This window comes from Putridiphycobacter roseus, from assembly GCF_003234935.1.
Classification (GTDB): Bacteria; Bacteroidota; Bacteroidia; order Flavobacteriales_D; family Crocinitomicaceae; genus Putridiphycobacter; species Putridiphycobacter roseus.
Genome location: NZ_QKSB01000001.1, coordinates 402,798 through 518,140, shown reverse-complemented (window position 1 = coordinate 518,140; position 115,343 = coordinate 402,798). Strand labels below are relative to the sequence as shown.

General features: G+C 34.2%; 102 protein-coding genes (1 of these 102 only partly in view). 56 read left to right on the top strand and 46 right to left on the bottom strand.

Translation table 11 applies throughout. The features are described 5' to 3' along the window. Positions 1-45 precede the first annotated feature (45 nt). Together rlmH and DNU06_RS02165 are read left to right on the top strand one after the other, a co-directional pair. The gene (gene rlmH, locus DNU06_RS02170; protein WP_111061558.1) at positions 46-519 is read left to right on the top strand and encodes a 23S rRNA (pseudouridine(1915)-N(3))-methyltransferase RlmH; all 474 of its coding nucleotides are present in this window, start codon (positions 46-48) and stop codon (positions 517-519) included. After that, a complete protein-coding gene (locus DNU06_RS02165; protein WP_111061557.1) occupies positions 516-1,832 on the top strand; it encodes a hypothetical protein in 1,317 nt (438 codons plus the stop codon). The genes rlmH and DNU06_RS02165 overlap by 4 nt, the downstream gene beginning before the upstream one ends. Here the strand turns inward: DNU06_RS02165 and DNU06_RS02160 are convergent. From DNU06_RS02160 to DNU06_RS18140, 7 genes are all read right to left on the bottom strand, one after another. Then, complete coding sequence (locus DNU06_RS02160; protein ID WP_111061556.1) at positions 1,829-2,965, bottom strand: glycosyltransferase family 4 protein; 1,137 nt, start codon at positions 2,963-2,965, stop codon at positions 1,829-1,831. The two genes, DNU06_RS02165 and DNU06_RS02160, sit on opposite strands and share 4 nt — an antisense overlap. Then, positions 2,962-3,732 (bottom strand): glycosyltransferase family 2 protein, encoded by a 771-nt coding sequence (locus tag DNU06_RS02155; protein ID WP_158526798.1) that lies wholly within the window; start codon positions 3,730-3,732, stop codon positions 2,962-2,964. The genes DNU06_RS02160 and DNU06_RS02155 overlap by 4 nt, the downstream gene beginning before the upstream one ends. 73 nt (positions 3,733-3,805) lie before the next feature. After that, positions 3,806-4,447, bottom strand: coding sequence for a CatB-related O-acetyltransferase (locus tag DNU06_RS02150; protein WP_111061554.1), 642 nt, complete (start codon positions 4,445-4,447; stop codon positions 3,806-3,808). Beyond that, positions 4,437-5,528, bottom strand: coding sequence for a glycosyltransferase family protein (locus DNU06_RS02145; protein ID WP_111061553.1), 1,092 nt, complete (start codon positions 5,526-5,528; stop codon positions 4,437-4,439). Before DNU06_RS02145 ends, DNU06_RS02150 begins: the two co-directional genes overlap by 11 nt. Beyond that, on the bottom strand, positions 5,525-6,955 hold the full coding sequence (locus tag DNU06_RS02140; protein ID WP_111061552.1) for an oligosaccharide flippase family protein: 1,431 nt from the start codon (positions 6,953-6,955) through the stop codon (positions 5,525-5,527). Before DNU06_RS02140 ends, DNU06_RS02145 begins: the two co-directional genes overlap by 4 nt. 94 nt (positions 6,956-7,049) lie before the next feature. Next, positions 7,050-7,574, bottom strand: a complete 525-nt coding sequence (locus tag DNU06_RS02135; protein ID WP_111061551.1) for a beta/alpha barrel domain-containing protein — start codon at positions 7,572-7,574, stop codon at positions 7,050-7,052. A gap of 18 nt (positions 7,575-7,592) precedes the next feature. After that, on the bottom strand, positions 7,593-8,327 hold the full coding sequence (locus DNU06_RS18140; protein ID WP_317048223.1) for a hypothetical protein: 735 nt from the start codon (positions 8,325-8,327) through the stop codon (positions 7,593-7,595). A gap of 76 nt (positions 8,328-8,403) precedes the next feature. Between DNU06_RS18140 and DNU06_RS02125 the strand changes: the two genes are divergently transcribed. Beyond that, positions 8,404-9,246 carry a class I SAM-dependent methyltransferase gene (locus DNU06_RS02125; RefSeq protein WP_111061550.1) on the top strand — a complete coding sequence of 281 codons (843 nt, stop codon included), beginning with the start codon at positions 8,404-8,406 and terminating at the stop codon, positions 9,244-9,246. On the opposite strand, the gene DNU06_RS02120 is transcribed toward DNU06_RS02125, so the two are convergent. From DNU06_RS02120 to dapB, 4 genes are read right to left on the bottom strand one after another with little or no spacing between them, the layout of a single operon-like run. Then, entirely contained in the window at positions 9,243-10,307 is a 1,065-nt protein-coding gene (locus tag DNU06_RS02120; RefSeq protein ID WP_111061549.1) for an endonuclease/exonuclease/phosphatase family protein, read from the bottom strand. The genes DNU06_RS02125 and DNU06_RS02120 overlap by 4 nt on opposite strands. A gap of 3 nt (positions 10,308-10,310) precedes the next feature. Further along, complete coding sequence (locus DNU06_RS02115) at positions 10,311-10,910, bottom strand: WbqC family protein (RefSeq protein WP_111061548.1); 600 nt, start codon at positions 10,908-10,910, stop codon at positions 10,311-10,313. Next, the gene (gene lepB, locus DNU06_RS02110; RefSeq protein ID WP_199398972.1) at positions 10,910-12,751 is read right to left on the bottom strand and encodes a signal peptidase I; all 1,842 of its coding nucleotides are present in this window, start codon (positions 12,749-12,751) and stop codon (positions 10,910-10,912) included. Before lepB ends, DNU06_RS02115 begins: the two co-directional genes overlap by 1 nt. A 1-nt stretch (position 12,752) precedes the next feature. Continuing rightward, positions 12,753-13,490 (bottom strand): 4-hydroxy-tetrahydrodipicolinate reductase, encoded by a 738-nt coding sequence (gene dapB, locus DNU06_RS02105; protein WP_111061547.1) that lies wholly within the window; start codon positions 13,488-13,490, stop codon positions 12,753-12,755. Positions 13,491-13,689: 199 nt separating this feature from the next. Between dapB and DNU06_RS02100 the strand changes: the two genes are divergently transcribed. The 6 genes from DNU06_RS02100 (at position 13,690) to DNU06_RS02075 (ending at position 22,036) form a co-directional block, all read left to right on the top strand. Further along, positions 13,690-14,217 carry a hypothetical protein gene (locus DNU06_RS02100; protein WP_146239113.1) on the top strand — a complete coding sequence of 176 codons (528 nt, stop codon included), beginning with the start codon at positions 13,690-13,692 and terminating at the stop codon, positions 14,215-14,217. 7 nt (positions 14,218-14,224) lie between these two features. Further along, positions 14,225-14,755, top strand: coding sequence for a hypothetical protein (locus tag DNU06_RS02095; protein WP_146239112.1), 531 nt, complete (start codon positions 14,225-14,227; stop codon positions 14,753-14,755). 4 nt (positions 14,756-14,759) lie between these two features. Beyond that, on the top strand, positions 14,760-16,448 hold the full coding sequence (gene ettA, locus DNU06_RS02090; protein WP_111061544.1) for an energy-dependent translational throttle protein EttA: 1,689 nt from the start codon (positions 14,760-14,762) through the stop codon (positions 16,446-16,448). 259 nt (positions 16,449-16,707) lie between these two features. Then, positions 16,708-17,907, top strand: a complete 1,200-nt coding sequence (locus DNU06_RS02085; RefSeq protein WP_111061543.1) for an ATP-binding protein — start codon at positions 16,708-16,710, stop codon at positions 17,905-17,907. A gap of 160 nt (positions 17,908-18,067) precedes the next feature. Continuing rightward, positions 18,068-19,975 carry a hypothetical protein gene (locus DNU06_RS02080; protein ID WP_111061542.1) on the top strand — a complete coding sequence of 636 codons (1,908 nt, stop codon included), beginning with the start codon at positions 18,068-18,070 and terminating at the stop codon, positions 19,973-19,975. 195 nt (positions 19,976-20,170) lie between these two features. Continuing rightward, the gene (locus tag DNU06_RS02075; RefSeq protein WP_111061541.1) at positions 20,171-22,036 is read left to right on the top strand and encodes a T9SS type A sorting domain-containing protein; all 1,866 of its coding nucleotides are present in this window, start codon (positions 20,171-20,173) and stop codon (positions 22,034-22,036) included. Positions 22,037-22,218: 182 nt separating this feature from the next. On the opposite strand, the gene DNU06_RS02070 is transcribed toward DNU06_RS02075, so the two are convergent. The 9 genes from DNU06_RS02070 to DNU06_RS02030 all read right to left on the bottom strand — a co-directional run bounded on the left by DNU06_RS02070 (position 22,219) and on the right by DNU06_RS02030 (position 31,401). Next, positions 22,219-23,265: a glycosyltransferase gene (locus DNU06_RS02070; protein ID WP_111061540.1), complete on the bottom strand. Its 1,047-nt coding sequence runs from the start codon at positions 23,263-23,265 to the stop codon at positions 22,219-22,221. After that, positions 23,262-23,846, bottom strand: coding sequence for an acyltransferase (locus DNU06_RS17995; RefSeq protein ID WP_111061539.1), 585 nt, complete (start codon positions 23,844-23,846; stop codon positions 23,262-23,264). The genes DNU06_RS02070 and DNU06_RS17995 overlap by 4 nt, the downstream gene beginning before the upstream one ends. Before the next feature lies 1 nt (position 23,847). Next, positions 23,848-24,795, bottom strand: coding sequence for an NAD-dependent epimerase/dehydratase family protein (locus tag DNU06_RS02060; protein WP_111061538.1), 948 nt, complete (start codon positions 24,793-24,795; stop codon positions 23,848-23,850). Between the two features lie 2 nt (positions 24,796-24,797). Then, a complete protein-coding gene (locus DNU06_RS02055) occupies positions 24,798-25,907 on the bottom strand; it encodes a DegT/DnrJ/EryC1/StrS family aminotransferase (protein WP_111061537.1) in 1,110 nt (369 codons plus the stop codon). A gap of 246 nt (positions 25,908-26,153) precedes the next feature. Continuing rightward, positions 26,154-27,389: a Fe-S cluster assembly protein SufD gene (gene sufD / locus DNU06_RS02050; RefSeq protein WP_146239111.1), complete on the bottom strand. Its 1,236-nt coding sequence runs from the start codon at positions 27,387-27,389 to the stop codon at positions 26,154-26,156. An 8-nt stretch (positions 27,390-27,397) separates the two neighbouring features. Continuing rightward, entirely contained in the window at positions 27,398-28,138 is a 741-nt protein-coding gene (gene sufC / locus DNU06_RS02045) for a Fe-S cluster assembly ATPase SufC (protein ID WP_199398979.1), read from the bottom strand. 8 nt (positions 28,139-28,146) lie between these two features. Next, positions 28,147-29,535: an ArnT family glycosyltransferase gene (locus tag DNU06_RS02040; RefSeq protein ID WP_146239110.1), complete on the bottom strand. Its 1,389-nt coding sequence runs from the start codon at positions 29,533-29,535 to the stop codon at positions 28,147-28,149. An 80-nt stretch (positions 29,536-29,615) separates the two neighbouring features. Next, positions 29,616-31,058 carry a Fe-S cluster assembly protein SufB gene (sufB, locus tag DNU06_RS02035; RefSeq protein WP_111061533.1) on the bottom strand — a complete coding sequence of 481 codons (1,443 nt, stop codon included), beginning with the start codon at positions 31,056-31,058 and terminating at the stop codon, positions 29,616-29,618. A gap of 19 nt (positions 31,059-31,077) precedes the next feature. Beyond that, positions 31,078-31,401, bottom strand: a complete 324-nt coding sequence (locus DNU06_RS02030) for a HesB/IscA family protein (RefSeq protein WP_111061532.1) — start codon at positions 31,399-31,401, stop codon at positions 31,078-31,080. 256 nt (positions 31,402-31,657) lie between these two features. On the opposite strand from DNU06_RS02030, the gene DNU06_RS02025 reads away from it, so the two are divergent. The 13 genes from DNU06_RS02025 to DNU06_RS01965 all read left to right on the top strand — a co-directional run bounded on the left by DNU06_RS02025 (position 31,658) and on the right by DNU06_RS01965 (position 47,067). Next, positions 31,658-32,329 (top strand): succinate dehydrogenase cytochrome b subunit, encoded by a 672-nt coding sequence (locus tag DNU06_RS02025; protein WP_111061531.1) that lies wholly within the window; start codon positions 31,658-31,660, stop codon positions 32,327-32,329. 7 nt (positions 32,330-32,336) lie between these two features. Continuing rightward, entirely contained in the window at positions 32,337-34,352 is a 2,016-nt protein-coding gene (locus DNU06_RS02020) for a fumarate reductase/succinate dehydrogenase flavoprotein subunit (RefSeq protein ID WP_111061530.1), read from the top strand. 109 nt (positions 34,353-34,461) lie between these two features. Then, on the top strand, positions 34,462-35,208 hold the full coding sequence (locus DNU06_RS02015) for a succinate dehydrogenase/fumarate reductase iron-sulfur subunit (RefSeq protein WP_111061878.1): 747 nt from the start codon (positions 34,462-34,464) through the stop codon (positions 35,206-35,208). 160 nt (positions 35,209-35,368) lie between these two features. Next, positions 35,369-37,624, top strand: a complete 2,256-nt coding sequence (locus tag DNU06_RS02010) for an FUSC family protein (protein WP_111061529.1) — start codon at positions 35,369-35,371, stop codon at positions 37,622-37,624. Between the two features lie 216 nt (positions 37,625-37,840). Continuing rightward, complete coding sequence (locus tag DNU06_RS02005) at positions 37,841-38,209, top strand: VF530 family protein (RefSeq protein WP_317048222.1); 369 nt, start codon at positions 37,841-37,843, stop codon at positions 38,207-38,209. A 348-nt stretch (positions 38,210-38,557) separates the two neighbouring features. Further along, a complete protein-coding gene (locus DNU06_RS02000) occupies positions 38,558-38,992 on the top strand; it encodes a MarR family winged helix-turn-helix transcriptional regulator (RefSeq protein WP_111061528.1) in 435 nt (144 codons plus the stop codon). Beyond that, positions 38,989-39,411, top strand: coding sequence for an organic hydroperoxide resistance protein (locus DNU06_RS01995; protein WP_111061527.1), 423 nt, complete (start codon positions 38,989-38,991; stop codon positions 39,409-39,411). The genes DNU06_RS02000 and DNU06_RS01995 overlap by 4 nt, the downstream gene beginning before the upstream one ends. Before the next feature lie 3 nt (positions 39,412-39,414). Next, entirely contained in the window at positions 39,415-40,050 is a 636-nt protein-coding gene (locus DNU06_RS01990) for a nitroreductase family protein (protein ID WP_111061526.1), read from the top strand. Between the two features lie 372 nt (positions 40,051-40,422). Then, positions 40,423-41,220: a hypothetical protein gene (locus DNU06_RS01985; protein WP_111061525.1), complete on the top strand. Its 798-nt coding sequence runs from the start codon at positions 40,423-40,425 to the stop codon at positions 41,218-41,220. Positions 41,221-41,481: 261 nt separating this feature from the next. Beyond that, positions 41,482-42,423, top strand: coding sequence for a hypothetical protein (locus DNU06_RS01980; RefSeq protein WP_146239109.1), 942 nt, complete (start codon positions 41,482-41,484; stop codon positions 42,421-42,423). 3 nt (positions 42,424-42,426) lie between these two features. Further along, on the top strand, positions 42,427-44,307 hold the full coding sequence (locus DNU06_RS01975; protein ID WP_111061523.1) for a transglutaminase-like domain-containing protein: 1,881 nt from the start codon (positions 42,427-42,429) through the stop codon (positions 44,305-44,307). After that, positions 44,300-46,276: a DUF3857 domain-containing protein gene (locus DNU06_RS01970; protein ID WP_111061522.1), complete on the top strand. Its 1,977-nt coding sequence runs from the start codon at positions 44,300-44,302 to the stop codon at positions 46,274-46,276. Before DNU06_RS01975 ends, DNU06_RS01970 begins: the two co-directional genes overlap by 8 nt. Before the next feature lie 89 nt (positions 46,277-46,365). Beyond that, entirely contained in the window at positions 46,366-47,067 is a 702-nt protein-coding gene (locus tag DNU06_RS01965) for a response regulator transcription factor (protein ID WP_111061521.1), read from the top strand. A 113-nt stretch (positions 47,068-47,180) separates the two neighbouring features. Here the strand turns inward: DNU06_RS01965 and DNU06_RS01960 are convergent, their stop codons facing one another. Continuing rightward, the gene (locus DNU06_RS01960) at positions 47,181-48,536 is read right to left on the bottom strand and encodes a hypothetical protein (RefSeq protein ID WP_111061520.1); all 1,356 of its coding nucleotides are present in this window, start codon (positions 48,534-48,536) and stop codon (positions 47,181-47,183) included. A gap of 215 nt (positions 48,537-48,751) precedes the next feature. Between DNU06_RS01960 and DNU06_RS01955 the strand changes: the two genes are divergently transcribed. Beyond that, entirely contained in the window at positions 48,752-49,978 is a 1,227-nt protein-coding gene (locus DNU06_RS01955) for a glycosyltransferase family 87 protein (protein WP_111061876.1), read from the top strand. On the opposite strand, the gene DNU06_RS01950 is transcribed toward DNU06_RS01955, so the two are convergent. From DNU06_RS01950 to DNU06_RS01925, 6 genes are all read right to left on the bottom strand, one after another. Further along, complete coding sequence (locus tag DNU06_RS01950; RefSeq protein WP_111061519.1) at positions 49,970-51,127, bottom strand: LA_2272 family surface repeat-containing protein; 1,158 nt, start codon at positions 51,125-51,127, stop codon at positions 49,970-49,972. The two genes, DNU06_RS01955 and DNU06_RS01950, sit on opposite strands and share 9 nt — an antisense overlap. 63 nt (positions 51,128-51,190) lie before the next feature. Next, positions 51,191-53,170: a peptidase associated/transthyretin-like domain-containing protein gene (locus DNU06_RS01945; protein ID WP_111061518.1), complete on the bottom strand. Its 1,980-nt coding sequence runs from the start codon at positions 53,168-53,170 to the stop codon at positions 51,191-51,193. After that, positions 53,163-54,152 carry a FecR family protein gene (locus tag DNU06_RS01940; protein WP_111061517.1) on the bottom strand — a complete coding sequence of 330 codons (990 nt, stop codon included), beginning with the start codon at positions 54,150-54,152 and terminating at the stop codon, positions 53,163-53,165. The genes DNU06_RS01945 and DNU06_RS01940 overlap by 8 nt, the downstream gene beginning before the upstream one ends. Further along, positions 54,149-54,697: an RNA polymerase sigma-70 factor gene (locus DNU06_RS01935; protein ID WP_199398971.1), complete on the bottom strand. Its 549-nt coding sequence runs from the start codon at positions 54,695-54,697 to the stop codon at positions 54,149-54,151. Before DNU06_RS01935 ends, DNU06_RS01940 begins: the two co-directional genes overlap by 4 nt. A gap of 34 nt (positions 54,698-54,731) precedes the next feature. Then, positions 54,732-55,457 (bottom strand): head GIN domain-containing protein, encoded by a 726-nt coding sequence (locus DNU06_RS01930; protein ID WP_111061515.1) that lies wholly within the window; start codon positions 55,455-55,457, stop codon positions 54,732-54,734. A gap of 107 nt (positions 55,458-55,564) precedes the next feature. Beyond that, positions 55,565-55,945 (bottom strand): hypothetical protein, encoded by a 381-nt coding sequence (locus DNU06_RS01925; RefSeq protein WP_111061514.1) that lies wholly within the window; start codon positions 55,943-55,945, stop codon positions 55,565-55,567. Positions 55,946-56,085: 140 nt separating this feature from the next. Here DNU06_RS01925 and DNU06_RS01920 point away from each other — a divergent pair, with 140 nt between their 5' ends. Then, positions 56,086-56,661: a YqgE/AlgH family protein gene (locus DNU06_RS01920; RefSeq protein ID WP_111061513.1), complete on the top strand. Its 576-nt coding sequence runs from the start codon at positions 56,086-56,088 to the stop codon at positions 56,659-56,661. Between the two features lie 2 nt (positions 56,662-56,663). Here the strand turns inward: DNU06_RS01920 and DNU06_RS01915 are convergent, their stop codons facing one another. Genes DNU06_RS01915 through DNU06_RS01905 form a run of 3 tightly spaced genes read right to left on the bottom strand, consistent with a single transcriptional unit; the run spans position 56,664 to position 59,355 of the window. After that, positions 56,664-57,866, bottom strand: coding sequence for a tetratricopeptide repeat protein (locus tag DNU06_RS01915; protein ID WP_111061512.1), 1,203 nt, complete (start codon positions 57,864-57,866; stop codon positions 56,664-56,666). Continuing rightward, entirely contained in the window at positions 57,863-58,708 is an 846-nt protein-coding gene (locus tag DNU06_RS01910; RefSeq protein WP_111061511.1) for an aminotransferase class IV, read from the bottom strand. The genes DNU06_RS01915 and DNU06_RS01910 overlap by 4 nt, the downstream gene beginning before the upstream one ends. Next, complete coding sequence (locus DNU06_RS01905) at positions 58,708-59,355, bottom strand: rhomboid family intramembrane serine protease (RefSeq protein WP_111061510.1); 648 nt, start codon at positions 59,353-59,355, stop codon at positions 58,708-58,710. The genes DNU06_RS01910 and DNU06_RS01905 overlap by 1 nt, the downstream gene beginning before the upstream one ends. Positions 59,356-59,420: 65 nt before the next feature. Here DNU06_RS01905 and DNU06_RS01900 point away from each other — a divergent pair, with 65 nt between their 5' ends. Together DNU06_RS01900 and DNU06_RS01895 are read left to right on the top strand one after the other, a co-directional pair. Further along, complete coding sequence (locus tag DNU06_RS01900) at positions 59,421-61,037, top strand: L,D-transpeptidase family protein (RefSeq protein WP_111061509.1); 1,617 nt, start codon at positions 59,421-59,423, stop codon at positions 61,035-61,037. A gap of 3 nt (positions 61,038-61,040) precedes the next feature. Then, positions 61,041-63,086 carry a S9 family peptidase gene (locus DNU06_RS01895; RefSeq protein WP_111061508.1) on the top strand — a complete coding sequence of 682 codons (2,046 nt, stop codon included), beginning with the start codon at positions 61,041-61,043 and terminating at the stop codon, positions 63,084-63,086. Position 63,087: 1 nt separating this feature from the next. Here DNU06_RS01895 and DNU06_RS01890 read toward each other — a convergent pair whose 3' ends face one another. The 3 genes from DNU06_RS01890 to DNU06_RS01880 are packed head-to-tail and all read right to left on the bottom strand — an operon-like array spanning position 63,088 to position 66,765. After that, positions 63,088-63,669, bottom strand: a complete 582-nt coding sequence (locus DNU06_RS01890) for a Maf family nucleotide pyrophosphatase (RefSeq protein ID WP_111061507.1) — start codon at positions 63,667-63,669, stop codon at positions 63,088-63,090. Position 63,670: 1 nt separating this feature from the next. Next, positions 63,671-64,717: a UbiA family prenyltransferase gene (locus DNU06_RS01885; RefSeq protein ID WP_233502926.1), complete on the bottom strand. Its 1,047-nt coding sequence runs from the start codon at positions 64,715-64,717 to the stop codon at positions 63,671-63,673. Continuing rightward, the gene (locus DNU06_RS01880) at positions 64,717-66,765 is read right to left on the bottom strand and encodes an OmpA family protein (RefSeq protein WP_111061505.1); all 2,049 of its coding nucleotides are present in this window, start codon (positions 66,763-66,765) and stop codon (positions 64,717-64,719) included. The genes DNU06_RS01885 and DNU06_RS01880 overlap by 1 nt, the downstream gene beginning before the upstream one ends. Positions 66,766-66,967: 202 nt before the next feature. On the opposite strand from DNU06_RS01880, the gene DNU06_RS01875 reads away from it, so the two are divergent. After that, positions 66,968-67,693: a glycosyltransferase family 2 protein gene (locus tag DNU06_RS01875; RefSeq protein ID WP_111061504.1), complete on the top strand. Its 726-nt coding sequence runs from the start codon at positions 66,968-66,970 to the stop codon at positions 67,691-67,693. A 3-nt stretch (positions 67,694-67,696) separates the two neighbouring features. Here DNU06_RS01875 and DNU06_RS01870 read toward each other — a convergent pair whose 3' ends face one another. From DNU06_RS01870 to DNU06_RS01840, 7 genes are all read right to left on the bottom strand, one after another. Continuing rightward, a complete protein-coding gene (locus DNU06_RS01870; protein WP_111061503.1) occupies positions 67,697-69,460 on the bottom strand; it encodes a hypothetical protein in 1,764 nt (587 codons plus the stop codon). 6 nt (positions 69,461-69,466) lie between these two features. After that, entirely contained in the window at positions 69,467-70,084 is a 618-nt protein-coding gene (locus DNU06_RS01865) for a 7-carboxy-7-deazaguanine synthase QueE (RefSeq protein WP_111061502.1), read from the bottom strand. Positions 70,085-70,090: 6 nt separating this feature from the next. After that, complete coding sequence (locus DNU06_RS01860; protein ID WP_111061875.1) at positions 70,091-70,945, bottom strand: ChaN family lipoprotein; 855 nt, start codon at positions 70,943-70,945, stop codon at positions 70,091-70,093. Positions 70,946-71,191: 246 nt separating this feature from the next. Next, on the bottom strand, positions 71,192-71,767 hold the full coding sequence (locus DNU06_RS01855; protein ID WP_158526797.1) for a Crp/Fnr family transcriptional regulator: 576 nt from the start codon (positions 71,765-71,767) through the stop codon (positions 71,192-71,194). Positions 71,768-71,773: 6 nt separating this feature from the next. After that, the gene (locus DNU06_RS01850; RefSeq protein ID WP_111061500.1) at positions 71,774-72,742 is read right to left on the bottom strand and encodes a D-alanine--D-alanine ligase; all 969 of its coding nucleotides are present in this window, start codon (positions 72,740-72,742) and stop codon (positions 71,774-71,776) included. 11 nt (positions 72,743-72,753) lie between these two features. After that, positions 72,754-73,230, bottom strand: a complete 477-nt coding sequence (locus DNU06_RS01845; RefSeq protein ID WP_111061499.1) for a hypothetical protein — start codon at positions 73,228-73,230, stop codon at positions 72,754-72,756. A 4-nt stretch (positions 73,231-73,234) separates the two neighbouring features. Then, positions 73,235-74,623 (bottom strand): dipeptidase, encoded by a 1,389-nt coding sequence (locus DNU06_RS01840; RefSeq protein WP_111061498.1) that lies wholly within the window; start codon positions 74,621-74,623, stop codon positions 73,235-73,237. 187 nt (positions 74,624-74,810) lie between these two features. Between DNU06_RS01840 and DNU06_RS01835 the strand changes: the two genes are divergently transcribed. After that, positions 74,811-78,296, top strand: a complete 3,486-nt coding sequence (locus tag DNU06_RS01835) for a choice-of-anchor L domain-containing protein (protein ID WP_233502925.1) — start codon at positions 74,811-74,813, stop codon at positions 78,294-78,296. Between the two features lie 7 nt (positions 78,297-78,303). Here the strand turns inward: DNU06_RS01835 and thiL are convergent, their stop codons facing one another. The 4 genes from thiL to fumC form a co-directional block, all read right to left on the bottom strand. Next, positions 78,304-79,338, bottom strand: coding sequence for a thiamine-phosphate kinase (thiL, locus tag DNU06_RS01830; RefSeq protein ID WP_111061496.1), 1,035 nt, complete (start codon positions 79,336-79,338; stop codon positions 78,304-78,306). Between the two features lie 175 nt (positions 79,339-79,513). After that, a complete protein-coding gene (locus DNU06_RS01825; protein WP_111061495.1) occupies positions 79,514-79,708 on the bottom strand; it encodes a hypothetical protein in 195 nt (64 codons plus the stop codon). Positions 79,709-79,882: 174 nt separating this feature from the next. Continuing rightward, positions 79,883-80,188, bottom strand: coding sequence for a hypothetical protein (locus DNU06_RS01820; RefSeq protein ID WP_111061494.1), 306 nt, complete (start codon positions 80,186-80,188; stop codon positions 79,883-79,885). 313 nt (positions 80,189-80,501) lie between these two features. Continuing rightward, complete coding sequence (gene fumC / locus DNU06_RS01815) at positions 80,502-81,899, bottom strand: class II fumarate hydratase (RefSeq protein WP_111061493.1); 1,398 nt, start codon at positions 81,897-81,899, stop codon at positions 80,502-80,504. A 240-nt stretch (positions 81,900-82,139) separates the two neighbouring features. On the opposite strand from fumC, the gene DNU06_RS01810 reads away from it, so the two are divergent. From DNU06_RS01810 to DNU06_RS01770, 10 genes are all read left to right on the top strand, one after another. After that, a complete protein-coding gene (locus DNU06_RS01810) occupies positions 82,140-82,517 on the top strand; it encodes a nuclear transport factor 2 family protein (RefSeq protein ID WP_111061492.1) in 378 nt (125 codons plus the stop codon). 96 nt (positions 82,518-82,613) lie between these two features. Then, entirely contained in the window at positions 82,614-82,781 is a 168-nt protein-coding gene (locus DNU06_RS17925) for a hypothetical protein (RefSeq protein WP_199398970.1), read from the top strand. A 210-nt stretch (positions 82,782-82,991) separates the two neighbouring features. Further along, positions 82,992-83,573 (top strand): DUF6515 family protein, encoded by a 582-nt coding sequence (locus tag DNU06_RS01805; RefSeq protein ID WP_111061491.1) that lies wholly within the window; start codon positions 82,992-82,994, stop codon positions 83,571-83,573. Between the two features lie 171 nt (positions 83,574-83,744). Then, positions 83,745-84,773: a hypothetical protein gene (locus DNU06_RS01800; RefSeq protein ID WP_111061490.1), complete on the top strand. Its 1,029-nt coding sequence runs from the start codon at positions 83,745-83,747 to the stop codon at positions 84,771-84,773. A 213-nt stretch (positions 84,774-84,986) separates the two neighbouring features. Continuing rightward, positions 84,987-86,201, top strand: a complete 1,215-nt coding sequence (locus DNU06_RS01795) for a hypothetical protein (RefSeq protein ID WP_111061489.1) — start codon at positions 84,987-84,989, stop codon at positions 86,199-86,201. Between the two features lie 651 nt (positions 86,202-86,852). Continuing rightward, positions 86,853-87,413 (top strand): hypothetical protein, encoded by a 561-nt coding sequence (locus tag DNU06_RS01790; RefSeq protein ID WP_146239108.1) that lies wholly within the window; start codon positions 86,853-86,855, stop codon positions 87,411-87,413. Between the two features lie 71 nt (positions 87,414-87,484). Next, on the top strand, positions 87,485-92,446 hold the full coding sequence (locus DNU06_RS01785; protein ID WP_111061487.1) for a T9SS type A sorting domain-containing protein: 4,962 nt from the start codon (positions 87,485-87,487) through the stop codon (positions 92,444-92,446). 76 nt (positions 92,447-92,522) lie between these two features. Further along, entirely contained in the window at positions 92,523-93,077 is a 555-nt protein-coding gene (locus tag DNU06_RS01780; protein ID WP_146239107.1) for a hypothetical protein, read from the top strand. A 39-nt stretch (positions 93,078-93,116) separates the two neighbouring features. After that, on the top strand, positions 93,117-93,680 hold the full coding sequence (locus tag DNU06_RS01775) for a hypothetical protein (protein ID WP_111061485.1): 564 nt from the start codon (positions 93,117-93,119) through the stop codon (positions 93,678-93,680). A gap of 39 nt (positions 93,681-93,719) precedes the next feature. Then, the gene (locus tag DNU06_RS01770) at positions 93,720-94,283 is read left to right on the top strand and encodes a hypothetical protein (RefSeq protein WP_146239106.1); all 564 of its coding nucleotides are present in this window, start codon (positions 93,720-93,722) and stop codon (positions 94,281-94,283) included. A gap of 128 nt (positions 94,284-94,411) precedes the next feature. Here the strand turns inward: DNU06_RS01770 and dnaK are convergent, their stop codons facing one another. Next, positions 94,412-96,310: a molecular chaperone DnaK gene (gene dnaK, locus DNU06_RS01765; protein ID WP_111061874.1), complete on the bottom strand. Its 1,899-nt coding sequence runs from the start codon at positions 96,308-96,310 to the stop codon at positions 94,412-94,414. 280 nt (positions 96,311-96,590) lie between these two features. On the opposite strand from dnaK, the gene dnaN reads away from it, so the two are divergent. The 3 genes from dnaN (at position 96,591) to DNU06_RS01750 (ending at position 99,248) form a co-directional block, all read left to right on the top strand. Continuing rightward, positions 96,591-97,706, top strand: a complete 1,116-nt coding sequence (dnaN, locus tag DNU06_RS01760; RefSeq protein ID WP_111061483.1) for a DNA polymerase III subunit beta — start codon at positions 96,591-96,593, stop codon at positions 97,704-97,706. 68 nt (positions 97,707-97,774) lie between these two features. Continuing rightward, positions 97,775-98,722 (top strand): hypothetical protein, encoded by a 948-nt coding sequence (locus DNU06_RS01755; RefSeq protein WP_111061482.1) that lies wholly within the window; start codon positions 97,775-97,777, stop codon positions 98,720-98,722. Continuing rightward, a complete protein-coding gene (locus DNU06_RS01750; RefSeq protein ID WP_111061481.1) occupies positions 98,697-99,248 on the top strand; it encodes a hypothetical protein in 552 nt (183 codons plus the stop codon). The genes DNU06_RS01755 and DNU06_RS01750 overlap by 26 nt, the downstream gene beginning before the upstream one ends. On the opposite strand, the gene DNU06_RS01745 is transcribed toward DNU06_RS01750, so the two are convergent. Beyond that, positions 99,245-101,272, bottom strand: a complete 2,028-nt coding sequence (locus DNU06_RS01745; protein ID WP_111061480.1) for a ComEC/Rec2 family competence protein — start codon at positions 101,270-101,272, stop codon at positions 99,245-99,247. The genes DNU06_RS01750 and DNU06_RS01745 overlap by 4 nt on opposite strands. Positions 101,273-101,363: 91 nt before the next feature. On the opposite strand from DNU06_RS01745, the gene DNU06_RS01740 reads away from it, so the two are divergent. The 15 genes from DNU06_RS01740 to DNU06_RS01670 all read left to right on the top strand — a co-directional run. Further along, positions 101,364-102,245, top strand: a complete 882-nt coding sequence (locus DNU06_RS01740) for a hypothetical protein (protein ID WP_111061479.1) — start codon at positions 101,364-101,366, stop codon at positions 102,243-102,245. Between the two features lie 11 nt (positions 102,246-102,256). Further along, the gene (locus DNU06_RS01735) at positions 102,257-102,781 is read left to right on the top strand and encodes a hypothetical protein (protein WP_111061478.1); all 525 of its coding nucleotides are present in this window, start codon (positions 102,257-102,259) and stop codon (positions 102,779-102,781) included. A gap of 89 nt (positions 102,782-102,870) precedes the next feature. Continuing rightward, the gene (thrS, locus tag DNU06_RS01730; RefSeq protein ID WP_111061873.1) at positions 102,871-104,811 is read left to right on the top strand and encodes a threonine--tRNA ligase; all 1,941 of its coding nucleotides are present in this window, start codon (positions 102,871-102,873) and stop codon (positions 104,809-104,811) included. A 56-nt stretch (positions 104,812-104,867) separates the two neighbouring features. Then, a complete protein-coding gene (gene infC / locus DNU06_RS01725; RefSeq protein WP_111061477.1) occupies positions 104,868-105,383 on the top strand; it encodes a translation initiation factor IF-3 in 516 nt (171 codons plus the stop codon). Positions 105,384-105,422: 39 nt separating this feature from the next. Continuing rightward, complete coding sequence (gene rpmI, locus DNU06_RS01720) at positions 105,423-105,617, top strand: 50S ribosomal protein L35 (protein WP_111061476.1); 195 nt, start codon at positions 105,423-105,425, stop codon at positions 105,615-105,617. Positions 105,618-105,721: 104 nt separating this feature from the next. Then, on the top strand, positions 105,722-106,066 hold the full coding sequence (gene rplT, locus DNU06_RS01715; protein ID WP_111061872.1) for a 50S ribosomal protein L20: 345 nt from the start codon (positions 105,722-105,724) through the stop codon (positions 106,064-106,066). Positions 106,067-106,216: 150 nt separating this feature from the next. Next, complete coding sequence (locus DNU06_RS01710) at positions 106,217-107,011, top strand: J domain-containing protein (protein WP_111061871.1); 795 nt, start codon at positions 106,217-106,219, stop codon at positions 107,009-107,011. 309 nt (positions 107,012-107,320) lie between these two features. Next, complete coding sequence (gene mraZ / locus DNU06_RS01705) at positions 107,321-107,782, top strand: division/cell wall cluster transcriptional repressor MraZ (protein WP_111061475.1); 462 nt, start codon at positions 107,321-107,323, stop codon at positions 107,780-107,782. After that, a complete protein-coding gene (gene rsmH / locus DNU06_RS01700) occupies positions 107,769-108,686 on the top strand; it encodes a 16S rRNA (cytosine(1402)-N(4))-methyltransferase RsmH (RefSeq protein WP_379659533.1) in 918 nt (305 codons plus the stop codon). The genes mraZ and rsmH overlap by 14 nt, the downstream gene beginning before the upstream one ends. After that, the gene (locus tag DNU06_RS01695; protein ID WP_111061473.1) at positions 108,683-109,060 is read left to right on the top strand and encodes an FtsL-like putative cell division protein; all 378 of its coding nucleotides are present in this window, start codon (positions 108,683-108,685) and stop codon (positions 109,058-109,060) included. Before rsmH ends, DNU06_RS01695 begins: the two co-directional genes overlap by 4 nt. After that, complete coding sequence (locus DNU06_RS01690) at positions 109,060-111,141, top strand: penicillin-binding transpeptidase domain-containing protein (protein ID WP_111061472.1); 2,082 nt, start codon at positions 109,060-109,062, stop codon at positions 111,139-111,141. The genes DNU06_RS01695 and DNU06_RS01690 overlap by 1 nt, the downstream gene beginning before the upstream one ends. Then, positions 111,138-112,601, top strand: a complete 1,464-nt coding sequence (locus DNU06_RS01685) for a UDP-N-acetylmuramoyl-L-alanyl-D-glutamate--2,6-diaminopimelate ligase (protein WP_111061471.1) — start codon at positions 111,138-111,140, stop codon at positions 112,599-112,601. The genes DNU06_RS01690 and DNU06_RS01685 overlap by 4 nt, the downstream gene beginning before the upstream one ends. Next, complete coding sequence (gene mraY, locus DNU06_RS01680) at positions 112,601-113,827, top strand: phospho-N-acetylmuramoyl-pentapeptide-transferase (protein WP_111061470.1); 1,227 nt, start codon at positions 112,601-112,603, stop codon at positions 113,825-113,827. The genes DNU06_RS01685 and mraY overlap by 1 nt, the downstream gene beginning before the upstream one ends. A gap of 4 nt (positions 113,828-113,831) precedes the next feature. Then, the gene (gene murD / locus DNU06_RS01675) at positions 113,832-115,175 is read left to right on the top strand and encodes a UDP-N-acetylmuramoyl-L-alanine--D-glutamate ligase (protein ID WP_199398969.1); all 1,344 of its coding nucleotides are present in this window, start codon (positions 113,832-113,834) and stop codon (positions 115,173-115,175) included. 22 nt (positions 115,176-115,197) lie between these two features. Beyond that, positions 115,198-115,343, top strand: partial view of an FtsW/RodA/SpoVE family cell cycle protein gene (locus tag DNU06_RS01670; RefSeq protein WP_111061468.1) — the 5' portion only. The gene runs 1,039 nt beyond the window's last position; only the first 146 of its 1,185 coding nucleotides appear in the window; it begins with the start codon at positions 115,198-115,200; its stop codon lies off the right edge, out of view.

Sequence of the window (115,343 nt, the reverse complement as noted above, 5' to 3'; positions counted from 1 at the left end):
ACTGTTATCCAAACCTACAAAAATTAAGCCATTAATTTATTTTAAATGAAGATTAAATTAATTACCATAAGTAAAACGAACAAAAAATTCTTAATTGAAGGGGAAAGCGAGTACCAAAAAAGGTTAAAAAGATATGTGAAGTTGGATAGGATTGAAATTCCAGATATCAAAAATGCCAAGTCCTTAAGTAAGGCTGAGATTAAACTGAAAGAAGGAGAAATTATACTTTCAAAGATTGATGCTGCAGATTTAGTTGTCTTATTAGATGATAAAGGAGTGGAGTTTACTTCTATGAAATTTGCAAAATGGATTCAAAACAAAAGAAATTTAAGTGTGAAAAATGCTGTTTTTGTGGTTGGTGGTGCTTATGGCTTTTCTGATGCAGTTTATGCGCGAGCGAATGAAAAAATGTCCTTGTCTAAACTTACTTTTAGTCACCAAATGGTGCGTATGATATTTTTAGAGCAATTATATCGTGCTTTTACTATATTGAATAATGAACCTTATCACCACGAATGATTTCGCTCGCAGACTGGGGAATATGGATTATCTATTTAGGTGTAATTACAATTATACTTTGGTTTTTAAGAGATAGAAAGCAGCCCGAATTGGCGAAGTTTTATTTGCCAGGTTTTTATGTGAAAGTTTTCGGTGGGGTAGCATTTGTGGTTATTTACATTTACCACTATAAAGGGGTGGGAGATACTTTTTTATATTTTAATGGTGCTAAAGTTTTAGCAAATGCTATGGTAGAATCACCAGTAGACTACTTTAGGTTGATCTTGTCGAGTAGTAATAATTTACCACCAGATTTATACAGATATACTCAAGATATATTTTATGCCCATACGGCAGAGGAGTGGTTTATGGTAAAGTTATTGTCGCCAATTGTACTGCTTTCTTTTAAGTCGTATTTAGTTACAACTTTACTGGTTAGCGTGTTCTCTTTTTTTGGCGCTTGGAAGTTATTTAAGGTTTTTAACCACGCACTTAAGTCTTATCCATATTTAGCTTTTGGAGTAGCATTCCTAATCCCTTCTACTGTTTTTTTTGGTGGTGGAGTTATTAAAGATACCGTTACCATGGTAGGGATAAGTGTGGTTATTTATGCACTTTATTTTGGCTTAAGAGAGAGAATGAATCTAAAGCTTATGCTTATTGCTTTATTTTGGGCCTTTATTATTCTTAATTTAAAAGCATATATTATTCTATCTTTCTTGCCAAGCTTTTTTATAATCGTTTATATCTTTTTTAGGTCTCGCTCGCAAAATAAAATGCTACGGTTGATGATTACGCCAATGTTGATTGCTTTTATTGCTGCTGTGGCATACCTTAGTTTTCAAAATTTACCGGATATTTCTGAAAAGTATAATCAAAATAATCTTGAAAAAAAATTAAAAGGTTTTCATACCTGGCATGCCACTATTGGTGAATCGGCTTATTCTTTAGGGGAAATTGAATACACTCCGTTGGGGGTTATGAAAAAAGTACCTGCTGCTTTAATGACTACCTTTTTTAAACCTTATGTGTGGAAAGCAAGAAATCCAGTAGTTTTACTCAGTGCTTTAGAAAGCTTATTTATATTTATCTTATTTTTTTTGGTAACTATAAAAACGCGGTTTAAGTATTTTAAATATTTGCCATCTGGCTTTTTTAGGGCATTGGTCAGCTTTGTCCTATTGTTTGGTTTTATTGTTGGATTTACGTCTTATAATTTTGGCGCATTGGCAAGGTATAAAATTCCAGTTATCCCTGTTTTTGTCTTTATCTTAATACTTATTTTATTACAGGTACGGGAAAAGGAGAAGGAAGCGAAAATAAAACCTAATTAGGTAGTTAATACTTTTTGATAATAGGCAATTGTTTCATCACGCATTCTTTCCAAACTAAAGTCGTTGTTTAATGCTTGGTAGGCATTTTCACTTATCTTTTTTCTAAGTGGTGCATCTGTCAATAATTTCTTCATGTTTTCATATAAACTATCTAGTTCAAAAGCGGTAGCTATTAAGCCTGTAGTTTCATGTTTTACCAACTCGTTACAGCCAATAGCATTAAAGGTTACTACTGGCGTTTTTGCATTGAATGCTTCAAAAATAACCAATGGTAAGCCTTCGGAATATGAAGTGACAGCCATTAAGTCCGAAGCTTTTAAAAACTGGTTTACATTTTGTTGGAAGCCTAAAAAAAGAATATGTTCTTGTATATTTAGTTGTTTTACTTGTTCTTTTAAGGTGGCCGCTAGAGGGCCAGTACCTAAAATCACTAATTTTAAATGAGGAAAATCATGGATCAGCCTTGGCATTACTTCCAATAGAAAATGATGTCCTTTTCGTGGGATTAAACGGCCAGTAATGATAATTTGCAATTCAGAAAAACGATACTTTACAAGGTCATCCATTACAATTGCAGGATAGTTAAAACCGTGTAAAATAACATCCATCTCTCCAGGTTTTATCAGGTTGGCTTTTGTATAAAAATCTTTTAAACCTGCTGAACATGCATAGCTAGCATCCATTTTTTTATGGGAGAATTTAAATAAGTAGTAATATAAATTCTTTGGAATTGCAGCAGGGTTTGTACAATATTTTACATAGGTATCTTCATGGTAACCGTGCTTGGTGGAAATGATTTTTATTTTATGATTAATGAATTTTAGTAACCCTGCCCAAACATCTGCATAAATCAAATGGGTATGTAAAATCGAAAAGTTATTTTTTTTTAAGTAGCGGTTTAATTTAAATGGAATACTAGGACTAGCGTAGTTGGCAACATAAATAGACTTAAAAGGGATGTTTTGTTGTTGCAATAGGTCTAAAAATGGCTGTGCTTTTTCTCTGTTCGATTTTTTAATTACAGTAATCATTTCTACGGTGACACCTTTTTTTATCAAGGCGGGAATTAATGCCAAAAAATATTTTTCAGAACCGGCAATTCCATCAATGTTTTGTAAGAATGCTATTTTCATTGATATTTATTTTTTAGTAGTCTGTTAATGATTTTTGCAGGTAGAATTAATTTTATTTTTACCGTAATGTATCCTTTAATTATTTTTGGGATAAAGTAAAAGGCCTGTTTAAATTTTGGGTTTAGTTCTTTATTAATTTGATATACTTCATTAGTTGCTTTGTATCTTTTTTGGTCGGAAACGCCACCTGCATCAATAATGCAAATTGGTACTTGCAATGCTATAAAATTTACCCCGGCTAAAAAATGTTTAAAGAGTAGTTCAAAATCTGCAACATACTTGTATTTTTCATTAAAACCAACCCCCATTAATTTTTTAGTTACAAATACAGATTGGTGAGAAAAACTCATTCCTTTCCAGAGTTGTTCAATTGGTAAGGGTTTTATTATTCTTTTAAATCCTGTAGCATACTCTGCTTGACATTGCCCATATATAATGCTAGATGATTCTGAAAATGGAATGTCAGAAAGAATATTTGCATTGAAAAACTGATCACCTGCATTCATAAAAATAACCCATGTCCCTTTAGCAATAGCTAGCCCTTTGTTCATGGCGTTATAAATACCTTTGTCTGGTTCACTTACCCAAATTCTAGTGGGTTGATCTATTGATTTTAAATAGGCTTGGGTGCCATCATTTGAATTCCCATCCATGATGATGTGCTCATAATCATTAAATGTTAGCGCAGATACGCTTGCTATTGTTTTTTTTAAACCATTGATATTGTTATAGGTAATGGTGATGATGGATAGCGTAGGGGTCGTCAAAATAGTGGTAAATAATAATTAAACAAATATAGGTTATTATTCCCTTTCTAGGGCTTTTTATGCAAAAGCATGCTCAAAGTTTAGGTTCTTGAATGTGTTTTTTAATCCAGTCTATGTCTTTATCCCACCATGGATCGTCTTGTATGGATTTAATTTTTTCAGGTGTAAATTTATAGCCACTATGTTTGGCAGGAACGCCTTTAACTATACTGAATGGCGCTACGTTTTTGGTTACAACGGCTCCGGCTGCTACAATGGCACCGTCTCCTATGGAAACGCCGTCTAAAATGATACAGCCCGCTCCCAGCCAAACATCATTCCCAATAGTAATTGTTTCAATTTCTTGGTAAGTCGATTCCTTTAAAAAACTAAAAGTAAGTGGTGAGTTCGCGCTGTAAAATAATGGATGTGTGGATAGGTAGTCATTTACTGGGTGTTTTCCTAAGCCAATTAAACAACGAGGACCTATCGAGCAAAATTTTCCAATGTCGGCATTTCTAATTACAGTGTCGTAACTCATATATGTATAAGTACCAAGTGTAACGTTATTCATGGATGCGCGATCTCCTATGTTATTGTAACCTCCAAATTTAGAATTACGAATATCGTTCGAGTAACCTATGGATAACTGTTTTGTTTTACGTTTATAATTAAGGTTAATGATATAATGATATAGAGGTTTAAAGAGTGGAAAATTTCCAATACTATTTTTCATTGGCAATTAGTTTTTCAAAAATTGGAATCATGGAGAGTACCATATCTTTGTTGTTATAATTTTCTAAAGTTCTTTTTTGACCAGCTTTGGCAATAGCTTCCGCTTCCTTTGGGTGTTTATGGTAATAATCAATTTTTTGTATGGCATCTTCTATGGAATCGTAACAAACGACTTCTTTTCCTGGTTCAAAAAATAATTTGATTTGTGGGTAGTTTTCTGTTAATAATAAGGAGCCTGCGCCAGTTGCTTCAAAAACACGTAAATTTAAAGCATTTGAGTCTACAATATCGCCGTGATAATTAAAGGTGATAGAAGATTGATGCAGTATTTGATACATGTCTATACCCCACGCTTCTCCTTGAAATTCTTTTTGAAGTTTAAACTTTCTCTTTGCAGATTTTAAAAAATGCTTGAGTTTGTTGTTGCTTTTATAACCGTAACCCCATATTTTTAAGTCTGTTTTTTCACTCAATTGAATAAGTGCTTCTTCTCTTTTTTTATGAAAGCCACCTATACCACCAATAAAGGTTAAAGGATGAATTTTATTACCACTCACCTTGCTTAAAATTCTGTTGTCGAAATGACCAGAAACCAGTGTGGATTCAATTCCTTTTTCTTTGAAAAGTTGGTGGTGTGGCTGAAATAATGTGAATATATGATCAATTCCTTTTCCTGTAAAATCGTTTGGTAATGGACAGGATATCCAAGCACAAATTGCTTTCGTGTATGGTTTAATGGCCGGAATAATCTTGGAGAAGTATTCGAAATTACTATTTAAGTAAACAATATCTGGTTCAAATTGCTGAATTTGCTGAATACAAATGTCGATAGGGCTTTTAAGGGCAACCTTGTTTTCTAAACACCATTTATCAAGGAGTACTTGGAAATTTGGCACCACTAGAATGGCTTCATGACCTAAGGATTTAAAGTAATGCATGTACGAGCCATACATATAATAAAAATCATCTTCTATTAATGTTATAATTTCATCATAGGAATAATCGGTGAGTTGGGCGCTTTTTTTCTCCATCAATTGATTGAGATAGCCGTCATTATATTTGGTAAAGAAAGCAATTTTCATTTATTATTGAATATATTTAATTGTTTTATAAGAGATTTCAATAGAATCTTATAGACAAAAATAGAATAAAAGGTAATAATTAAAAGTTTAATTATCACCAATATAAGGGGATTGTCAATAAAAAGTACGTGATTGATATAGAGTAAGATAGTCAATAAAACTAAGACCGGCCAGATTTTTTTAAAATTAACACGATAAGCATAGGCTTTATAGGATAAATAAAAATTAATTAATTGGTAGAGTGCCGTAGCAATCAAGGTACTGGAGGCTGCTCCAATAATGCCCCATTTGGGGACAAAATAATAATTTAATCCTAAGTTAAGTATAGCGAAAATCAGCATTAATAATGCAATTGTTTTTGTCTTCATTTGAATAATTAAGCCAATAGAAAACATTTGTAAACCAGTGAACAATACCGTGAAAAATAGCATGGGCATTACAGTGTAAGCACTGCGAAAATTTTGACTGGTAAATAGATGAACAATCTCTGGTGAGAAGAGAGAAAGTAATAAGGCGCCAATAGTACCTATGCCAATAAAAAGGACAAAAAACTGCTCTAGTTCTTGCCTTGTTTTTGCACGGTTATGTTTTTCAAGAATTATGGGTCCCATTGCGGCTCCAAACCCGGTAATTATAATGCCGATAATTGAGGAAAATTGGCTACCTAAACTATAAATACCTAAACTGTCGGCACCCAGTAATTCGTTAATGAATATCCTATCTGTAAAATTCATGGTCACCAAAGAAAGTGCACCAGCCAGCATAGGAATACTGTATTTAAGCAATGGTTTTAAAACGGAAAACCTGAATTTTAAGACCAGTTGATCTTTTAAAAAGTATAATTGAATGATAATTAAAATTGGAACGGTAAACAAAAATGGAAGAAAGATACTGTCTACTCCCAAGTCAAAATAAAAGACAAAAAAGAACATGAGGATAATTCCCGTAATTGCATGCGCAAAAGAAAGAGAGGATACCGTTTTGGATTGACGCAAAAAGCGCAAGTATACATTTAAAAAATAAAATATATTGTTGAGTACTATGGTACCAGAAGCAATTCTAAAAGTTCTTACTCCAATTGGATAATTTGAACTGAGTAAATTTGCTAATTGGGTAGAAAATACAAAGGCAAGTATGGCAAAAATAGTGAATAAGAAAACGACACTTAGAATTGCTGTAGAGGCGTAAAGCTTTTTAGAATTATCATCTAAAGTGGGTTCTCCTACGTATCTTGCAAGACCTTGGTTTAATTGTAGAGAAAAAATGTTACCCACAAATAAACCAAATACCATTAATATATCTCTTACACCGTATTCAGCTGTCGAAAAATATAAGGTATAGAAAGGGATGAGTAATAGTCCTATACCCTTGGTCAACAAGTTTGCCAATGTGTATAATCCACCGTCTTTTAATAAATCTCTTAGCATTTAAACGTAAAAATAATCAAATATACATTTAAAAAAATGATGATATTCTATTTTAAGTAGTAGTTATGAACCACAGTTTTTGAATGGAATAGCACTATTTGGCAATTCCACCTAGGATACATTTTTCAAAGAGTTCCTTTTCTTCTATTTTGTTAATGGTGCCAAATGGTATTAATGGAATGATAATATTTAAAAACATCCATTCATAGTCTTGTTTAACGGGACTAAGGTTTAGGTAGGGAGCAAGGCCTATTTCTTCATACGGACCTAAAAATACCAGGTCTGCCTCAAATAATTCCGCATTTTTACAGTCGGCAATATCATTTGCAATTACGCCAAGTTTAATTGTTGGCATAGCTGCTTTGAGTGAGGTCAGTTTTTCAGCATCATGGGTGAGAAGTCCTGTGGCCTCAAGAGATTGTGCAAGGGATAGGTTTTCTTCTATAAATATGTTGAGTTCATGTGTACGAATAAGTGCTTTTATTGCAGGGTATTCATTTGTCTTTATTACGGCTGTGTTTTTTAGCCAAATGTTTTTGGTTTTAAGGTTTGATAAAGTATGAATAAAGACCTTAAATTGCTCTAATTGGTGAAAGGTGTATATGTGATATGATTCCATTCTGTTCGCTGCGTTATATTAAACTGCTTCGTTTTCTAAATCAGTAAATATTTGGTCTACGGGCTCCCATAATTCTATCTTATTTTGTTCAGGATCTAAAATATGTATAAATTTACCATAGTCGAATTCCGCAATTTCATCTAAAATAGTTACGCCAGCTATCTTTAAGTTTTCTACCAATAGGATTAAATTTTCTACCCGATAATTTATCATGCAGTCCTTTTCTGAAGGGGCAAAATAATCGCTATCTTTTTTAAAAAGGCTCCATTGCAGATAATTTATTTCGTGCGGGGGAACCGTGTTTTTCGTAGTGAAGGTTGCGCCATACTGATCTGTCACAAAACCCAAGTGGTCAGCATACCATTTTTTTAGTGTTTCTGTCGACTCCGCTTTTAAAAATACACCTCCAACTCCAGTCACTCTGGGCTTTGTGTTTTTTTCTTCGTATTGACTGTTTTTCAATAAGTCACTCACCACTTCTAATTCAAAATCGGTGCTAGACGATTCGCAGCAATCCTTCATTTTTGTCGAAAATATAGAAGCTTCCGCAGGTAATTTAGTCCCTGAGTTTTGCCATGTTGCTTTGTCGGGCCACTGCGCATATGCTACATAATGCAAGTCGTTTAGTTTATGTAAACGAGACCCATAACTATTTTCAAATTGGTAAATTAGCCTGGTCAACCCTTCCCAATTACGAATAAAATTTTCAACGGAACCTGCCTTGATGTGAAATTGATATATAACTGTAAACATAGTATAGAAATAAAGTAAAAGTAATATTTTTAAAAGAAACCCCTATTTTATTTTTAGGTTTGTGTTTTACTTTATTATGCAAAGAACTTTTACCCATCCTTGGAACAATTACGAATTACTAGATGCCGGAAACGATCAGAAGTTAGAACGTTGGGGTGAAATAATTACCATCCGTCCCGATAGAAATGCGTATTTCAAACCTGTTTGGGATCGTAAAAAATGGTTGGAATTGGCACACTTTCAATTTGAAGAATTGACCAGTACGAAAGGAGAATGGAAGACTTTAAAAGCTGGTACGCCTAAAGAGTGGGTGACTGGTTTTGAACAATTAAAATTTCAATTAAAATTAACGAGCTTTAAGCATGTTGGGTTGTTTCCTGAGCAAAAAGCCAATTGGGATTTTATTCTGAAGAATTTGAAAAGTGATCAAAAGTTTTTGAATTTATTTGGTTACACAGGAGGGGCATCTCTCGCTGCAAGAAGTGTGGGTGCAGATGTTTTTCATTGCGACTCTGTAAAGCAGATTAACGCTTGGGCAAAGGAAAATATGGAATTGAGTAATTTAACGGATATTCATTGGGTACTCGAAGATGCGCTGCGATTTGCAACTCGTGAAGCAAAAAGAGGCAATACCTATGATGGTATTATCATGGATCCACCAGCATTTGGATTGGGCGCTAAAAAAGAAAGGTGGAAAATTGAACAACGTTTTCCAGAATTGTTGGAAGCGGCTTCAAAAATTTTAAATCCAGAAGGTTTTTTGATTGTTAACACATATTCCCCTCGCTTAAAAATTGAAACCATCAACGAAATTGCACCTCATTATTTCCCTAACAAAACCATTGAAGTAACTAAATTGTGTATGAAAACCCAAACCGGTAAAACCATTGAATACGGTGAGTTGACTAGGGTTTTTTAATCCGTAATTGATATATTCAAGTATACCGGATAATGATCGGATTGACCGCCGTAATATTTTGGTCCCCCGTAAGTTCTACTTGGCACTTCGTTTCCATCACGGTGAACAAAAGTATTGTCTCTTGTTTTTTGAATGTGAATATCAGATTTGTTAACCTTAATTTTAGAGTGATTCAATAAGCTGTTTGAGACTATTATTTGATCGAATACCAACCAATCTCCTTGATGATTAACAGTGCCGTTTTTTGTGTTTTCATACTTTTTCGAAAGGTTATAAAAATCCTTTTTCACCAAATAGTCTTTTACCGATCTGTCTGAAGGTTCGTCGTTAAAGTCACCTGAGATAATAATATTTGCTTTTGGATTTTTTGCCAATACCAAATCAATTTTTTCTCGCATAATTCTTGCTGTGGCAATTCTTTTTGGAGCGGTTTCATGAGTACCTTTTCTTCTGCTAGACCAATGGGTGAAAAATATTTCTACTGCTTCTCCATTTGAAAATTCACCGGTGATATGTAAGATGTCACGAGTGTTTGAAGTAGTTCTGCCAGGTAGGATCACCGGATAGTATTGCATTTTTTTTGCTTTAAAAACATCTGATCTGTAAATGGCTGCCACATCTATTCCTCTGCCATCATGGTTGTCTTGATGAATGATTTCATAGGGGTAATTTGCCAATATGCCAGTGTGAATTAGATCTTTTAAAACTGCATAGTTTTCTACTTCGGCAAAGCCCAGCACAGCAGGAGGATTGTCTGAATCTATGTCGGTAATTATGTCGGAAATTTTACTTAATTTATCAATATAACGGGTATTATCCCATCTTAATTCTCCGTCTGGTGTAAAGTCCTCATCAAATGTATTTGGATCATCATAAATGTCAAATAAATTTTCAACATTATAAAAAGCAATAGATAATTTTTTAATGGAAGGGTCTGTAGACATGTTTTTAGTTTTATTCGGTATTTTAATCGCTGTTTCTTCCGTTTTACTTTGATTAAGTAAGTATACAATTCCTGAAATAATTAGGACTAAAATGGGGTATATTGTTTTTCTGTTCATTTTTCAATAGCTTTCTTCTAAAATGCAAATGGTATTTGGGCCTTCGTTAAATAGTAAATCTAAGATGCTTAGGTTAGGTACAAATCCATATTTTTCAGTAAAGGTTTGTAGGTAAGGGTAGGGCTTAAAAATAATTTCTACTTTCGGACTAAAATCAAGGGTTAGTGGAATATTTGCTCCATTATTTTCAATGGGTTTTAGTTGGCAAGTAATGCCAATCTTACCTATCAAGTAGTTCGTTAAAGCAGTATTGAATTCAAATAAGTTTTCGTATGCTTCAAAGAAAACTGATTTAAAACTGTCTTCGTAAAACTCAAAGTATGGACTGCGATTGTAGGCACTTTTTAAAGTCTTCCAGTGGTTTAATTTCCAGTTTTCTGCTAGACTAAAAGTTACTTCTGCAGTCTTTGTTTTCTTTCCAAATGGGCGAACTACAGGAATGCTTAGACTCAAAGGACCATTGGCACTTAAAATAACTGCACGATTTCTAAAAGTCTGCTTTTGGTATGTTTCGTCCCTTAAAACATGAACAACTTTGTGTTTTGCCAATTGGCTAAAGTATGCTGTATTTCCTAAATAGGTTGCAGGAAGTACAGGAATCATTATTTAATTTTTTTAAATACGCGTTCCCATCTAATGCCTCCAAAGTATCCTTTTTCATCTGTAGACATCCAAATAAATGCTGCACGACCTACAATGTGATCTTCTGGTACAAATCCCCAGAATCTAGAATCGGCAGAGTTGTTTCTGTTATCTCCCATTAACCAATAGTAATTCATACCAATAGTGTATTCTGTTACTTTTTCACCATCAATATAAATACCATCTGCTTTTTCCGCTAAGGTATGGTGTTCGTAAGCAGTTATAATTCTTCTGTAAATTGGTAAGGTTTCATGCGTTAAAGTAATCACGTCACCTTTCTTCGGAATGGTTAATGGACCAAAGTTATCTTCTGTCCAATCGTATTGCGGATCGTTAGGGAAAATTGGTAAATAAGAGGAATACCCTGCGGCTAACATTTCTTTATAGAAGCCCTTTTCTTTGATGTCTAATTGCAGATTAGGATATTTTAGCTTTGCTTTAATGTAGTTATTTTTTGTCAATGGCACCACAACATCTCCTTGTACATTGCCGTGTACTTCGTTGTAGCTACATTTAAAGTTGCCTTTATAAAAAGCATCTAAGCGTTGGTATTTTTCGTAGTCTTTTTGATTTCTAACTTGTAAGTTTTCATATTTTTTACCTACAATTTTGTAAGAGTATTCCATGTCGTCGGCTTGCCATGCTAAGTCTCCATCTACAAATAATTCTTTGTCTTTTACTTCAATAGTCTGGCCAGCAACGGCAGTCGTTCTTTTAATGTAGTTTTCACGCTTGTCTACCGGACGGGTTAAAATGCCATTAATTACAGTATAGTTTTCTCCAGTCTCTCCATCTGGTCTAGAATAAACTTTCCCATTTTTAATAAAACTTTGTCTAGCTCTGTGTAAATATTGTGCATAATGTGCTTCAAAATAAGCAATAGACTTTCTCTCTTTTAAAGCCATTAAATAAGCCTCATCTCTTAATATTTGCTCATAAGTATGTGCAATCAAGCCATTTGGCATCCTAGGATCGTTCAAAGCCGAGTCACCAGCTGGAAAGTTAAATACGGTAACGTCGTATTGGTTGACGAATCTAAAGCCAGGTAGACGAGTGTAAGGTATTTTTTGAATTTCGGAATAAGACTTGATGTTTAGCCAAGGTACCATATTGTGGAAAATAGGGTATGAAAATGGTGTATTTGGTACTCTTGGACCATAAGTAACTTTCTCTACAAATAAAGCATCTCCAATCATTAAGGTTTTTTCCATAGAACCTGTAGGAATTTGATAAGGTTCAAACACGTAAGTTCTAATGACACTGGCAGCAACCAATGCAAATAAAATGGCATCCCCCCATTCCTTAATCATTGATTTCTTTCCTCTTCGTTTTTGGTTAAACCCAAGTAAGGAAAAAGCATATACAATCACATTTCCTATCACCGGTAATGCAAAAAATAATGCAATGTGATCACTGGCTGTTCTAGCGTCTACTTGTTTTGCAATATCCCAATTTGTAGGCTCAACAGGTTGTAGTTCTTCTTTGTTTGCAATTTGCCAAAACACAGGAAAAGGGAAAAGGATTCCCAAAATAGTTTCTTTGATACCAAATTGACCGAATTTACGGATTAAGGTTACGTTTATTGCAGCAAACATAATAAACTGCGCGCCTGGAAATAACATGAAAAATACCCAGTACCAAGGTTGACCACAAGCCCTTAAAACGGCATAATAATTATAAAATGGAATAAAAGCCTCCCATGATTTTCTGCCAATTTTTGGAAATATTTTATGCCACAATCCAATAATTGGGGTTAAAAAAATGATTAAAAATCCTATAATAAGTCCTGTGTATGTTACCATCTTAAATTATTTCTTTAATAAGTTCAGGCATAATTTCTTTAATTGAAAATACGCCTTGTTTATTTTTAATCCACTCAGCTGCAAGTACACTTCCGAGTGCAAAACCAGTTCGGTTTTTAGCGGTATGAATTAAATCAATTCTATCTATATTATTTTCGTAGGACACAATGTGTGTGCCTGGTACGTCGGGTAAACGTTCTGATGCTAATGAAAGTACTTCTGGACCCGAAATTTCAGATTTATTAACATTTTCCCATTTTTGATAAGTGTCCATCTCTGCTATAATATCCTCAGCTATTGTAATTCCTGTACCACTTGGTGCGTCTTTTTTTTCTGTGTGGTGTACTTCCTTTACGGTACAAGTATAGCCTAAATTAGCATTCATGATTTTTGCCAATGCACTGTTAATGGTAAAGAAGATGTTTACACCAATGCTAAAGTTTGTGCCATATACCATAGCGGATTGATTTGCATTGCAATTTTGCTTTAATGTATCTAATTGCTCGTACCAACCTGTAGTACCAATGACTATGGGTAGTTTATGGTCTATGCAAAATTGAATGTTTGCCGCCGCTGCATGGGGGGATGAAAATTCAATCACAACATCAATATTTGAAGTGTTTATTGCAGATTTGTCTGATTTACTGGTGATTCTTTCAACGACTTTATGTCCTCTTTCGATTAAGATTTTCTCAATCTCTTTCCCCATTTTACCGTAACCAAATATTGCAATGTTCATTGAATTCATTTTACTATCCTGCGAAAATAGTTAAAAGGAATCAGATTAAGAATATTAGATTTAATTAATTCCAATAGTAGGGTAGTTTTTTGTAAGTTTGTACTCCATCCATATTCCTATGATTACACATAAAATAAAAGTCTTTTTTAGCTTGCTCTTGTTCTTGTTTATTGTCGCATGTTCAAATACTAATGGTGATATGGACTTAGTGAAAAGTGATGAGAGTGCTATGCAAGAAATAGCTTATCTTAATGTTTTTTCGCTTTCTATTCCTAATTACTTTATAGAAATGGACGATATTAACGCACAAGCAGCCATACAGTATGGTTATATTGAACCAAAAGATAGTTTGGAAAGTAAACAGGAATCAGATGAGTTTTACTTAACGGTGATTCCTTATGCAAAAACAGCCTTTGCAGAAACTATGGTCGATTCAGGGAAAGTGGACTTAAGCGCACTTAACTTAAGAACAGCAATTAACTTAGCACTCATTTTAGAAGATTTTTCTGCGGAAAAAGAAAATCCTGTAACAGAAATGGTGAATGGAATTCCAACGATAAAAAATTCTTTTTTGGGTAGATTAGGAAGCTATCTAGTATATTATCAAATGGCAGTGTACGAAACGGAAGATACCTTTTATCAATTATTGACCTGGTGCATGCAAAACGACCAAGGGAAACACAAAGAAGAAATGAACATGATGATTGCATCTTTCGAAATTAAATAAAAAAAGAATGAAGAATAAGCTATTATTTTTAGTGCTAAGCGGACTGTTTTTCATGGTCGGTTGTAATGCGACAGATAAGTATGAAACCACCGAATTTGATGGCGTTTTTGAAATAGACCTTCCAAGTTATTTTACCAAAGCTGACCTTGATAATGAGGATGCGATAATGCAATATGGAAACTTATTAAAAGAGTTTTATGCCATGATGATTTATGAACCGCAAGTCGATTTGATTGAAATTAAAGAAAATTATTCTCTAGCGGATTATGCAGATTTTAACCTGCAAAATATAAAAGCTTCCTTAATGCACCCAAAAGTGCAAAGGGTATCGTCCTTTACGAAGGTAAATGGTGCCGATTGCATTGCCTATAAGATTTGGGGCCTTTTTCCTGAAATAAATGAGGAAATGTTTTATTATCTTACTATTTTTAAAACCGATTTGAATTTTTATTCTTTCCACACTTGGACCATGGCAAGCCAGGAAAGTAAACATATTAACACCATGGAGAAAATGATAACCTCATTTAAAGAATTATAAGCATATGTCAGTAGACGATAAGAAGATTATATTCTCAATGGAGCGCGTTTCAAAAACTACGCCCCAAGGAAAATTAATTATTAAAAACATTTATTTGTCATTCTTCTATGGCGCCAAAATTGGTGTGATAGGGATGAACGGTTCAGGTAAATCTACCGTACTTAAAATTATTGCAGGTCTCGATAAAGATTATCAAGGTGATGTTGTGTTTTCAAAAGAACACAGTATTGGTTATTTAGCCCAAGAGCCAATTTTAGATGACGATAAAACCGTGATTGAAATTGTAAGGGAAGGTGTTCAAGAAACAGTGGATTTATTAGCTGAGTTCGAAGAGATAAATAATGGCTTTATGGATGAGGCTATTATGAACGATCCAGATAAAATGGATAAACTAATCCAAAGACAAGGTGAAGTTCAAGACAGAATTGATCATTTAAATGCGTGGGAATTGGATAGCCAATTAGAACGTGCAATGGATGCGCTTCGTTGTCCGCCAGAAGACCAAACCATTGGCACATTGTCAGGTGGGGAAAAAAGACGTGTGGCGCTTTGTAGATTGTTACTGCAAAATCCAGATGTCTTATTATTAGATGAGCCTACCAATCACTTGGATGCCGAATCTGTAGATTGGTTAGAACAACACTTAAAGCAATATGCCGGTACTGTAATTGCCATTACCCACGATAGGTATTTCTTAGATAACGTAGCAGGGTGGATTCTTGAATTAGATAAAGGAGAAGGAATTCCTTGGAAAGGAAATTATTCTTCTTGGTTAGAACAAAAGTCATCCAAAATGGCTGCTAATGAAAAAACAGCTTCCAAAAGAAGAAAAATATTAGAACGTGAGTTGGAGTGGGTGAGAATGAACCCAAAGGGAAGACATGCTAAAAGTAAGGCCCGTTTGAATAACTATGATAAGTTATTAAGTGAAAATAATGATACTAAAGAAACGAATTTAGAATTGCCGATTCCAAACGGACCACGTTTAGGGTCTAAAGTAATTGAAGCGATTCACGTAGCAAAAGCTTTTGGCGATAAGGTATTGTATTCTGACTTAAACTTCTCTTTGCCACCAAACGGAATTGTGGGAATTATTGGACCAAATGGTGCTGGTAAAACCACTATTTTTAAAATGATCATGGATGAATTGCAACCTGATAAAGGTGAATTTGAAGTGGGAGAAACCGTGAAGATTGGATACGTAGATCAAACCCATAAAGACATGAAACCTGAAAGTACTATTTTTGAAGTAGTCGCTGGCGGGATGGATTTTATTGAAATTGGGGATAGAAAGGTAAATGCAAGGGCTTATTTAAGTAAGTTCAACTTTGCAGGGTCTGACCAAAATAAAAAAATTGGTGTATTGTCAGGTGGTGAAAGAAACCGTTTGCATTTAGCTATGGCGTTAAAGTTGGAAGCCAATGTGTTGCTATTGGATGAGCCGACCAATGATTTGGATGTAAATACCATTAGAGCTTTAGAGGAAGGAATTGAAAACTTTGCTGGTTGTGGTGTGATTATTTCTCACGATAGATGGTTTTTAGATCGTTTATGTACGCATATCTTGGCTTTCGAAAACGATTCTGAAGTGTATTGGTTCGAAGGTTCTTATTCTGAATACGAAGAGAACAAGAAAAAACGTCTTGGTGATGTGGAACCAAAAAGAGTTCGATATAAGAAATTGATGAATTAATTTTCTGTTATTTATTAATGTAAAAGAGAAGGCTGAGGTCTTCTCTTTTTTGTTTATTGTCATTTGTTTTAGTAGTAGTGATAATTTTCAGTTCTTATATGTTGTTGTTTTTAAATGTTTTAATAGTAGCTGTCTTGAAATGTATTCTATAAAATACGTTTTACTAAACTTTTTGTTTTTTTGTAAATACATAAAACAATAAAGTGTGTATTTTTAATAATACAAAATAGACTATATTTGCATTGTGAGTAATACGGATATGGAAAAGCTATTCAAAGCATTTAATATTAAACTAAATACCGTTAATGATACTTTATTAGAAAGGTATTTAGTGCATGATATAGATTTTAATGAGCGTTTGATTGCTATTAAAGGGTCGCGAGGGGTTGGGAAAACAACTTTGCTGTTGCAGTATATTAAAAGTACCTTAAAGAATGATGGTTCTGTATTATACGTTAGTTTAGATGATTTTTATTTTCAAGCAAATTCATTAGTTGGTTTAGCCGAGGAGTTTTACGAAAACGGAGGGAAATACTTGTTTTTAGATGAGGTGCATAAATACGATAATTGGTCGATTGAATTAAAAACTATTTATGATACCTATAATACCTTGAACATAGTATTTACAAGTTCATCAATTCTAGAAATATATAAAGGGGCGGCAGATTTAAGCAGGCGTGCCGTAAGCTATGAGCTAAGAGGATTGTCGTTTCGGGAGTTTTTAAAAATTGATAGCGACATTGAACTTGAATCATATGATTTAGAAACTATCTGTAAAAATCACATCTCGATTGCTTCTGAAATCACAAAAGATTTAAGGATTATTCCACATTTTAAACGGTACCTCAAACTAGGATATTATCCGTTCTATAAGCAAGGTGAATTAGCTTATCATCAAAAGCTTGCCAATACAGTTACTTTGGCGTTAGAGGTAGACGTTCCTTCTATTTACAATACTGAATACCAAACCATCCATAAGTTGAAACGACTATTGTATGTTATTGCTATGTCCGTTCCTTTTCAGCCAAATATCACAAAATTGTCGGCTAAAATTGATACCACCTCACGTTCCTCTACCTTATTGTATTTAGATTACCTTGAAAGAGCAAATTTAATTACGAATCTCAAAACAAGTGGCAAGGGGAATAACTATTTAGTTAAACCAGATAAAATCTATTTAGAAAACACCAATTTAATGTACGCCATTGGGTCATCAGCCGAAGAAGTGGGTAATTTAAGAGAGACTTTTTTTCTAAACCAATTAAACTACAAGCACCAAGTAAACAACAGTGTTGAAAGTGACTTTTTAGTGAATGAAAAATACACCTTTGAAGTCGGCGGAAAGCATAAGTCAAGTGATCAAATAAAAGGGTTGGAGCAAGGTTTTATAGCAGCTGATAATATTGAAGTGGGTTTTAGAAATAAGGTCCCACTTTGGTTGTTTGGTTTTTTGTATTAACCAAAAGTATAAAAATAAGCCGAAAAGTGAATGAGGAAAAGGAAGGCAGTTTGTCTTCCTTTTTTTGTTTAAAAAATGCTTAACTTAGCAATTAACCTCCTAATTATTTGGCAGTTGTTTTTTTTTTTAATATTGGTGAAATCAATAAATAGTATTTCTTATGAAGACATTTCAATTTATAATCTACTTATTACTAACGAATGCAGTTTTTGCACAACCTTATATGGTGCAGGATGTACATCCAAGTTCTGTTTCCGCAGGTGTTTTAAATGCAAACGGCATTGAGTATAATAATTGGTATTATTATGCAGCTGATGACTCTGTTTATGGTCAGGAATTGTGGAAATCTAACGGAGATACTTGCATGATGGTAGCTGATTTATTTCAAGGGAACAATACAACTACAGGTTGGCCTAATAATTCATCACCAATGGAATTTTTGGTTTTTGATGGTAGATTGTTTTTTTCCGCAATTAATTCCATTGAAGGTTATGAACTTTGGGAATATGATGGTGTAAATTCACCTCAATTGGCTAATTGGTTACCATTTGTCGCCCTAAATGCAACGTTTGATCCAGTTAGTTATTCAATGAGAGTTTTTAATGGTGATTTATTCATCTTTAGAACAGGTTACAATTTTGCAGAAATTTATAAGTATGATGGTTTGACAGCCTCACAAATTTCAACGCCGTTAACTGGAGGTTCCATTGTCAATGAATTTCAAGGTGAACTGATTTTTGTAGGCACTTGTAGCACATGCTCAAATAATGCGACTTTGTGGAAGTTTGATGGTTCAAGTTTTATTCAAGTTTCCAATGCAGTTTTTTGGGCAAATCTACCTACAAACTCAGGGATTAATATCCCTGCCTATCGGAAGAAAACTACGATATTCCAAAACAAACTGTACTTTCCTGGTTATGACAGTGTACATGGCTATGAATTATGGGAGTATGACGGAAATGTGGCCAACATGGCTGTAGAAATACTACCAGGGTCTAATGGAGGATTTGGGGAAAGTACAAGCAGTAATTCTGGCAGCTTTGCAACAAGTTTTACGGTGTATCAAAACAAGTTGTGTTTTACTGCAACAGACGGTGTTCATGCCATTGAGTTATGGAAGTTTGATGGTGTAAATGCTAATATGATTCAGGATGTAAATATTTATAATCCAAGTGTTCAGGCGTTCACAATTTATCCAATGTATTTGGAGGTTTTTGATGATAAATTGTATTTTATGCACAGTAATAACAGTGATGGAACGGTTTTAGACAGTATAGGTTTATTTATGTATGATGGTAATAGTATACAGGAAGTAGCTGATATATTTCCAAATCATACTATTGGCATAAACCCTCAAGGTTTAAAAACAGCTGGTCCTTATTTGTATTTTAATGCCACGGACAGTATTCATGGGCGTGAATTGTGGCGTTTAGAATCATGCAATATTCAAAACTCAAGTACCCAGTCTGCTTTGGTCTGTCAACAGTATGTTTCCATATCGGGTGATACATTATATAGTAGCGGTATTTATAAAGATACCTTAACGAATATTTGCGGTGGTGACAGTGTAGTGAAGACCTATTTAACCGTAAATACTGTAGATGCTTCGGTAACACAAAACGGATTTTCTCTCCAAGCCAATAGTAACGGTGTTACATATCAGTGGATAGATTGTGATGATGCTGGGGCAATTATTCCAGGCGAAACAAGCCATCTGTTTGAACCTGCTACAAATGGTAATTATGCACTAATTGTCACCAATGTGGAAAATGGTTGTACCGATACTTCAGCGTGTCACACCATTGCCGGATTGACAGTTAATACTTCAGAGGAAGTAGTGTTTAGTATTTACCCCAACCCAAGTCAGGGCCAGTTCAATATTCAATACGCTGGTAGTTTGGATGAAATAAAAGTTTCTGCTTATACACTATTAGGACAAGAAATTCCTTTAGTGCAAAGTGTCAGTGGTGGAGTCTTGCATTTTACCATGTCTCCTGCAAGCGGGTTTGTGTTGATAAAAATTGCAACAACTACGGGTGTTTATGCAGAGAAGTTGAGGGTGGAATAGGGGATTTGGAACCAAAAAGAGTTCGATATAAGAAATTGATGAATTAATCAGTTTTAAAAATTTGATTGGAAAAAGGAAGGCAATTTGTCTTCCTTTTTTTATTTAAAAAATGCTTAACTTAGCAATTAACCTCTTAATTATTTGGCAGTTGTTTTTTTTTTTTAATATTGGTGAAATCAATAAATAGTATTTCTTATGAAAGCATTTCAATTTATAATCTGCTTATTACTAACAAATGCAGTTTTTGCACAACCTTATATGGTGCAAGATGTAAATTCAAACCAAACGCAGGATGGTATTAGCATAGTTGTAGGTGCCAGTTTTAATAATTGGTATTATTATTCGGGGAACGATACCATTCATGGGGCTGAACTGTGGAAGACGGATGGGGATACTTGTATTTTGGTAGCAGATTTATTTCAAGGTACCACAAATGGTTCAAGCATTCCGGCACATTCTGGTCCCCAAGGTTTTATTGTTTACAATAACGTATTGTATTTTAATGCTACAGACTCTGTTAAAGGACCTGAAATTTGGCAATACGACGGTGTGAACCAGCCTATCATAGTCAGTTGGCTGCCAGCCAACACCATCAATAGCATGATTACAACCATGCGGGTTTTTAACAATGCTTTGTATATCATACACGATTACAATAGCCAGGGTGTTTTTGATATTTACAAGTATGATGGAACCACAGGCACTGTGGTGAATAGTCCACTTGAATCGGGTACGTTTTTAACCGAATACCAAAATAAATTATATTTCAGTGGTACTTGTACAAGTTGTAACGGCCTTTACATGTTATGGGAATTTGATGGTGTTAGTTTTACTACGGTGCCAAATACAATAACTGGTAGTGCTTCTTCAGTGTTACCCAGTATTTATACCTTATGGGGTTTTCGAGTTTCTGCAACTGTTTACCAAAATGAAATGTATTTTGTAGGGTTCGATACTTTACATGGTTTTGAATTGTGGAAATATGATGGACTTTCGGCAAGTATGGCTTTTGATTGTTTTCCGGGACCTGATGATGGTATGAGGCCAGCCAATAACCTAAAGGTTTACAATGGGAATTTGTACTTTGCGGCAACTGAAGGTGTAAATGGTACCGAGTTGTGGGAGTTTGATGGTGCTGTAGCCACAATGGTGCAGGATGTTAATGCATCAAATGGGTCGACAAATATTGCACTTGATCCTATTTATTTTGAGACTTTCAATGGTAACTTATACTTTACGCAAAGTGCAAATGGTACGGTAGCTGGTACTGAGTTATGGGAGTATGATGGTGCTTCAGTTCAGTCCTTAACCACCTTATACCCCAATGAAATGACAGGTACAGTTCCAAAAAGTCTTAAAACAGCGGGGTCGTATATGTACTTTAATGCCAAAGAAAATATTCATGGCCGTGAATTGTGGCGTTTAGAATCTTGCAATATTCAAAACTCAAGTACCCAGTCCGCTTTGGTTTGTCAACAATATGTTTCCATATCGGGTGATACATTATACAGTAGCGGTATTTATAAAGATACCTTAACGAATATTTGTGGTGGTGATAGTGTAGTGAAGACCTATTTAACCGTAAATACTGTAGATGCTTCGGTAACACAAAACGGATTTTCTCTCCAAGCCAATAGTAACGGTGTTACATATCAGTGGATAGATTGTGATGATGCTGGGGCAATTATTCCAGGCGAAACAAGCCATCTGTTTGAACCTGCTACAAATGGTAATTATGCACTAATTGTCACCAATGTGGAAAATGGTTGTACCGATACTTCAGCGTGTCACACCATTGCTGGATTGGCAGTTAATACTTCAAAGGAAGTAGTGTTTAGTATTTACCCCAACCCAAGTCAGGGTCAGTTCAACATTCAATACGCTGGTAGTTTGGATGAAATAAAAGTTACTGTTTATACGCTATTAGGACAAGAAATTCCTTTAGATCAAAGTATCACTAATGGAGTCTTGCATTTTACCATGTCTCCTGTAAACGGGTTTGTATTGATAAAAATTGCAACAACAACAGGCGTTTATGTAGAGAAGTTGAGGGTGGAATAGGGGATTTGGAACCAAAATGAGTTCGATATAAGAAATTGATGAATTAATCAGGTTTAAAAATTTGATGCGGTTTTAACTACGAGCTTGTTATATAGCTTTTACCTAAGTGTTGCTATGCTTTTTTCGGGTATGTTCAAAGTCTACCAAAAACCAATTTTTGTTGTATCTTTTTTACTGGAAGTTCATTTATTGTCAATCACTTTTTTATAAATTTCCAGTAAATCGGGAATTATTACAGCGGTATCATGAAATTGCTCGACATAAGCACGGCTATGGATTCCAATTTTATTTCTATTTTGACCATTTAAAATAAGGATTTTTAGTGTAGTCGCTAAGTCTTCTCCTTTGGTGTTGATAATTGGACATGATGCAGGATAGTCTGTCCAGTTGGCCTCTTTTATAAAGGCAATTACAGGTTTGCCAAATGCCATGGCTTCAATGGCTGCCATGCCATAACCTCCGATAATAAACTGATCAATAAAAATATCGCAATTTTGAATTGCTTCTATCGCTTGTTCATGTGTTTGGTTGTGAATTATTTTGAATTCAAAAGATAAGTTTTGTGCTTTTAAAGTTTCAATTGCCTTCAAAACAAAATGTGTGCCTTTTACATCTTTTTTGGACGGGGCATGTACTAGTACAGGTTTTTGTTGGGTAGCTAAAGGATAGTTTTTTGGGAGATTTTTAACAGCTATTCTTTGACGTAATACGTGGCATTTATTAAAAACGTCTGGAACAATATACTTTTGCATATCTGAACACAACGCTGTTTCAAAACCAGCTTCAGCAAATTTTCTTTGCATAGAAGTGGTTTGTTCTGCAATTTTTTCAGGAGGTAACGCATAAAAAAGAGGATATGCAGCCTTAAAGTATGGGTTGTCCTCAAATTCAATTAAGGGATTTCTAATATCTGTTCCTAGCCATTCTACAATAGCTGGTTTTTTAAGCCATTTAATGAATCTTAATGCGTAGTTTTTTTTTAGTATTTTCTCATCATAATACCAATGTATTACATCTGCCCAAAGCACAGCTTTAACAAAAAAAAACAGGCGTTTTATTTTATTAAATATACTATTGGTTGGCGGAATGACGGTTAAATTCGAGTTGTTGTGTAGTTTGTTGTTTTCAGTTAAAATTAAACCTTTAGCTTGGTGTTCTGTTTGATTAATTGCATTTACTGTAATGGTTGCAAAACTGGCAATATTGTATGGTAAGTGCAATATTTTCATATGCCATATTTTAATACAATTTCATCTCCTTTACAAATTACTTTTCCAATTACTTTAGCAGGGTTTCCAGCAACAATAGCATTAGAAGGAACATCTTTATTAACAAAAGAATTAGCACCAATAATTACATAATCACCAATGGAAATACCTTTACTAATAATTGATTGCGGACCAATATAAGTATTGGATCCTATTTTTAAGGGCGCGTATAGAATAGGTTTTCGATTGCCACTTAAGGTTCTTAAAACATTATCATGGGAATAAAGGTGAACACCAGCTGAAATGGTGCAAAAATCTCCTATGGTTAAGCTTCCTGTGCCGTCAATAATCGTAAATGGACCAATCCATGTGTTTTCGCCAACCGTTACATCACCAAATACATAAGCATTATCATAAATAGAAGTACCGTTTCCCCAGCCAAGTTTTTTTGCTCGTTCCCATCTGTCTAGCAACAATTCATTGAAGGGTAAAGAGCGATCAAATTCACTGCTGAATGCTTGAGATAATTCTTCATGTAAAACATTAAGTTTTGAAAATATCTCTTCAGTTTCTTTATTTTTTAATGCGCTTAATCGGTCCATTCTAATTGTGTTTAATCCACTCAGCAGTTTTTAAAATTCCTTCTTCTAAGTCCACTTTAGCTTTAAAATTTAATAATTCTTCTGCTTTTTTAACGGATGGAATTCTTAATTCTATATCGGCAGATAGGGCGGGTTTAAAAATAATTTTAGAATCTGACTTTAATACCCTACAGATTGCTTCTGCTAATCCTAGAATTGTAGTTATTGCTCTTGCATTCCCTATGTTGAAACTTTCACCAATCGCTTTGTCAGAGGCTAATGCACGCATGACACAATCTACAAAATCGTCCACAAAACACCATGCTCTAATTTGGTTGCCATCTCCATTGATAGTTATGTCTTCATTAGCCAGTGCCTTTCGAATAAAAATTTGTATTGCACCTTCCCCTGTTTGACCCGGTCCATAAACATTAAATGGTCTAACCGTTACAGTAGGTAGGTTATATTGACTGTGGTAAGCATGAGTTAAATGTTCCCCTGCCAATTTACTTACTGCATAAGTCCATCTCGCTTCCCCTGCGGAACCTGATACTGTTTCGTCTTTTTCGGTAGATTTGTATGCCATTGAGCCAAATACTTCTGAAGTTGAAAAGTCAATGAATCGATTGGTAATTTTGTTTTGGTATGCGGCTTCTAATACGTTTGCGGTGCCAATCATATTGACTTGCATAGTTACGACTGGATTTTTTATAACGGTATCAATACCTGCTATACCCGCTGCGTGAATTACAGTGGTGGCACCAGCCATAGATTTCGATAATTTTGCAGCATCTAAAACATCACCATTAATTACGGTGATATTTGGGTGGTCCGCTAAACCACTTTTTGTTAAAGTGTCTCTGTAAAAATTATCGTAAATAATTATTTTATTATCTGCTACTAACTTTTTTATAAGGATATTAGCAATGAAGCCTGCGCCCCCAGTTATAAAAATAGTTTCTCCTTTCATGTTTAAATAGTATTGATTTGGTTCGAAATGTATTCGATATCTTCTAATGTTAATTTTTCGTATAAAGGTATGGCCAACCCTCGCTTATATGCTATGTCGGCATTTGGAAAAAGGGCTACCGTGTCGAGTTTGTATTTGTTCGCATAATAAGTTTGTGCTGGCATATTTTGAGCACCATAATTAGTACCAATATTCTTAGTTTTTAAATAATTTATAGTGCTGTTTCTTAATGCTTCTGTTTCACATAAAAGATGATATGTTTGCCAAGTATGTGTGTTTTTATTACTTATTTGAGGAAGCACAAATTTTGGGTTTTTTATGCTTTGCTGGTATTGGTTTGCTAAGTATTGCTTTTTATCAAGTATTTCTGATAGTCGGTCAAACTGACTTCCAACCAATGCCGCTTGTATATCAGTTAAACGGTAATTAAATCCCGCTTCCACAAATATCATCTTACCTTCGTCTATTTTAATGCCATGATTTCTTAGCGTTTTTATTCTTTGGTCTTGCTCTAAAGTTTTTGAAACTAATAAACCGCCTTCTCCACTAGTAATTGCTTTTCGTGGATGCAAAGAAAATGAACCGAAATCACCGAAGGTTCCTACCGCTTGGTTATTATGCATAGCGCCTAAGGCACAAGCAGCATCTTCTATTACAAACAAGTTATTTTTATTTGCGATTGCCATTATACGCGTCATGTCGCATGCTAAACCAAATTCATGAACTGGAATAATGGCTTTTGTTTTATCGGTTATTGCCGCTTCAATTTTAGAAATATCAATATTAAAAGTACTTAATTCTATATCTACAAAAACTGGAGTCGCGCCAACTAATTCAACGACGTTCGCTGTAGCGATATATGAGAATGCTGGAATAATTACTTCGTCCCCTTTTCCGATTCCTAATGCTACAAGTGCTAAATGCATTGTTGCAGTACCATTGGATAAGGCTGAGACATGATTTGTGTGAATGAATGCGCTACATTTTTGCTCTAAATCCATTACTTTTTCCCCTTGTACCAGCATGCCACTTTTGAGTACTTTTACTACTTCTTCAATATCTTTTTGAGTGATATCGGGACTTGCTAATGGGATAAAATTGGGATTTTTCATGATTCAATTAATTCCAAAATTACGAAAATACTTGTGCTTATTGCATTGTCAGTAGTATTAAATGTAAAGATACATGTTTTGACTGCTGTTGCGTTTTGATAACTCGAGTTTATTTACGGTTGTTTTAGGGAAGATATGCGCCTATAAAAGGTCGTCCATATTGGCCACTTGTTAAATAAATGGATAAGTAAGAAACAAAAAAACCGAAAATTAATTTTCGGTTTTTTTGTTATTTTTATAGGTTGTTTACATCTCTGTCCAACCAAATTCATCAAATAAAACTTGATTGACATAAGCCAATACCTTTTCATTATCTAAAGATTGTAGTACTTCGCCTACAAAAGCAGAAACTAAAATCTTACGTGCCTTGTCTTTAGAAATTCCTCTTGCTTGCAAGTAGAACAAAGCATCTTCATCTAGTTGTCCAGTTGTTGAGCCGTGAGAACACTTTACATCATCCGCATAAATTTCTAACTCTGGTTTAGAATTTATTTTAGCAAAATCAGAAAGTAATACATTTCCATTTTGTTGGTAAGCATTAATTTTTTGGGCATCTGGTTGAACCACTACACGACCGTTAAATACACCCGTAGATTTACCATCTAATACGTATTTATAGTTTTCATCACTCATACAGTTAGATACTAAGTGATTTACAAAACTATGGTTATCTACCAATTGATTTTCTTTGGTGATGACAGCGCCATTTAAAAAGGTTTCGCAATTTTCACCAGCTACTTCAATGTTTAAATTGTTTCTAACGATATCCCCTTTTAAAGTCATGGTATTGATCTTAAAAGTAGAGTTCCCGTCTTGCCATACGTTTTCTGTGGCTACGTGCCAGCCATTTCCAACTTGAATCTTATCAAGTTTTAAATGGGCATTTTCGGCCACCAATACTTCGGTGTAGTGATTAGAAAGACTTTGTGAGTTTCCTTCATTGATGAAGGTCGTAATTACATGCCCTTCTGCAAAATCTTCACTTTCAAAAACCAATCTGGTATTCGACATGATTTGATTTTCAGTAGTGATATAAATTACTTGAACTGGTGTTTCCCAAACTTGTTTTTTAGGAATACTGATAAATAAAGTTTGCTCTGCTAATGCAGTATTCATAGCTTGAAACAACTCATCCATGTTGGCAGTAGTTTGCACTAATGTATCTGTTGATTCTACCTTTACATTCACTTTTGACAAGTCGAAGGAAGATAAATCTGCCCTAAAAATGCCATTTTCAATAATTACGAATTGATCACTTAATAGGTGCTTTTCTAGGTCAAGGATAGTATTACTTGCTTTTCCTGAACTAAGTTTTGCATTGGCAATTTTACTGATTCTTGTATATTTCCAATACTCATCTCTGGTAGTCGGAAAGTCTAAATATTGTAAAGCATCCCAAGCTTCATTTTGAATAGCATTCTCGCGAACACCTTCAAAACCACTTAAAAAACTTTGCAATTTAGTATCTGTTTGTACGTTCATGTTGTTTTTTATTTGGTAAGCCAATCGTATCCTTTTTCTTCTAATTCTAACGCCAATTCTGGTCCGCCAGTCTTAATGATTTTCCCATCCGCCAATACGTGTACAAAATCAGGTTTAATATAATCTAACAAACGTTGGTAGTGTGTAATTAATACCACAGCGTTGTTTTCATTTTTCAACTTGTTTACACCCGCTGCAACAATTCTTAAGGCATCAATATCTAAACCAGAATCCGTTTCATCCAAAATGGCTAATTTTGGCTCCAACATGGCCATTTGAAATATTTCATTTCTTTTCTTTTCTCCACCTGAAAAGCCTACGTTTACTGAACGTGAAGCTAATTTTGAATCTAATTCAACAATTTGTGATCGCTCACGAACCATAGTCATGAATTCTTTTGCAGATACAGGTTCTTCTTTTCTGTATTCACGAATTTCGTTCAAAGCAGTTCTTAAAAAGTTGATGTTTGACACACCCGGTATTTCTACTGGATATTGAAATGCTAAAAACAAACCTTCTTTTGCACGCTCGTCTGGATCTAATTCCATCAAGTCAGTACCGTCAAAATCTACTTTTCCTTCCGTCATCTCATAACCATCTCTACCAGAAAGTACAGATGCTAAAGTTGATTTACCAGCTCCGTTTGGACCCATGATGGCATGAATTTCTCCAGCATTTACTTTAAGGTTTAATCCTTTTAATATTTGTTTATCTTCAATTTCTGCATGAAGATTTTCGATATTTAACAACGTTTTACTCATTTTATTTGCGTTAATAGTACGTTTTTATTGTATTCTAAAGTGTCGACCACATGGGTCGAGATTAATTTTAATTTTAATTTTTCATCTGCGACCAATACTTTTTCCCCTTTGGAAAAATCATTCGTATATTTTATGGTAATGTTTGCACCAGCTGCGTCATACATATATTTGTAACATAACAAAGTGCCTAAATACCCTTGGTGCCAAATGGTGAAGGATTCGTATTTGTTTTGTTTTGACTTGGCATGTAAATAAATACCAAGCGCCTCTACTTTTTTATTCGCCTCGTTCATGGTGTTTGATTGTGCATTAAAAAAAGCTTTTCTTAAAGGAATCAGTGCAAAAACGAGTATTGCAATTACTTGGTAGTTTAAATTTAAAGCAAGCTTTTCTAACAGTATATAAATAGGAGTAGCTGCTACAATTGCCATCAACGGATACAAAGGCATGTCGTACCAAATTAGTTTGGTGCTCGACAAAGTAATCACCAATAAGTATGCAGCGAATATGATGAAAGCGGATTGAAATATTAAAGTCAGGTTTTGATTTGGAAAAGGATAGATAAAAGCCAAAGCAGCGCCTAAGAAAAACAAAGGCGTCCAAAAATCAAATCGACTGTAAAAAATATGATTTATATAAAAATCCCAACTTTGTGCATGGTTTTCTACTGTGTCAAAAAGTCTACCAGCATCTTTATAAAAAGTACGCTGTATAAAACCTGGCTCAGCAATTTCTCTTAATCCAAAAGCGATAAAAGCAGATAATAGCAAAATGCCAATAGCGAAGTATATTTCTTTTGCTTTGAACAAAGCTAAGGTTGCTTTTCGCTTAAACCAAAATGCCAATAAAGTAAAAGGTAGGATAAAGATGATGGCAGCAAAGCTTTTTGTCATGATGCCCAGTCCGATAAAAACGGCAGTGTAGATTAAATATTTCCCTTGCTCTTTCAGCAGCCAATTGATAAAATGTAGACAAGATAAAGTGGTGAATAAAGTTAATAGTGCATCTGAGTCACCTGTTCTACCAGTGTGAAAAGTAACAAATCCTAAGCTAGTCAATAATATAATTGCGCCTATCCAAGATAATATAGCGTTGCCATTTTTTCTTAAAAAATAAAAAAGTGCAACAATTGTAGTGCCTGCAGCAATTGCTGAAGGTAGGCGTATGGCTAATTCATTAAACCCAAAAACTTTGATAAATCCTAAGTGAATCCAGGTTAACAAAAGCGGTTTGGTTTGTCTACTGTCAATTTCGCCATTAAAGTATGGCAGGCCATATTGACCATTTTCCTGCATTTCATAAGCATTTACAGCAAACATAGATTCGTCCCATAGTCTAAACGGGAAGCCATCCAACTTAAAGAAGACAATGAAAAAAATTGCCAAAATTAAAATGGAATACTGTAAATATATGTTTTTTAAAATGCTCAAATCGATTTTTATCTATGCAGTGATTACCTGAAATATTACCCTACACTATTTTCTAATGAAATGGCTAATAATTTTTGTGCTTCAACTGCAAATTCCATTGGTAGTTTATTCAAAACTTCTTTAGCGTAGCCGTTTACAATTAAGCTTATCGCTTTCTCTTCAGAAATCCCTCTTTGTTGGCAATAGAAAATTTGATCTTCACCAATTTTAGAAGTGGTTGCTTCGTGTTCAAGTCGAGCTGTGTTATTCGCACATTCAATGTATGGGAACGTATGAGCACCACATTTATCCGTCATCAATAAACTATCACATTGTGTAAAGTTTCTTGCGTTGCTCGCGCTTTTATGAATTTGAATTAATCCACGGTAAGAATTTTGTGACTGACCAGCAGAAATTCCTTTTGAAATCACCGTACTCTTTGTGTTTTTACCCAAGTGAATCATTTTTGTGCCAGTGTCTGCTTGTTGGTGATTGTTGGTTACAGCTACCGAATAAAATTCACCAATAGAATTATCACCTTTTAAAATACAAGAAGGGTATTTCCACGTTACTGCTGAACCAGTTTCTACTTGAGTCCAAGAAATTTTTGCATTTTTTTCACAAAGTCCACGTTTAGTTACAAAGTTGAAAATACCACCTTTGCCATTTTTGTCTCCAGGGTACCAGTTTTGAACTGTTGAATATTTTATTTCAGCATCATCCATGGCAATTAATTCTACCACGGCAGCATGCAATTGGTTTTCGTCACGCTGTGGTGCAGTACACCCTTCTAAATAAGAAACGTAACTTCCTTGGTCAGCAACTAATAAAGTTCTTTCAAATTGTCCAGTTCCTGAAGAGTTAATTCTAAAGTAAGTCGATAATTCCATTGGACATCTCACCCCTTTTGGAATGTAGCAAAATGATCCATCAGAAAATACTGCTGAATTCAATGTCGCATAATAGTTGTCACTTGACGGTACAACTGTACCTAAATATTTTTTTACTAAATCGGGGTGGTTTTCTACCGCTTCACTGAATGAGCAGAAAATGATTCCCAATTCAGAAAGTTTTTCTTTAAAGGAAGTCGCTACCGAAACTGAATCCATTACAAAATCAACGGCAACACCAGTTAATTTCTTTTGTTCATCCATTGAAATCCCCAATTTATCCATGGTTGCTTTCATTTCTGGATCAACATCATCCCATGATTCGTATTGCTTTTTAGGCGCTGAAAAATAAGAAATATCTTGAAAATCGGGTTTTTTATATTTTACGTGTGCCCATTTTGGTTCTTCCATTTCGAGCCAAGTATGATACGCATTCAAACGATAGTCTAATAACCAAGACGGTTCATTTTTCTTTGCTGAAATGAATCGAATTACATCCTCGTTTAATCCTTTTGGAATAGTGTCAGAATCGATATCGGAGGTAAAGCCAAATTCGTATTCTTGGGTTTGTAAATCTTTTGCTAATTCTTCCTCTGTATAATTTGCCATTGCTGTTCTTAAAATCTATTTATAATGAAAAACTTTCTCCACATCCACAGGTTCTTCCTGCATTTGGATTGTTGAATACAAATCCTTTTCCATTTAATCCACCTGAAAAATCGAGAATAGTACCTGCTAAATACAAAACACTCTTTTTATCCATTACTATCTTAACGCCATTGTCTTCAAATTCTTTGTCGTTTTCGTTAATGATGGTGTCAAATTCTAGTTTGTACATTAAACCAGAACATCCACCGCCTTCAACTCCTACGCGAATAAAGGCATTGTCTTTACCGTCTGCAGCCATTAATGTGATTGCTTGCTGCTTCGCTTGTTCTGTTACTTTTATCATTTTATCTTGTTGCTTTAGGTAAATTTTTTACAAAATTAGGGAATCATTAACGGTCTAAATAGTAAAAAGGAACTTATTTAAAAGGGGATGGACTCTAGAGGGGTTTAAAATACTTATGTATAGTTGTTTAACTGGCTTTCCTTATTTAAAACGAGTCTAAATAAAACAACCTAAAAAGACATAAAGTCACAATTAATTTGACAATAATTAAATTGGTTTAACTTTGTGTCCTCAATCAGAAAACAACATTTTATTTATGAAATCATCAATCGGAAGAAAAATCTTGATGGCACTGTCAGGTTTTTTCCTAATGTTTTTTTTAGCGCAACATTTTACCATTAACTTTTTATCGGTTTTGAGTGAAGAAAGTTTCAACTCTGTTTCTCATTTTATGGGAACAAATCCTTTGATTCAATATGCGTTACAACCAGTTTTATTATTTGCAGTAATTTTCCATTTATCTATGGGGATTTATTTGGAGATAAAAAATAAAGCAGCAAGGGGAGCAGTTAAGTACGCCATGAATAAGCCAGGTACTAATGCACCATGGGTGTCTAGAAATATGGTTTATACGGGTATTGCTATCTTATTATTTTTAGGATTGCACTTTTATGATTTTTGGATTCCAGAATTGGTAACTAAATATGTGGAAGGTGACATGACTGGAATGCATGCCGGTTCATTTAGATATTACGAAGAATTAGTAGCTAAATTTCAAGATCCAGTAAGAGTAGGTATCTACTGTTTGGCTTTTATATTTTTAGCATTACACTTGTTGCACGGATTTCAATCATCATTTCAATCGGTTGGTTTCAACAGTAATAGATATACACCAGGATTGAAAAAATTCGGAAATTTCTTTGCAATTGTAATTCCATTAGGATTTATTTTTATTGCATTGTTCCACTATGTTTCACACTTAAATTAATTAAAGAATGTCAGTTTTAGATTCAAAAACACCATCAGGTCCAATTAAAGATCAATGGACTAATCATAAAAACAACATTAATTTGGTTAACCCAGCAAATAAAAGGTTGATTGATATTATAGTCGTTGGAACAGGTTTAGCAGGTGGTTCAGCAGCAGCATCCCTTGCGGAAATGGGGTATAAAGTAAAAGCATTTGCATTTCAAGATTCTCCTCGTAGAGCGCACTCTATTGCGGCTCAAGGTGGAATTAATGCTGCAAAAAATTACCAAAATGACGGTGACTCCGTTTACCGTTTGTTTTACGATACGGTTAAAGGTGGAGATTACCGTGCACGGGAGTCAAATGTATATCGTTTAGCAGAAGTATCTGCAAGTATTATTGATCAATGTGTGGCACAAGGTGTTCCATTTGCACGTGAATATGGTGGGTTATTAGATAACCGTTCTTTTGGCGGGGTATTAGTTTCTCGTACGTTTTATGCTAAGGGACAAACTGGTCAACAATTATTGCTAGGTGCTTATTCTGCAATGAATAGACAGATTGGTAAAGGAAAAATTAAGATGTATAACCGTCACGAAATGCTAGAACTAGTAGTCGTAGATGGAAAAGCTAGAGGAATTATCGCCAGAGATATGGTGACGGGTAAATTAGAACGTCATTCTGCGCATGCAGTAGTGATAGCTTCAGGTGGATATGGCAATGTATTTTTCTTATCGACTAATGCAATGGGTTCTAATGCAACTGCAGCATGGAGAATTCATAAAAAGGGAGCTTATTTTGCGAATCCATGTTATACGCAAATTCACCCAACTTGTATTCCACGTTCAGGGGATTACCAATCAAAATTAACTTTGATGTCGGAATCGTTGAGAAATGATGGCCGTATTTGGGTGCCAAAGAATATGGAAGATGTGGAAGGAATTCGTTCTGGAAAAATCAAGCCTAAAGATTTGTCGGTTGACCAAAGAGATTATTATTTAGAAAGAAGATATCCTGCTTTTGGTAACTTGGTACCACGTGATGTGGCCTCAAGAGCAGCGAAAGAAAGATGTGATGCTGGTTATGGTGTCAATAAAACAGGTGAAGCAGTATTTTTAGATTTTGCTTCTGCAATTGAAAGATACGGTAAAGAAAAAGCATATGTATTGGGAATGCATAATCCAACAGATGCTGAAGTAAAAGATTTAGGTAAAAAAGTAATTGAGGATAAATACGGGAACTTGTTCCAAATGTATCAGAAAATTACGGATGATAATCCTTACGAAACACCAATGATGATTTACCCAGCAGTACATTATACTATGGGTGGTATTTGGGTGGACTACAATTTAATGACTACTATTCCTGGTTGCTACGCAGCAGGAGAGGCTAACTTCTCTGATCACGGTGCAAATCGTTTAGGAGCTTCTGCTTTAATGCAGGGATTAGCGGATGGTTATTTTGTGTTGCCTTATACGATTGGGGACTATTTATCCCATGAAATTAGAACTGGAGAAATTTCAACCGACTTACCAGAGTTTGTCGCAGCGGAAAAAGAAGTGTACGATAGATTAAATACGCTAATCAATATTAAAGGCACTAAATCTGTAGATCATTTCCATAAAGAACTTGGAAAAGTAATGTGGGATAATGTAGGAATGTCTAGAAACGCTGCTGGTTTGAAAGAAGCTGGTGAGAAGATTAGAAAAATACGTGATGAATTTTGGAAAGATGTTTTAGTACCTGGTACTATGAACGAATTTAATCCAGAATTAGAAAAAGCTGCTCGTGTAGCTGATTTCTTAGAGTTAGGCGAATTGTTTGCGAAAGATGCCTTAGAAAGAAATGAATCTTGTGGTGGGCATTTCCGTGAAGAATCTGTTGAATTAGATGGAGAACAAAAAGGAGAAGCTAAACGGGATGATGTAAATTATAGATATGTCGCTGCATGGGAATGGACAGGTGATCCAGCGCAAGCTAAATTGCACAAAGAAGAATTAGAATTTAAAGATATAGAGTTAAAACAACGTTCTTATAAATAAGAAGTATTAAGTGGTTAAACCGTGTAATTAGTAATAATTACTAGCTGGTTAGTGTGAAAGTAATAACTCAAACTAAAAACCATATAAAAGATAGAATATGTCAGAAAATATGAAATTAACATTAAAGGTTTGGCGTCAAAAGGATGCAAAATCTCAAGGTAAATTAGAAACTTATCAATTGGATAAAATTTCTGAACACATGTCGTTTTTAGAAATGTTGGATGTGTTAAACGAACAATTAATAAATACAGGGGAAGAGCCAGTTGCTTTTGACCACGATTGTAGAGAAGGTATTTGTGGCATGTGTTCATTGTATATTAATGGAGAAGCACATGGACCAGATAGAGGGGTAACAACCTGTCAATTACACATGAGAATGTTTAAAGATGGAGATACTATCTATATTGAGCCTTTTAGATCAAAAGCTTTTCCTGTAATTAAGGATTTAGTGGTAGATAGAGGTTCTTTCGATCGTATTCAACATGCAGGTGGTTTCGTGTCTGTAAATACTTCTGGAAATACAATTGATGCCAATACTATTCCAATACCAAAAGAAGATGCAGACAACGCATTTGATGCAGCTACTTGTATTGGTTGTGGTGCTTGTGTAGCGACTTGTAAAAATTCTTCTGCTATGTTATTTGTATCTGCTAAAGTTGCACAGTTCTCTTTGTTACCACAAGGAAAGATTGAAGCAAAGGATAGGGTATTAAACATGGTGCACCAAATGGATTTAGAAGGTTTTGGTAACTGTACCAATACTGGTGCTTGTGAAGTAGAATGTCCAAAAGGAATTTCTTTAGAAAACATTGCAATAATGAATAAAGAATACTTTAAAGCCTCTACTAAAGCTTAAGTATAACTTTCACATATAAAATATATAACGAGGTGCTCTTGCGCCTCGTTTTTTTTGTGCCTACTTTTTATTTCACATTATGTGCAATGAACTAAATTCAGGATAAATATCAATTCTTCTCTTTGAATATTCTAACTTTGCCTCCAAATTAAAAATACTCTTGAAAAAAGCGCTGCACCAATTCTCATTATTTCTAAAACGTTCTAATTTTGATCGGGGAATTCGCTTGGGGACAGGTATTGCAGTGCCAATTGTAGTGTTATATTTTTTTGGTCACTTTGAATATGCCCCACCGATCATGGTTGGTGTACTATTGAGTGCGCCTAGTGATATTCCAGGGAGTATTAAAAGGAAAATAAATGCTACCTTAATCAATATCGCGCTCACCATGTTGGTGACTGCTATTATTTTATTTGCCAAGCCATTCTTGTTCCTTTTATTGTTGGCAGTTACCTTTGTGTCTTTCTTTATTTCATTGGTCTCCGTGTATGGTTTTAGAGCTTCTCTGGTTTCCTTTTCTGGTTTGATGGCAATGGTACTTTCCTTCGCCGTGGAAAAGGAAACGTTCACTGAAATTATGGTCCACGTGCTATTAATTGGTGTTGGCGGACTTTTGTATTTGTTAGTCTCCATAATATTCCAAAAGTTAGCGCCAAAAAGGGACCAGAATCAGTTATTGTCCGACACTTTATTACTCATTAGTGCGTATTTGGAATTACGCGCCAAATTATTGTCCAAAAAATCGAAAAGAGAGACCTTGCTTAAACAATCTTTTATCCTTCAAAATCAAATTAACGAAAAACAAGAAGTCCTACGAGAGGTTTTGATTACCAATCGTAAACGTTCCGGAAGATCGCATTATGAAGAGAAAGAATTGTTAATTTTTATATCCTCTGTCAATATATTTGAATTGATAGAAGCAAAGCATATAGATTATGACCGTATTGATCGAATATTTGGTGAAAAGAAAGAATTTTTAGAAGCTTCCAAAGAATGGAATAATATCATGGGGTATCACCTCAAACGTTTATCTGAAATTCTAATTCAAAATGGAAAAATTCCCAATAAAAAAAGATTGTTAGCGGCACAAACCAAAGCAAACGATACCATTGGTGATTATGTGAATACCGTTGGCTTGCCCCAAGCAAGGGAGGGGGCTTTGGTCTTGCGGAATTTGGCCGATTATCAAAGTCAATTATTACAAGAAATAAGAGGTATTCGAAGGGTAATGACAAATGTCAAAGATGTTTCTCAGGTCTCTTTAAAACGACAAGATTCTTCTCAATTTCTAACCTTGCAGGAGTACAGACTGAATGTATTAATTCAAAGTTTAAGTTTGGGGTCTAAAATGTTTCGCCATGCTTTGCGTTTTACAATAGCTATTGTCTTCGCATTTTTACTCGGATATTTTTTTAATATTGAAAATACTTATTGGATATTGTTAACTATAGTCGTTATCATGCGACCGAGCTACGGACTGACTAAAGAACGTTCAAAAGACAGAATTATTGGTACTATTATCGGTGCTGTCATTGCTTTTAGTATTGTGCTTATTACGCAAAATGTAGTGCTGTATTCTATATTGGCTTATGTTTCTTTTATAGTCGCTTTTTCTCTGATTCAACAAAATTATAAGTCCGCTGCGGCGCTGCTTACCATAAGTATTGTTTTTGTCTACTCTTTGATTCACCCAAATTCATTTGAAGTGATTCAATTTCGTGTCATTGATACTGCTATTGGTGCAGCCATAGCGGTTATAGCCAATTATTTTTTGTTTCCTAGTTGGGAAGCCGACAACCTAAAGGCTGTATTGCTAAATGCCTTTAAAATGAACAAGCAATACCTTGAGGCTACTGAGGCGTTTTACGAAAACAAGACGAAGAATAAGCTGTTGTATAATGTGGCACGTAAAGAAGCTTTTCTTGCAGTCAGCAATTTAAATGCAGCTTTTCAACGTTTAACGCAAGACCCTAAATCGAAGCAAAAGGAATACGAGTTGATATATGAAATTGTTACCTTAAACCAGACCATGATTTCTGCTATCGCCTCTATAGGTAACTTTATTAATTTTCATCAAACTACCCCAGTTTCGAAAGAATTTGCAGTGCTGGTTAAAAAAATATCCAACACTTTACAATTAGCAATTGACAGGTTGGAGGATACCCATCTGGAAGAAAAAATTGCTAACGAAACCGTAGCTGATGCACAGGCTATATTATTGGGGAAGTACCAAGAGTTATCCAATTTGCGGGATGACAACATCAAAAAAGGAAATACTACTATTGACAACAACACCTTACATGGACTCCAAGAAGCTTATTTAATATCTAACCACATGAACTGGTTAATCTCTCTTTCCGAAAACTTAAAAAAAGCTACTGTAAGTTACCAAAATACATTGTTGCCAGAAAAGTAAGGCTTGAAAACAATGGTGTTGGTTTTGAACGCGTAAATTTTATCTGTGCGGTGAAAATTTACTTTTAAAGTCTCTTATGCTAAGTATTAGCATGCAGAAAAAATCTTGTCAAAACAATAAATAAATAGCACAGTTAGTGCAGTTCAGTATTAATCGCTAATTTTACCAAAGCATCCAAAATAATACTTAAATCAGGAATTAAAAATAATGCCAACCATGGACACAGAAAATAATCAAGAAAACAAATCTACAGACGACGCGAAAGCGACGGATGGTCTGGTGGAGAAAATGCCCGTTAAAAAAATCAAGAGACAAGCTACTCAAGCAGAACTCGATCATCCCTTGCATGGCGTAAAACTAGTCACGATATTAGAAGATGTGGTTGATTTTTATGGCTGGGAATATCTTGCCAAAGAAGTTAATATTCTCTGTTTTAAACACAATCCTACCATAAAAGTAAGCTTAAAATTTTTAAGGAAATTTGACTGGGCCCGTGAACACGTTGAAGATATTTATATGGATATGTTGAATGAGGAAGTGTATCAAAGAGTTTTGGCAAAGAAAAAAGCAGAAAACAAAATATAGGAGACATCTAACTTTAATGTGGATCTACCTTAAATCGCTATCCCTAAAATACGGAAAAGTCCAATACAAATAAATTGGTATAAATATACCTATAGTAAAAGCCCAGCCATTCAATTGACTGGGCTTTTCTCTTTCGTTAGTAAAAAAGCCAGTATCCATATCACCCAACGCCAGTTACAATAAGTGTTCTGTTATGGTGCTGGTGATGCTCGACCTATTTTATGCGGTCTTTTTAGTGTGGTGACCGTTAGCCTAATTTGTTAAATAATTTAAAAATATTAATATTTTGCAAGATTAAATTGTGCACAATCTAAATAGGTGCTATATTTGCATTGTATTTAAAACGTTATGTCAGATAAATTAAAGCTAGCTAATCAAGTATGTTTTCCAATATACACTTTATCTAAAGAGGTAATTAACCATTATCGACCTTTATTAAAGGAATTGGATTTGACATACCCGCAATATTTGGTGATGTTGGTTTTGTGGGAGGAAGGCGAACAAAACGTGTCCACCTTAGGGGCTAAATTAAACTTAGATAGTGGCACGCTTACTCCTTTATTAAAAAGGTTAGCCAATAAAAACCTGATTGAAAGAAACAGAAAAGCAACGGATGAGCGTGTAGTGAGTATTACGCTAACAGCACAAGGGAAACTTAAGAAGAAAGCTGCGCAAAGTATTCCGAGTAAAATAGCTAGTTCTTTAAATGTATCGACAGCGGATTTAGCACAACTAAAAAAAATAATAGATCAAATAATAACACAAATAAACAAAGAGAAATGAAAGCAATTTATACAATTGGTGCAACAGCCACAGGAGGAAGAAATGGTCATGTTAAGAGTGAAAATGGGATTTTAGATCTTGAGGTTAGACACCCAAAAGCTTTAGGTGGCGCAAATAATGATCATCCAAATCCAGAAATGTTATTCGCAGCAGGTTATGCAGCTTGTTTCGATAGTGCTTTAAATTTAGTGATTCAACAATCAAAGGTAGCTACTGGTACCACGGAAGTTACTGCTAATGTAAGTATTGGAAAAATAGAAAATGGTGGTTTTGGTTTGGCAGTAAAATTAGATGTAAATATACCTGGAGTTACTGTGGAAGAGGCAGTTGCTTTAGCAAACCAAGCACATCAAGTTTGCCCATATTCAAATGCAACCAGAGGAAATATAGTAGTAGAGTTAAATACAACAAATAATTAAAACATGTCATTAATAGAAAACTTAAATTGGAGGCACTCAGTAAAGGCCTTTGACCCAAATAAAAAAGTCAGCGAAGCACATATTGAAAAAATTATTGAGGCGGCGAGACTTGCACCAACGTCTTCCGGTTTGCAACAATTTAGAGTGGTCTTGGTTTCTAACCAAGCGGTAAAAGAAAAATTGGTTAAAGGGGCATTGAACCCGGAGTGTATGAAAGAGTGTTCCCATGTTTTAGTTTTTGCAGCTTGGGATACCTATACCGCTGAAAGAATTGATAAAGTATACGATTTTACAACCAAAGAAAGAGAATTACCTAAAGGTAGATTCGATAGTTATACGGATAAATTAAAAGAAATTTATTTAGATCTTCCTAATGCAACTAATTTTGCCCATACTGCCAGACAGTCTTACATTGGCTTGGGCTTAGCGTTGGCTGAAGCTGCCGAATTAAAGGTGGATACTTGTCCTGCAGAAGGGTTTGATAATAAGTTGGTGGATGAAGTGCTTGCATTAGATCAATTAGGTCTCAAAAGTGTGTCCCTTATGTATGTCGGATATGCAGATGATGCAAGAGATTGGATTAAACCCATGAAAAAAGTAAGAATTCCAAGAGAGGAATTTGTGATTGATGTAAAATAACCGCATCCTTTTTTTTTACGATTAATTAAGGGTCAATTGTTTTAAATCTCCCTTTTTGAGATGATAAACAAATGGACCATTTATAGTAGTTGCCACACGAAATGTAAATTCAATAATGGAATACTTTCGTGTGGTTTTTTATCTTTATTAAACAGATTTTTAAAAGGTTGTTATTTTTATAGGAATAGCAGAAATTTGTGATTAAAATCCATGGAAAATTGAAGTGGTTTTTATAAATCGCTACTGCTAATTTAAGGGCGGTTGTGGACAAAGAAAAATAATAGAAGACAATCAGAAAAAATTAAATAGAAAGTCTTTTTCTGCCTTCTAAACAAAAGCATTTAACCAAGTAGAAATCCCAAAGTAAATAAAATGAAAAGTTATTTAAATTACTACCTTTTATTCTTGCTTTTTCTACCTTTCAACGGGTGGACACAGACAGAAATTGCGGCCAATAAATTGCTGCTTTCTAGTCGTTTTAATATAAATCAATATTTTACGGTTTTACATCCCGACAGTGCTCAGTTAGCACCAGCCAATTATAAAGTTCGCTACGATAGACCAAAAGCACCGTTTTTTTTATATTTCACCATGGACGAAAACCAAAAGGTGGCAAGTCCAATTCTTGTAAAAAATGATAAGGACGAGATAATGGGGCGGTTACACCTAGAAAATAACCAAATAATCCGTACCGAAAAATTCGACAATAAAACCAATCAATTACTCCATACCGCCTATAAAGTAAGGGATACGGTGTTTACCATCAATTACAATATTTATGGAAATATTAAATCAGAATATCGAAAATTAAACGAGGAGACTTTTTACAGTAAAAATTGTTCATTTGATGAGCAAGATAGTATTGTAAATTGTCAAATTGAAGATAAGGTATTGGGGGTGAAACAACGCTACATAAAAGGTGTATTATCGGAAGAAGAGATTACTAAAAATTTAGAAGTAAATATACAATCGAAAAGAACCTATTATTCTGCTTTAGGTGAAATAGAAAAAGTGGTTTTTAAATATAAAGATGGAAAATTAAAGGTGGTGAAAAAGGATGGGTCTTTTGAGATGATACAGGTGTTAAGTGGTGGTGAAAACGTAGAGGTTTATGATAAGATGGGGAAACTAGTAAAATCTTTATTTTTAGCCTATCCATCCATGGAATAAAAACAATTACTCCTAAGGTAAACAAATGATGTGATTGTTGCTGTCAAATGTAGGTGTTTTATAGGCTGTAATAGGGAATGGCAAGTTAGATCCAATTCCCGTGGTTAACACAGGTAATGATCATGATCGTAGGGTTAAAACCCATTAAATAATTGAATGGTAGGTGTATTCTACTCTTTTTTTTTATCTTTATCAAATGGGTTGTTTTATTTGACTTAAACAATGCATTAAACTAAAAAAATAAAGAAAAGAATGAAGAAAATGAAATTATTATTGCTTGGAGGTTTACTATTTGCTTCCCAAAGTATTTTTGGACAGTTTGCACCAGTAAAAGGTTTTAATTTTAGTCAATTAGAAGGAAAGAAGTTGTTGGTACCAACTTATGCAGTATCGGCTTCTTTTGCAAAAAAAATGATTAAAAAAGGGAAATTGGATGACCTTGCATCTTCCGAAGATAAAGTGGCTGCATACAATAGAAATTGGGAAGAAGCAATGGCGGAATCTTCTTATGATGCATCTGATTATGAGATTACTGGTTATGACCGTAAAAAATTAATCAAAGAAAAAAATCAAGAAGCTATTTTATTATATTACTATTATGATGATTACGGTAATAGAACTGCCAACTTAATGGTGACGCATCCAAAAAAGAAAACTATCGCAAGAGTGTTGACTAATGGTATGGACTTGTCAGATAAGAATGACATCCGATTAATGATTAACATGTTAAATGAAGCATTAAATACTTCTGTTGAATTAGAAAACGAAGGAAATAAAAATTATAAAGGTGCTAGAAATAAGTACAAAGAAAACTTTGTGTCCTTTTATGAAGGAATTGAAGATAAAACATTTTTAGTTCCTAAAAGTGAGCATAAAAATGAGAAAAAAGCAACACAAAGAACTGCTGATTTAAAGTCTGCTTTAAATTCTTGGAAATTAAGCGAGTATGAATTGACCACTACAAGCGAAATTGAAAATAAAAGAATTGAAGGTGATGAAGATGCTTACTATTGGAGAGATATTCCTTACTACACACAAAATATATTAGTGGTTTACCATTACAATTATATTATATCTGCAGATTCAGATGATGTATTGTTTATGTTTTTAGGAAAAAGTAGATTGAAACCAGCTACTTTAGAAAAAATTGAGTCTAAAATGGCGAAAAAATACGCGAGGTATAAGTCACAATTAGCAAAATAATACATGAAAATAGTTTTACTATTCATTATTGCCCTTGTATCCTTTTCGGTGCAAGGGCAATTTAATATGGAGCAGTTAAGGGCAGAATGGGGCGCCGGTGATTTAATACTTAAAAGGGAGATTACTATTTCTTTTAAGTGGGATGAACCAAGTCAACAGTTTAAGGCTGTTGTGAACCATAAGATACAGAAAATGTGCTTAAATGATTGGCGTGAAAGTGGGCTTATTCAGTTACCATTCAGCACCTATGAATCTATTCGATTAAAAAGCGCAAAATATTTTAGAGTGGATTCTTTGGGTATTAAAAGAATGATTGAAAATGTTAAGGTAAAATATGCAGATGAAAAAGACTATTACATTGATGGTATTTTTTATAACGATTTAAAAGTAAAACAATTTAGATGTAGTGTTGATTTGCCGAAAAATTATATAGTATATTATAGTTACGAAGAGGTGATTACAGACTTGAAGTTTCTAAACGCTTATTATTTTAGAAATGCATTTGAAGCAGCGAAATATACCAAGATTAAACTAATTAAAAATCCTAGTGTTGATTGTGCAGTTTACGAATTTAATCTTTCCGAAAACATTGAAAAAAGCGAAACAAGTACGGCGGTTGAATACGTTGGAAAAAATTTAAAAAGGACGGGATATGGCGAATACGCCACTAGTAGTAGCTATTTTTTACCCCATTTAATTTTTAGTGTTAATGCAATAAACATAAAGGGACAAAGTGTAAATGTATTGTCTAGTACGAATGACTTGTATACCTGGTACAATAGTCTATTAAATAATTTATCCCCTAATACCGCTTTAATGGCGAAAATATCTAAAGATATTTTAACAGAAGGTATGTCGGATGAGGAACAAATTGCCGCTTTGTTTAAATGGGTACAGCGCAATATTCAATATGTGGCTTTTGAAGATGGAATTGCTGGTTTTCAGCCAGAAGAAGCAGAAGCAGTAGCCAATTTGAGATACGGAGATTGTAAAGGAATGGCCAACTTACTGGTTAATTTACTTACCGTAAATGGTTTTGATGCAAGGCATGCATGGATTGGGACTAGGAGTAAAATCTATACCTATGATATTCCTTCTTTGGTGGTAGATAACCATATGATTTGTGCTTTGTATTTAAACGATAAAGTTTATTTTTTAGACGGGACTAGTAAATCTGCAGTGTGGTTTAAAGCACCACCATACATTGAAAATAAGGAAGTATTAGTTGCTAATGGTGATTCTTTTAAGGTAGAAAAAGTAATGCAATCTGCCGCAGCCGAAAATCAAATTTCCATTATCGGCACCATGGATATCGATCAAACAGTTCCCTCTATTGACTTAGTAATTAAAATGAGTGGTCATTTTAAGAATTATTTCGACAGTTATAATATATATGAAGCGGTTAAAGAAAGAAAAAGTATACCTTATTATATGATTGCGCCCTATTTAAATGGCATGCAAGTGAAATCAGTCGGAAACGTAAAGGTAGAAGATGATTTTATCACCTTTAAAATAAGCGGAAATTATTTAAATTATGCTAAATCAAAGGATAAAATGGTGTTAATGCCATTTCTCGGAATACAAAAGTACGAGCCTATGTTGGCGGATACACCACCAGTTTATATTGATTTTCCACATACTGTTTCTGCCAATATTGAAATAAAAAGTGAAAAGGTTTTGGACAATGACCCAATAAGTATTCCATTTTTTAACCACGAAGCTATTTTAGCAGAAGCAACAATTACTAAAACGGATAAAGGTATGATATGTAATCAGTTTTACACCATAGAAAAATTATATATCCCTAAAAACATGGCTAGTATATGGAATCAGTTTATTGATTATTCTGACCTCTTAAGCAGTATTACCCTTTCTTATGAATAAATTTATATTAACCAGCTTTTTATTGTTAAGCGCCCATTTCTTATTCTCCCAAAATGAAGCCAATGAATGGGCGACATTTGAAACTTCTATCTATGAAGTAATAGAAGAGTATAAGGAAGAAGATGCCGTTATTATTTTTGATCGGTTACACGTAAATGCAGTAAACCATGCAAAAAGTGTGGATAAATTTGAGACTTTCCACAGGAAAATAAAAATAAACTCACAATATGGTTTAGAGCAATTTAATACCATTTATATCCCATCTTATTCGAATAGGTTTATGCGCGTTAGTTTGGTAGACTGTAAATTAAAAACAATTAATAAAAACAATCAAACTTCGGTTTCAGATACATCTAATTTTGAAATAACAACTTTACCCGCAAATGTTCCCTTTTTCTACAAGAAAAAAGGAAAAGTGAAAATGTTGGTGGCTAAAAATTTACATATCGGAGATGAACTGGAGTACGTCTATACCATAAGAACTCAATATGATGTTCTCCCAGAATATTATTATGACTTCGAAAGAATTCGATTCAGTTCTGATTATTTCTGTTTAGAAAAAACAGTTTCCTTTGAGTCGCCAAGGTATGAGACTAAAATTAGTCCTTATAATTTTCATGATAATAGGAGTGGAGAGACTGATTTTACCTACGCTGATGGCGTGAAAATCACCTTAAAAAACATCCGTAAAAATGCTTCAGAAATTTTTGCAAATGATGATTTAGACCAGCCTTATATTTATTTTTATACCGCACATAGAATTGAAAAAGAAGAAAGTGATTGGAAGCATGTGGTACAGGAGTTTAATCCAACGCCACAAAATACAAAAAAGGCAACCATATTTGATGGTGAATCGCTGTTGACATTTGAAAAAGAATTGAATGAGATTAGTAATATTACCGAAAAATTTGAACTTATTTTAGAACGTATTAATGCGCCTATGGAAAGTAGCGTGTATATGTATAAAAGACATGTGGAAGATGATATGGATATTGCCTTGGCTTATGCTTATCAAATTTCTAGATTGATAAAGAGATTACAAATCCCTACAAAAATCTACTTTGTGGTCGATAAAAGTTATGGGAAGTTTGCGCAAGATTTATTCTCGTTAAATCAATTTACCGATATTTTGTTTTCTTTTAAAGATGAAAATGGGAAAGAAAGGTTTATGCCTGTATTAAAACCATTTTCGAAATTAGATTATATTCCTTCCGGTATAAGTGATGTGGAATGTTTGATTATTAACCAGTCTGAAACAGGTAAAAAATTATACAGTATTGGAAAAACACCAGCGGTCAAAAATAGCAATCACATTAAGCAATCTACCAGTGTTACCTTTAATGAAATAATAAGAGATAGTCTTCATCTAACGGTTGATAATCAGATGGTTTTTGAAGGGGAGTCTTTTATAGAATTAAGTACCATTATAAATTTTTACGAAAAGTATCCTAAAAGTTTAGATAGAAATATGCGGTCTCTTATTGATAATGAGTATGTAATGTTGATTATTGACTCTTTAGTATCTTATGATTACGTCATCAACGACAATAATATTGAATTGTCATTTCAATATTATTTAAAAAATAAGTGTCATGCTTCTGCTAAATTATTTGAAATTCAACCTGAAGCGTTTTTTGATAATCATTATTATACGGCTTTTTCATTGAGGGAAAATCGCACTGTTCCAGGTTATTTATACGATAAACCCAAATTAACTTATAACCTTAAGGTGTTAACAGGATCCGATTTTCAATGGATGGAAAATACCGACTTAAAGTATGATTTAACAGATGCACAAGCAGTCTTAAAAATGGACTATTCCAATTTAAATAATGAGTTTAATTACGCCTTAAATTTCAAGTATAATAAAGACCATTTTCAAGTATCTGATTGGGATGAATTTCTGAATTCTAGGGATATGATGTATATTTCTTTAAGCAGAGGGTTATATTTTTCAAGGGCTAAATAGTAAGCGTTTAATCATACAATCGTTTTATAGGCTAAAATTTCTAAGCCCTTATACCGTTAAATTGTTATATTTAATTTTAATCTTTGTATATGCATAATAAGATCCTCATTATTGATGATGAACCAGACATCAGAACCTTAATCAAGTATAACTTGAAAAAAGAAGACTTTATAGTAGAAGAGGCTGAGAACGGAGAAGAAGGAATAAAAAAAGCACTTTCATGGGTGCCAGATCTAATCATCTTGGATGTGATGATGCCAGTAATGGATGGAATGGAAACTTGTGAGTTGTTGCGGAAAGAAGACAAATTAAAAGATTCTTTGATTGTATTTTTAACTGCAAGAACCGAAGACTATTCCCAAATCGCAGGTCTAGATGCTGGCGCAGATGATTATATCAGTAAGCCAATAAAACCCAAATTATTAATCAGTAAGATAAATGCTATTTTACGCCGTCAATTCGGTCAAGCGGATAATAAAAATGATGCGCATTTAGACAATGATATTGTGATTGATAGAAATAAGTATTTGGTTTATTTTGACAATAAAGAATTGAGTTTACCAAGAAAGGAGTTTGAATTGCTGGCATTGTTGTACGATAATATAGAACACGTTTGCACACGGGAATTGATTTTAGATAAAATATGGGGTACTAATGTGGTGGTTGGCGACCGTACCATTGATGTACACATTCGAAAATTAAGAGAGAAGTTTGGAGATAAAAGAATTCAAACGGTAAAAGGGATTGGGTATAAATTTAAGTTACCTGTTACAGTCGCGGAAGCCGAGTAATTACGATTTTTTTACGGAAGATTTATGCGGATTCTATTGAAAATTATACCGCATAAAAAAAGAGGACAACTAATTAAAGTCATCCTCTTTCGAGTATTGTAGTAAGCTATAATTTATAAAGCTTTTGTCCAACTTGCTGTCCAATCATTTCCTGATTGCACTGCTCCAATATAGTTTGCTGCAGTAAACCAAGCATCTAAAGTTGAAGTATTGAAAGCACCTGTAGAAGAAGTTCCAACAAATCCAGTTAAGAATCCTACTAAAGAACCATCACTTGCAGTTTGGTTAGCATAAGAAGCCATATCAAACATGTTAGTCACTGTTGTATCATTTCCTGCTGAGCTCGTAAATTTGAAAGGGCTTGCATTGTCAATGATTGAGTTTTTCACATTTAACTCTTGGTTATTCATGTTAGTGATTGTAATGTTATGCTCAACTTGACAACCTCTTTTAGGGAATCCTGTAACTACCATGTTGTAGAAGTTTCCTTTCATTCCTTCTCTTAGTTTTAATCCTTGGTTACTTGCGTCACCATCATCAACACCTAATAAAGTAATGTTAGATAAAGTTGGGTTAGAATAAGGTGTAGCAGAATTATCATCTCCTAAGTTATCTCCTTCAATTCCTCTATCTCCACCTTCTGTAGATTGCTCAACAACCCAAAATTGACCATTTCCTGACCATCCGTGTGTCCAGTCAAAAGAATCATCTTGGTTACCAGTTGAAACAGCATATTTTAAAGAAACAGTTCCTCCAAAAAATTCAAATCCATCATCAGATCCTTTGTATGCTTGTAAGTATTCTAAAGTAGTTCCTGAACCAACACCGTTAAATGAAAAACCATTTAATTCGTTATCTGTTCCTAAAATTTTACCAGCATACTCAACTCTTACGTAGCTTAATGTTCCTGAGTTATCGTTAGATATAATTCCACCGTAAGTTCCAGTTCCACCTTCACCGTCAGCTTCTAATCCAACATTAATTGGTGCTTTACCATTGATGATAATTCCACCCCACTCACCAGCGTTTGGATTATCTTTTACTGGTGTAAATATAATTGGTGCAGCAGCTGTACCGTTAGCCATAATTTTACCACCTCTTAAAACAGATAAAAATGGAGTTGTTCCATCATCAGCAGCTTTAATTGTTGTTCCTGCTTCAATTGTTAATGTAGCGCCGTCTCCAACAAATACACCTCCAGATAACAACCAGTTGTCAGCAGCAGTAATAGTTTTTGTTCCTGTAATTGTTCCAACTACTTTATTGTATGAAGTTCCACCTACAGTTTCCACGGTATACCAATCAGCAGCTGCAGCATAAACACATGGGTTGTTTTTGTCATCCTTTTTAGCATCTGGATCAAAATTTGTCGCAGTTTCATCTGTACATCCTTTTTTACATGAAGTAACTGTTCCTGTTAAAGTACCAGCTAAGATCAATAGTCCTAAAGTCGATTTTTTCAATTTCATTTTCTTTTGTCTTTAATAATTTTTGACAAATGTCGGCAAGAAATGACCGAGCGCTGTTAGGCTACAGTTATATGTCCTTTATGAACATGTTAAATGTAATTTACATTTTCTTAACATTGCTACTGTTTAATGTGTAATCTATTTAAGAACAGTATTATATGATTTTGTTTGGCTTAATTTTAATTTTATTATATACATTAGCTAAAATATTTTTGATGAAAGAATTGTCGATTAAACACAAAGGGCTTGAAAAATTAAAAGCTTTTATTTCCTTAAAGAAATCCATTTATAGCATAGTGTTTTTGGTGACTATCATAGGTAGTGTACAATCGCTTTCAGGTACAAAGACTTATGGAACGGATACAATAGAGTATAATAAATACAATAACTATACAATTTTTAAGGAATCCTTTAACCATTTAAAAAATCAACAAGATTTATATGTTTTATATCCACAAGAACATTGGGACTTGTATAAGTACACACCAACTTTCTCTGTATTGTTTGCTGGGTTTACTTTGCTGCCCGATTGGTTAGGGCTTTTGGTTTGGAATTTATTAAATGCTTTTGTGTTGGTTTTGGCCATCTTTTATTTGCCCAAGTCTAAGCTCTCTAATTATCAAAAAGGGCTTGTTGTACTTATTTTATTAATTGAATTAATTACGAGCATTCAAAATGAGCAATCGAATGGGCTAATGGCAGGCTTGTTTGTGTTTGCACTTGGTTTATTAGAAAAACGCAAGTATTTTATGGCCGCCTTCTGTATCGTCTTGGCATCCTATATTAAATTGTTTGGGGTAGTAGGTTTTGCACTTTTTCTGTTTTATCCAGATAAAATAAAATTGGCTATTTATACCTTAGTTTGGACAGGTATCCTTTTTGTGTTACCATTGCTTTATATCGACATGACGCAATATGTTGCGTTGTTTGATAGCTACAAATTAATGTTGAATAGCGACCATAGTGCCTCTTTGGGCTACTCAGTGATGGGTTGGTTAAGTACTTGGTTTCATGTAAATGTCAATAAAAATAGCATTGTCCTAATAGGGGTGGTGATATTTATGCTACCATTTTTGAGGTTTAAGCTTTACAGTGATTTTAAAATGCGCTTACTTTTATTGAGTTCCATTTTAATTTGGGTGGTGATATTTAACCATAAAGCAGAATCTCCAACCTTTGTCATTGCCATGACTGGGGTCGGGATCTGGTTTATTTCTGCTATAAAAAATCCGCTCAATATAATTTTGTTCGGTTTAGTTTTGTTGTTTACTTGCTTGCCTCAAATTGATGTATTTCCACGCTCCTTTAGAAATGACTTTATTAATCCTTACGTTTTAAAGGCAGTGCCTTGTATATTGGTCTGGGTAAAAATAATATACGACATGATGGTTTTAAAACCTAGTGCCACGATAGAGGTGCCCGAAGAAAAAACGTTAGAATAATATACTTATCCCGGCGTTGTAACCAATCCAATAATTAGTTTCTCCTTGTCCGTACCACCATTTATCGGTATACATTTTATAAGGTATTTTTAAGGTAGTGGCGCTATTTTCCCCGTCAGTTTCTGTAAAATAAATGTTCAGACTTGGTCCAGCAAAAAAGCCTATATGTTTGGTTAAATGGAAACGTAGATTTAAATCTGTATTTACTAAAAAGTCAATTTTTGGAACGTATACTTTGGGTACAATATGACTGGCAGAAGCTTCCGCAGAAATTTTGAATTTTTTGGTTAAATTAAGCATGGTGCCAGCACCAATACCATAAGTATAATACGCTTGGTCAGCAAATGGCATATAGCCTACTTTAAAGATGTTATAAAAGGCAGGGACACCTAATTTTAGACTAAGGTTGGCATTAATGGATTCATTGTAACTAAAATCAATGGCGTGGAAACCATCTTTTACAAAGCTAAATAGTCCAATTGGAACTCCTGATTTATAAGAAGAGGCTATGTTAAATAGTCCAACTTGCATGCCTGTCATTTCTTTTGCGTGATTAATTAAACCGACTTGTATTCCGGTCAAGTCTCCTTTGTTTACATTAGAAATACCCGCAATTTGACAACCATAAAAACTACCATTACTATAGTTGTTAATTCCTGCTACTTGTATGCCAGTTGTATTGCCAATTACGGTATTACTTATACCAGCTACTTGTATGCCAACCATGTCGGCTTGTATGTAGTTGGTGATTCCTGCCAATTGCATTCCGTCGAAACTGCCACCTTGCTTGTTGGCAATTCCCGCAATAGAAATCGCGTGTGAAGAGTCTCCTGCAATATTGGTTAAGCCGGCGATTATTATGCCATTTGCTGCCTTGGTATTGATATTCGATAATCCACCAATTTGTAATCCATTGACGTCGCCAGTATTGGCGTTTGCTAATCCACCAATTTCAAGGCCGTTTAATCCACCGTTTAATCCGTAAAATAAATTAAATGAAAAGTTATTGGTTTTGGATTTCGATTGAATGCCATTGGAACCTATGGGGTAAATGACTGAAAATTGAAGCTTTGGTAAACCGATAGAATCGTTTTGAGAGAATATACATGGACTGTAAATCAAAAAACTAAATATAATTAATGCTTTCATGTTATGTTGTTTATTACTATAACAACGCAATAGGTATTTCCCCCTATTGTAAAACAATCTTTTTTATAATCTGATGCCTATTTGTCCACCAAACCAAAACTTTGCATAAGCATTGTAACCCGAGATTGGGTAGTCTATAAAATAACGATCGTTCAAATCTATTATCTCAAGACCGCTTTCTGTTTCAAAATAAAGGCCAGTATTAAGGGTCGGTCCCACAAAAATGGTTAACCATTCAGCGACTATAAAGTCGAAGTTTATGGCCAATTTATATTGCTGAGAGTTATAATGAATTTTGTGCTTTGCCAAAACATGTCCAGATAGGTCTATACTGATTTGTGTTTTTTCTCCCGTACTAAAATAGGTACCAAGTCCTAATCCAAAAGTGTAGTAAGTGTTGTTTTTAAATGTTATGCCAGCATGGTATGAATTGTATAAGTATTTAGTGCCCGATTTTAAAGTAAGATTAAGGGGGAAGTTGGTATTGGAAGATATTTCTGTTTTGTGGTATCCTTTGAGTACAAAATTGATTAATCCCAAACTAGCTCCTTTGTTTTCTATACTTAAATTGATAAGTCCTACTTGTAAACCATGGTTGTGTTTAGCCATATTAAAAAGACTACTCAATTGAAGTCCATTGTTTTTAAAGGTGGAATTGAGTCCACCAGAAATTTGCAAGAAGTTGATCCCTTTATTGGCAATATTCATAATGCCAGACACTTGTCCACCAACTAGTTTTGCTCTTGCAACATTTTGAATACCCGCTACCTGAAGTCCATATGACTTTTCGACACTGATATTGGTTAGACCTGAAATTTGAGCACCTACAAATCCTTTTTTTGCAAGGGAAGACAGACCAGCAACTTGTAGTCCGAAAACATCTTTTGAAACGGCATTGATCAAACCGGCTACTTGTAATCCTTTTAGTCCTCCGTTTACGTCATTACCTATTCCTGCAACTTGAATACCATAAAAGTAACCATTCACACTATTGACAATTCCACCTGTTTGAAAGCCGTTAAAATGACCACGGACGGTATTAGATATGCCTGCTGCTTGTATACCGTTAAATTCTTTTCGTACCACGTTGAGTATACCACTAAATTGTCCACCTTGAAATTGTCCACCACTTAAGTTAGCAATGCCACCTACTTGTAATCCCAAACCATCTCCTTTTAATACATTTGCAATGCCACCAAGTTCTACGCCATACAAGCCTTTTGCATAGCCAGCTAATAGATTAATGGAGATGTTATTACTCATTAATCCATTGGTCCCCCTTTGGGAACCGACGCTTAAACTGGGTAAAAATGAAAATTGGGCGATTCTTGTTTCGTCCAGTTCTGTTAAGTTTTGATTGTGGGCATAGGTAACGGGCGAAAATATTTGACCGGATATGGTCCTTTCCTCTATGGTGACCGGAATGGCACTGGTTTCGTTAGGCGCTATTTTTTCAATGTCTGCTTCTTTTTTTGCCAGACTGATGTTGGCGACCAATCCTTCATTTTCTGCTTTAAAAATTTGAATACTGGTTCGGTAAGCTGCCTTGCTGAAAAATAAACTCACCTCACTGTAATAAAGGGGGATGGTAAATTCAAACTGACCTTTTTCATTGGAAAGAGCTGCGTATTTTGACTCTATGTCATATATACTCACATCTTGAATCGGGCGTTTGGTTGCCGCATCAATAATTTGTCCAGTAATTTTATAATGTGTTTTTTTTTTCGGACTGGCATCCACCTCTTTTTTGAGCAATACAATGTGCATGCCTACTTCCTTAAACCGCAATTTTCCTTCAAATATTTGATCAAGGCCATATCGGATTGTTTTTTGGTATAAGGATATACTTACTCTTTTATTCTCGTCAATATAGGCTGGGTTATAGGAGAATTTTACTTTACCCACCTCTTCAATACTTTTAAGAATGGTTTTAATTGGGGTCTCCGTAATTTTAATGGAAATTATTTTATCTAAAATCCCACTTTTGGCTTGGGTACCAAAAGCAATTAATAAGCAAGAGAATAGTAGTAATAATCTATTCATCACATTTTAAAATATAAAGCGGTTCCTCTCCGTCAATTATTTCCATTTTTAACTGATGAACAGTACAAATAACAGTCAAAATTTCCGTCAATGTTTCGGCATAATGGCTAGATACAATGGCATAGTTTTTCGCTTTCTCGCAATGTAATTCTATTTTACTATGAAATATGGTTTCTAAAGTGACAAGGATTTCTTGCAGGGTTTCTCCTTCAAAATTTAATTTTTCATCCATCCAATACACTGCTGCCGATTCATTTTTTTCGGCTGTCAATTGGGTAATGGTTTTTGTATTGTGATCGTAAATGGCTTGTTGCCCCTTGGTTAAAAATATAGAGGTTTTTGCAGTCCCAAATTCTACTTTACCTGACTGGACATAGACACTTGTTTCGTTTTCAGTATTGTTGATGTTAAAAGAAGTACCCAGTACCTTTACAAATGTTTGGTCGGGCATGTGGATGATAAAAGGAGCACTGGTATCTCTCTTTACATCAAAAAAGGCTTCTCCTGCTAACGAAATGGTGCGACTGTCTTTTTCAAAGTGCTTGTCCACTGTAATTTTACTGTTGACATTCATGGTGATTTTTGAACCGTCACTCAATACCGTGTTTGTCTTTTCAATACCAGCATATAAAATACTGTCGGACTTTTGCGTACTTTTCCAAACCAGAAAACTGGTGAGTAGCAAGGCAAAAACGGCAGCAATTTGTAGAATTGGTTTTAAGCGAATATTTAATCCTCTTTTAGAAGACACGTCAATTTTGTTTATTACATTTTTCCATGCCATATCGGTATCTACAGCGACGGGAGCAGGTTTTAATTCAGCGCTGCGTTCCCAAACCTTCACCAGGTCTAAATAGATATCCTTATTTGAAGTCGATTCATTTATCCATGCCTTTACTGCCCGCTTATTTTTATCGTCTAATTCATTGTTATGGTATGCCATCAACAATGCGTCTGTGATGTTTTTATCTATACTCATCATAATAATTGAAGGAATATTAAAATAGAGATGAGGTATTCAGAAAGTTCAGTTCTCAAATATTTAATGGCTGCACCCATTTGATTTTCTACTGTTTTGATACTGATCTTTAGTTCCTCGGCAATTTCTTTGTATTTCAAGCCTTCATAACGACTCATAATGAAGATTTTTCTCCTACCTTCAGGTAAGTTTTCAATGCTCGTTCTAATCTTATCGTCTAATTCATTTCCTTCTACTTCCGCTAATACTGTATTATTCCCATCCTTCATCTCTCTCTCGTTTACAGTTTTATAGGTCTCTCTAATTTTAATGTGTTTTATTTGATTTAAACAAGCGTTTTTGACCGATTTGTATAAGTAAGACTTGTTTCTTTTTTCCGCCGTCATTTTGGCTCTTCCTTCCCAGAATTTAACAAAAAAGGATTGTACAATTTCTTCTGCATCATCAATATCTTGTAGGTACTGATTGGCAAAGCCACATAATTCAGCATAATAAGTCCTGAAAAGCACTTCAAATTCTTTGATATCTAATGTTGTCTCTGTTGTCAAACCGCTTGTAAAAGTACTAATTATAATAGTTAATTCAATCGTGTTTTAATGATCCTGAACCAGTAATGTCAACATCTACTTCCGGGTTACCGGTGTAATACACATCTCCACTACCTGAAATTTTCACATCCAATTCGTCAATGACATTTACTTTACATTTGCCAGAGCCAGAAATGTTAATGTTAGATTGATGGGTGATGGCTTGACTTAGATTTACATCTCCCGATCCACTTATTTTTACAGCGTTCTTTACTAAGGTGTCGGTACTGCTAATGTATATGTTTCCCGATCCAGAAATATTGGTGGTCAAGTCATTCGCTACTAAATTTTCCATATCAACATTGCCTGAGCCAGATATTTTAATATTCATTTTGTTGCTGTTGAGCAGATCACTGACCATTACGTTTCCACTTCCTGATAGGTTAATGTCTGATAAGTTGGGGCCAGTTACATAAACGGTTAATGAATTCTTTCCACGGATACAAGTGTTGTTTTTTGTCGTGATTTCTAAAACGTCACCAACCACATTTGTTCGAATGTATGGGATTAATTTTTCAGATGCCTCTATGGTTAAGCTGACGATTGAGTCCTGCACAAATTGGACATTGGCGAGGGTACTTAATTTAATTTTACTAAAACCTTCAATGGTTCTTACTTCACTGCTGATATTTTCATCCCCTTTGATACAAAAGTTGTTTTTATGACAGCTCGTTAATAAAAGTGGCGCGCCAATTAAAAAGGTTAACATTAATTTTTTCATGTCAATAGTTTAAGTGTTTCTATTAAAACAACTCAAAATATAAATACCCCTATTGACTTCAAAAAAAAAGCTCCGACATTTATTGTCGAAGCTTTTTCTTACATATTTTATTGTTGATGTGTGTTCTCGTATTCTTTTAATTGGTCTAAGGCTTCTTGGAATTGATCACTTCCAGCTAAACTTTCCACTGCGTTTAATCCAATAAATGCAAATAGTAACCAAACAGTAGCTACAATACCAATTACTAATCCCGCAACTGCTAATCCTGCTTTGTGTCCAGCTGCTTTTGATTCTTTCATTCCTCTTGCCGAAATAACAATCGCAGCTATAGGTAATAATAGTACCAATGCTGCCAGCCATTTGCCTGCAGAAATATACAATGTCCCCATTAACCAGCCTCCTAATAAGAATGCGACTAATGAAAGTACAAAGCCAGCAACGTTCATACCTTTTGCAGGGTTTTCTCCTGCGTTTACTACTTCACTCATAAGTTAAATTTTAGGTTTTTATTAATTTATTCCTCAGCAAAATAGAAATTATTTTGCAGATACTTATTTTTTTACTTAGATTTTAATTAACATTGGAATATAGATGAATTACCGACTTACATTAAAACTACCAAATTATTATGCTTGATTTAAAAGTATACAACCAATTAAAACCCACCAAAGGAAAAGTATTAATTACAGAGCCTTTTTTAGAAGATGAATATTTTGAACGATCAATTATTTTACTATGTGAGCACAATGAAGATGGCTCTTTTGGTTTTGTTTTAAACCATTATACAGACGTTAAATTAGACGATATTTCAGATTTTACTGGATATGAAACTAAAATTTCTATTGGTGGACCAGTAGGTAAGCAACAACTTTACTTTATTCATACTTTAGGGGAACAAATTGAAGGTGCTATAACCATTATTCCTGGATTGTTTGTTGGTGGTGATTTTGAACAATTAAAAAAGCAAGTAAATTTAGGTTTGGTTAAAGACGATCAAATTCGGTTTTTTATCGGCTATTCTGGTTGGACCAAAGGTCAATTAGAAAATGAACTAAAGGAAAATGCCTGGTTAGTTTCTGAAATTATTGATATTCCCAGATTAATGAATTGCCACAACGATAAGTTGTGGGAGCAATATATGAGTCACCAAGGAGGCAAATATAAAGCATTTGCCCAGTTTCCTACCAACCATAAGTTAAACTAACCTTACTTATAAGTCTCAATTAAAAATTCATTGATAAATCTTTCCATTTTTTCTTTATTCCCTTCTTTTGTTATAAAGTCTTGGAATTGAGGGTAAATATCGACATGGAAAAAACTAAAAAACACATAGCAATCTAAGTAATCTTCTTTTTCCATTTTCTTCGCAAAACGAAAAAGGACCGGTAAGTTATCTTCGTTCTCCTTTAAGAATTGTTTCCACGAATAAACTTCTAAATAGGTCTCGTTCGTTAGGTCATTTTGTTCAATTAAACCGGTGTCATTTGTATATGCTGCGACCAAGTTTTTTGCAGAACGATAAGATTGGTATGGCGGAATTAATACTGGTTGTGTTTCCTTAAGCATATTGTTTGCATAAAAATCTTTTTTTATTTTATGTTCGTTTAACCATTTGTTTTCCTGTCTTAAAATTGCTTGTAGCTTATACTTAATGTCATTGCTAGGGTATATGCAAAGTGCACTGATACATTCTTGCTTAGCTCGATACCAAAGTTCTTTATCCGCTAGGGCGTCTATTAAAAATTTTCTAGGTTCCATTAAGTTCGGTTGTAACTCTTTTGCAATACTTAAATAATAAATTGCCGAGTCATAATTTTCTTCCAGCCATAATGCATCTCCTAAATACAGGTTTGCCTTGTAGTAAGCAGGTGCAGTTTCTACGGCTTTTCTATAATTAAGAATGGCTAACTCATTGTCTCTTTTCATAAAAGAATTTTCAGCTTCGTTAAAATAAGCAAGTGCCTTTTCGCTTACTAGCGTGTCTGGGTCAATATCAATTAACATTTTTCTTAAATGAAAGTCTGCTTTATTCGAGGTAGATTTAATGGTGGCTTCACGACAAGCGTTGATAAAAGATTGGTCAATGGCACTCGTCATGCCAGATTTTATTTCTTTTGCAGTTATTTTATTTAATGAATCGTTTTCTCCTTCCACATCAATCTTAATGGCGCTGTATAATTCATTCAATTGTGTATACTGATAATACTTCATATTAATCAAAGTGTTCCATCCATCATCATTACCATAATGTGCCGATTTCTCAATGTATTTCTCCAATTTCTCAATGCCCTTTGACATGTTCTTTTCATAGGTGCTGATGGCTTTGTTTAGTTGCTTTTCACTTTGGGCAAGACCTAAGCTGCTTGCTAAAAGAATACAAAATGTAAATATGTTTTTTAATAATCTCATGTCCATTTGTCTTTTAAATGTTGTTGTATTTTTATTACCGTATCCTTATGGTATGTTTTTGTTCTAAAGTTATTTACCCATTTTATTCCCTCAATGGCATTGGTTAAAAATAATTCGTCTGCCGCTAAAAGATTTTGTGGTGTAATCACACATTCATACACCTTCATTTTTTTAAGAATAGCTAAGTTGATGATCTGCATGCGCATGGTCCCTCCTAAACATCCCGAATCTAAAGCAGGCGTATATAAAACCCCATTGGAAACTAAGAAAATGTTTGCCGCAGTAGCCTCTATAATAGCTAATTTATCATTTTGCAATAATATATCGTCTAGTTGATGGGCTTTAGCATATAGTTTTGCTAGGATGTATATCAGACTGTTTTTTGTTTTATAGTTGGCCAAAATGTTAATGGGCTTTTTTATTTCGTCGTATAAATCTAACCGTAACCCATTTTCATTTAATTCGAAAGCATTTAATGATAGTGGGTAAGCTTCAATAAAATAATCAATCTCATTTGTGCGTGGTAAGTAGGTTCCACCTGGTTTTCTGTCTATTGAAAACCGAACCTTACCACCTTCGGTAATTTTATTTTGTTCAAGTAATAATTGAATTTCCTTTTCAAAAAAATCGAGCGTAAAAGTAACGGGAATATGCATCTGCAACACTTTTGTAGTTGCTGTGATTCTTTTGTAATGGTTGACTAAATTAATAGGCCTGCCATGAATCACACGGATGCTTTCAAAACAACCATCACCATATAAATGACCTCTGTTTCCTGCTTTTAAAGCATAAGAATCAATTGGTATAAGTACGCCGTTATTATTTACATACAAAGGTTTCATTAAAATATGTGTTTAAAAAATTCAACATAATATTGGTAGTTTACCAAAGCTATGAAAATTAGACCAAAAATTGCACCAGAAATATGTGCGTCGTGTGCAATGTTGGTTTTGCCTTTTTTACCAAGATAATATTCTGCCAATAGCAATAAGGGTCCAAAAATATAAGCAGGTAGGTAAATACCTGGAATAAAAATAATACCTAACTCAGCTGCTGGGTTCATGATGATAAAGGCAAATACAATAGCGGAAACCGCCCCGGACGCTCCTAGTGCATTATAATTCGGATTGTCTTGGTGCTTAAATAAGGAGTATAAACTAGAAAATGCTAATCCACCAACGAATAATAAAAGATAATAGAAATAACCCTTCATACCAAAGTCCGCTATAAGTTTGGGTTCTACACTTAAAAATCCATAGTTATTCGCATCATTAGTGCCTTGTACGCCAAACATAAATAACACATACATATTAAAAAATAAATGCATGAAATCTGCATGAATAAAGCCGTGCGTAAACAAACGATACCATTTTTTATGGTGAACTATGTCATAGGGATTGAATAATAATTTCCCTTTTAATTCCGGACGTTCAAAGGCCATTAAGGATACAATAATAGTAATGCCAATGATTAAGTAGGTTATATACATTTAATAAATTATAGTTGTTTAAACCAATTTTTCAACCTAATATTGCCAAAGTTATTTGATGTACAATGATTAATAAAGGTTTGAAATATTTAGTATTTATACTCTTAACAAGCATATTTGTTACACTTCAAGGGTGTAAATCTGAAGAAGAACTTTCTGTTGAGCAAAAAGTATGGTTGTCTGAAAAGTTAGCGGCTAAAATTGCAGCAAATAATTTTCTGCCAACACTTCAAAATTACCCAAGTCAAGACAGTGTGTTTTCATTTTATAAAAAAAACGAATTTGAACCGATTTGGATTAATGATACCACAGTAAATGAAAATGGCGCTGCCATGATTAATTACTTGGAAAATGCTTACGATTTTGGCTTACTGCCAAATTTTTATCCAATTCGCGAAATTAAAAATGCAATGTCCGACTCTTTATTAGATGCGGAAGTCCTTTTGACGAATTCGTTTTTCATGTTTGTGCGACATTTAGAAACTGGTGTGGTGGATAAAATGGAAGATACGGTATTGTTTAATAATTATAAAAGTAACTTTAATTTCGAAGCTGCGGCTTTACTGAAAAAATTGAAAGAAGGTGAGCCTTTGGCTAAGTTGATAGAAAATGTTCAGCCTACTGGATGGGAGTATACACAATTACAAAAAGGTCTCGAAAATTACCTAGACAAAGCAATTTTAGATACTGTCAAAATTGATAAAATACCACCTTATAAAGAAGATTCGACAAAATGTTATCAAGCAGCAAAAAAAGCATTGTTACAGCACCATTTTATTACCGAACTAGAAGGTAATACGGACTCATTATTTCTAGAAAAGATAAAAGAATTTCAATTGTTGAATGGGTTAAAACCAGATGCTGTGGTGGGGAGATGGACTGGTAAAATGTTGGAAAAAACTAACCTAGATCGTTTTTATAAAGGTATGCTAAGTCTAGAAAAATGGCGTTGGAAAAGCAAGGATACTATTCCTGCAAATTATATTTGGGTGAATTTACCTTCTTATACTTTAAAAATGGTAGAAAATCATAAAATTGTTAGTGAACACCGAGTTGTAATAGGTTCAGGCGTTACGCAAACGCCAGAGTTTCACGCAAAGATGAAAAGAATGGTCACGAATCCATTTTGGTATGTTCCTTATTCGATTGCTTCCACAGAAATTTTAGCAGGGATAAAAAAAGATACCACTTATTTAAATAGAAGAGGCTATAAAATTTTCCGTGAAGGAGCAGAGGTAAATGCACAAAATGTGGACTGGTCGGTGGTTAATAATACTAATTTTAGATACCATGTGCGACAAGATGGTGGAAGAGGAAATAGTTTAGGGAAAATTAAATTCTTATTTCCAAATGAACATGCTGTCTATATCCACGATACACCGTCGAAATCCTTATTTTGGAACGACCTAAGAGCTTATTCTCATGGCTGTGTTCGATTGCATCAACCTTATGTATTGGCTGCAAAAATATTAGACATGGATAAAAGTAGCGTAAAAAGTGATTCTATAGAAAGTATGATTTTAAGAGGAGTGAAAAAAGTGATTGAATTAAATACACCAATTGATGTCTACTTAGAGTATTATACTGCAGTAGGAGATAGCTTAGGAAAAATAACTTTCTATCCAGACATTTACGGAAGGGATGAAAAATTCATCACTATCTTTAAGCAAAATTCCAATTAAAGCATGCAAGAGCCAAAGGCAAAAAAAATAAACCATGAATTTGTAGAACATGGTTTTAAAAGAAACGACCCTTATTATTGGTTAAGAAATAAAAAAGATAAAGAGGTTATTGATTATTTAGAAGAAGAAAATAATTTTACCCAAGCAGCTTTAAAACATACAGAGAAATTTCAAGCCGCACTTTTTGCTGAAATGAAGGGTAGAATTAAGGAAGATGACGCTTCTGTTCCCTATTTTAAAAATGATTATTGGTATTATACCCGATATAAAGAAGGTAGTGAATATGCTATATATGCCAGAAAGTTTAAAGACTTATCGGCAGAAGAAGAAATTTTATTAGATGAAAATGAATTGGCAGCTGATCAGGATTACTATGAAATAGTTTCCTTTGCCATTAGTGCAGATAATAAGTTGTTGGCGTATACGGAAGATGTAAGTGGCAGACGACAATACCAAATAAAAATTAAAGATCTAAAGACGGGAAAAAACTTACCGGATATGATCAAAAATGCATCCAGTGATATCGCTTGGCATAAAAATAATAAGCAGTTTTTTTATACCTTAAATGATAAAAAAACACTGCGTGCCTTTCAAATTAAATGTCACCATATTAACACGCCTACCTCTAATGATGAGATTATTTTTACGGAAAAAGATGAAGCCTATACAACAGGTGTTTCTAAAGAAAAAAATGACCGTTTTATTTTCATTGGTTCTTGGAGTACACTGACCACAGAATATCAATATTTAGATTTTGAAAATGAGGAGGATGGCTTTCAAATGTTTCATCCAAGGACACTAAAGTTAGAATATTACCCAGAACCTTCTAGGGATGGTTTCTATATTAAACATAATTTCCAAGCTAAAAATTTCACCTTAAGTTTCTGCCCTTTTAACCAAGTGAATATTGAAAGTTGGGTGAGTATCCAGGCGCATGATCCCAATGTTTTATTAGAAGATTTTGAGGTTTTTAAAAACCATCTAGTAGTACAAGAAAAAACAAACGGCTTAAACCAATTAAAGGTTTATAATTTAAATAACAAAGCTTCCAAAATAATTCCACCTAAAGAAGAAACTTTTACCATGTACATGGATGAGAATCCACTGATGGATACTGATAAGTTGCGGATTAAATACAATTCCTTAACCACACCTAATTCTGTAATCGAAATCGATATGAATGATTTTTCGGAGAAGGTTTTAAAAACACAGGAAGTAGTAGGAGGATATAATTCGGAAGATTATCAATCTGAACGAATTTGGGCGCTTGGGGATGATGGTACAAAAGTACCTGTTTCATTAGTGTATAAAAAGGACAAGTTTAAAAAAGAGGGTACAAATCCGGTCCTATTGTACGGTTATGGTTCTTATGGGGCTACTATTGATCCTTATTTTAGTACGGTTAGATTAAGTCTGCTAAATCGAGGTTTTGTATTTGCTATTGCGCACATTAGAGGGAGTGAGTATTTAGGTACAAGTTGGTATGAAGAGGGTAAGTTTTTAAAAAAGAAAAATACATTTACAGATTTTATTGCCGCAGCAGAAGCTTTGATTTATCATAATTATGCACACAAAGAAAAAGTGTATGCCATGGGCGGATCAGCAGGTGGCTTATTAATGGGGGCGGTTGCCAATTTAAGGCCTAATTTATGGGCTGGAATTATTTCAAATGTGCCTTTTGTAGATGTAGTTACCACCATGATGGATGAAACCATTCCATTGACTACTGGTGAGTTCGAAGAATGGGGTAATCCAAAAGAAGCAGATTATTTTTACTACATGTTGTCTTATTCTCCTTACGATAATATTGCCAAGCAATGTTATCCTCCCATGCTAATTACTAGTGGACTGCACGATTCTCAAGTACAGTATTGGGAACCGACAAAGTACGTGGCTAAATTAAGAGATTACAAGGTAGATTCTAACCTTGCTTTATTGCATACCAATATGGAAGCTGGACATGGTGGTGTGTCGGGTAGATTTGAAGCTTTAAAAGAAGTAGCAATGGAATATGCCTTTATTTTAGATCTGGAAAAAATGACGGAATAGTTTAAATTTTAGCCAATACTTCATTTAATTCAAAAAGAGGAAGGCCCATTACGTTAAAATAGGAACCATTAATATTAGATATTCCTATATAACCTATCCACTCTTGAATGCCATATGAACCAGCCTTATCGTATGGTTTGTAAGTGTCTATGTAGAATTTAATTTCAGAATCTTCCAAGGTTTTAAAAGCTACTGTAGTGGTACTAGAAAAAGAGATTGTTTTTTTGTCTGTTTTTACGCAAACGCCCGTAATTACCTGGTGTTGCTTTCCAGAAAGTGCCCGTAGCATTTCAAAGGCTTCGGTTGCATCCTTTGGTTTTCCTAACACAACCTCTCCTAAAACCACAATAGTGTCAGCACAAATAATCAAGTTGTCTGCTTGTAGTATGTCCAGAAATGCATTCGCTTTTTTTTCGGCCAAAAAAGTTGCGATTTCTGTTGGGGCTAAATGCTTAGGGTATGATTCGTCTACCTCTCTAGTTAATACTTCAAATGGTATATTTAAACCTTTTAATAATTCTTGTCTTCTTGGTGATTTTGAAGCTAAAATCACTTTTTTGTGGGCAATGTTTTCTAGTAGCATTTTATAAAAAAATAGGGATGACTAAGCCGCATAGCATAGCCGCTTTGAGTAAATAAGATGCCGTTTTGTAACCTTTTTTACTTTTTCTGTACACAAAAAATAAGCTGGTGACTAAAAGAATAAAAGTAATAGCCAATAGCAACAGAAATGCACTTAAGTTGATGTAATTGAAAAGGTAGGCGCCATTTTCACCTAAATCATCCAGCATTAAATTAATTGTGGTTTGAACGATAAAGTAAAAGAACAAACCTCCCATCATAAAGATGAGAAAATAAAATATACCTATGAGTTGTTTGGTTTTTTTTATGCCATATTTGATGGGGAATGTTTTTGCTCCCAAGGTTAAATCTCCTCTAATGTCAATAATGTCCTTGATCAATTCTCGGACTATATTTAAAAGAAAAGCCAATAAACCAGTAAACAAAACTACTTTTAAAAAATAATCGTTTTCTGCTAAAACCATAAAGTTTTCTCGGTTGTTAAAAACTTGGCTGAGACTAATATTGTAAATAAGAATGTATACAGGTATAAAACCGAGTAGGGTAGCTACTAGGATATTGCCGATAAAAGGTTGGCGTTTATAATAGGCAGAATAAAACCATAATAAATTTATACTAAGCAATGCTACTATCGGAATATAGATGTTTTGAATTAAATAGCCTAAATATAAAGCCAGTAATAAGCCAATCACATTAAAGGTCCAGTGAAATAACATGGCCCACCTTCTTTTAATGTGTAAGCCAATAATCAATCGGTCTGGTTTGTTAATTCTATCTGCCTTTACATCAAAATAGTCATTAATAATGTTTCCTGCACCAGCAATTAATAAGGTAGAAGTAAGTAGTAGTATGAACTGAAAATTAAAAACATTTTCGATTATGCTTAATATTGTAGGGGGACTTTTTATCCCACTTGCTTGATGCACAATGTTGGTGTCAATTAATAAATATTTTGTCAGAAAAAATTCAACGACAATCATAGTTAAGGCAATGACGAGTATGTTTAAGAGACGAATTAACCTTAAGAAATGATAAATTTTTTGAAACATCATAAAGATTTTACAATGTATACCGTTCGCCTATTTTCTTGGTTGGCAAGTTTTTGCTCTTCTGCTGGTAATGTGCTGATGTAATCTTCGGTTAAACTAATCATCTTACCGTCTTTTTCTATGGTAGAAGGTTTTGATTCTCCGAATCCCTTATAAGATAATCTAAAGCTTTCAATGCCGTGATTTACCAGATATTCCATAACAGCTTTCGCTCTGTTGGTAGAAAGTGTCATGTTTCTTTCTGCATCACCTTGCGCATCTGTGTGTCCTTGTAATTCAATTTTCATGGTGTTGTTCTTCTTTAAGTGATTTACTAATTTATCCAGTTCAACAAAGGATTTGTTACGGATGGTATAAGAGTCAATATCAAAAAATACATTTTTCAAAACAATCTCTTCGTCCATATCGTTCAAAGAAATTAAAGGGACATTTTGATGAAATGGCTTGTCCGAATTGTCTTTTATGTTCAAATCAAAATTAATAGAGTAAGGTTGGTATCCGTCTTTATCTACTAGCAAAGCGTACTCTCTATCAATTGGTAAGGTTACTAAGAATTCACCTGTTTTATAATCAGATTGTGAAAAAACAACTTCTTTTCCTGTTGCTAAGTCAACCAAGCTAAAGTTTGCTTGTAATTTTTTTTGCGTGGCTTTGTCATATACCAAACCTGTCATGTAAATAGTTTTGGTAGGACGAATGTTTTCCGGCATTTCAAAACCATATAAATCTAAACTACCATTTCCTCCTGGTCTATCAGAAGCAAAAATTGCTAATTCTCCATTGGCAAAAACTAAAAGAGAAGACTCGTCATTTTCTGTATTGATAGGATAACCTAAGTTCTTCACTTTACTCCACGAGCCGTCTGGTTGCATCTGCGTCATATATAAATCAGTGCCTCCCATTCCAATGTGTCCATTCGAACCAAAGTATAAGGTTCTGCCGTCCGGGTGAATTAAAACGGAAGACTCAGATAGTGGAGTGTTGATATAATCGGGCAGTTTCTCTGCTACACCCCATCCGCCATCTTTTTGTAATTTAGAAACATATATGTCTCCATTTCTTTTGTTTTTTCCGCCTGCTGAACGCACGGTTCCTCTAATAAAATAAAGTGTTTTTCCATCAGAAGACAAGGAAGGTTGTGTTTCCCAATTTCTAGTATTAACAGCACCAGGTAAATTAATCGGGTCTAACCAGGTGTTGCCATTTTTTACAGTTACAAATAAATCACAACTACCGTAACCTCTTCGTCCACTACCGTATTGACCTCCTTCATTCACACAACCAACAAAAATAAGTGTTCTTCCATCTGGGGCAAAAGTTGGTGCACCTTCGTTATACGGGGTGTTAATGTTTCCAGGCATGGATTCACCCAATGCCCAATGATCGTTTTCTCTTTTAGATACAAAAAAGTCTTCTTGTCCTCGGCCACTTTCATCTCTTACATGTCTGGTGAAAAGCAACTCTTTTTGATCTACTGTTAAAGTCGGGAAATATTCAGGATTACTGGTGTTTACACCTGTACCTAAGTTGATAGGCGTAAATGGAACCGGGTTTTTAATGGCGTTTATTGCAAATTCACAATTTGCAATAAGCCAGTCCATATCCTTAAAATAGTCCTTGTTTGCAGCCGGAATAGTTTTATATTTTTTAGCATTTACAATTGCGTCAGCATATTGTGCAGCTGCCCATTCTAAATTTGCTAACTCTAAATAAACATAGCCAGTTTTGGCGAAATTTGGATTTATTTCAAGACTTTTTTTGTAAGCCGATATAGCCTCGTTAGACATGCCTGCTGAGGTGGCATAATCTGCCTTCATTAAATAAGCTTCTATAAACAAGGGGTCCTTATCAATGGCTTTGTCACAATAAGCCATGGCATTTTTGTAGTTGGGTAAGCCTGTCATCATGTCAACTTGTGAAAGTGCCATTCTAGAACTTTCTACATATTTAATAGCTTTTTTGTTTTTTGTCGACCATTGCCCTCTGGGTTGCGCAACAGCACAGTTAGTCAGTAAAAAAAAGAAGGTGAAAAGAAATAATAATTTCATAAATGTATTTTAGACTATGATTACGAAAACCTTGCCAGTAATCTTGTCGATTTTAGTACCTGTATAATTCTAGCACAAGATAAGAAATAATTTTTTTGATAGACTACCAACTGGTAAGCTAAAAAATGATACCACTTTATTTTTTTAATTTTATACGGAATAAATATAGACTAAATTGAGTATCTGATTATATTTGTATAGCATGCAGAAAATTAAAAAGCTATCTATTATTATACCCGTTTTTAATGAGGAAAAAACTATTTTTCAATTGCTAGAGAAGGTAAATGAAATTGAATTAATCGGCGGGATTGAAAAAGAAATGATCATTGTTAATGATGCTTCTAGTGATAATAGTTTTGCAGAAATAAATGTTTTTTTGCAGAGTTTTAAAGATCATAATATTAAGTCCATAACCCATGAAATAAATCAAGGGAAAGGTGCAGGTATTCATTCTGGATTAAAAATCGCTACTGGTGATTGGATTGTAATACAAGATGCGGATTTAGAATTAGATCCTAATGACCTAAATAAATTACTGGAGCCAATTATTACGTCCGGAATTGAAGTAGTTTATGGCTCTCGTTTTTTAGACAAGACGAATAAGCCTGGGGATGGTTTTATGGCTCGCCAAGCTAATTTATTTTTAACGTGGCTATCCAATGTGGTTTTTGGGATTAAAATTACCGACATGGAAACTTGTTATAAAATGGTACGGGGAGATTTGTTTAAAGGGTTAGTCTTAAAAGAACAACGCTTCGGTTTTGAACCAGAAATCACCGCTAAACTTGCCAAAATTAAAGGTGTTAGATTTAAAGAGGTTGCCATTCAATATAATGCGAGAATGGCTTCTGAAGGAAAAAAAATTGGTTGGACAGATGGCGTAAGGGCCATGTATTGTATTTTGAAATACGGATGGTTTTCTAAATAAAACCTAGCGATAAAACCCAAATTCAATGTTCAAATTATCTATGGTAACTTTTCCCTTTTCGGGTTGCCAAAAGTAAATTTTTAAGTCTCCTTCCTTCCCTTTTGGAAAATGAAAAGTATAACCAATTTCAATCCAATTATCCTGAACCAAGTAGTCATCTAGACTTATAGATTCGTAAATAATAGAATGACCATTTTCGGAAAGGTCAAAAACTAATTTTGTTCCAGGGCTTTTTTTATCCGTAAAAATATGCGCGCCAATATGTGCGAAAGTATCTTGCCAGTTTAGCTTACCCTTATAACCATCACTATAAGGTTGGACAGTATGAATGGATTGTGCAAAATTGCCTTCGAATACTGGGGAATTGTCCTGACGACTTAAGGTGATCCAGTCTGAATTTTTTTCAAAACCGGTGGAATAGCTTGCTGTAATTTGATGCGGTTTTGAGAGCTTAGTTGGTGGTTTTGTCTTGTTTAGTTTTAAAAAAGTTGACCAATACATGGACTTTGTCATACCGAGAGTTGGAACAATACCATAACGGTGTTGGTAGGTTTGTACTTGGTTTAAACCAATACCCAACCCTACGACAACTATTAATACGATTGTACTTTTACGTTTAAGATTAAGTTCTTGTATGCCTACGGCCATCAATAGACCCACAATGGCATAGTAATCAATAAATACCCTCTGTCCGAATGAACCACCATATGTCCAAATCCACCAAGATGAAAATATATAGGCTAGGAAAACAAAGAAACACAAACGATAAATACCCATGGACCAATTTGTTTTAAAGTTGGAATAGATACCAAGCAGTGCAAGTAATACTAAGGGGGTGTATACAAACCAACCTTTTTCGTATGAAAACAACATTTTTAAAAGGTGTGGATTGGAAAAATCAAAACTTTCTTCACCGTAAGAGTATACAATTAAGTGACCCGATTGTGAATACCACCAAATGATTGGATAAAGTGCAAACAAGCCAAGAATGGTAAAGCTTAAGAAAAGTTTTTTGGGAGAAGTAAAAAGTTGCTTCAAGTAATTGCCGAGTATAGTCCAGTCGTCAACCGCAAAAGGAATCGCTAGCAATACCAACAGGTTTATTGGACGTATTATAATGAGTAACCCAAGGAGTATAAATAACCAAACAAAGTCCTTTTTTTCATCTTTTAAAATGGATTTCCTTAAGAAGTATAGAAAACCACTTATCATAGAGAAATTATACACATGGGTGAGGGAAGGATCGTGTATAGTGTAATAAAAGATATTGGTTCCAAATAGCAAGGTGGTAAGGACTAGTCCAATAACAAATGGTTTGATTTTATAGCTGAGTAAAAATTTTGCTAACCATTGCATGCCTAGCCAACAATAAAAAATTGCCGCGACACCTATAGCGTATTGATATATTATAGTATATCCGTCGGGTTCGAAGCCGAAAATAAAGGATAAAAAATGGGCAATTAAAAAGAAAGGTAACCATAATAGGCTAATGCCAGGAAAAGTTTTGTTTACAATTTCACCTTCAAATTCGTACCTAAATTCTTTGAAAAGTGATTGGTCAGGCGGATAGTATTTTGCTTCGTAATCGGCTACAAATTGATAGTCGAGGTCTTGATAAATGAGGGCAGCAGGTAAATAGGCGTAATAGCTTTTGCCATCTCCACTAATTACCTTGTCCCATTTGCTTTCTGGTTGCCGGATAAAAAAAAATAAAATAAGTAATAGCCATCCTAATGCATTGATATATGTTTTTAGTTTGGACTGCATGTTCGCTTATCTTACATTTAATATTTTATGCGTTTGTAAGGATATTTTCCAGTGTATATTCTCTTTAACAAAGTCTATTACTTTTGGTAAGATACCATCTTGTTTGTCCCATTCTGGTTGAATAAACCTTTTACATTGTGGAGACACTTTTTGATCCAATTCCAATGCCCATTTAAAATCGTGGTTATTGACGGCAATCATTTTTAATTCATTGGCTTTTGCATAGTTTTCTTCCAATGGCATTTTGAACTTCTTTGGAGATAAACAAATCCAATCAATTTGTCCATTAATAGGATAGGCACCTGAAGTTTCTATGGCAATTTCAATATTGTTTTTTTTCAATGCTGCTGTTAATGGTGCCAAATTGTACATGGTAGGTTCTCCTCCCGTAATGACTACAAAATTGGTCCCACTATCCAATACTTCTTGTAAAATACTGTCGATTTGTACCAATGGATGTATGGTTGCGTCCCAACTTTCTTTTACATCACACCATGAACAACCGACATTACAGCCCGAAAACCGAATGAAAAAAGCAGGTCTGCCTGTGTGAAATCCTTCTCCTTGAACGGAATAAAAGGATTCCATTAAGGGTATTTCTAAAGACTCATTGTAAGGTATCATAAGAATTTAATGGGTATTGGTGAAGTTTGATTTTACACAAATGATGAAATCGGCTAAGCCAATATTTTCACTTTCTAATGTGTCTATGTTTTCCTGAGTCACAGTAGTGAAATTGGCAATTTGCGCTAAATCTACTCTTTGTTTTAAATAGTGGATAATTCCTTCGTAATTGTTGGAGTGATAAGAGCCGTTAAAATGTAAAAAGACAGTTTGTGGATTTGCATTTTTTAAAATAAAATAAGCCATAGTAGCGTCTTTCATTGCTTGTGCTTTTGCCATGCCAATACCACCGTGCTCCATTTCAATCATTTCTTTATAACAAGTTACCGTGGAATCAAATTTAAAGTCGGATAAAGGTGCTATAAAAGATTTTGCCATTTCTGAAAGTTGGTCTAGGGACTCCATTCCCTTTTTGTAAACCATATTAGCGTAACGCCTAGGAATGTTGGTAGCGATAAATTTTAAACCCTTGTCTTTGGCAAATTCAACCATTGGCTTATAGTCGGTGTTGTAGTTCTCCCAAAGTCGCATTTCATTTTGAAAGTTTCTTGGAGAAATATAGCCACTTAAATATTCGTTTAAAATATACTGATTGTCGGCCTCAAACATTTCAGCCCCTAAAACTAATTTCTGCTGATGTAAAGTGTATAAATGTTGCGTTAACTCCAATTCTAACCAGTGAGAAACGGCATTGTTGTGGTATTCCCCAAAAAAGATATAAGATTTGGTTTTGATGACTTTTAATACTTTGTCAAAACTTATTTCTTTTCCTGATTGATTATAAATTTTAAATGCCTCTATCGTTTTGGCATTCGTAAAAAAGCTCGTTAAACTTAAAAAAAGTACAAATATTAATTTCATAAAAGTTTTTTTTAGAAGCCCAAAATTACATAAAAAATACGGGATGTGAATTGAAATCACCATTCGCTTTGATAAACAAAAAAACCACCCGCTAAAGCAAGTGGTTTTGATAAACTAAAACTTTTTTTTTTTAGAATGAAAATTGAACGTAGGATGACAAATCTTTCGGACATAATTTTCATTCACTTATTAATAAAACCTATTTTCAAAATTATGGATAAAATAGGACTTGTAAATTCACCTATGTTAAGAAAATGCTTTTTTCTTAATTCTACTTAAAGATTGTGGTTTAATTCCAATATAAGATGCAATAATTTTTTGCGGTGTTCTTAAAATCAGATCTGGATTATTTTCCATGATTTTAAAATATTGGGCCTCTGCCGACTGTGTATCGGTTAAAGCAATTCTATTTAATAAATGATAATAAGCATTTTGAATCAATAGCCTAAAATACCGTTCCAGAATAGGAATGTTTTCACAAGCCAATTTTACATCCTCAAAAGTGATTTGTAATAAGTCGGAATCCTCTAAGGCTTCAATATTAAAGTTGGAAACCAAATTACTGTTGTGACCAGAGATATCACCCGACCAGTAGTTCTCTTTTGCAATTTGGACAACATTCTGTTCTCCGCCTTGTGTAATATGATAATTGTATAGCAAACCCACATTAACAAAGTACATATGGGTTGGCTTTTCTCCTTGGGTTAGTAATTTCGTCCTTTTTTTAACTTTTATGGCTTCAATATATTGCGTAAATTTATCGAAATCAACATCTGAAATGTTAACCAATAACCTAATATTTTCTTTTACTAAATCAAACAAGATATTTTAATTTTGTATAATTATTTCAGTCAATATATTTTTTAATTTTAAACCAGCGCTTACCACCTGTTGTGGAATTAAACTTTCTGCAGACATACCAGGCGTTGTATTTACTTCAATTAAATAAATTTCATCTTCCGCTGTTACAAGATAGTCAATTCTAGCCAAACCTCTCAATCCAATTCGTTTATAAATATCTTTTGATTTTGTTTTGATTAAGTCCGACATTTCAAAAGATACCTCGGCAGGCGTAATTTCTTGAGACTTTCCTTCATATTTAGCTTCAAAATCAAAGAATTCATTTTCAGAAATTATCTCAGTGATCGGAAGAGCAATTACTTCTTTACCATTGAAATAGAGTCCACATGTTAGCTCTCTTCCTTTGATAAAGGATTCAATAACTACCTCTTTACCCTCTTTAAAAGCTTTTTCAATGGCTATAGGCATTTCCATCAATGTTTTGACTTTAGAGATGCCAAAGCTTGAGCCACCATCATTTGGTTTAACAAAGCATGGGAAACCCAATTCATCCGCAATTTGTATGGGATGTATTTCATTTGAATTTCTTAATAATATTGCCTTAGCAGTATGGATACCAAATTCTCTTAAAAAAGCATTACATGCCCATTTGTTAAAAGTTAAGGATGAAGCAAAGCAACCAGAATTGACATAGGGTAATTCAATCATGTCGAAATAGGCTTGTAATTTACCGTCTTCTCCAGGCGTACCATGAATGGTAATAAATGCTAAGTCAAATCTCTGGGTTTTATCTTCTAAATGGTAAGTAAAATCGCTCCTATCTAATTTTACAACGCCACCTCGAATGTGCACTTGCCAATGGTCTCTGGTAACTTCTACCAAATATGGGTCGTACAAATCAGTGTCTATATTATCAAATATAGTCTTGGCACTTTTTTTTGCAATGATTGCCTCACTACTGTAACCACCAAAAATAACAGCTATCCGCTTTTTCATTTTTATTTCCTTTAAAAAAATGACATGAATTCATTCCATGTCATTTTATATATATATTCCATTTTCCATTTTTTGGTCATCCCAAAAACACCGGCTTTCAAATCTCCTTTTAAAATGAAATCAATTTCTCCCTTTGAAAGCATGGTCCAAATGGAAGAAAATCCGCTTTTTAAAAAGTTGCTGGTTTCCCCAATTAAGGTAAATTTATAAGCGCCTTTTGTCTTTCTTTTAATATTAATTTTATCTAAAACCAATACTTCTCCGCAATCCGTATCGGCAATATTTAAGTTTAATACAGAAGGCTTAATCGTTATATTGTACCAATTTAAGTTGTTAATTACATAATCAAACGATATGGCAATTTTATCTTCTCCTTTTGCGACTGAAAAGTTTTCAATTGCTAAAAATTCTAAATCTTTATACCAGAAAGAACTGAAAGAATTAAACGTGATAAAAAAATTAAAACATAACCAGAAATACCATTTCATCTACTTATTTTTTTAGAGCAGCATAATGCTTGTAAAATAATGGAATAGTTTCAATGCCTTTGTTGAAATTTTTAATGCCATAATGTTCATTTGGGGAGTGAATCGCATCTGAATCTAAACCAAATCCTAATAAAATGGTTTTTAAGCCAAGTACTTGTTCAAACATAGCTACAATTGGAATTGATCCACCACTACGCACTGGAATCGGTCTTTTTCCAAAACTTTCTGCTAATGCATTACTCGCTGCTTCATATTCAATGGAATCAATTTCTGTTACCGAAGGTTGTCCACCATGGTGTGGTGTTACTTTAACGGTTACACTTTCTGGAGCAATAGCTTCAAAGTGTTTTTGGAAAATGGCAGTAATTTCTTCTGGACTTTGGTGCGGGACTAAGCGCATAGAAATTTTCGCATATGCTTTTGAAGCGATAACTGTTTTAGCGCCTTCTCCTGTATAACCACCCCAAATACCATTGACATCTAATGTTGGACGAATAGATCCTCTCTCGTTTGTAGAGTATCCTTTTTCGCCATAAGTTGCCTTAATATCCAGTGCTTTTTTATATGCTGCTTCAGAATAAGGTGCTTTTGCCATTTCGGCTCTTTCCTCATCCGATAAATCCACTACCTTGTCGTAAAATTCAGGAATGGTAATGTGGTTGTTTTCGTCGTGTAAACTAGCAATCATTTTACATAAAATATTGATTGGGTTTGCCACTGCTCCTCCATATAATCCAGAATGTAAATCACGATTTGGACCTGTTACTTCAACTTCAACATAACTTAATCCTCTTAATCCTGTGGTAATTGATGGCGTATCTAATGATATCATTCCAGTATCTGAAACTAATATTACATCTGCAGCCAATTTTTCTTTATGTCCGCGAATAAAAGTTTCTAAATTTGCAGAACCAACCTCTTCTTCTCCTTCTATCATTAATTTGACATTACAGGCTAAGGTGTTGGTGGCGATCATAGCTTCTACCGCTTTTACATGCATATACATTTGTCCTTTGTCGTCACAAGCGCCACGAGCAAAAATTGCGCCCTCTGGGTGTATTTCCGTTTTCTTAATTACAGGTTCAAAAGGACCTGATGTCCACAAGTCAATAGGGTCCGCAGGTTGTACATCATAATGACCGTACACTAATACCGTTGGTAAGTTAGGGTCAATTATTTTTTCTGCATATACAATTGGATGTCCAGCAGTGTCAATGACCGCTACTTCATCTAATCCTAAATCATTAAACTCCTTGGCTAATAATTCAGCTGTTTTTCTTACATCTTTAGTATATGCTGGATCAGCACTAACGGATGGTATTTTTAAAAGTTCAATTAATTGATTGATAAATTTGGTCTGATTATCTTTGATATATGCTAATGTTGATTCCATAATTTTTACTTATTTTTCAAAAATACTAAATGTTTCGAATTGTAATATTTTTTATCTAATAAAATGATGCAACTTTAAAATTATTAATAACGTCTTTTTAGTATTGAATCTAAGTATTATGATTAAAAACTTACTCACTCTATTTTTATTCCTTTGTATAATGGTATCCGCTGTCTCACAAATAAATGTGACAAGCACCCAAACACCCCAACAGTTGGTGACCAATGTGTTGGCTGGCACGGGGATTACTGTGTCAAATGTGGAATTTAACGCCAGTACTGCATTGGCACAAGTTGCACAACCGCAAATTGGATTTTTCTCGGCTGTAGGTACTACTTTTCCAATTGGAAGTGGATTAATATTGGCTACTGGAAATGCTGCATTGGCAGTGGGCCCGAATAATTCGGGTAGTGCGACGGATAACACTGGAGTGGCAATTGATCCAAATGATGCAGATTTAGATGCCATTAGCAATAGTACTTATAATAATGAAGCTATTTTAGAATTCGATTTTGTGCCGATTGGAGATTCCTTGGAGTTTAAATTTATTTTTGCCTCTGAAGAATGGCATGAATTTTCTTTAGGTATTAATGATGGTTTTGCTTTCTTTTTAAGTGGACCAGGAATAGCTGGTCCCTACAGTAATGGAGGTGAAAATATTGCTTTATTACCGGGTACTACCACCCCTGTTACTATGTTCAATGTAAATAATGGTACTTCGAACACTGGTCCTTGCGTGAATTGTCAATATTTAGTCGATAATACTGGTGGGCTAGATGTGCAATATGATGGCCATACAGTAGTTTTAACTGCTGCAGCGACTGTTCAATGTGGACAAACTTATCACATTAAAATAGCAATTGGAGATGCTTCTGACCAAGCTTTAGATTCAGGTGTTTTTCTAGAAGCAAGTTCTTTTTCCTCCCCTCTTCCTCAAGTGAGCGTATTGCCAATTGATGAAAATGGAGATCTGATTTTAGATGGTGTTTTACCGGAAGGATGTATAGATGCAGGTTTGTTATTGATTAAGCCTGAAGGGTATACCGATTCAATTTACACCATGAGTCTAACTATCGGTGGAACAGCTATCAATGGAACGGATTATACGTCTTTGAATAATTCTTATGTTATTCCGGTTGGAGTAGATACCATATCGATTACTATTGCTGCTTTTTTAGATGGTTTAGTGGAAGGGAATGAAACTTTGATTATTGGCACTTACTTTTTATCGCCATGTGGAGATACAATTAATATTGTAGATACCTTAACCATTGTAGATATTGCCCCAGATTATAATATCTTGACCGAAGATTTGATTATCGAATGTCCAACAGATTCTACTTTGATTGTCATTGGTACGGATGGAGGAATTCCTAATATAGATTTTGATTGGTTAAATTCAAATGAAATAAATGATAGTATTTGGGTGCCTACTAGCATGCCTGGTATAAATTATTATCCTGTTTTAGCGACGGATTATTGTGGAATTACTGCCTTGGACTCTGTTAAAGTAACGGTGAATGCAATACCTCAGGCCAATATTTATTTTATTGCGGATAGTATTTTTACTTGTGTAGGTGTCAATGGCGTTAATTTAGCAGTAGATAGTGTCTCTAATGCTTACGATCCAACAGCTATTACCTATAATTGGACACCAGTTGCTGGTACCCAAAGTTCAATTAATGTGTTTCCTACGGCAGCTCAAAATTGGTACTATTTAAATGTGTTTGACGGGTGTAGTAATTTATTAGATTCTGTTTTTGTACAAGTGGATACTGCTGCAGTCGATTCAGTAGTTATTGTGGCAGCACTTGGTTGTCCGGGACAAACAGCTAGTGGAGGGAGCGTGACTGTATATCCAAACGCTGTAAACTGGACCTATACTTTAATTGGGAATGGGATCACAACTGGACCTCAAGCAGGAAATGTATTTAACAACTTAGTCGGTAATCTTGGCTACAATCTTGTAGCAATGGATCCTGATGGTTGTATTTTTGATGAAAACATTCTAGTGCCTCAAGTTAATTCTACTTTAACGGCGACCTTCGACAATAGTGCATTAAAAGGCGTTTCTTGCGCTGGTGGGAATGATGGAGAAGCTGCAATTGTGAATATTAATGGAGGGGTGAATCAACCAACAAATGGTCCATATAATGTGGTTTGGAACCACAATAATGGGACTGTAATTAATGGGGGAGTAGCTGTTTTTAATGGTAACGCGTCTGTCAATACTTTATTTGGCGGAAGTTGGCAAGTTTTAGTGGTAGAACAAAACTCTGGTTGTGCATGGTCTCATTTGTTTGAGGTGACTGATCCAGCACCATTACAAGTGAATGTAACTCCCAATAATCCCCAATGTTTTGGAAATGCCAATGGTTCAATATCTGTTGCTGTGCTAGGTGGAACGGGACCTTATTTGATAGATATTTTTGATGCGCAAGGAAATAATTTAAGTAATGGCGCGAATGTCGCAAATGCTTTAATTGCGGGTACCTATGCTTACACTGTAACAGATGCAAATGGTTGTCAAGGATCGGGTACAGTCGATTTAGTAGAGCCTGAACCAATTTCAGTAACTTATAATAAGACGGATATCTTGTGTTATGGAATCGATAATGGTAGTGTAGATATTACCGGGGTTATTAATGCAGCTGGAAATACAGATGAAATACAGTTTTATTGGACGCCGAGCACGGATGGTCGAGATGGTTATGGTAAAATAAGTCAAAGTAATATGGGGCCAGGAGAATATCAAATTGTAATTATTGATGCAAATGGTTGCTCGAAAGATGTGGTAATAAAAATTAAAGATACAACAGAGATAGTTTTGTCGTTGAATACTACGGCTGCTTTTTGTAGAACAGCAGGGTATCAAAGTGGAAATGGGGTAGTGTATGGAACAGCAGAAGGTGGTGCTGGAAATTATAGCTATGTTTGGGAGAATTTAACTACTGGTCAAACTAGTTCTTTTACCACTTGGGCTGGACGAAGTCCTGGCGATTATGAGTTGACTGTTACAGATAATAATGGTTGCGTTCAATCCGATACAGTTTATTTAGATTCATTGAATCCAAAAGGTGATTTTACAGTAACTTCAGATGCATTTTTAAATCCTACTATTTATGAAGGAACTGAAGATGTAACCGTGAAATTAACCAATCTTTCTACCCATTTTTCTGATCCAAATAACCCTTTAAGTGATACCATTTTTCAATGGAATTTGTATACCAATTCAATAGATGATGGAAAGTGGTTCTTTACTTATGATTTAAAGGATAAAGTAGATACTACCTACAAAGGAGAAGAGGTGTACCAAGTTTGTTTAGTCGCAAAAAATTATAACGATTGTGTGGATACTACTTGCAAAGCAATTATTGTGCACAAAGCACCCAAATTGGATTTGCCAAATGTATTTACGCCTGGAGCTTTTCCAAATAATACCTTTTTCTTTCCAAATGAAGGGTTAGAGACGTTAGAGGCAATAGTTTTTAATCGCTACGGGATTGAGGTGTACCGTTTTACTTCACCAAATGACGCATGGGATGGAACCCATTTCAAATCAGGTAAAGTTTGTACCGAAGGGGTATACTTTTATACTTATAAAGCCGCAGCAACTAATGGTGATACATTCGAAGGAAAAGGGACGGTCACATTAATTCATGCAAAAAAATAAGCTTATCTTAATCTTCTTTAAAATGATTCCAGCCTTGTGCTGTAATTTCTTGAGAGACTCCACCACGGTCAACTATATTTACGCTGCTATTTTTGTCGTTGAAATGACCAATGATTGAAAAGTGTGAATTGTCTTTTATTTTATCAAAATCGGTTTGTTTAATCGAAAACAATAATTCATAGTCTTCCCCACCGTTTAAGGCGCATGTTGAAGGTACTAAGTTAAAAGTTCTGGCGGTGTCAAATGTCTCTTGGTCTACCGGAATTTTTTCTTCGTATAAGGTTGCGCCAAGTCCGCTCGCTTTTGCCAAGTGCAAAACTTCAGATGCCAATCCATCAGAAATATCAATCATAGAGGTCGGTTTTACGCCCAGGTCTTTTAAAAAGTGAATGATGTCTTTTCTAGCTTCTGGCTTTAATTGGCGTTCTAAAATGTAATCGAATCCTTCAAGCTGGGGTTGCATTTCTGGATTGTCTTTATATACTTCTTTCTCTCTTTCTAAAACTTGTAAACCCATATAAGCAGCACCTAAATTGCCACTTACCACCAATAAATCATTTTCACTAGCACCAGTTCTGTATACAATTTCATCTTTGTTTACTTCACCAATGGCAGTAATTGAAATAACCAATCCAGAAGAAGAGGAAGTGGTGTCACCACCAATTAAATCTACCTTGTACAATTCGCAAGCAGTTCTAATTCCTTTGTATAATTCCTCTACAGCTTCCAAAGAAAAACGGTTAGAGATGGCAATAGAAACAGTAATTTGTGTCGCGTCACCATTCATGGCATAAATATCAGAAAGGTTTACCATTACGGCTTTATAACCTAAGTGTTTTAATGGAACATACATTAAGTTAAAATGAATTCCTTCTACCAACATGTCGGTTGAAATCAACGTATACTTGTCTCCACTGTCTATAACGGCAGCATCATCACCAATTCCTTTTACGGTACTTGGCTGCGTGTTTTCAAATCCATTTGTAATGCGGTCTATTAAACCAAATTCACCTAATTTTTCTAATTCTGTTCTATTCGACATTCAAATTGTTTTTTGCAAAGATAGTATATAGGGTTGGATTATACTAAAATCAATTTTTTGAAAGCATTTGTACATGGTGTAAAATAACATTTTATCAGTGAAATTCAATGGCAGCATGAGGCTATAAATGCCCAGCTTGACAATAAAAAATGTGAATAAGGAATCAATAGGTTTTTCATTCTTCACATATACCGGTGGCCAGATTTACCGATCTCGCAGGTGCATAATATACTTGCATGGCTTCCATATTCCACGCAATAGGGCTTAATTCTGAAGAAAAAGTAGAACAATTATCACAGTCTTGGTCTATGCGCCATAATTCTTTATATACTTTAACTTTTACACATCTTGAACTCCCATTTCCAGGCATGGAAAGCCATTTTTTTTGCTCAAAAATGACAATTTTGTATTTGCCATTAGGACTTGTAGAGGATATTAATTCACTGGATGTAAATTTCCACTTATACCGATATTTATTGAAGGCTAAAAACCTCTATGTAGCAACGAGCTCTCCAGAAAATATAGCTGTTGTTGACAATTGTCTTTATTTTTCGCTTACATATGCCATAGCAGATTTAGCATATGCTGTCCAGTTGTCGGCATAGTCAAAAGGAACTTGAACCCACGCTTTCATTGGTCTTTTTTTTCCTGATGGGTCGAAAAGCTGAGAACCGTCTAAACACAATGCATTGCTGTGTGATTCTCCGGTCAATTTAAAAACCATTTCATTCTGAAAGAAACAGATGAATGCTTTTCCGCCAATTTTGAAGCATGGTTTTCCAAACATTTGACTTTGTTCTGCGTTTTTTATATTTTGTCCGATTGAAAGGTAAAATTCTTCTTCAGTCATACTCCAAATTGGTTTAAATAATGGTCGTTTAGGCCATTTTCTTTATTGGATTAATTATGGTTACTGTTATTACTTGTAGCTAACGTACATTTATAAATTACTAATGGTTTTTGCGTAATCCATTTATTTTGTTACTGTTGAGTCAAATATAAGGGTTAAAAGTAAATTCTAATCTATATTATATTTTTTTCAATGAGCGGATGTAACTGTTTTCTATATAAGGCGGTATTTACTCATAATAATATCTACTGTTTACAAAAAAAGTCCTGACAATAACTGTCAGGACTTTACTTATTTAATTAGTGTTTATAATTTAATCCAAGGATCCAATCATCTTTTTAGGGTCAACCCAATTGTCGTATTCTTCAGCTGGTACATAGCCTAATCGAACAGCCTCTTCTCTCAAAGTTGTCCCGTTTTCATGCGCCGTATTTGCAATTTCAGCTGCTTTGTAATAACCAATTTTGGTATTTAATGCTGTTACCAACATCAGTGAATTGTTTAATAATTCTTCAATTCTTTTGTGGTTTGGTTCAATGCCTTTTGCGCAATTTTCGTCAAAAGATAGACATGCGTCACCAATTAACTCAGCAGATTGTAACAGATTATAAGCCATCATAGGCTTAAATACATTTAATTCGTAATGACCTTGTGTACCGCCTACAGTAATGGCTACATCATTCCCCATCACTTGAGCACAAACCATAGTCAAGGCTTCTGCCTGCGTAGGGTTTACTTTACCGGGCATTATTGAAGAGCCTGGTTCGTTTGCAGGAATGATAATTTCGCCTATTCCTGAACGAGGACCTGAAGCCATCATTCTAATGTCGTTCGCAATTTTATTTAAAGACACAGCTACTTGTTTTAAAGCGCCATGAGATTCTACTATGGCATCATGTGCTGCCAAGGCCTCAAATTTATTTTCAGCAGTAATAAAAGGAAGTCCTGTAAATTCTGCAATGTATTTTGCGACCAATACATCATACCCTTTTGGCGTGTTTAATCCTGTTCCAACAGCTGTGCCACCTAAAGCCAATTCTGCTAAATGTGCCAAAGTGTTTTTAATGGCTTTTAAACCATGATTTAGTTGAGATACATAGCCAGAAAACTCTTGGCCCAATGTTAAGGGGGTTGCATCCATTAAGTGAGTTCTACCAATTTTCACAACATCTTTAAAAGCAATTGATTTTGCTTGTAAAGTGTCCCGTAAAGCTTCAATTCCTGGGATGGTTTTTTCAATGATCATTTTATAACAAGCAATGTGCATGCCCGTGGGGAATGTATCATTAGAAGATTGTGATTTATTTACGTCATCATTTGGAGATAAAGTTTTTTCTCCTTCTCCAATCTTCTTGCCTGCCAATTCGTGTGCACGGTGTGCAACCACTTCATTCACATTCATATTGGATTGTGTGCCAGATCCTGTTTGCCAAATCACCAAAGGAAATTGGTCATTTAACTTTCCAGCTAAAATTTCTTCACATACCGCTGCAATAGCATCTCTTTTTTCAGGTGCTAAAACACCTAATTCGCAGTTAGCATAAGCTGCTGCTTTTTTTAAATATGCGAAACCATGAATAATCTCCATTGGCATACTAGCCACAGGACCTATTTTAAAATTATTTCTTGATCTTTCGGTCTGTGCGCCCCAATATTTATCGGCTGGCACTTTTACCTCTCCAATCGTATCTTTTTCAATTCTGTAATCCATACTAAACAGTTTGAGTTTTTAATTAATCTTTAACACAAAAATAAGGATACTTTTAGTTTTAAGGGTAAATTCCAAATCATATTTATCAGTAAATAATAGTAGGGTCCAAAATAGTCTTGAAATAGAACGTTTGTTTCTTTTTATATCGCTGTAATTAAATCTTTTTTGAAGTAATCATTACACAACTATGGTCAGGTTTTTTTACACTTTGATTATATTTGGATATAAAAAATAATTCAAATGAACTTAACTCAAAATAAGGAAAATGCGATTGCTTTCTATAAAACGGCTTTCTTAGGTAATCCTAAAATGGCCATAGAAAACTATGTAGGAAATGAATATATTCAACATAATCCAGAAGTGGAAAATGGTAAACAAGGCTTTATAGATTATTTTGAAAAAATGCAAAGAGAATATCCGGTGAAGTCCATTACTTTTACCCGTTGTATTGCCGAAGGTGATTTAGTTTCCTTGCATACACATCAAATTTGGCCAGATAATGATGAGTATGTAACTATGGATTTCTTTAGATTTGATAATACGGGCAAAATTTGTGAGCATTGGGATGCGATTCAACAAATACCAAAATCTTCTAAAAATCCAAACACTATGTATTAAAAATTAGTAGAGGTTCGTAAAAAAACAATAAAAAAAAGGAGTCCGATTATTAAAGAATTAAAAAGACTTATTATATTTACATCAAATTATTGAATCATGGTATTAGGAGCAACTTTAGGAACAGCATTATTTTTAGTTATTGGATTAATGGCTTTTTGGTTATTGACTTTTTTAATGGGATTTGCATTACCATTTTGGGTGACTTTAGGTGCAATGCAAATGTTACGTCCAAAAAGATTAACAGAAGAAGAAGCAGAATCTTAAATTATAAGATTATAAAAATATAAATTTAAAAGGGTTATTTTGATAACCCTTTTTTTTTGTGCCTTTTTGAATTAAATGTAGGCTCGTACCATCCTATTAACTTGAAGGTAAAAATTGATTTTTTTAAAATCTCACAGTTTTATGCTGGAGCTTTTTTAAACCTAGAAGCCATTTTGAAGTCATACATATGAATGTTAAAAACTTTATATTATGTCTAATTTAAAAAAAATAATACCCATCTCTATAATCGCTCTTTTTTGCACATACCAAGTACAAGCCCAGGGGGCTCCAAAAAAGAATAAATCTCCAAAAGCGAAAACAACGCAAGTAAAAAAGAAACCAATCAAAGTGGTTCATGATAAAGTCGCGTATAAAAAATCCAAGGGAAAAGTAGTAACAGTAAGAACTTTGCCCAAAAAAAATATAATTAAGCATAAAGGAGTCAATTATTATTATGCAAACAAAAGGTATTATACTTATACTGGTGGACGGTATATTCCAATTATCCCAAAAGCTGGTTTTAGAATTAAGACTTTGCCTGTTGGTTATATAGTAATAAATAGACCAAGTCGAACTTATTTTTGGTTTAACGGTATTTTTTACACTAAATCTAATAATGAATACGAAGTGATTGAACCCGAAATTGGGACAGTAATTTATGAGCTTGCTCCAGATGCTGAGAAAGTAACTGTAAATGGAAATACTTATTACGAATATTCTAATGTCTTGTACGAAAAAGTACAGATTAATGGAAGTAGAGCATACGAGGTTGTAGGATATATTGAAGGATAATCACTTTCCTTAATTTTATAAAAAACTTGTACTTCATGTAAGTGCAAGTTTTTTTTTGTGACAATTTTGAAGGAATGTCATGTTGTTCCTTCAAGCATAATTGGCTTATTTTGTTCTAAAGTATATTTTCTTATTATTATTGGTAACTTTATATAGGAAATAAGGACATTTATGATCAACCAGCTAGATATTCAAGAGGCGTTATTGAAAAAAGTAGAAACTCGTTTACCAGAAAATGTGAAGTTGGTAGAAGCTTTGATGGACGTGCTCCATGTAAGTCAAGATGCTGCTTATAGGAGAATGAGTGGCAAGGTTCCATTAACCATTTATGAAACACAAATGTTACTAGACACCTATGATGTGAATATTGGTAATTTGGGGAGTTATAAAAAAGACAAGATAATTTTCGACTATCGTCCGCTTTCTAGAATTAATTTCAATTTTGAAAGTTATTTAACAGGATTAAGAGATAGTTTGCGGGAGATTAAACATCTAGAAAATCCTGAGTTAACCATTTCAATTAATGAGACTCCCGTTTTTCAATTGTTCAACTTTCCGCATTTAACCCGTTTTAAATTTTTCTTTTGGGCAAAGTCATATTTGCAAATACCTGAATATGTGAATGCTAAATTTAAAAGAGAGAAAATTGATAAACGCGTATTGTCAATCGGTATAGAAGCTCATAATTTATACAATTCTTTTCCTTCAACCGAGATGTATTGCCCCGAAACCCTAAGGGGAATTTTAAGACAGATTGATTATTATTTTGAAGCAGGTGTGTTTGAAGATGCGCACTATGCTTTAGAACTGCTCGATAATTTGTCGGGCTTGGGAAGGCATATTGAAAAGCAAGCTGAATTAGGTCATAAATTTGCAGCCAATAATGAACCGAACGATTCGGAACAAACTGCTTTTAAAATGTATTTTTTAGACACTTATTTACCTGATAATACTTATTATGTGACGCATGAGCAAGGTGCACTGACCTATTTCTCTCATAATATCATGAATTTTATCATGACCCAAAATCCCGAATATAACGCTGATACAAAAATGATATTGGACCGTTTATTAGATAATTCTACTAAAATAAGTGTGACTGGTCATAAAGAAAGGGCTAAGTTTTTTAATGCCCTTGAAAAAGCAATTGATCAATTGCGCAAAAAAATTGCCTTTGCCATTGAGCAAGAAGAAAATTAAGTAACCCTTTATCGTTTCCCGCATTTTTTAATCAAGTCAATACGCTTGCTAATCAATATTGGTTATGCATCAATAATTACTATGTACATATAGTGTGTTTATATGCAGGTATTGCTTTTGCGTTTTACGCAAATCCTGAATTGCCTTGCGTTATTCAATTATTAAAACGCTTACCTACTGCCTAATTTTGTCACCACATTAAAACTTAAAGTTATGAAAAAGTTAGTAGCAATTATCGCGTTATTTATTGGAAGTTCATTAATGGCGCAATCAGCGAAGCCTACCATTGCGGTGGCAAATCCAAATGTAGAAGGATTAAGTTTAACACCAACATTGGCAGCAAAATTAATGCAGTTAGAATTAATAAAACTAAATAAATTTAGTGTATATGATGAATTCGATATGGCAGAAATCATCAAAGACAGTCCTGAATATTCAAATGCTTGTTACGGTTTAAGTTGTTTGTCAAAAATGGGACAAGCTTTAAAAGTCGATTATATCGTGTCCGGAAGTTTTAACGGATTAGGAAATAAAATTGCCATCTCCTTAAAGTGGATTGATATTAAAACCGGTACAATTCACAAGTCAATGGTGCGTGAATTCGATAATCAAGAGCATGAAATTCAACGTATGGTTGAGATTTTATTAAAGGAGATGAATGATGTACCGGTGGATAAAGTGTTGGCCGACCGATTGAAGTTCAACAATGAATTAATTACATCCAACAATGTTGGGCGAGTGAATAATTCTGGTCCAAGAGTAGGATATGCTGTAATGGTAGGCGATTTGAATGAATATGCAATGCGTCCAACTGATCAAGGTGGTTTAGATATTTTCCCAGGTATGAGTATGATTGGTTATCAGGTAGAAAAGCAATATGTTGGTACTGAAAATTTTTCTGCATTGTTTGAAGGTATTTTTAATATCTCAGGTTTAGAACAAGGTCAGTTTATTCCTTCAATTACTTTGCTGAATGGTTTTAGATTTGGAAAAGCGGGCTGGGAATTGGCTTTTGGTCCTGGTTTTGGATTAAAAAAGACTTCTAATGGTTTTTTTGATAAGGATAATGCATTTGGAAAAGGAAACGATACATATTTTTCAAATAGTGATTGGAATGAATATGCGAATAGCAGGTATAGTGCAGATAAAGATTCCACTTATTATGATGAGTATGGTAATTTTCAAAGACCAACAATTGATCAGATTTCAGGTGGTAGTATTGGTTATTCTGAGAATTATGACTCGAGAGGAACAGTGAAAATTAACACTACTTTTTTATTCGCTTTTGGTAGAACTTTTAATGCTGGTGCTTTGAATATTCCTGTGAATGTGTTTTATTCTTCAAGTAGAGGGGGTGGTTTAACTGGTGTTTCGGTAGGTTTTAATGTAATAAATGACAAACAAAACATCAATCCTAAACCACTTTAAATATACCATCTTTCATAGGTAGTTTAGTCTCCGCTTTAAGTAAGTCCCGACATTTTTTGTTGGGGCTTTTTTACTTTTAATGCAAAGGTTTTTGACTATTGCTTTTTTCAATGATTAAAAAGTTTTGTTTGCAGGTTGTTTTGAATTTACTGTGGTCAGTACCGACAAATCAGATACAATCAGGGGGATAGGCGGTAAATATGACGTATACAGTGTTTCCATTCTTGAATAATGCTTATAGCTTTTAAAGTAATTGAAGTTGAACGCTGTTGTTATTTTTTATTCCTGCTGTTTTAAAACGAGTAATTCCCACTATTTTCTATTAATTTAAGTAAAGAAGATTGAGTGTTCAGAGCATATATTTTAATGGTTAAAGTAGGACTATGGCGTTATAGTGTTCATGATTAGCGCTTCATGAAATATTTTTTTAACAATTATTATGATTACTTAATATAATTTTATATATTTGGTAAACTTTACGATTTTAATTATACATAGCGGGGATGAGAATAAACAATAAGATTTATATCTCAAAAAAAAATGCAAAACCAACACTCATATTGGGTAGGTTGCTAGCGATTTTTTGGGATTCACCGGCTTATTAAGATTGTTTTAGCGCAGAGCAGCTTTAATGAGCACAATACAATAATTATGAAACAATTATTATTTATGTGTTTATGTTTTAGCATGGCTACCATAAATACCGCTTGCCATAAAATAAAGGCAAATCCAGCAGAACCTATCGATCTTACACCTAAGCTGCCTCAAGCTACGCATACAGGAGCCAATACTTTTGGTTGTTATATTAATGGGGCACTATTTGTTGCCCAAAGTAATAACTATAACAAGGTGATTCCTATCTATTGTAGCTATAATAAAATTTCAGAAAATGAATTGAGAATTCAAGGATCCAGACTGAATGATTCGATTAGAGACAATGTAAGCTTTATCGCTTTTATAGATAAAGGAGTTGGTGCTTATGAAATGGATGTGACTGGAGATAATCAAGATGGTTATAATAATTACAATAATAATTCTATTTTATGTTTAGACTACAACTTTAGTTTGACAGAAAAAGGAATGCTGAATATCACGTTTTTAGATACTGTAAATCGTATTATATCAGGTGATTTTCAGATGCAACTTTACAACGAAGATTGCCCATTAAAAATAGTGAGCATAACAGATGGTAGGTTTGATTTAAAGTATTAATTCAAATTTCCTAAACACTATTCTATTTTTTTCAACGCTTTACAATTCTGTAAGGCTTAAAATATAACATTATGAAAACTTTTATATATATAATATGCCTTTTAGGCATATCGGGTAATCTATTTGCCCAAAACATTATCAATTTAAATGATAATGCCGTAGTTAATCAACAGTATAATAATAAGATGCAGGCCATGTTTGCACAGATGAATTTAGACTTGGTCCCCTCTGGAGTTCTATTTGATAGGGGGATTAGTTTTATTGATTTAAAACCATATAATGGACAATTGTCGGACACCAATGAAACAACTAATATTACTTTTGGATTGGCCTATGCCAGTTTAATGAATATGTCGGTAAAAAGTGAGACTTCTTTACCCAATCCTGAGGTTTATAGACAGGTAATGGATAAGCAAAATCATTTTTCAGATACCATTCTAATTGCAGGGTTACATCAGGTGTACCACAGTATTGATACCCTTGCAATTCAAAATGATTTATTGAATTTACAAGGCGATAATTTAATTGATGTCCCAAATCGAACTAGTTCTCCATATAATAAGCAAGAACTCTTTTTGTTAGGAACGAATGTGACGGATGTTAAAAGTAACATACTTAATATAGTGGTGGATTCTGATCTGTTTTTTAATAACTCAGGGAAAACAATAAGAAACCTAGAAGTGGACATGGACAATGGAAAAGGTTTTGTTAAAGGTAAATTAAATACGAGCTTTAAAACTTCATACAGTGCGGCGGGTAAAAAGCATTTAAAGTTTAAAATTACCTATACCGACAATTCTGTTTATTATTCTCATTTTAAAATTTACACAGAGGGTCCTTCTAAAAAATCAGGTGCAGTTGCTCCAGATATCACCCAATATATTACTCCATTGCAAGGTCCAAACGGTTTTAAAGATGGTAGAGGAGGAGGACATATTCATGTATTTCTTTCTTGCGGCCATTCTCAAATAGTAAAACCTTTTATTTGGGCAGAGGGATACAACCCAATTATAGGGAATATTGACATTGGTATTACAAAAGAAGATGTATTAGATAGGCTGTCTCATAATGAAGCAATAATTGGAGGTTTAAAACTTAGAGAGTATCTTGAAGAAAACGGCTATGACATCATTGTGTTGGATTACGATAATGGCGCGGATTATTTATCAAGAACTGCAGAGTTTATCGCTAAATCAATCCGCTGGGTAAATGCAAGAAAACATAGTGGGGGCAGTTATGAAAAGAATATTTTATTAGGCCAAAGTATGGGGGGCGTTTGTGCTATGTATGCATTAAAAAGTATGGAAACGATTACAAATGAGGACCATGAAGTAGGAAGTTTTATTATTTTTGATAGCCCAATTCAAGGTGCAAATATTCCTTTGTCTGCACAGGCAGGGCTTTTGTCTATTGCATCAATGCCCGTAAATATTCCTTATAGTTCTAGTGGTGGGATTTTAAAGGATTATGTCTCAATATTAGATGATGCAGTAGATTTATTGAATCTTCCAGCAAGTAGAGGTATGATTAAGTATATGGCGAGTCAACATCCATTAATGGAGCCTCAATTGTGTAATACTTTTTATAATTATTTACATAATGTATTAGGTGGAATGCCAACGGATTGTGAAGTATATGCTATTACTAATGGCTCCAATAAAGGGGTGAATGGAGCCCAAGAATATTTGCCAGGAGACACATTGATAGGTGTGAACACAAGTGCGATTGGAGTAGCTACGACTTTGATAGGTAATTACATTAGTGGAATAGATACAAGTCAAGTTGGTGGAGTAACACTTACACCGAAAGTTTTAAGTACAGCCTCAATGATTATGTGGGTGTTAGATGTAAATGTTTCAACTAACATCCTGATGTACGCTATCCCAAGTAATCTTAATGATGATGTTTTTATTGGAGAAATATCTTTAAACCCTTGGTGGTCCTCGCCAATATTATATTTAAATAATCATTGGGTTTTATCCAGCTCTTTGCCTGAGATTGATAATGCTCCTGGAGGATTTGCTGGAGCTTTTGAGAATTTACCGTTATCTATTCCAACTAGTTTAAGTTCGTCTTTAGCGGTTAGAACTTTTAAAATGAATACATGGTGTTTTACTCCTACTATGAGTGTACTGAATTATCATGGGCCATACACGGATAATCGTTTCCATAGTTTAATGCATAATTTTGAAAACAATACAGCTGAAATTTCGGCAAATAGTTTAAGTGGAATTGACAATTATTTATCTAACTCCTCCACAGTGTCCACTGCGGATGGTGTTTTTCAAAATACAGCACATACATGGTTTACTAATGAACAGGCAGGGTATATGCTTTATATTTTGGTCGGGAAAGATCTGTTAGGAAATCTATCTCAATTAAATACAGGTAATTCGTACAACTATGGAAAAGTTGCATTGACACCATATCATGTTTATCATCACAATAATAGTAGTCTTACTTTAAGAACTGATCCAGTTTTAGACCATGACTTGACAGTTCAAAATTCAATACTTGGCGTCAATAGAAGTGTAGATATAGGATTGACAACAGTACCCAATTCAAATAATTTGGGTGTTCCACCAATAAATTCCAGTTTTACAATGCAGCTTGGGCATAATTGTGATGAAGATGATCCAATAACTTTAAGGTTAGAAAGAGACGGTGTTTTAATGATTGGGGATACCCATTTAAGAACTGGTAATGTAGTGGTAAATGATCACCATAGAATTGTTGTTGAAAATGGAGGTACATTAATTATTGAGGAGAACAGTAGTTTGTTTTTGAATGAGGATGCTAATCTTATTTTGAAATCAGGCGCAAAATTAATAAATAGAGGCGTTATTATGTTGAATGGTAACAGTAAGGTAATTTATGAAGAAAATGTAAACTTTATAATGGACAAAGAGGCAAGTGAATTTGTATTTAATGGCGGTGCTGTATATCTACAAAAAAATGCCCTGTTCACATTTACACATGCAAACTCACCGCAAGCTGGTAATATAATTGTAAAGGAAAATGCTAAATTCTATGCAGATGAAAGTAACTGCGAAGTTTTAATTCAGGGTAAAGGAATTAACCATGATATTGTTTTGATTAATGCAAATAAAATATTGGAATTTGTAAATCCAAGTAATTTTAATAAAGTATCGTTTACAATGGCATCTACAAAGTTTAAAAATGGGTCAAAAATTCTTGTTCCATGTGAATTCCATGCACTTAAAGCTAAGTTTTCTAATGTTAGCGCAACTGTAGATACAAAGTTGGTTGTTTCGGATGATTGCCAGTTAGTTGGTTGTGATTTTAATGATGTCAATGTAGAAGCTAATTATAATTCCATGATAAACCTGCATCATTTTAAAAGTGTTAACTCCGAATTTGATTTTTCAGCCTTGTCTGGTAATGTAATTTCTATTGTAGGAGGTAGTTATTTTTTATACCATTCTACTTTTAATTTACAAAATCAACAAGTGAGTACACATGCAGTCCAATCCTTATATTGTACAGCCGCTTCATCAATTATTAAATGCACTTTTAATAAGGGTAATGGGGTTTATGATTATGGAAATAATGATTTAAGTGTCACATCTAGTAATTTTCTAAATCAAGATAAAAGTTTGGTGAAAGATGGAGGAGTTCTTAATATGAAGTGTAATGGATTCGCCAGTATAACAACGCCAGTGACGCTTGAGAATTATGCAAGACTAAATGCTGGGGTATATTTAAATCAAGGCTATAATAAATTTCAAAACACACAAAGTAGTTCATTAATTTTTAATTATTCCAGCCTACCTAGTCTCTATGAAGGTTATAATGATTTTTCAAAAGGAACTAATAATAACTATTTTGAAGGTGATATTCTATTAACAACAGCTTTTGTCCCTTATTTTATGAATGCTGGAAAAAATGGGTGGGGTGCTGGAATTGTTCCAAATCAAAACAATTTTTCACTTTATTTTGGGTCATTACCTAGTCTTTCTACTTTTTTGGTTAGCAGTCATTCGCCTATGACAGGTTATTGTAATCAGTTTAGTCCAGGTGATATTATTGCCGATCCTGTAGGTCCGGGTGATAATTCTACTTCGTTAATAATCCCTGGTTTTAATGGCGGGGATCCAATTTCTGTAAAGGAAATATTATCTATGGCCGTTAGTTTGAATGAAGATAATGATTCTATTTATGGGAATAATTTTCAATCTATGCATGTGTTGCATCAAGTTATTAAATATGACTTTAGAAAAACAAGGCTATCTAATAATCAGACTGCTGATATTGTTGGTGAAGTTGTTCGAGAAATGCAGTCAACCTTTAAAAGTGCCATCAACCGTAATCAAATACAAAGTGATCTAAATGTATCTAGTTTTCAACCAATGGTTCAACAGTATGTGGACGGGTTAAATTTAATGTCAAGTTATTTGGTAGGTTCTAATAATAATGCAAGTATGTTTTTAAATGAATTAAATAAAGTACAGCTTTATTTGTCGATAAATCATCCTAAAATTGCATTGTCTATTTTAAATAATACCGAGTATTGTGGGCTTAATGCTTTAGACCAGAAGATTGTAAATTTCAATAAGTTTGGTATTAATGAGTACTTGTCAAAAGAAGCTTTCGGATATAAAGCATTTCTAACGGATTCCGTATTTACTGACTCGACTGGTTTTAAGACTTCTTTAAGTAACGAGTTGAACTATTACACTTTTAATTCAATAATTAATAGTGTTGAGGATATTGATTTTAGAAATAATTGTGGGCCACATCAAAAAAGCAATATCCTAAACAAGGATTTATCTTTCAACCTCTATCCAAATCCTAGTAATGAAATTGTTAAAATTGAGTACTTCATAAACTCTGAAGAGCAGGGTAAATTTATGATTTATAATTTGAATGGAAAAACCCTCCTTGAAATAATTTTGATGAGTGATTTAAGACAAGAATCCATTGACCTGAATAAAATTTCTTCTGGATTATACCTGTATAAGTTTATGGTGAACGAAGAAGTTGTGAAAGCTGGAAAATTCATTAAAAATTAAGTAATGATTAAACCACCATTTTCATTTAATGTAGATGGTGGTTTTTTTTAGTATGTACATATTTAAAATATATAGTATGAAACAATTATTATTGATGTGTTTATGTTTTAGCATGGCTACCATAAATACCGCTTGCCATAAAATAAAGGCAAATCCAGAAGAAGAACCTATCGATCTTACACCTAAGCTGCCGCAAGCTACGCATACAGGAGCCAATACTTTCGGTTGTTATATTAATGGGGCACTATTTGTTGCCCAAAGTAATAACTATAACAAGGTGATTCCTATCTATTGTAGCTATAATAAAATTTCAGAAAATGAATTGAGAATTCAAGGATCCAGACTGAATGATTCGGTTAGAGACAATGTAAGCTTTATCGCTTTTATAGATAAAGGAGCTGGTGCTTATGAAATGGATATTATTGGAGATGTTCATATTGGGTACATAAACTTTGTCAATGGTTATCATGAGTACTATCAATTGGAAAATAATCCGGGTAAACTTACTGTGACTTTCATGGATACTGTAAATCGCATTATATCAGGCAATTTTCAGATGCAACTTTACAACGAAGATTATCCAATAAAAATAGTAAGTATAACAGATGGTAGGTTTGATTTAAAGTATTGATGCAAATCGATACATGACCTTACCCTAAAAATATATAGTATGAAACAATTATTATTATTGATGTGTTTATGTTTTAGCATAGCTAGCATAAATACCGCTTGCCATAAAATAAAGGCAAATCCAGCAGAACCTATCGATCTTACACCTAAGCTGCCGCAAGCTACACATATAGGAGCCAATACTTTTGGTTGTTATATTAATGGAGCACTATTTATTGCCCAAAGTAATAACTATAACAAGGTGATTCCTATCTATTGTAGCTATAATAAAATTTCAGAAAATGAATTGAGAATTCAAGGATCCAGACTGAATGATTCGGTTAGAGATAATGTAAGGTTTATCGCTTTTATAGATAAAGGAGTTGGTGCATATGAAATGGATGTCACTGGAGATAATCAAGATGGTTATAATATATACACTACAGATTCGATATGGTGCTTTGACTACAACTTTAGTTTAACAGAAAAGGGAATGTTGGATATTACATTTTTAGATACTGTAGATCGTATTATATCAGGTAATTTTCAGATGCAACTTTACAACGAAGATTGCCCATTAAAAATAGTAAGTATAACAGATGGAAGGTTTGATTTAAAGTATTGATGCAAATCGATACATGACCTTACCCTAAAAATATATAGTATGAAACAATTATTATTGATGTGTTTATGTTTTAGCATGGCTACCATAAATACCGCTTGCCATAAAATAAAGGCAAATCCAGAAGAAGAACCTATCGATCTTACACCTAAGCTGCCGCAAGCTACGCATACAGGAGCCAATACTTTTGGTTGTTATATTAATGGAGAACTATTTGTTGCCCAAAGTAATAACTATAACAAGGTGATTCCTATCTATTGTAGCTATAATAAAATTTCAGAAAATGAATTGAGAATTCAAGGATCCAGACTGAATGATTCGATTAGAGACAATGTAAGCTTTATCGCTTTTATAGATAAAGGAGTTGGGACTTATGAAATGGATGTGACTGGAGATAATCAAGATGGTTATAATAATTACAATAATAATTCTATTTTATGTTTAGACTACAACTTTAGTTTAACAGAAAAGGGAATGTTAGATATTACATTTTTAGATACTGTAAATCGTATTATATCAGGTAATTTTCAGATGCAACTTTACAACGAAGATTGCCCAATAAAAATAGTGAGCATAACAGATGGTAGGTTTGATTTAAAGTATTGAGTTAAGAAAAAAATGCTCATCTTATTTGGATTGCTAAATCAATAAAACCAAGATTTATCGAAGGGGCTAAAATCAAAAAACCCCGACATTTATTGTCGGGGTTTTATAATTATAAAGATTAAACTTTATTATTTTTCTTTTACTTCTTCGAAGTCTACATCTTCTGCTTCCGCATCAGCTGAAGTTTCTTCTGCTCCACCTTGTGCAGCACCTTCAGCGCCTTCGGCACCATCAGCGTACATTTCTTGAGAAGCAGCTTGGAAAACTGTGTTTAATTTTTCCATTGCAGTATCAATAGTACCAAAGTCTTTTGCTTCATATGCAGTTTTTAATTCTGCCAAAGCTGTTTCTATTGGTTCTTTTTTATCCGCTGGTAATTTATCACCGTATTCTTTTAATTGCTTTTCAGTTTGGAAAATCAAAGTATCTGCAGCGTTAATTTTATCTGCTTCTTCTTTTCTTTTGTTATCAGAATCTGCATTTGCTTCTGCATCTGCTTTCATTTTTGCAATTTCTTCATCAGATAATCCAGAAGAAGCTTCAATTTTAATAGATTGCTCTTTTCCTGTTGCTTTATCTTTTGCTGAAATACTCATGATTCCGTTTGCATCAATATCAAAAGTTACTTCTACTTGAGGAACTCCTCTTGGTGCAGGTGGAATATCAGCTAATTGAAATCTACCTAAAGTTTTGTTATCTGCAGCCATTGGTCTCTCCCCTTGTAATACGTGAATGTCTACCGCTGGTTGGTTGTCAGATGCTGTGGAGAATGTTTCCGATTTTTTAGTTGGAATAGTTGTATTCGAATCAATTAATCTTGTCATTACACCACCCATAGTTTCAATACCTAAAGATAATGGAGTAACATCTAATAATAATACATCTTTTACTTCACCAGTTAATACACCACCTTGAATAGCAGCTCCTACTGCTACAACTTCATCCGGGTTCACTCCTTTTGAAGGCTCTTTTCCAAAGTAAGCTTTTACTGCTTCTTGAATTGCTGGAATTCTTGTTGATCCACCAACTAAGATGATTTCATCAATATCGCTTGTAGATAATCCTGCATTTTTCAAAGCAGTTTTACAAGGTGCAATTGTTCTTTTTACTAAATCGTCGATTAATTGCTCAAATTTTGCTCTACTCAATGTTCTTACCAAGTGTTTTGGAATTCCATCCACTGGCATAATGTAAGGCAAGTTAATTTCAGTACTTGTGGTAGAAGACAACTCAATTTTTGCTTTTTCAGCAGCTTCTTTTAATCTTTGTAAAGCCATTGGATCTTTTCTCAAGTCAATACCTTCGTCATTTTTAAATTCGTCCGCTAACCAGTTAATGATTTTATCATCTACATCATCACCACCTAAATGTGTGTCACCATCAGTAGATAATACTTCAAATACACCATCACCTAATTCTAGTACAGAAACATCATGTGTTCCACCACCAAAATCAAATACAATAATTTTTTGATCTTTATCTTTTTTATCTAATCCGTATGCCAATGCTGCTGCTGTTGGCTCGTTAATGATTCTTTTTACAGTTAAACCTGCAATCTCACCAGCTTCTTTCGTTGCTTGTCTTTGAGAATCGTTAAAGTAAGCAGGCACAGTAATTACCGCTTCTGTTACATCTTGTCCCAAATAATCTTCAGCAGTTTTCTTCATTTTTTGAAGTACCATTGCTGAAATTTCTTGCGGAGTATACAATCTATCGTCAATTTTTACTCTTGGCGTATTGTTGTCTCCTTTTACTACTTTATAAGGTACTCTAGCTACTTCTTTTGCTACTTTGTCAAAAGTTGTACCCATAAAACGCTTAATAGAGTAGATAGTTTTTTCTGGATTGGTGATTGCTTGTCTTTTAGCTGGATCACCAACTTTTCTTTCCCCACCTTCAACGAATGCTACTATTGAAGGGGTAGTTCTTTTTCCCTCTGAGTTAGTAATAACCACTGGCTCATTCCCTTCCATTACTGCAACGCATGAGTTGGTTGTCCCTAAATCGATTCCAATTATTTTACCCATTTTATTTATTTTTATGCTTTTATATTTCATTTCCTATTAGTCAATCTTTATGCCATTGTAATTTTTGCTTTTATTTATGTCATTGTGGCAGTTTTATCTATGTAAACCAGTAAAACATGTCAGATTGAATGGGGTTTTATTAAAATGTATGACAGAGTTTATGAACAATTCTACCGGTTGTACTGTTAATAAAAATAAATTTGATACGAGGGTCAAGCCTTTAAATAGGGTTATATTTGTTGCAGATTAATTTAAACTTATACTAAATACCATTCATTTTATGAACTTCATTATTTCAAGTTCGGCCTTATTGAGAAATTTACAAAATATCAGTGGGGTCTTAAATTCTAATAATTCATTACCAATTTTAGATAATTTTTTATTCGAATTGAAAGATGGGAAATTAACAATTTCGGCTTCTGATTTGGAAAATACCATGAAAACTGTGGTGACACCAGATGAAGCAAAACAAGATGGTAATGTAGCAATTCCAGCTAAGTTATTGTTAGATACTTTAAAGAATTTTGCAGATCAACCTTTGGTTTTTCAAATCAATGAAAACTTCGGAATTGAAATTTCTTCAGATTATGGTAAGTATAAATTAGTCGGCCAAAATGCAGATGATTTCCCACAAACTATTGATATGGGAGATGTAGAGGTTTTGAAAATTAAAGGAGAAATTATTTCGAATGCCATAGAAAACACATTGTTTGCTTCTGGAAATGATGATTTACGTCCTGTAATGAGTGGGGTGTTTTGTCAGTTTTCAACTGAAAAATTAATTTTCGTTGCCACGGATGCACATAAATTGGTAAAGTATGGCCGTCTGGATTCTACAGCAAGTAAATCAGCTGATTTTATTTTACCAAAAAAACCTTTAAACTTATTGAAGCAAAATTTAGGGGGAGAAGAAGAAGTTGAAGTTTCTTACAACGAAACAACAGCTAAATTTGTTTTTGAAGACATTGAATTGACTTGTCGTTTAATTGATGGTAAATATCCAAATTACGAAGCGGTGATTCCAAAGGTAAATCCAAATGTATTGACAGTAGACCGAATTTCTTTTTTGAATTCCATTAAAAGGGTTTCCATCTTTTCTAATAAAACAACGCACCAAGTAAAGTTAAAAATTGCTGGAAGTGAATTGAGTATTTCTGCAGAGGATTTAGATTTTTCGAATGAAGCAAAAGAAAGATTAACTTGTGCTTTTGTTGGAGATGATCTAGAGATTGGGTTTAATTCCAAATTCTTAATGGAAATGCTAAACCACATTAAGACGCAAGAAGTTATTTTAGAAATGAGTGAGCCCAACAAGGCCGGGATCTTATTGCCAAGTGGAGAAACGAATGAAAATGAAGAGGTGTTAATGCTTGTGATGCCTGTGATGATCAGGTAATTGTTGCTTTTATGCAGTAATATTCCTTGATTAATTTTTGGGTACAAAATTTGATGTGATATAGTGCTATGAGATTAATTTACCTATCCAGTTTAAGTTTTATTTTTCTGTTGCAGTCTTGTTTTGTTGCAGACTCCATTTTTGAAGAACCCCAAACCGTATTAGATCCCATGGAATTTGTGGTGAAAGATTCTATTTCCGCTTACGTGAAAAGAATGAAATCCGAGGATGAGGTGTATTTGAATTATGGCTTTGAACCATTGAAAGTGGTAGTGCCAAAATCGATTGCCGAACAAAAAAGTTGGAAAAGTAAACTCGGTGACCCAACATTTGACCAGGTAGAGGCAGCACAACAGTTCCATTATTACGACTCTCTAGTAAAGAAAAATAATTTAAAACGCAAAATTACCCAAGTACATACCTTCTCATTAAGAGGTGATGATAGAAAAGTTAGTAATTTGATGAAGGTGAATTTTGTTCTTTCTGAAGATTTTTCGGTCGTGGATATTATACCTATATATGAAATAGATTTAACCAATGATGAAGAAAAGGTGTTTGCGAACTACTATTATGAATCTCCAATTATTGCTGGTTATACCTATGAAGAAAGTAAAAAACTCTCCTATGATTTTTACCAATATTTTGAGAACTACCTCAATCAGTTAGGCACCAGCTTTGAAAAAAGTAAATTTGTAAAACACATGGTGACGGTATTTGGATATACCATGAAAGATAGGGCGTTTAATGTTCAAAATGTTTGTGAATCGTTGACCAGAAATTATATTGTGGCAGAATTTTCTGACACGATAGGGTACCAGTCGACCAACTTTTCATCAGTATATGAAATTAAGGCGGATGAGAAATTAATAGGGTATTACTTGCTGCATCAATTTTCGTATAATGGCGACTTAGATACAGATTCTATGACTGTGTATGTGCGGTTTACTCCTTATTATGAAGTAGATAAGCTTTACGAAACCGACCAAGATTATGAACCTTTTATTGCTGAAGAATAAAATATTATTTTTTTTCATATTCCTTTCTGTTGTCCCATTATATGGTGTTGGAGATGCAGAGGCAAAGCAGATTGAATCTGATAAACGAAAAGTAATAAATAAGGTTTTGGAATGGAGTGATTCTGTATTTTATTTTCACGAAGACTATCGTTTTGAAAAATTTCAAGCACACTATACGGATGATTTTTATATCATCTTGGCGAGAAGTGACCAGTATAAGAAAAAAGTGGATGATTTAAAGGCTTTAAAAGAAGAGGGGAGATTTGAAGGGTCAGAACAAGCGTATAATGCGCAATTAAAAGTGAATGAAAATAAATATCGGAAATTTCAAATTATTGTTGATAGCTATGCAGTTAGGGCAAGGTTTTTCGAAATCATTTTTTGGTCAAACATCAAGACAAAACATGGGTATAATGTGTATTATGGACACAGGATTAAGTTGAGTAATGATTTAGTGGTCATGGCGGCTCTTGTGATAGGTAGTATAGGTAATAAGAGTATGGCAAATACGATTATTTACAATTAAAAGCTTTTTGAAAAAGCACCTTGCTTTGCCATATCGTAGGTTAAATTTTCAGGCATGTTTAATTGAATCCATTTTTTCATTTTACGACTTAAATTTGGGTGTAGTATTACGGTGCATTTTTCTCGCTTCCAAAAATCAATACTTTCTTTTGGAATATACTGTTTGGAAATTAGAACCAAATAGTCGGTTGCGCGCAAAGTAGATATTTTATGATTGATGATTTGCCAAGTCTTTTGGTTAGTTTTAAATACAGGGTTGCTTAATGTGTCTATGCGGATGTTTTGATAGGGGGAGGCATCCCCTCTATAGTGGTACCAATTATGTTTAACGTTAAATAGTAGTTTTGATTCGTTTTGGCTTAAACTGTTTGTACTGATAAAGTAGTTTTTATTCCCGAAAAAAACATCCATTGCAAAGTCATTTTTGAGGTTATATACAATGCATTTGTTTTCATTTGATATCTGTTGCTTTTCAATTAATGATAGAGAAATTAAAATAATAACCCCTATCATGCTAGCAAGTAATGCGGGAAAGTGCTTGTTTTTTAAGGCAAATATTAAAGAGATTATACAAAAATAGATTGTCATTGTTTCTTGCCAAGAGATGGATATTCCCCAAGCAATTGCATTTGGAATTTGCTCTATAAAAGCCATGCTTTGACTGAGTACGTAGAATAAGAAATTTAATATCTCTTCAAGTAATAATTTTATCGGTGTGATTAAGTGTAATGAAAAGTAGAAGAAGCCAAGGAATAATAGGATAAAAGCCAATGGTATTACTATGATGTTGGAGATGAAAAACAAGCTTGGAAATTGGTGGAAATAATATAAGCCTAAAGGAAAAGTGGCAATTTGCGCTGCAATTGAAACTGCGGTTATTTGCCACAGGTAATCAAGTGATTTGTTTTGTATGTACCAAAGACGATAGATGCGAGGCTGCAAGAATACGATTCCCAAAACTGCCAAATAACTTAATTGAAAACCTACTTTAAATAAGGCGAACGGGTCGAAAATTAAAATCAAGAAAGCAGAAATTAGTATGGACTGATAAACGGAGCTTTCTCTTTCTAGTCCGACATTGAAGATGATAAAACTAAACATCAATGCAGAGCGGATGACGGATGGGGAGCCACCAGTTAATAGTGCGTATAGCCAAACACCAGAGATGATTAGGGCAGTGTAAACTATGTTTCCATGCTTTAAGCGTTTAATCGGTTTTAGTAAGGAGGTTAAAATAAGCATGATAATGCCAACATGTAAGCCAGAAACCGCTAGGACATGCATGGCGCCTGCACTTGAAAAGGAACGCAGAATATCCTTGTCTAATGCTTCTTTTTCTCCAAGAAATAAAGCTTTGGCTATGCTTTTGTTTTTTGGGAAAAGAGTAGAGTTGTCAATTAGCTTTTCAAAATAATTTCTTATTTTTAAAATTCGACCAAATAAGCTAGGTTTAGCCCTAGCGTATAGTTTCCATTCTTGCGTTTTTAGAAAGGATTGATGGTAAAGGTTGTGGATTTTTAAATACCTGGCGTAATCGAATTCGTAAGGGTTGCCATTTGGCTTTATGGGTTGGAATTTATTTTTGATAAGTAACCAGTCGCCATAATTTAACATGTTGCTTTTGTCCCCATTTTTTAAATAAAGCAAAGCTTGACCTTGTTTTGCCATAGAATCATTTTGTAATACTTCTACAATGAGTTTTATGGAGTTCTTTTTTTGAATTGGTTTTTCAATTATTTTCACTAAAAAATAAGGTGATTTTTTATGGAAGAAATATGGATTTGTAGATATACTTTGATGGGCTGATCCGTTCAAAAAGCCGAGAGAACAAAAGGTGGTGATGGCGATTATGCCGAATAGAATTGTATTTCGAAAGCGCAATGGTAGTAATAATAATAAGACTAAAAATAGAAGTAGAGTAAGGTACAAAGCCGTGTTTTGAATTGTATAGTCGTTATAGTAGAATGAAAACACAATACCAAAACAAAAGGGGATACACATTATTAGAATCTTAGGTGCTTTCATAACTCATTTAAATATAAAAAAAAAGAAAGGAATTATGGGCCAGTTGTCGAAATCATTTCATATTTTAGCAGAATAATATAAAATCTAGCAAATGGTAAGGAAACAAATGCTTAAGGGTGTATTTTTATTTACACTATCAGCTTCTCTTTTTTCATGTACAGAAGGGAGTTCAATTAATGATGACATTCACATAGAGGATGTAGATACTGTGGAAATGGCTATGGAGGTAGATCCTTTTGAGTCGCCTGATTTAGATTACCACTTGCCTTCTGCTTTGCAGGTAGCAAGTATTTTTAAAAAGTCGGGAATGAAATATACTGCTGGGGTTACTAACAGTGTAGATAATGTTACAAGTTATACTACAGATGAACAATCAAAATTGAATTTTGGTGTTTATTCTGCAGATTTAGCATATTGCATCACAAATTCTCAAGCAAATGATGCTAGAAAGTTTATTACTTCTATTCAAACTTTAGCGGAACAGCAAGGAATGGAAGCGATCTTTCAAAACAAAGATTTGATGGAACGTTTTGATCAAAATTTAGAAATTCAAGATTCTATCGAAAGTATCATTGTGGAGATACACGAGCATTCTCAAGAATACTTAGAAGATAATGAAATGGAGCATGTTGCTGCTGTGCATTATGGTGGTGCATGGGTAGAAGGGATGTATTTAGGTTTCAGTGATTATAAAAACAATTCTGATAAAGTTGGAGTTGGCATGATGTTGGCTGAGCAAATGGAAATACTTTCAAATATCATCAAAGGGTTGAAGGATGCTAGAAATGGCGACTTGGATTTAGCTTGGATTATCGGAGATTTAACAAGTGTAGAAAATATGTTCAATGACTTCGCTTCAGTGAAAGCTTTTAATGCTAATCCTGAATCTGATGAATTAACTTTGACACCAGAGGAAATCAAGATGTTAGGGGATAAAGTAACTGAAATAAGAAGCAAAATAGTACAAAAATAAATTATTCAAAAATGAAGAAAGGACTTGTCTTAATAGGATTTTTAGTGTTTGCGCTTGCGTTTGCACAACAAGTAACGAATTTAACTGAGTTTAAAGAAAGTATTAAATTAAACAAAGCGGAAGCAAAAACCTCTATTAAACCATATTTATATGATGGTTATAAAACAACATATTTCAATTATAAGACTTACAAACAGTCAAAAGAAGTAGAGATTTACTTGTTTAACAACACGGAATATAAATTAGCATTTAATGGTAAAGCGTGTTCAAAAAACATTACTGTTAATGTTTATAATGAAAGCAAAAGTGTTGCAGATAGAATTTTACTGAAAGAAATTACAGATATTAAAGGTAATAATATTGTGATTGAAACAGATGATTTGAATGATGCTTATGTAGCAGCAGGTGGAAGTGCATCAAGATTGAAAAGGGTATTTGTGGATTATGTAATTCCAGCCACCCCAGACGCGAATAATGCAAATCCTACTATTGAACATAGAGGAGCTGTTGTTTTAGTGATGGGATATAAAAATTAATAAAAAACTAAACTAAAAAAGCTCCTTTGTAATCAAAGGAGCTTTTTTTTTATATAATTTTGTCTAATTATATTTATAAAAATATGGGAATGATAAATATTACTTTGCCTGATGGCAGTATAAAAGAAGTGGAAGCTGGAACAACTGCGTTGGATATAGCAAGGGGTATCAGTGAGGGCTTGGCGAGAAATGTACTTGCTGCAGAGATTAATGGCGTGGTATCAGACGCTTTCGGTCCAATTAATGAAGATGCAACCTTAAAGTTGTTGACTTGGAATGATGATGATGGTAAAAGTGTAATGTGGCATTCCTCAGCTCACTTAATGGCAGAGGCGATTGAAGCATTGTATCCAGGGACAAAGTTAGCGATTGGACCTCCGATAGCAAATGGTTTTTATTACGATATTGATTTGGGAGAATACCAAATTTCAGACGAAGATTTACCTGCTATAGAGGCTAAAATGAAAGAATTGGCAAAACAAAAAAGTCAATTTGTAAAAAAAGAAGTGTCAAAAGCAGATGCTATTTCTTACTTTGAAGAAAAAGGAGATGAGTATAAGTTGGAATTGATAGATGGTTTAGCAGATGGAACGATCACTTTCTATACACAAGGTAATTTTACCGATTTGTGTAGAGGTCCTCATTTGCCAAATACAGGTTTTATTAAAGCCATTAAACTGACTTCTATAGCTGGTGCATATTGGAGAGGGGATGAAAAAAGAAAGCAATTGACTAGAATTTATGGCATTACTTTCCCTAAAAATAAAGAGTTAGTTGAGTATTTAGAGCTGTTAGAGGAAGCAAAAAAAAGAGACCATAGAAAACTTGGAAAAGAGTTAGAACTTTTTACTTTCTCCCAAAATGTTGGTCAAGGTTTACCTTTGTGGTTACCTAAAGGTGCTGAGTTGAGAGCGAGATTAGAAAGTTTTTTGAAAAAAGAACAAAAAAAAGGTGGATACGAACAAGTGATGACACCGCATATCGGCCATAAAAACTTATACATTACATCTGGTCATTATGAGAAATATGGTGAAGATTCTTTTCAACCAATTACTACACCGCACGAAGGAGAAGAGTTTTTGTTAAAACCAATGAATTGTCCACACCATTGTGAGATTTATAAGGCGTCACCGAAGTCATATAAGGACCTTCCTGTAAGGTATGCTGAATTTGGCACTGTTTACCGTTACGAACAAAGTGGAGAGTTGCATGGCTTGACAAGAGTGCGTTCTTTTACGCAAGATGATGCGCATATTTTTTGTACGCCTGATCAAGTGAAGGATGAGTTTAAAAAAGTTATTGATTTGGTGCTTTATATATTTAAAATTTTAAAATTTGAAGATTTTAAAGCGCAAATTTCTTTGAGGGATCCAGAGAATAAAACAAAGTATATTGGTTCGGATGAAAATTGGCATAAAGCAGAAAATGCCATCATTGAAGCAGCAGCGGAGAAAAATTTGGATACTTTTGTAGAATACGGCGAAGCAGCTTTTTATGGTCCTAAACTAGATTTTATGGTGAAGGATGCAATTGGCAGAGAATGGCAATTGGGTACTATTCAAGTCGATTATAATTTACCTGAGAGATTTGAATTAGAGTATGTTGGTGCTGATAATGAAAAACATAGACCAGTAATGATTCACCGTGCACCCTTTGGTTCTATGGAGCGTTTTGTAGCTGTTTTATTAGAACATTGTGCTGGTAATTTCCCACTTTGGTTAACTGCAGATCAGTTTGCAGTATTACCAATTAGTGAAAAATTCAATGATTATGCGAAAAAAGTTTCAGAATTTCTAAATAATTCCGATATTCGCGGATTCGTTGATAATAGAAACGAGAAAGCTGGAAAGAAAATTAGAGATAATGAGGTGAAGAAAATCCCTTATATGCTAATTGTCGGAGCAAACGAAGAAGCAAATAATACTGTTTCTTTAAGGAAACATGGAGAAGGAGATATAGGCGAAATAGCCTTGGAAGATTTTGTTAAATTAATAAATGAAGCTGTTAATAAAGAATTAGAGCTGAATTAAAAGAAAGGAGTAACGTAGTTATAGCAATTAAAAGAAGAAATACTGGTAGGAGACCCATGAAGCGGGAGGAGCCTTATAAAGTGAACGAACTGATTAGGGCGAGAGAAGTGAGATTGGTGTCTGATGATGGAGCTGAAGTATTGTCGTTAAGCGCGGCTTTAGAAAAAGCAACACAAGCTGACTTGGATTTGGTGGAGATATCTCCGAATGCAAAGCCACCTGTTTGTAAGATTATTGACTACAAAAAGTTTTTGTTTGAGCAAAAGAAAAAACAAAAAGAGCTTAAATCAAAGCAATCAAAAGTTACGATTAAAGAGATTAGATTTGGTCCGAATACGGAAGACCATGATTTTCAATTTAAACTGAAGCATGCCAAAGGCTTTTTGTCTGAAGGAGCTAAAGTAAAAGCATTTGTGTTTTTTAAAGGTCGATCAATTGTCTTTAAAGATAGAGGTTCAATTTTATTATTGAAGTTTGCACAGGAGTTAGAAGATTATGGTGTGATTGAACAGATGCCTAAATTAGAAGGTAAAAAGATGATCATGATGATTAATCCAAAGAAAAAGAGTTAAAAATAATAAAGGGGTAAATAAATTAAAATTTAGAAAGAGATGCCTAAAATGAAAACAAAATCTAGTGCCAAGAAACGATTTAAAGTGACTGGTACTGGAAAATTAAAGAGAAAACACGCTTTTAAAAGTCACATTTTGACTAAAAAGTCTAAGAAAAGAAAAGCAAGGTTGACAAAAGCTGGATTGGTGCATAAATCAGATGCATCCAATATCAGACAACAATTGTGTATCTAATTATTTCCGTAAAGTACGGAAGGTTAATGTTAATTAAACCCAGTATTTAGTTCCTAAGCATATCGACGGTGTCGGTATCACTAAATACTAAAAACTTAAAAATTATGCCAAGATCGGTAAACGTAGTAGCAGCAAGGACACGAAGAAAAAAAGTGATGAAGCTGGCCAAAGGTTACTTTGGAAGAAGAAAAAATGTATGGACAGTTGCAAAAAATGCTGTTGAAAAAGGTTTAGGATATGCTTATGTAGGTCGTAAACAAAAAAAGAGAAATTTTAGATCACTCTGGATTACAAGAATTAATGCAGGAGTTCGTCCACATGGTATGAGTTATTCTCAATTTATTGGGAAATTGAATGCTAAAGGATTGAAATTAAACAGAAAAGTATTGGCTGATTTAGCAATGAATCACCCAGAAGCTTTTAAAGCTGTTGTTGATTCCGTAAAATAAATAAAAACCTTTTACCCCTTTTTAAAGTCACACCGTTTTAACGGTGTGACTTTTTTTGTGTCCTTGCTTTTTTCGCCTGGAGGGAATAGAAAGTCGAAATAAGTAGGTGTGGACTCCTTGAATTTTTATAATTTGGTCAAAAAAGTCCACGTGAATCCACAAAAAGTACATTGTTTTAAAATTTTAGGGATAACGCCTACGGTGGACAAGGTGTTGATAAAAAGGGCTTATCGGAAAAAAGCTTTTGAGTGGCATCCAGATAGAAATACGAGTAAAGAGGCTTCTAAGCGTTTTATTGAGTTGACGGAAGCTTATGAATTTCTTGTTTTTGATAAGGTGAATACGGTGACCAAAGGACCTGTTGTTACCCGGGAGGAATTATTGCAGGCAAGAATGAAGCACGCACGTGCACGGTATTATGAATCTAAGATGAAAGAGGCAATTGCAGAACAAGCCTATTTTGAAAAGCTTGTAAGTGGTAATTCTGCAAAGCTCTATTATTGGTTTAGTTTGTTTAGTATGTTGTTTGGTGTCCTGTGGTTAGTCGACTTCTATCTTTTACCAAAAAAATCAGTCGCCGAAATAATTAATAGTTATGTGCACCAAGGCGGGTATTTTCATTTTAAAGTTCAAGACGGTAATTATATTTTTAAAGCCCAAGAGGTATTTGGTTTGTTGCATAATAATTCTATTTTGGCTTATTATACCTCCGTGTTTAATGACTTAAAGTATATCCAGCTTAATAATATGAACGCTGGGGTAACTTTGGTATATCCAGTTTTTTCTTTCTCCTTTTTTACGCCTTTTGTTCAGTTTGTTTTTATGATGCCTTTTTTAACGCTTCAATTCAAAAAACCACAACCTTGGTTTACTTTGGTGTATTTTACAACTGTTTATTTTGTTTTTCCATTCCTAATTTTTGTGCTTTTTTACAAAATAATATAGTACATAATTCATAGGATAATCTTTTTTTTAAAAAAATTTCAGGAAGGATATGATAGGGATAATTTTATTGTCCTGTCATTTTTTTTTCTTGTTTTATTTTGTCTATTTATTATAATGTTGTTAACATTTACCACTTTTTACCACTGTTCTTTTTCTATCTATAGGCCTTGATAAATGGTCTTTTTGTAACTATTTATATATGTTTGATTATACTTTATACTTCCAAAGTTATTAACAGGAGGAAATTTGTGGTAAAAAGTGGGATAAAATCAATATCTTTACATCCATAATTAAGAATTATAACAATAAATGGCTGGATTAGTTGGAGAATATGAATGTAAGCTTGATGCTAAAGGGAGGTTTCTCTTTCCTGCGGGATTGCGTAAGCAATTGTCTCCAGTGGCTAATGAATTGTTTATGATGAATAAAGGATTTGAAAATTGTTTAACACTTTACCCTATGAATGAGTGGGAGAAGGTGAGTGGAAAGCTTTCAAAGTTAAATTTATTCAAACCGAAAAACAGAATGTTTTATCGATTGTTTCATCAAGGTGCTAAGCAGTTGGGCTTAGATTCTGCGGGACGGGTTTTAGTTCCTGCTGATCTTATGAAGAGGGTAGGATTGACTAGAGAAGTGATGTTGACTGCTTTTAATGATAGAATTGAAGTTTGGAGTAAGGAAGAGTATTTGGAAACTATGGGAGAGAATATGGCAGATTTTGCAGATTTGGCAGACGAAGTAATGGGTGAAATTGAAGGTGACAATGATTAACGAATATCATATACCAGTGTTGTTTGAGACTTGTTTGAAGGCTATGGAGTTGGATAATGGGACAGTGTTTGTGGATGTTACTTTTGGTGGTGGTGGTCATTCAAAGGCTATTTTGGAGAGGATTGGAGAGGATGCGGTTTTAATCGCTTTTGATCAAGATGAGGATGCTTTGGCGAATGTGGTCGAAGACGATAAGCTTATTTTTGTTAACGCCAATTTCAGGTATTTAAAGAATTTCCTAAAGTATTATGAGCATCCAAAAGTAGATGCTGTTTTAGCGGATTTAGGGGTTTCTTCTCATCAGTTTGATGCTGGCGAAAGAGGTTTTTCGATACGTACCAATGCGAAGTTGGACATGAGGATGAATCAACAGGCAGATGTGAGTGCTTATCATGTAGTGAATGATTATCCGGAAAGAGACTTATTTGCTATGTTTAATGCGTACGCAGATTTAAAAAATGTAAGAAAAGTGGTTTATGCCATTGTAAATAAAAGGAATGAAGGCCCAATCGAAACAACGGGGCAGTTAGTAGAGTTGTTAAGTCCATTGATGATTGGTAAGAAATTGAACCAATTTTTAGCGCAAATATTTCAGGCCATTAGAATTGAAGTAAATGATGAGATGGGTGCGCTACGAGATATGTTAGAGCAGGCGGCTGATGTATTAAAGCCTGGAGGGAGATTAGTGGTGATGTCTTATCATTCTATTGAAGATCGTTTGGTAAAGAATTTTATACGAAGCGGAAAATTTACAGGAGAAGCAGAGAAGGATTTGTATGGAAATATCATTAAACCTTTAAGTGCTGTAAATAAAAAGCCAATCGTTCCAACCGAAGAAGAAAATAAGGTGAATTCTAGGGCGAGAAGTGCAAAATTAAGGGTAGCTACAAAAAATGCGGAATGAACGAATTGAAAGAGGAGTCGGCCGAGATAAAAGGTAAAAAAAGTAAGACAGGTAAAAAAAGGTCCTTCGTTAAAATAATTAATGGAGATTTTTTGTCTAGAGATGAAATTGTAAACAATATTCCATTTATTTCTTTTTTGGGTTTTTTATTGGTGATTTTGATTGGATGGGGATACTATACAGAAACGGTAGGGAAAAGAGAGGTGCAGTTAGAGCAGGAGTTGGGAGAGTTGAATTCAGAGTATTTTTCTCTGGGTGTAGAATATAATAAGTTGAGTAGGCAGACGCAAGTTTCTGAAAGATTAAAGGGGTCGGAATTAAAATTGAGTACTATTCCACCAAAAAAAATTAAAGTAAAAAAGTATAATTTTTAATGACAACAAAAAATAACATATCTACCAAAGCTTATTTGCTCTACTTTATTGTGGTGTTTATTATGTTGGTAGTGGTTGTCCGAGTAGTAGCTATTCAGGTGGGGAATGTTATTCCTCAGAATGAAGATTCTTCTATTAGGGTGTTGGATACAAAATTAGATTCAATTGCGCCGTTAAGGGGTAGGATTTTAACGGAGGATGGAAGTGTGTTAGTTACTTCAATTCCTTTATATGATTTGCATGTTGATTTAAAGATAATTGATTCTACTATGTTTTTTGGTTCGCTAGATTCTTTGTCAATTGCGTTGTCAAATACTTTTCCAGAATGGACATCAAAACAATGGGAAGGTAAATTGAGAAAAGGTAGGTCAGACGATAATCAATATTTTAAAATAAAAAATAAAGTAAAGTATCCAATTTATCAACAGGTGAAGTCTTTTCCAATTTTAAAGGAAGGTAAGTATAAGGGCGGCTTTATTGTGGAACGTTACAGTAAGACCCATAAGCCACATGGGATTCTTGCTTCCAGAAGTTTGGGGTATGTACGTGAAGGTATACAGCCCGTTGGGATTGATGGTGCGTATAATGAGTATTTGGCAGGGGAGTTTGGTACGATTGTTAAAAAATTCGTAAATGGTTCTTGGAAGCCAGTTTCTGAAAATGTAAAAGATCCTGTAAATGGTGCTGATGTGATAACTGCAATTGATGTAGATATTCAGGATTTGGCAGAAACGGAATTGATGAAGCAAATGGAGTACCAGAATGCTTTGCATGGTGTGGTGGTTTTGATGGAGGTGCAGACGGGGTATATCAAAGCGATTGCCAATTTATCAAAAACTAAAAGTGGTGGTTACGCAGAATCTTATAATCATGCTATTGGAACTAAGTCTGTTCCGGGGTCTACTTTTAAGTTGGCTTCCTTGATGGCTCTTCTAGAAGATGGTAAAGCAGATATTAATCAAATGGTAAAAGCATATGGTAAGTATGATTTTTACGAAAGTTCATTGCATGATTCTGATCCTAGAGGTTATGGGGATATTACTTTAAAACACGCCTTTGAAATTTCTTCTAATGTATTTTCTAAGGTGGTTTATGAGGCGTATAAAGGAGATGAGCAAAAATTTGTAGATCGTTTAAGGGCTTTTGGTTTAGGGGATCCTTTAGGGATTGAAATTAAAGGGGAGCCAATGCCTACCTTGAATAATGAAAATGAAGGGAATTGGTCCGGGATTTCATTGCCTTGGATGAGTATTGGGTATGAGGTGGAGCAAACGCCTTTACAGACATTGGCATTTTTTAATGCTGTAGCTAATAATGGACAATACATAAAGCCTCAGTTTGTAAAAGAAGTGCGTAAAGATGGTGAGATTATTAAGCGATTTGAAAAAGTGGTGTTAAATGATCAAATATGTTCACCAAATACGATTAAGAAATTAAGGGAATGTTTAGAAGGGGTAGTGGAAAATGGAACTGGTAGAAAACTCCAGTCTGCCCATTTTAAGATTGCAGGTAAAACTGGAACTGTAAAGTTGTCTAATGACAATAAAGGGTATGGAGATAGTAAGTATCAAGCATCTTTTTGCGGCTATTTCCCTGCAGACAAACCAAAGTATTCTTGTATTGTGGTAATTGCTGGTCCAACACAACAAATTTATGGCGCCCAGGTTTCTGGTGTTGTTTTTAAGGCGATTGCTGATCGTGTATATGCAAATTCATTGCAATATCATAATTCATTTAATGCATCTGAGCAATCAAAAAAGTTACCGAATGTAAAATATGGAGACCGAGAAGATATTCAAACTGTTTTAAATGAGTTAAATGTTCATTATGTGAATAAGACTGAAAACGATACTTGGGCGGTAGCGATTAATCGGGCAGATAAAGTGCAGTTGGAAAAAAGGTATGTAGGAAAGACTAGTATTCCGAACGTAATTGGAATGCCGGTGAATGATGCAGTATATATTCTTGAAACCAAAGGGTTAAAAGTGTTGTTGGAGGGAAGTGGAGATGTGAGATCACAGTCGATCAAGCCCGGGGCGAGATTGGTTAAAAATCAACAGATAAAATTAGTGTTAGGATGAATAATCTGAAAGATATATTATACGATTCAGGAATCACCAAAGTAAATGGGGAGTTAAATGTTGTTGTACAAGCAATCGCTTTTGATTCGCGTGAGGTTGCAGCAGATTCTCTGTTTATTGCCATTAAAGGCGAAAAGACAGATGGACATCAATTTATAGATAAAGCCATTGTTTCTGGCGCGATAGCCATTGTGTGTGAAGTGATGCCTGAGAATATTGTAGAAGGAATTACCTATGTTGTGGTAAGTTCTTCTTCTTATGCATTAGGTATTATTGCAAGTAATTTTTATGATCATCCGTCGAACGATATTAATTTAGTTGGAGTTACAGGGACTAATGGTAAAACAACAACAGTGACACTGTTGCATGATTTATTTACCATGTTAGGTTACCATGTAGGGTTGTTTTCAACTGTGGTGAATAAAATTGGAAATGTGGAGATTCCTGCGACGCATACTACTCCTGATCCAATTGTTTTGAATAAATTATTGAAGGAAATGGTAACTGCAGGTTGTGAGTATTGCTTTATGGAAGTAAGCTCGCACGCAATTAGTCAGCATAGAATTTCAGGGTTAAATTTTCGAGTAGCCGGATTTTCCAACATAACACATGAGCATTTAGATTACCATAAAACATTTAAAGCGTATATCAAGGCGAAAAAAGCATTTTTCGACCAGTTAAGTTCTAAGGCAACTGCAATAGTAAATATTGATGACGTGAATGGTTTAGTGATGACGCAAAACACGAGTGCTACTGTTGCAACTTTTGGCTTAAAGAATATGGCCGATTATAAAGTGAAAATAGTTGAAAACTCATTCAATGGTTTAGTTTTAAATATCAATAATAAAGATGTTTGGACCAGATTGATTGGTGGGTTTAATGCCTATAATTTGATTTTGGTTTATGCTATTGCGATAGAGCTAGGGTTAGATGTTTTGGAAGTTTTGACAGGTATTTCAAAATTAAAATCTGTTGAAGGACGTTTTGAGTACATGAAATCTGACAAGGGAATTATTGCTATTGTAGATTATGCACATACACCGGATGCTTTAGCGAATGTGTTGAGTACCATAGCTGCAGTTCGAACAAAGAACGAAAAAGTAATTACAGTAGTTGGTTGCGGTGGAGATAGAGATAAAACGAAAAGACCATTGATGGCCAAAATTGCGGCTGAAAATAGTGATAAAATTATATTGACTTCAGATAACCCGAGGTCTGAGAATCCAGATGAAATTATTTTGGATATGAAAAAAGGAATACCAGTTGAGCGATCAGCAAGAGTGATGGCAATTTCTGATAGAGCTGAAGCGATTAAAGTGGCGTGTGCATTAGCAGAAAAAGGAGATATTTTATTGGTAGCTGGAAAAGGACATGAAAAATACCAAGAAATAAATGGAAAAAGATTTCCTTTTGATGACTTAGAAATTTTAAAAGAAACCCTTAAAAACCTTCAAAAGTAATGTTGTATTATTTATTTAATTATCTAAATGATTTGGGAGTGCCAGGGGCGGGTGTATTTGATTATATATCTTTTCGTTCGGCTATGGCAGTGATTACCTCTTTGGTGATTTCACTTCTGTTTGGTAATAAAATTATTAATCTATTGCGTAAGCAGCAAATTGGTGAATCTGTTCGTGATTTAGGATTGGCTGGTCAAAAAGAAAAAGAAGGAACGCCTACAATGGGGGGACTGATTATTTTGGCTTCTATCATTATTCCTACTTTGTTATTTGCCAAATTAGATAACATCTATATCATCATTATGTTGATTTCAACCGTGATGTTGGGAGCGATAGGTTTTATAGATGATTATATAAAAGTTTTTAAAAAGAATAAAGCCGGTTTAGCTGGAAAGTTTAAAATATTTGGGCAGGTGGTTGTAGGTGCGTTTGTAGGGTCTGTATTGTATTTCCATCCAGATATTCAAGTGCATAAAAGTGTTCCTGCAACAGTTGTGGTTGAAAATTCTATTGATGTTTCCAGTAAGCATCATGAGGTACCGGGAAAAAAATGGATAGAAACAAAAGACATGACTACTACCATTCCTTTTATCAAAGGAAATGAATTTAATTATTCATGGTTGTCTGGACCAAAATTGGGCTGGTTGATTTTTATCCCAGTGGTTATATTTTGGGTGGTTTTTGTTTCGAATGGTGCCAATATGACGGATGGATTAGATGGTTTAGCAAGTGGCACATCTGCAATTATAGGAATGGTCTTGGCGATATTTGCTTATATATCGGGACATGTCCAATTTTCGGATTACTTAAATGTGATGTATATACCATACTCTTCAGAGCTGGTAATTTTTATTGGTGCATTTGTAGGGGCTTGTATTGGGTTTTTATGGCACAATGCTTATCCGGCAAAAGTATTTATGGGAGATACTGGGAGTTTGGCTATTGGTGGCATAATCGCTGTGTTTGCAATCATTGTTAGAAAGGAATTGTTGATTCCAGTATTGTGTGGCGTTTTCTTAATAGAGAATTTATCAGTGGTGATGCAAGTGACTTATTTTAAGTATACAAAGAAAAGATTTGGAGAAGGGAAAAGAATTTTTAAAATGGCGCCTTTGCACCATCATTATCAAAAGATGGGTATGCATGAGTCTAAAATTGTTGCGCGATTTTGGATTGTTGGCATTTTACTAGCGGTAATCACAATAGTGACATTGAAATTAAGATAATATAGTGAAAAATAATAAAAACATAGTAGTTCTTGGTGCAGGCGAAAGTGGTGTAGGTGCCGCGTTGTTGTCGCAACACAAAGGATATGGTGTTTTTGTATCGGATTTTGGAAAAATTAAAGAAAATTTTAAAGCCGAATTAATTGAAAATAATATTAATTATGAAGAAGAACAGCACACAGAATCTACCATTCTAAATGCTGATTTAATTGTAAAGAGTCCAGGTATAGCTGATACAGTATCTATAGTGAAAAAAGCTTTGTCCTTAAAAATACCAGTAATTAGTGAAATAGAATTTGCGGGTAGATTTACAAAGGCAAAAACCATATGTATTACAGGAAGTAATGGCAAAACCACCACTGCTTTTTTAACACATCATATTTTAAGTAACGCTAACGTAAATGTTGGATTAGCTGGGAATATTGGTAAAAGCTTTGCCAGACAAGTTATCAAAGATGAGAAAGACGTATATGTGTTAGAACTTAGTTCTTTTCAGTTGGATGGCATGTATGATTTTAAGGCAGATATCGCTATACTCTTAAACATTACCCCCGATCATTTAGATCGATACGAATATGACATGCAAAAATATGTCGATTCAAAATTTAGAATTTGTCAGCATTTAACCAAAGCTGACTGGTTTATTTATAATGCAGATGATCCAATTATCATGGCAGAAGTAGCTAAACGAAATATAGTAGCAAATAAAGCACCTTTCTCTATTAAAACCACAGAGAATGTAGCTGGATATATAAACAACAACAACCAATTAATTATTAATTTAAAACCTGAGTTAATTATGTCGATTCACGATTTAGCTTTAAAAGGCAAGCACAATGCCCAAAATTCTTTAGCAGCTGGAATAGCTTCCAAAGTATTAGAAATTAGAAATGAAACTGTAAGAGAGAGCTTACAAGATTTCAAAAATGTAGAACACCGTTTAGAATTTGTAGGTAAAGTAAACGGTATTGAGTTCATCAATGATTCAAAAGCAACCAACGTAAATTCTACTTGGTATGCACTTGAAAGTATGGAAAATCCTGTAGTATGGATAGTTGGTGGGATTGATAAAGGAAATGATTACGATTCATTGATTCCATTAGTAAAAGAAAAGGTAAAAGCAATTATCTGTCTTGGAGAAGAAAATGACAAAATATTAGAAGCATTTACCGGTGTGGTAGATACAATCGTAGAGGCTAAATCAGCTTACCAAGCGGTGACTTATGGTTATGAATTGGCAAAGGCTGATCAAACTGTTTTACTATCTCCTGCTTGTGCAAGTTTCGACTTGTTTGAAAGTTATGAAGATAGAGGAAGACAGTTTAAAAAAGCAGTACGTTCATTATAATTATTAAGTGTAAAAATAAGCTTTGAATACCATTTTTAAATACCTAAAAGGGGATAAGAACATCTGGGTAATTACCTTATTGTTGGGCATATTATCTATTGTTTCTGTCTTTAGCTTTATACCAATTTTGGTAAAGGTTAAGGGCTTGAGTTATTCATTTTTATTTTT

Coding starts and splice junctions, on each gene's coding strand:
- DNU06_RS01985 (WP_111061525.1), top strand. CDS start 40,423: ATGAAAAGTTATTTAAATTACTACCTTTTATTCTTGCTTTTTCTACCT.
- DNU06_RS01895 (WP_111061508.1), top strand. CDS start 61,041: ATGCAAGAGCCAAAGGCAAAAAAAATAAACCATGAATTTGTAGAACAT.
- DNU06_RS01875 (WP_111061504.1), top strand. CDS start 66,968: ATGCAGAAAATTAAAAAGCTATCTATTATTATACCCGTTTTTAATGAG.
- DNU06_RS01795 (WP_111061489.1), top strand. CDS start 84,987: ATGAAAAAGTTAGTAGCAATTATCGCGTTATTTATTGGAAGTTCATTA.
- DNU06_RS01800 (WP_111061490.1), top strand. CDS start 83,745: ATGATCAACCAGCTAGATATTCAAGAGGCGTTATTGAAAAAAGTAGAA.
- sufB (WP_111061533.1), bottom strand. CDS start 31,058: ATGGCAAATTATACAGAGGAAGAATTAGCAAAAGATTTACAAACCCAA.
- DNU06_RS02020 (WP_111061530.1), top strand. CDS start 32,337: ATGTCAGTTTTAGATTCAAAAACACCATCAGGTCCAATTAAAGATCAA.
- DNU06_RS01890 (WP_111061507.1), bottom strand. CDS start 63,669: ATGCTACTAGAAAACATTGCCCACAAAAAAGTGATTTTAGCTTCAAAA.
- DNU06_RS01940 (WP_111061517.1), bottom strand. CDS start 54,152: ATGATGAGTATAGATAAAAACATCACAGACGCATTGTTGATGGCATAC.
- mraZ (WP_111061475.1), top strand. CDS start 107,321: ATGGCTGGATTAGTTGGAGAATATGAATGTAAGCTTGATGCTAAAGGG.
- DNU06_RS02025 (WP_111061531.1), top strand. CDS start 31,658: ATGAAATCATCAATCGGAAGAAAAATCTTGATGGCACTGTCAGGTTTT.
- DNU06_RS01770 (WP_146239106.1), top strand. CDS start 93,720: ATGAAACAATTATTATTGATGTGTTTATGTTTTAGCATGGCTACCATA.
- DNU06_RS01910 (WP_111061511.1), bottom strand. CDS start 58,708: ATGAAACCTTTGTATGTAAATAATAACGGCGTACTTATACCAATTGAT.
- DNU06_RS02120 (WP_111061549.1), bottom strand. CDS start 10,307: ATGAACAGAAAAACAATATACCCCATTTTAGTCCTAATTATTTCAGGA.
- DNU06_RS01740 (WP_111061479.1), top strand. CDS start 101,364: ATGGTAAGGAAACAAATGCTTAAGGGTGTATTTTTATTTACACTATCA.
- DNU06_RS01750 (WP_111061481.1), top strand. CDS start 98,697: ATGAACCTTTTATTGCTGAAGAATAAAATATTATTTTTTTTCATATTC.
- DNU06_RS01865 (WP_111061502.1), bottom strand. CDS start 70,084: ATGATACCTTACAATGAGTCTTTAGAAATACCCTTAATGGAATCCTTT.
- DNU06_RS01870 (WP_111061503.1), bottom strand. CDS start 69,460: ATGCAGTCCAAACTAAAAACATATATCAATGCATTAGGATGGCTATTA.
- DNU06_RS18140 (WP_317048223.1), bottom strand. CDS start 8,327: ATGTTTACAGTTATATATCAATTTCACATCAAGGCAGGTTCCGTTGAA.
- DNU06_RS01950 (WP_111061519.1), bottom strand. CDS start 51,127: ATGAAAGCATTAATTATATTTAGTTTTTTGATTTACAGTCCATGTATA.
- DNU06_RS01955 (WP_111061876.1), top strand. CDS start 48,752: ATGAAAGAATTGTCGATTAAACACAAAGGGCTTGAAAAATTAAAAGCT.
- DNU06_RS02030 (WP_111061532.1), bottom strand. CDS start 31,401: ATGATAAAAGTAACAGAACAAGCGAAGCAGCAAGCAATCACATTAATG.
- DNU06_RS17925 (WP_199398970.1), top strand. CDS start 82,614: ATGGTATTAGGAGCAACTTTAGGAACAGCATTATTTTTAGTTATTGGA.
- rpmI (WP_111061476.1), top strand. CDS start 105,423: ATGCCTAAAATGAAAACAAAATCTAGTGCCAAGAAACGATTTAAAGTG.
- DNU06_RS02160 (WP_111061556.1), bottom strand. CDS start 2,965: ATGAAAATAGCATTCTTACAAAACATTGATGGAATTGCCGGTTCTGAA.
- DNU06_RS01785 (WP_111061487.1), top strand. CDS start 87,485: ATGAAAACTTTTATATATATAATATGCCTTTTAGGCATATCGGGTAAT.
- infC (WP_111061477.1), top strand. CDS start 104,868: ATGAAGCGGGAGGAGCCTTATAAAGTGAACGAACTGATTAGGGCGAGA.
- DNU06_RS01850 (WP_111061500.1), bottom strand. CDS start 72,742: ATGAAAAAGCGGATAGCTGTTATTTTTGGTGGTTACAGTAGTGAGGCA.
- DNU06_RS02165 (WP_111061557.1), top strand. CDS start 516: ATGATTTCGCTCGCAGACTGGGGAATATGGATTATCTATTTAGGTGTA.
- DNU06_RS01905 (WP_111061510.1), bottom strand. CDS start 59,355: ATGTATATAACCTACTTAATCATTGGCATTACTATTATTGTATCCTTA.
- DNU06_RS02005 (WP_317048222.1), top strand. CDS start 37,841: ATGGACACAGAAAATAATCAAGAAAACAAATCTACAGACGACGCGAAA.
- DNU06_RS01960 (WP_111061520.1), bottom strand. CDS start 48,536: ATGAAATTGAAAAAATCGACTTTAGGACTATTGATCTTAGCTGGTACT.
- DNU06_RS02150 (WP_111061554.1), bottom strand. CDS start 4,447: ATGAAAAATAGTATTGGAAATTTTCCACTCTTTAAACCTCTATATCAT.
- DNU06_RS17995 (WP_111061539.1), bottom strand. CDS start 23,846: ATGGACCGATTAAGCGCATTAAAAAATAAAGAAACTGAAGAGATATTT.
- DNU06_RS01690 (WP_111061472.1), top strand. CDS start 109,060: ATGACAACAAAAAATAACATATCTACCAAAGCTTATTTGCTCTACTTT.
- DNU06_RS01860 (WP_111061875.1), bottom strand. CDS start 70,945: ATGAAATTAATATTTGTACTTTTTTTAAGTTTAACGAGCTTTTTTACG.
- DNU06_RS02095 (WP_146239112.1), top strand. CDS start 14,225: ATGAAGAATAAGCTATTATTTTTAGTGCTAAGCGGACTGTTTTTCATG.
- ettA (WP_111061544.1), top strand. CDS start 14,760: ATGTCAGTAGACGATAAGAAGATTATATTCTCAATGGAGCGCGTTTCA.
- DNU06_RS02115 (WP_111061548.1), bottom strand. CDS start 10,910: ATGATTCCTGTACTTCCTGCAACCTATTTAGGAAATACAGCATACTTT.
- DNU06_RS01810 (WP_111061492.1), top strand. CDS start 82,140: ATGAACTTAACTCAAAATAAGGAAAATGCGATTGCTTTCTATAAAACG.
- thrS (WP_111061873.1), top strand. CDS start 102,871: ATGATAAATATTACTTTGCCTGATGGCAGTATAAAAGAAGTGGAAGCT.
- DNU06_RS02085 (WP_111061543.1), top strand. CDS start 16,708: ATGGAAAAGCTATTCAAAGCATTTAATATTAAACTAAATACCGTTAAT.
- DNU06_RS02055 (WP_111061537.1), bottom strand. CDS start 25,907: ATGAAAAATCCCAATTTTATCCCATTAGCAAGTCCCGATATCACTCAA.
- DNU06_RS01925 (WP_111061514.1), bottom strand. CDS start 55,945: ATGAGTGAAGTAGTAAACGCAGGAGAAAACCCTGCAAAAGGTATGAAC.
- DNU06_RS01920 (WP_111061513.1), top strand. CDS start 56,086: ATGCTTGATTTAAAAGTATACAACCAATTAAAACCCACCAAAGGAAAA.
- rlmH (WP_111061558.1), top strand. CDS start 46: ATGAAGATTAAATTAATTACCATAAGTAAAACGAACAAAAAATTCTTA.
- DNU06_RS01915 (WP_111061512.1), bottom strand. CDS start 57,866: ATGAGATTATTAAAAAACATATTTACATTTTGTATTCTTTTAGCAAGC.
- DNU06_RS02140 (WP_111061552.1), bottom strand. CDS start 6,955: ATGCTAAGAGATTTATTAAAAGACGGTGGATTATACACATTGGCAAAC.
- DNU06_RS02135 (WP_111061551.1), bottom strand. CDS start 7,574: ATGGAATCATATCACATATACACCTTTCACCAATTAGAGCAATTTAAG.
- DNU06_RS01970 (WP_111061522.1), top strand. CDS start 44,300: ATGAATAAATTTATATTAACCAGCTTTTTATTGTTAAGCGCCCATTTC.
- DNU06_RS02000 (WP_111061528.1), top strand. CDS start 38,558: ATGTCAGATAAATTAAAGCTAGCTAATCAAGTATGTTTTCCAATATAC.
- DNU06_RS02070 (WP_111061540.1), bottom strand. CDS start 23,265: ATGAAAATATTGCACTTACCATACAATATTGCCAGTTTTGCAACCATT.
- DNU06_RS01790 (WP_146239108.1), top strand. CDS start 86,853: ATGAAACAATTATTATTTATGTGTTTATGTTTTAGCATGGCTACCATA.
- DNU06_RS01825 (WP_111061495.1), bottom strand. CDS start 79,708: ATGCCTGGAAATGGGAGTTCAAGATGTGTAAAAGTTAAAGTATATAAA.
- DNU06_RS01885 (WP_233502926.1), bottom strand. CDS start 64,717: ATGTTTCAAAAAATTTATCATTTCTTAAGGTTAATTCGTCTCTTAAAC.
- mraY (WP_111061470.1), top strand. CDS start 112,601: ATGTTGTATTATTTATTTAATTATCTAAATGATTTGGGAGTGCCAGGG.
- DNU06_RS02145 (WP_111061553.1), bottom strand. CDS start 5,528: ATGAAAATTGCTTTCTTTACCAAATATAATGACGGCTATCTCAATCAA.
- DNU06_RS01685 (WP_111061471.1), top strand. CDS start 111,138: ATGAATAATCTGAAAGATATATTATACGATTCAGGAATCACCAAAGTA.
- DNU06_RS01695 (WP_111061473.1), top strand. CDS start 108,683: ATGAACGAATTGAAAGAGGAGTCGGCCGAGATAAAAGGTAAAAAAAGT.
- DNU06_RS01965 (WP_111061521.1), top strand. CDS start 46,366: ATGCATAATAAGATCCTCATTATTGATGATGAACCAGACATCAGAACC.
- DNU06_RS01845 (WP_111061499.1), bottom strand. CDS start 73,230: ATGAAATGGTATTTCTGGTTATGTTTTAATTTTTTTATCACGTTTAAT.
- DNU06_RS01755 (WP_111061482.1), top strand. CDS start 97,775: ATGAGATTAATTTACCTATCCAGTTTAAGTTTTATTTTTCTGTTGCAG.
- DNU06_RS02060 (WP_111061538.1), bottom strand. CDS start 24,795: ATGAAAGGAGAAACTATTTTTATAACTGGGGGCGCAGGCTTCATTGCT.
- dnaN (WP_111061483.1), top strand. CDS start 96,591: ATGAACTTCATTATTTCAAGTTCGGCCTTATTGAGAAATTTACAAAAT.
- lepB (WP_199398972.1), bottom strand. CDS start 12,751: ATGGTAACATACACAGGACTTATTATAGGATTTTTAATCATTTTTTTA.
- dnaK (WP_111061874.1), bottom strand. CDS start 96,310: ATGGGTAAAATAATTGGAATCGATTTAGGGACAACCAACTCATGCGTT.
- fumC (WP_111061493.1), bottom strand. CDS start 81,899: ATGGATTACAGAATTGAAAAAGATACGATTGGAGAGGTAAAAGTGCCA.
- DNU06_RS01990 (WP_111061526.1), top strand. CDS start 39,415: ATGTCATTAATAGAAAACTTAAATTGGAGGCACTCAGTAAAGGCCTTT.
- dapB (WP_111061547.1), bottom strand. CDS start 13,490: ATGAACATTGCAATATTTGGTTACGGTAAAATGGGGAAAGAGATTGAG.
- DNU06_RS01995 (WP_111061527.1), top strand. CDS start 38,989: ATGAAAGCAATTTATACAATTGGTGCAACAGCCACAGGAGGAAGAAAT.
- DNU06_RS01930 (WP_111061515.1), bottom strand. CDS start 55,457: ATGAAAAAATTAATGTTAACCTTTTTAATTGGCGCGCCACTTTTATTA.
- DNU06_RS02075 (WP_111061541.1), top strand. CDS start 20,171: ATGAAAGCATTTCAATTTATAATCTGCTTATTACTAACAAATGCAGTT.
- DNU06_RS01820 (WP_111061494.1), bottom strand. CDS start 80,188: ATGACTGAAGAAGAATTTTACCTTTCAATCGGACAAAATATAAAAAAC.
- DNU06_RS01840 (WP_111061498.1), bottom strand. CDS start 74,623: ATGGAATCAACATTAGCATATATCAAAGATAATCAGACCAAATTTATC.
- rplT (WP_111061872.1), top strand. CDS start 105,722: ATGCCAAGATCGGTAAACGTAGTAGCAGCAAGGACACGAAGAAAAAAA.
- DNU06_RS02100 (WP_146239113.1), top strand. CDS start 13,690: ATGGACTTAGTGAAAAGTGATGAGAGTGCTATGCAAGAAATAGCTTAT.
- DNU06_RS01745 (WP_111061480.1), bottom strand. CDS start 101,272: ATGAAAGCACCTAAGATTCTAATAATGTGTATCCCCTTTTGTTTTGGT.
- DNU06_RS01775 (WP_111061485.1), top strand. CDS start 93,117: ATGAAACAATTATTATTATTGATGTGTTTATGTTTTAGCATAGCTAGC.
- DNU06_RS01880 (WP_111061505.1), bottom strand. CDS start 66,765: ATGAAATTATTATTTCTTTTCACCTTCTTTTTTTTACTGACTAACTGT.
- DNU06_RS01900 (WP_111061509.1), top strand. CDS start 59,421: ATGATTAATAAAGGTTTGAAATATTTAGTATTTATACTCTTAACAAGC.
- DNU06_RS01975 (WP_111061523.1), top strand. CDS start 42,427: ATGAAAATAGTTTTACTATTCATTATTGCCCTTGTATCCTTTTCGGTG.
- DNU06_RS01735 (WP_111061478.1), top strand. CDS start 102,257: ATGAAGAAAGGACTTGTCTTAATAGGATTTTTAGTGTTTGCGCTTGCG.
- DNU06_RS02080 (WP_111061542.1), top strand. CDS start 18,068: ATGAAGACATTTCAATTTATAATCTACTTATTACTAACGAATGCAGTT.
- DNU06_RS01980 (WP_146239109.1), top strand. CDS start 41,482: ATGAAATTATTATTGCTTGGAGGTTTACTATTTGCTTCCCAAAGTATT.
- DNU06_RS01805 (WP_111061491.1), top strand. CDS start 82,992: ATGTCTAATTTAAAAAAAATAATACCCATCTCTATAATCGCTCTTTTT.
- DNU06_RS01945 (WP_111061518.1), bottom strand. CDS start 53,170: ATGAATAGATTATTACTACTATTCTCTTGCTTATTAATTGCTTTTGGT.
- sufD (WP_146239111.1), bottom strand. CDS start 27,389: ATGAACGTACAAACAGATACTAAATTGCAAAGTTTTTTAAGTGGTTTT.
- DNU06_RS02015 (WP_111061878.1), top strand. CDS start 34,462: ATGAAATTAACATTAAAGGTTTGGCGTCAAAAGGATGCAAAATCTCAA.
- thiL (WP_111061496.1), bottom strand. CDS start 79,338: ATGTCGAATAGAACAGAATTAGAAAAATTAGGTGAATTTGGTTTAATA.
- DNU06_RS02125 (WP_111061550.1), top strand. CDS start 8,404: ATGCAAAGAACTTTTACCCATCCTTGGAACAATTACGAATTACTAGAT.
- DNU06_RS01780 (WP_146239107.1), top strand. CDS start 92,523: ATGAAACAATTATTATTGATGTGTTTATGTTTTAGCATGGCTACCATA.